Raw genomic sequence first — 108796 nt, 5'->3', positions numbered from 1 at the left:
AGCCGTACGAACTCAGGGAAATCCCCGGCCTGAAAATCATCATTGCGACCCTCGCCACCAGCGACCCGGCTCCGGGAAGTGCACCGCCTCTGCCCATGTCGGCCGAGACTGAAGCCCAGCTCAACGCACCAGTAACTAAAGCCCGATATAAAAACATCTACGTGCATTCAAAACTGCTGTTGGTAGATGACGTATATACCTTGCTCAGCTCCGCCAATATCAATATCCGCAGTATGCACAGCGACTCGGAATTGGGGATTGCGCACCCACATCCGGTGTTAGCGAAGTCTTTAAGGGAGAAGTTGTGGGGGATGCATGCGGGCCCATTAAAATCTTCAACTCAAGATAATTTCGATTTTTGGACTGAGCAAATGGATAAAAATTGGAAAGCACGGATAAAAGGCAACCCGCTTAAGTCACATCTACAGCGTTTCTGGGACATAACTACACCCTACAGTCCAGCATTTACGGTGGACTAATGCCTTTTTTAAACAATATCGCCCTGACTATTTTATTAACCCATGGAGGTCAAGCGATGGCTGACTTTAAACCTTTTGTATGCGTTCATGAAAAGGACTATTTACCTTCACTCGATCCTTTAGCCGACGCTTGGTACAGAGAAGCCGCACAACTGGCAAAGCCGGACACTTTACGACCTTGGGATCGCATCGTTGAGTTATATAGCAAAGCTGTAGAACGAGATCACTGGAAAGCCATGCATAACTTGGCAGCCCTCTATCGTACAGGGTGGCCTGGGGGTGTAGAAAAAGATACCCAGAAAGCTATCGATCTGTATCAGCGCATGATTGATCTTAATATCCCACAAGGTTTTTATAATATGGGGGCAATCATTGGGAATAGGGCCGGTGTTAAAAACCCAGCCACGGATGGTTTGACATTTTTGGACAAGGCCGCGAGGATGGGCAATCCTGCCGCCCTCACAGAACTCGGCAAGCAACATATATATATAGGAAATAAAGACTCACTCGGGCTTCAGTATACGCAATGCGCTGCGGATCAAGGATATGGGCAAGCCTACTATGAGCTAGGGTCTTATTACGAAATTGTCAAAAGTAACTTCCCAATTGCCCTGAAACACTATCAACTAGCATTATCGCAAGGGCACAACTTGGCATCACTGATAATGACGACAGTTTTTGAGAAAGAGTCCCCACCCCATATGGCAATGTGGTATAGCCCAGATGAGGAACTGAAAAAATTCTACACTGATCTACGGACACAATTAAAATCAGACCCCGACATACGTTTCCCCAACTTAATGAAAGACCATCCTCTTCCGCCTCATCCAACCCAAGGTTATGACGCAGAGAGGCCAGACTGGAAGCCCGATCAATAAGCACCCTTTTTATACATCCAGGCACTGGAAATATCATGACCTCCCTCGTTACAAGCAACCGATTTCAGGCTGCCTCTTATCAGTCCACCCGTTTAAAAACAGGCGACTGCAACAAAAAGGAGTAACCTGCCGTCCGGCTTTATTTCCCCGCCCCATGGAACCCCTATGTTTCCCAACGCTGAGCGCTACAACCACTCCACCGAATACGCCAACAAACTGGTCGACCGTATCGGCCAAACCCCCGCCTGGATTGCCCAGCGCATCGGCGTCACCGAGAAACGCATGCGCTATATCCTCGCCGGCGAGCGCATTATCAAAGGTGAGAGCACCGAAATCCTGATGAGCTACGCCGAGCAGTTTTGCATGGAGTGCCTGGCCGCCGAAGCCAAGGCCGCCAAAGATCGCGCCCGCTCAAAGGCCGCTACTCAGGATTAAAACAATCCCATCTGGCCGCCCACCAAGGCGCTGAAGTCGTCGTCAACGAACACCAGAATGGCATCCGCCACCGGTTGCAGTTGGCGCGTCAGGTAGTGGTCGTAGTCCACTTCGGCGGTACGGTTCTCCAGCGGCTGCGGCCCGGCCAGGGTGATCACGTAGCTGATGTACCCCCCGTTCTGGTACTGGCGCGGACGCTGTTGCTGGTCGTTGAATTCATCGGCCAACCGCGCCGCCCGCACGTGGGGCGGCACATTGCGCTCGTAGTCGCTGAGCGGTCGACGCAGGCGTTTACGATAGATCAGCAGGTCGTCGTGTACGCCCGCCAAGGTGTCGCGCACAAACTCGCGCACGTAGTCTTGATACGGCTCGCGGTTGAAGATGCGCAGGTACAACGCCCGCTGAAACTGTTGGGCCAGCGGCGACCAGTCGCTGCGCACGGTTTCAAGGCCTTTGTAGACCATCTCGCGCTGCCCGTCCGGGTGCACCACCAAGCCTGCGTAGCGCTTTTTACTGCCCTCCTCGGCGCCTCGGATAGTCGGCATCAAGAAGCGGCTGTAGTGGGTTTCAAACTGCAGCTCCAGCGCGCTGGTCAATCCGTACTCGTCACGCACGTGGGCTTGCCACCACTGGTTGACGTGTTGCACCAGTTCGCGACCGATACGCGCTGCATCTTCTTCGCTGTGTTCACTGCGCAGCCAGACGAAGGTGGAGTCGGTGTCGCCGTAGATCACGCTGAAACCCTGCGCTTCGATCAGGGCACGGGTCTTGAGCATGATTTCATGCCCGCGCAAGGTGATGGACGACGCCAGCCGCGTGTCGAAAAAACGGCAACCGCTGGAACCCAAGACGCCGTAAAAGGCATTCATGATGATCTTCAAGGCTTGCGACAACGGCGCATTTTTTTCCCGCTTGGCCACTTCTCGGCCGTTGGCAACGCGCTCGATGATCGCCGGCAAACAATGCCGGGTGCGCGAAAAACGCGCCCCGCGAAAGCCCGGCACAGAGGTTTCGTCGCCCGGTTCACGCAGCCCTTCGACTAACCCCAGCGGGTCGATCAGAAAGGTGCGAATGATCGACGGATACAGGCTCTTGTAATCGAGCACCAGCACCGACTCGTACAAGCCCGGCGAAGACTCCATGACAAAGCCACCGGGGCTGGCCTGAGGCGGGTTGGCGCCGACGTTCGGCGCGACGAACCCCTGACGGTGCATCAACGGCATGTACAGATGGTAAAACGCCGCCACCGAACCGCCGCTGCGATCAACCTCCAGCCCCGTCACCGAGGCGCGCTCGAGCAAAAAAGTCAGCAGTTGGGTTTTCTCGAAGATGCGCGTCACCAACTCGCAATCCTTGAGGTTGTAACGCGCCAGCGCAGGCTTGTCCTCGACGAACATGCGGTTGATTTCATCCATGCGCTGGTACGGCGTACTGATGTCCTTGCCCTCGCCCAGCAGCGTCTGCGCGACGTTTTCAAGACTGAATGAGGGAAACGACCAGGTTGCTGAACGCAGGGATTCAATGCCGTCGATAATCAGTCGGCCCGGCGCACTGGCGAAGAAGTGATTGTTGCGCGTGCCGTGCTCGCGCCACTGCATTTCACTGCGACCGCGCCCCAACAGCAACGGAATGCCCAACCGCCGTGCATGCTCGTGCAACACGCGCATGTCGAACTGCACCACATTCCAGCCAATGATCGCGTCAGGATCATGCTCGGCCATCCACTGGTTCAGCTTGTGCAGCAAGTCACCACGGGTGGCGCAGAATTCAAGGTCGAAGTCGACCGCTGTGTCGGTATCAAGGGCTTTGCCCAGCATGTACACCTGACGCTGACCACAGCCTTCCAGCGCAATGGAATACAAGTCGCCGTGAGCGCTGGTCTCGATGTCCAGTGACACCAGTTTCAAACGCGGCCGGTAATCGGGATGCGGTTTTATCCGGGTGTTGAGCAATACGCCATCGACCTCAGAGCCCGCGCCAAAACTGACAGGCGCGGTGATAAAGCGCTCCATCAGGAAACGCTCCGCAGGGCGCACATCGGCTTCGTACACATCGATGCCGGCGCGGCGCAGACGTTGGGCAATATCGAGCAATTGCGCGTATTGACGGCAATATACGCCGACTACGGGCCGCGACTGAAAATCACACAGCGCCAGCTCACGCAGCTCGATATCACGCTCTTCGCTGAGCAGCGCGTGTGCCTGATCGCGTTGCGCCAACGGAATAAACGCATTGCAGGTCTGATAAGGCAGGCGCACGCGTTGTGGCCCGGCATCGGTGGCGAGCCAGAATTCAACCTCGATGCCTGACGGGGTATCACGCCAGTGCCGGGTCAGTACAAAGCCGTGTCTCAGGCCCATTGCACAGTGATTACAAGCATGTGGCCAACATCGCCAGACGGCGCATGGCCGAACTGTCGTCAGGTTGTTTGGCGTAATAACTGACCGCCGTGCCCGTGCCCTGTGGCAGCAGATCGGCGAAGGATTCGGCGTTGCGGGTGTAGACCGTCAACTGACCGGATTTTTCAGTGTTGATGTAGGCGCTGGCGTCCACGCCGAAGACGTTTTCATCCTGCCATGAAAACTTGATGCACTCCGCAACCAGTGGCGTGGGTTTGGCAGACGCCAAGACCCGCGTTGCAGGCTTGGCACGTGCATCATCCATTGCCGGTGAAACGCAACCGGCCAGCAAGGCCACGCTCATCACGCCAATCAGCATTCGCATTGAAAATCTCCCTGAAAAAAGGTGAGCACGATAGCACGCTGCCAGTGTGAAAAGTCCCTCAGCCTAATCAGTGTCCGGCCAATCAGGAGAACGCAAAGTCTCGTAGCAGCTGACGAGCAGCGCGAGGCTGCGTTCGGTCGCGAAGCGATCGTTAACCGCATAACGAGGTTTATCTGATGGACCGGTTTGAATGGTTTTACGACGGCTGCGCCATCGAACGCAGCCTTCGTTCCTCGACAGCTGCTACAGGTTTCCATCGGCGCGGCCCGCGATACCTACATCAATCCACCGCCATGCGCTCAAGGCTGTTGCTCAGGTGCAGCAGCATGGCCGCTCGCGCCGCATCGGGGTCTTGCCGGCGGATCGCCTGCAAAATGGCTTCATGCTCGATCACGGCCATCTGCCCAAGCTGCGTTAAATCAGCATCCCCCCGCTCATCCGCATCAAGGCGGGTACGCGGGATCACCGAACGGCCCAGCTGGCAAATGATATCGGTGAAATAGCTATTGCCCGTCGCCTGGGCAATCAGTTTGTGAAAGCGCATATCAGCCTCGACACTGCTGTCGTTGTTGGCCAAAGAACGCTGGTAGTCATCCAGCGCTTCACGCATGTGCTGCAATTGCCCTTCAGTGCGCCGCCGGGCCGCCAATGCCGCCGCCTGGGTCTCAAGCCCCATGCGCAATTCAATTATCCCGCGCACGCTGTCTGCCGTATCGCGCTTGAGGTGCAAGCCCTGGCGCGGGTCGCGTGCCAGCACAAAGGTACCAATCCCATGGCGGGTTTCGACCAACCCCGACGCTTGCATTCTGGAAATGGCTTCACGCACCACCGTTCGGCTGACGCCATGCTCGCGCACGATGGCCGATTCGGAGGGCAGTTTCTCTCCCGCCGCCAATTGGCCCAACAAAATCCGTTGAGTCAACTCAGCCACGATGTCATGGGCAAGGCCTTGCGAGCGTTTGCGTATCGAGGAGTCGTCCATAGAGGTTCCCTGTGGGTGATACGGGCCATTCAACCCCGCCCCAACATGTATGACAAGTGGAAATAACCGAATCACCCCTTCTCTTTTCCAGTCACCACACACGCTTGAATACAGCAAAAAAGCCTGTAATGAGCTCTAAAAGAGCATTGCCTGCCTAAAAATCAAGTCGTATGATGTCCGTCAACTGCAGGCCATGCCTTCAGCACACACCAACCCGCATAAAAATAATCAGTGGGGTTAAGCTCTGTGAATACTTCCGAAAACGTGTCTGCTGCGCCCGCCATCGAACCCGTTCTGGCGCGCGCGATCCACAAGGTGAAGCGCCATATCCTGCCGCTTTTCGTCATCATGTTTATCGTTAACTACATCGACCGGGTCAACATCGGCTTTGTGCGCACGCACATGGAGCATGATCTGGGAATTGGCGCAGCAGCCTATGGCTTTGGTGCCGGGTTGTTTTTTATTGGTTACGCACTGTTTGAAGTGCCCTCCAACATGCTGCTGCAAAAGGTCGGGGCGCGTATCTGGCTGACCCGCATCATGTTCACCTGGGGCATCACGGCCACCCTGATGGCCTTTATCCAGAACGAAACCCACTTCTATATCCTGCGTTTTTTACTCGGCGTGGCCGAGGCCGGTTTTTTCCCGGGGGTGATTTATTACTTCACCCGCTGGCTGCCCGGCGCCGAGCGCGGCAAGGCAATTGCCATTTTCCTCAGCGGTTCTGCGCTGGCCTCGCTGATCTCTGGCCCGCTGTCCGGCCTGTTGCTGCAAATCAACGGTTTGGGCCTGCACGGCTGGCAGTGGATGTACATCATTGAGGGCATGGCTTCGGTGCTGCTGTGTGGCTTTGTCTGGTATTGGCTGGATTCCAAACCCCATGACGCCACGTGGCTCAGCCGCGCCGAGCAAGATGCGCTGGTCAATGAAATTGACCGCGAACAGCGCGAGCGCGATGCCGTCAACACGGTCAAGCCGAGCGTGTTCAAGTTGCTCAAAGACCGCCAGATCTTGCTGTTCTGCGCGATCTATTTCTGCATTCAGTTGACCATCTACGCCGCGACCTTCTGGCTGCCGAGCATCATCAAGAAAATGGGCGACCTGAGCGATATGCAGGTCGGTCTTTTCAACTCGATTCCGTGGTTGATTTCGATCCTTGCCATGTATGCATTCGCGTCTCTGGCCAGCCGCTTTAAATACCAGCAGGCGTGGATCGCCGCGGCCTTGCTGATTGCCGCGCTGGGCATGTTCCTGTCGACCACCGGAGGGCCGATCTTTGCCTTTATCGCAATTTGCTTCGCCGCCATCGGTTTCAAATCGGCTTCGGCGCTGTTCTGGCCGATTCCACAGGCTTATCTGGATGCGCGCATCGCTGCGGCGGTTATCGCGCTGATCAATTCGGTGGGCAACCTGGGCGGGTTTGTTGCCCCCACCACGTTCGGCTTTCTGGAACAGACCACCGGCTCCATTCAAGGCGGTCTTTACGGGCTGGCCGGTACATCCATTCTGGCGGCAATCATTGTGTTCTTTGCCAAGACCAAACCCAAGCCCGCGGACGATGTTCGCGCCGTCTTGCAACCCGCTTAGCACCTGACTCCAATAAAAAATTCAAGGAACACGCCATGAATGCCGAACATCAGCACCACGCCAGCCATGCACCAGTGATAACTAGCCTGCAAGTGATTCCAGTGGCCGGTCATGACAGCATGCTGCTCAACCTCAGCGGCGCCCACGGGCCGTTTTTCACCCGAAACATTGTTATTCTCAAAGACAGCAGCGGCCGTACCGGTGTCGGTGAAGTGCCCGGCGGCGAGCGCATTCGCGAAACCCTGGAAGATGCCCGCAGCCTGGTCGTGGGCCAGCCTATTGGGAACTACCAAAGCATTCTCAACGCCATGCGCCGCACCTTTGCAGCACGGGATTCGGCGGGCCGGGGCCTGCAAACCTTCGACCTGCGCATCACCATCCACGCCGTCACGGCCATGGAAGCCGCCCTGCTCGACCTGCTCGGTCAATTTCTGGAAGTGCCGGTGGCCGCCCTGCTCGGTGAAGGCCAGCAGCGCGATGCGGTGAAGATGCTCGGCTATCTGTTTTATATCGGTGACCGTCAACAGACCGATCTGGCTTATCGCAATGAAGCGGATGGCGATGACTGGTTTCGCCTGCGCCATGAGCAGGCGATGACCCCGCAAGCCGTGGTCCGTCTGGCCGAAGCGGCACAAGCCAAATACGGGTTTAACGACTTCAAGCTCAAGGGCGGCGTGTTGCGCGGTGCCGAAGAAATCGAAGCCGTGACCGCGCTGGCTGAACGCTTCCCCGAGGCGCGCATCACCCTGGACCCCAATGGCGCCTGGTCACTCAAAGAGGCCGTGGCCCTGTGCCGCGACCAGCATCATGTACTGGCCTATGCCGAAGACCCCTGCGGCGCCGAAAACGGTTACTCGGGGCGTGAGGTCATGGCCGAGTTCAGACGCGCCACCGGCCTGCCGACGGCCACCAACATGATCGCCACCGACTGGCGTGAAATGGGCCACGCCATTCAATCGCACGCCGTGGACATTCCACTGGCCGACCCGCATTTCTGGACGATGCAAGGCTCGGTACGCGTCGCGCAGATGTGCCATGAGTGGGGCCTGACCTGGGGCTCGCACTCCAACAATCACTTTGATATTTCCCTGGCCATGTTCACTCAGGTCGCCGCCGCCGCACCGGGCGACATCACTGCCATTGATACCCACTGGATCTGGCAGGACGGCCAGCGCCTGACCCGTGAACCGCTGAAAATCGTCGACGGCCATATCAAGGTCCCGGCTCGCCCCGGCCTGGGTGTGGACATCGATATGGACGCCGTGGCCAAGGCCCACGAACTGTACAAAGGCATGGGACTGGGCGCGCGGGACGACAGCGTCGCCATGCAGTACATTGTTCCGGGCTGGAAATACGACAACAAAAAACCCTGTCTTGTGCGCTGATCCCCCCATGCGCGCTTTAAGCCTATCTAGCGAGGATTGAAACCATGTCGACCGTAACCGGCCACAACTTTATCGGCGGCCGCCGCAGCGCTGCTGGCACCACAACCCTTGAAAGCCTTGACGCCAGCACCGGCCAGGCGCTGCCTTATCGCTTTTATCAGGCCACCCCCGAAGAAGTGAATGACGCCGCCAATGCTGCCGACCAAGCGTTTGTTGCCTTTCGCCAGTTGAGCCCTGAACGTCGCGCTGAATTTCTGGATGCCGTCGCGGACGAAATCGACCAGTTGGGCGATGACTTTGTCGCCATTGTCTGCGCTGAGACGGCGTTGCCTGCCGGGCGTATTCAAGGTGAGCGCGGACGTACCAGCGGGCAGATGCGCCTGTTCGCCAAGGTGCTTCGACGCGGTGACTTTTTGGGTGCGCGTATTGACCTGGCCCTGCCGGACCGCAAACCGCTGCCTCGGGTTGATTTGCGCCAATACCGCATCGGCGTCGGCGCTGTGGCGGTATTTGGCGCCAGCAACTTCCCGCTGGCCTTCTCAACGGCCGGTGGGGACACTGCTGCCGCCTTCGCCGCCGGGTGCCCGGTGGTGTTCAAGGCACACAGCGGCCATATGGCTACGGCTGATCTGGTGGGCTGCGCGATTATCCGCGCGGCCGAAAAAACCGGCATGCCTCAAGGCGTGTTCAACATGATCTTCGGCGCAGGCGTGGGCGAAGCGCTGGTCAAGCACCCGGCCATTCAAGCGGTCGGCTTTACCGGCTCGCTGAACGGCGGCAATGCCTTGAGCAAAATGGCCGCTGAACGCGAACAGCCAATCCCGGTATTCGCCGAAATGTCGAGCATCAACCCGGTCATCCTGCTGCCTCAAGCACTGGCAGCGCGCGGCACTCAAGTGGCCAGCGAACTGGCGGCCTCGGTGACCATGGGCGCAGGGCAGTTCTGCACCAACCCAGGCCTCGTCATCGGCCTGCGCTCCCCTGAACTGACCGGGTTTATCGAACAACTGACACAGAACATGGCCGCACAGGCCCCTCAGACCTTGCTCAATGCGGGCGGTCTGCGCAGCTACGCCAAAGGCGTCGAGCACCTGATCAATCATGCGGGCATCACCCATCTGGCAGGCCACGCGCAAGCGGGCCAGCAAGCACAACCGCAATTGTTCAAGGCCGATGTCAGCCTGCTGCTGAACAAAGACCCACTGCTGCAGGAAGAGGTATTTGGCCCGGCAACCATCGTCATCGAAGTGGACGATGAGGCACAGCTTAAAGCCGCCTTGCTGGCCTTGCGCGGGCAACTGACCGCCACCCTGATCGGTGAACCGGCCGACCTTGAACAGTACCAATGGCTGGTGCCGATTCTTGAGCAAAAGGTCGGGCGCATTCTGGTCAACGGCTACCCGACGGGTGTCGAAGTCTGCGACGCCATGGTTCACGGCGGCCCGTACCCTGCTACTTCGGATGCTCGCGGCACGTCGGTAGGTTCCCTGGCCATCGACCGCTTCCTGCGCCCTGTGTGCTACCAGAACTACCCCGATGCCTTACTGCCGCCAGCACTGCAAAACAGCAACCCGCTGGGCTTGCAGCGCCTGGTTAACGGCGAGTGGAGCGCGAACGCGATTGCTTGAAACACGCTGAGTGAATGAATAACGGCGCCTGCAAATGGCGCCGTTTTCGTTTCTGCGCCGCCCTGCACAGGGGGGCCACCTCAAATTTCAGGCAAAAAAAATCCCAAGTAGCTGATGGAAACTTGGGATTTAAAAATGCATTAACCGTGGTAGGTGAACGCCGGGCGATAATATCCCATTGTCATAACCAGTAACAACCCATTGTGAGGGGTTTGTCACGGTGCGGTACTGACCCACGTCAGTGAATCAATCACTCACAACGGGACTGCCGACCTATTGCGGATTAACCCGGAAAATTGGCTTTCAAGGCTTGCAATCCCCCCTCGTACACACCTTTGAACAAGGCATGGGCCTCGTCGTCGCTGACGCCCACTGGTGTGAAGCTGCCCGACCAAGTGACCCGCGCGCCCTCACCGTGGACTTCGACTTTCAAGGTTGCCAAGTAATCGGCCACCGGAAACGGCGACTCAACGATCGAGTAACTGTAGGTTTTAGCTGCGTTATCGAAGGTTTGCAGACGCTCGACTATGGCGGCATCTGCGGTCTTGAGATGGCGCAGGCGCCCGCCTTCACTGGCCTCGCTGCTGATAATGAACGGTAGCCAGTCGGGCAACGAGTTGAAACCACCTACCAATTGCCACACCTGATCGGCCGAAACAGGAATATCGATAAACGCTGATGCAGTTGCCATGTGATGTGTGCCTCTGGGTTTTGAAGATTAAGCGACCAGCAGTTTACTCCAGAGGATCACTGACCGATCAACCCGGCCTGGATTTTACCCACGACCTCGTGCATCGCTGGCAGAAACCGCCGCGCGGCTTCTTCAACCGGCATGGCTTTGGCGATATACACCAGATTCAGGCAACCCATGACCCGCGCCTCATGCATCACCGGAATGGCAATGGCCGCGATTTTGCGCTCTTCGCCCCAATGTGCGTTGTTTTCGCCATAGCCTTTGCTGCGCGTGTGTTCAATCAGGCGCTCGACAAAACGACTGTCTGCCGCCAGCGCAGATTGCGCATCACCACGACTGATCATCAACTCTACCAACTCATGGCGCTCGGCGGGCGGGCAAAACGAAAAGTAGGCACGCCCGGTCGCGGTCATCAACAACGGCAAACGGCGCCCGACCATCGAGCGGTGAAACGACAGGCGACTGAAGCGATGGGTGGTCTCACGGATCACCATGGCGTCGCCATCCAGGGTGCACAGGTCGGTGGGCCACGCCACTTGTTGCAATAACTGGCCGAGCAAAGGCGCGCAAATGGCGGAGATCCATTGCTCATCGCGATAGCCTTCGCTGAGTTCGCGCACTTTGAGCGTCAGCCGGTAACTGTCATCCGACTCACTGCGCCGCACGTACCCTTCGACCTGCAATGTTTCCAGCAACCGACGCACGGTAGTGCGGTGCAAGCCGCTTTGTTCGGCCAATTGCGCCGTGCTGGCACCGCCATCAAAACGGTTCAGACCGTTAATCAATGCCAGCCCCCGGATCAAACCACGCACGGCTTTGTATTCGGTTTCGCTCATGTGCCTTCCATTATTTTTATCGGTAAATCAACGATGTGCACTCTGTGCACCCTAACAAGGGTTGTCGTTGTTCACCAGCCTTGCGATTTCCATACTGCGCGCAACAAGAAATCCAAAAATGCGCTGTACGGAGATACCCATGAGTACTGCCCACCTGTCTAGCCCTGTGGAGCTGTCCACTGATGTCGCCATTGTTGGCGCCGGCCCTGTCGGGCTGATGATCGCCAACTACCTGGGCCAATGTGGTGTGAACGTCACCTTGGTAGAAAAGCTCGACAGCCTGATCGACTACCCTCGCGCCATCGGCCTGGATGACGAAAGCCTGCGCACGTTTCAAGCAGTGGGTCTGGCCGAGAACGTGTTGCCGCACACCACCCCTTGGCATGCCATGCGCTTTATGACACCCAAGGGTCGCTGTTTTGCCGATATTCAGCCCAAGACCGATGAGTTTGGCTGGTCGCGCCGCAACGCCTTTATCCAGCCGCTGGCCGACCGTGTGCTGTTTGAGGGGCTGGCCCGTTTTGACAACGTCAAGGTGCTGTTCGGTCGCGAACTTGAAGGCTTTGAGCAAAGCGAGAGCGGTGTGCAACTGACGCTGAAAAGCGCTGACGGTCGCCGTGAATGCTTAAAGGCCCAGTACCTGATTGGTTGCGACGGCGGTAACAGCCTGGTGCGCCGCAGCCTCAATATCAGCTTTGAAGGCAAGACTGCGCCCAATCAGTGGATCGTGGTGGACATTGCCAATGACCCGTTGAGCACGCCGCATGTGTACCTGTGCTGCGACCCCGTACGGCCGTACGTGTCCGCCGCCCTGCCCCACGGCGTACGCCGCTTCGAATTCATGGTCATGCCCGGCGAGACCGAGGCCGAACTGAGCAAGCCCGAAAACATGCGCAAGCTGCTTGCCAAGGTGCTACCCGACCCGGACCGCATCGAGTTGATCCGCAGCCGCGTCTACACCCACAACGCTCGTCTTGCGGGCCGGTTCCGTGATGGCCGGGTACTGCTGGCCGGTGATGCCGCGCACATCATGCCGGTCTGGCAGGGCCAGGGTTATAACAGCGGCATGCGCGACGCCTCCAACCTGGCCTGGAAATTATCCCGGGTGGTCAAAGGGCTGGCAAACGACAGCTTGCTGGACAGCTATGAACTGGAACGCCGTGACCACGCCAAGGCGATGATCGACTTGTCGGTCATGGCCGGGCATGTATTGGCGCCGCCCAAGCGCTGGCAAGGAACCCTGCGTGATGGTGTGTCATGGCTGCTCAACTATGTGCCTCCGATCAAGCGCTACTTCGTTGAAATGCGCTTCAAGCCGATGCCGCAATACACCCGTGGCGCGTTGATCGTACCCACTGAAAAAGGCTCGCCGGTGGGCAAAATGTTTATTCAGCCCCAGGTGCTCACCGACGCCGGGGCCACGGTGCGGCTTGATGAAGTGATCGGTGAAAACTTCGCGATTATCGCGTGGGGTTGCGACCCTACCTGGGGCCTGAGCGCCGCGCAAATCACCCACTGGAAAGCGATGGGTACGCGCTTTATTCAAGTGCTGCCCGATGTTCAGCTCAGAGCGCCGAGCGACGCGGGTCACGAGGTGATTCGTGTGGGTGACAGCAGTGGTCGTTTGCGTGAATGGTTCGCTCGCGGTTCATCTTCCATCGCCCTGCTGCGCCCTGACCGCTTTCTCGCCGGGCTGGCCACCCCGCAAACGCTGGGTCGTACCTGCGATGAGTTGACGCTGGCACTCAACGCCCAGCCGCTCGCCAGCGTGACGCCTGTCGTCAGCAAGGTGGCTTGAGATGAGCGCTTATCTGCACTGCTTGTCGCATACCCCGCTGGTGGGCTTCGTTGATCCGGCCCCTGAGGTGCTGGCCGAAGTCGATGCCATGATCGGTGAGGCTCGCGAGCGTATCGCCCGCTTTGATCCACAACTGATCGTGCTGTTCGGCCCGGATCACTACAACGGTTTTTTTTACGACGTGATGCCGCCGTTTTGCATTGGCATGGCCGCCGAGGCCATCGGTGATTTCGACACCGCCGCCGGGCCGCTGGACGTGCCCAAAGCGCTGGCCCAAAACTGCGCACAGGCGGTCATGGACGCGGGTATTGATACCGCCGTGTCCTACCGCATGCAGGTCGACCACGCCTTTGCGCAACCGCTGGAGTTGCTGCTGGGCGGGTTGAGCCAGTGCCCGGTGATTCCCGTGTTTATCAACTCGGTGGCGGTACCGCTGCCCGGTTTCAAGCGAGCGCGACTGCTCGGCGAGGCCATTGGCCAATGGGCCAAATCGCTGAACCTGCGGGTGCTGTTTCTGGCCTCCGGCGGCCTCTCCCATCAGCCTCCCGTGCCGGAGTTGGCCAAGGTCGATGCGCGCATGGCCGACCGTTTGATGGGCAGCGGTCGCCAGTTGCCCGCCGATGAACGTCAGGCACGCCAGCAACGGGTGATTCAGGCAGCACGCCACTTTGTTGAAGACCAGAACAGCTTGCACCCGCTCAACCCTGTGTGGGACCAGCACTTTCTCGACACCCTGGAACAGGGCCGGTTGAGCGACTTCGACGGTTTGGGCAATGACGAACTGTCGGCGCTGGCCGGTAAGTCGACCCACGAAGTCAAGACTTGGGTGGCCGCCTTCGCCGCCTTGTCAGCTTTCGGCCCTTACCAGGCCGAAGGCCGTTACTACCGCCCGATTCCCGAGTGGATCGCAGGCTTCGGCGCTTTGGGCGCGAAGCCGCTGCACACCTCCCTTTGAATTCAAGGAACACTGCCATGACTGCCACTGCATTCACTGAAGCGTCCACCAGCCGGTTCGCCCGCATCAAAGAAGGCGATCTGGACTTACAACTGCATTACAACGATGTCGGCCAAGGCAAAGAGACCGTGATCATGCTTCACGGCTCTGGCCCCGGTGCCAGCGGCTGGGCCAACTTCAACCGCAATATCGAACCCTTGGTCAACGCCGGTTACCGGGTGATCCTGCTCGACTGCCCGGGCTGGAGCAAAAGCGACCCGGTTGTGAGCCAAGGCTCGCGCTCGAACCTCAATGCCACCGCGCTCAAGGGTTTGCTGGATGTGCTGGATCTGGACCGCGTGCACATTATTGGCAACTCAATGGGGGCCCACAGCACCGTGGCCTTTGCTCTGGAAAACCCTGAGCGCATCGGCAAACTGATCCTGATGGGCGGCGGCACCGGCGGCCCGAGCGCGTTTGTGCCGCAACCCACTGAAGGCATCAAGCTGATCGGCGCGCTGTACCGCGATCCGACCATCGACAACCTGAAGAAGATGATGAGCGTCTTCGTGTTCGACGCCAGCAGCTTGACCGAAGAGCTGTTCCAGACCCGCCTCGACAACATCCTGTCGCGCCGCGATCACCTGGAAAACTTCGTTAAAAGCAGCACCCTCAACCCCAAGCAATTCCCTGACTTTAGCCATCGCCTGCACGAAATCAGTGCCGAGACTTTGCTGGTGTGGGGCCGTGAAGACCGTTTTGTACCGATGGACACCGGCCTGCGCCTGCTGGCCGGCCTGCCTAAAGCCCGACTGCACGTATTCAACCGTTGCGGGCACTGGGCGCAGTGGGAACACGCAGATGCGTTCAACCGCATGGTGCTGGACTTCCTCACCCATTGATGACTGAGACTCTTATGAATGTGACCCCAGAAACATTGGCGCAATTGGCCGCCGACCTGCGCCAGGCTGAAATCAGCGGCGAAGCCATCGGGCCGCTGCGCGAGCAGATCGGTGAAGACAACGCCAGCGCTGCGTACGCCATCCAACAGCTAAACGTCGCCCACGCCGTAGCCAATGGCCGCCGTGTGGTCGGCCGCAAGATTGGCCTGACCAACCCCAAGGTGCAAGCGCAACTGGGCGTCGACCAACCGGACTTCGGCACCCTGTTTGCCGACATGTGCTACGGCGACAACCAGACCGTGCCCCTGGAGCGTGTGCTGCAACCCAAAATCGAGGCAGAAATCGCCTTGATCCTGCAACACGATCTGCCCCACGCCGACACCACCTTTGACGAAGTCATGAGCGCGACGGGCTGGGTTGTGCCCGCGCTGGAGATTGTCGGCAGTCGGGTGCAGCAATGGAATATCCGTTTCGTCGACACCGTGGCCGATAACGCCTCCAGCGGCTGCTATGTGTTGGGCGGCCCGGCCCGGCGCATTGAAGGGCTGGACTTGCGCAACGCGGTTATGCGCATGACCCGCAACGATGAGCAAGTGTCCACCGGCAGCGGCGCGCAATGCCTGGGCCACCCGATCAATGCAGCGGTATGGCTGGCCCGCACCATGGCGCGGCTGGGCAATCCGCTCAAGGCCGGCGACATCATTTTGACCGGCGCATTGGGGCCGATGGTGGCGGTGGCCGCCGGGGATCGTTTTGAAGCGCACATCGAAGGCATTGGCCAGGTCGGCGTGGATTTCTCGTAAGACAGGCACCGCCGGTGCAACCGGCAACCTGCGTGCACATGAGGCAACAATAATGAACAAGAAACTTAAAGTCGCGATCATCGGTTCCGGCAACATCGGCACCGATTTGATGATCAAGATACTGCGCAACGGCAAGCACCTGGAAATGGCCGTCATGGTCGGCATCGACCCCGCTTCCGACGGTCTGGCTCGCGCCGAACGCATGGGCGTGGCCATCACCCACGAAGGCGTCGAGGGCTTGACCCGCATGGACGTGTTCAAGGACATCGACTTCGTCTTCGACGCTACATCCGCCGGTGCTCACGTCAAGAACGACGCCTTTTTGCGCTCGGTCAAACCGGGTATTCGCCTGATTGACCTGACGCCTGCGGCCATCGGCCCGTACTGCGTACCCGTGGTCAATCTGGAACAGAACCTCAATCAGCTCAACGTCAACATGGTCACCTGTGGCGGGCAAGCGACCATTCCGATGGTGGCGGCCGTGTCCCGTGTGGCCAAGGTTCACTACGCCGAAATCGTCGCCTCCATTGCCAGCAAATCCGCCGGCCCCGGCACCCGCGCCAATATCGACGAATTCACCGAAACCACCTCCAAGGCCATCGAAGTGATTGGCGGCGCGACCCAGGGCAAGGCCATCATCGTGATGAACCCGGCCGAGCCGCCGTTGATGATGCGCGACACGGTGTTTGTGCTGTCCGAAGCGGCCGATCAGGGCCTGGTTGAAGCCTCCATCGTCGAAATGGCAGCGGCCGTGCAGGCCTATGTGCCGGGCTACCGACTCAAACAAAAGGTGCAGTTCGACGTCATCCCCGAGGATGCACCGTTGAACATTCCCGGTCTGGGCAAGTTTTCGGGCCTCAAGACCTCGGTCTTTCTCGAAGTCGAAGGGGCTGCCCATTACCTGCCCGCGTACGCCGGCAATCTCGACATCATGACCTCCGCTGCCTTGGCCACCGCCGAGCGCATGGCGTTGTCGATGCTTAACGCCTGAGGAGAAGACCATGAACGGTAAAAAGATCTACATCAGCGACGTGACCCTGCGCGACGGCAGCCATGCGGTACGTCATCAATACTCGCTCAAGAACGTGCAAGACATTGCCCGCGCGCTGGACAACGCCCGTGTCGACGCCATCGAAGTGGCCCACGGCGACGGCCTGCAAGGCTCCAGCTTCAACTACGGTTTTGCCTCTCACACCGATCTGGAATGGATCGAAGCGGCAGCGGACGTGATCAGCCACGCCAAAATCACCACCTTGCTGCTGCCCGGTATCGGCACCGTGCATGACCTCAAGGCCGCGTATAACGCCGGGGCGCGGGTGGTGCGTATTGCCACTCACTGCACCGAAGCCGACGTGTCGAAACAGCACATTGAATACGCCCGTGAACTGGGCATGGACACTGTGGGTTTTCTGATGATGAGCCACATGATTCCAGCCGAGCAGTTGGCCGCACAGGCCAAACTGATGGAAAGCTACGGCGCCACCTGCGTGTACATGGCCGACTCGGGCGGAGCGATGAACATGCAGGATATTCGCGATCGCTTTCGGGCGTTCAAAGCGGTGCTCAAGCCTGAAACCGAAACCGGCATGCATGCCCACCACAACCTCTCGCTGGGTGTGGCCAACTCGATCACGGCGGTTGAAGAAGGCTGTGACCGGATCGACGCCAGCCTTGCGGGCATGGGCGCCGGGGCCGGTAATGCGCCGCTGGAAGTGTTCATTGCTGCTGCCGAGCGCATGGGCTGGAACCACGGCACTGACCTGTACACCTTGATGGATGCGGCGGATGACATCGTGCGGCCATTGCAGGATCGGCCGGTGCGGGTCGACCGCGAAACCTTGGCGCTGGGCTATGCGGGTGTGTATTCGAGCTTCTTGCGCCACGCCGAAATTGCCGCGCAGAAGTACGGTTTGAAGACCTTGGACATTCTGGTCGAGCTGGGTAAACGGCGCATGGTCGGCGGTCAGGAAGACATGATCGTCGACGTGGCGCTGGATTTGCTTAAACGCTGAACCTTGCTTCCCTACCCCCGTAGCAGCTGCCGAAGGCTGCGTTCGGCGACGCAGTCGTCGTAAATCCGGATCACGCGGTTCACCTGCATTACCGCGTGCTCTGAATGGACGATCGCTGCGCAATCGAACGCCGCCTCCGGCAGCTGCTACGGGGCGTACTACAACAATAAAACGGGTACAGCCCATGACATCGCTCAACGTCACCACCGCTTTGCCGGTGGCGCGCACTATCGCTTTGTGTTTCCTCGTGGCCCTTATGGAAGGCCTCGATCTGCAAGCCGCCGGGATCGCGGCCCAAGGCATGGCTGCCGCTTTTGAACTGGATAAGTTACAGATGAGCTGGGTGTTCAGCGCCGGGATCTTCGGCCTGCTGCCCGGCGCGTTCGCGGGTGGCCGGCTGGCGGATCGCATCGGCCGTAAACGCGTGCTGATGGCGTCAGTGGCATTGTTCGGGGTGTTCTCACTGGCCACGGCCCTGGCATGGGATTTCAATAGCCTGTTGATTGCCCGTTGCCTGACCGGGGTGGGCCTGGGCGCCGCCCTGCCCAACCTGATTGCGCTGACCAGCGAAATAGCCGGCCCGCGCTTGCGCGGGATGGCGGTCAGCCTGATGTACTGCGGCGTGCCACTGGGCGCCGGGCTGGCAGCGATCATTGGCATCGCCGATCTGGGTGGCAGCTGGCACAGCGTGTTTTACGTGGGTGGGGTTGTGCCGCTGTTAATCGTGCCGCTGCTGGCCCTGTACTTGCCAGAGTCGCTCCAGTTTCGCACTGCTCAGGAGGCGGTGCCGGTAGGCGTTGTGCAGGGTCTGTTCCGCGAAGGCGCAGCGCTGTCAACGCTGCTGATTTGGGTCAGCTATTTCTTCACCCTGATGGTGGTGTACATCCTGATCAACTGGTTGCCGAGTCTGGTCATCGGTCAAGGTTTCAGCGGGCGTGAGGCCAGCTGGGTGATGCTCGCCCTGCAATTGGGGGCCGCCGTCGGCACGCTGTTTCTGGGCTGGGTGATGGATCGTCTGCCCGCCTGGGCTCTGTCTGCGTTGATCTACGTGGGTATTCTGCTGTCACTGACCGCGCTGGGACTGGCCACTGACCTGCAAAGCATGCTGCTGGCAGGTTTTGTCGCCGGTTTTTTTGCGACTGGCGGCCAGTGTGTGCTGTATGCGCTGGCACCGCACTTCTATCGCCCGTCCATCCGCGCAACAGGCGTGGGCAGCGCGGTGGCCATCGGCAGGCTGGGTGCCATGAGCGGCCCATTGGTGGCCGGCAAAATGCTCGCACTGGGCACCGGCACCGCCGGTGTCATGCTGGCGTCGGCACCGGGCATCGTCATCGCCGCCGTGGCGATGTTTTACCTGTCGCTTCGGCGCAACACAACCACACCGGACTGACCCCAACGCTACACATTGCGCGTCGACACGACGCGCAATGCTTGACCCCTAATAACAATAAAAGTGAATCTGCCATGCTCAAACCTGTGCTTTCGGTGCTCAGCGCCTGCACCTGCGCTTTCTATATCGGGCACGCGTGTGCCAGCGGCCTGGTCGAAGACAGCCACGCCGATCTGGTGATGCGCAACTATTACTTCGACCGCAACTACGTCAACGCCACGCCACAAGCCGCGGCCCGCGAATGGGCGCAAGGTTTTATCCTCAACCTGCGCTCGGGCTATACCGAAGGGCCAGTGGGGTTCGGCCTGGATGCCCAAGGCATGCTCGGGGTGCGTCTGGACTCCTCGCGTGCCCGCACCGGCACCGGGCTGCTGCCCTACAGTGCCAGCACCCGGGAACCTGCCGATACCTATTCGGAACTGGGCCTCACCGCCAAAGCCCGGGCGTCGAAAAGTGAACTGCAAGTGGGCACCATCAGCACCTTCCTGCCCATTGCATTCGCCAGCCCGACCCGCCTGCTGCCGCAAACCTTTCGCGGCGCGTACCTCAAATCCCGGGAGCTGGATAACCTGATCCTCCACGCAGGTTGGCTTGATCGCATCAACCTGCGTGACTCCACCGACTACCAGAAAATGTCGGTGGGCTCACCCAATGGCCGTTTCAACGGCGCTGCCGAGTCGAACCGTTTTATGTTTATCGGGGGCGACTACGCGTGGTCTTCGAGCCTGACCCTCAAGTACTACCATGCAGAACTGGCGCAACTGTACCGCAAGGATTTTTATGGCTTTGTCGATGATCGTCCCCTCGGCGCGGGACGTCTGAAAAGTGATTTTCGACTGTTTATCACTGGCGAAGACGGCGCCGCCAAGGCTGGCCCGGTCGACAACCGCAATGCGGCGTTGATGCTGACCTACAGCCTGGGAGCGCACAGATTGGGGGCAGGCTATATGCAGCTCACCGGCAAGACCGCCATGCCCTATCTGTTTGGCACCGAGCCACTGGTGATTACCGAGGGCACCCTGAGTTCTGAATTCCTCAACCCCAAAGAGCGCAGCTGGCAGGTGCGCTATGACTACGACTTTGCAGGGCTGAGCGTGCCGGGCCTCAAGGGCATGTTGCGCTATGTGAGTGGCGACAATATCGAACTGGCCAAATTCGGCGGCTCCAATCTGAGCGAAAGCGAAAAAGACATCGAGATCGCCTACGTGCTTCAAAGCGGCCCGCTCAAAGACCTGTCGCTGCGCGTGCGCAATGCCTGGTACCGCAACGACTTTATCGCCCAGGCCAGTCACCGCGATGACAATGAATTGCGCGTCAATGTCGATTACACCTGGAAGTTATGGTGAAAAAAGCACGCTAACGGTCACATGGGCTGGCTCAGCAGGCCGAAGTTTCGCTAAGCTCTGCCACCCCTATCAGCCACCAGCGGTAAGCGCATGATTGAAGTCACCGAGGTTTCCATTGCCCACCTGCGCGCGGCGCTTGAGTCCGGCCAGACCACTGCCGTGGAACTGGTGCAGGCCTATCTCGCGCGTATCGACGCCTATGACGCCCTCAACACCCCCACCGCGCTGAACGCGGTGGTGGTGCGCAACCCTGACGTGCTGACCGAGGCGCAAGCTTCTGACGAGCGCCGCGCCAACGGCCAAAGCCTCGGCCCGCTGGACGGCATTCCGTATACCGCCAAGGACAGCTATCTGGTCAAGGGCCTGACGGCAGCGTCTGGCAGCCCGGCCTTCAAGGATCTGATTGCCTACCGCGATGCGTTCACCATCGAGCGCTTGCGAGGTGCCGGAGCCATCTGCCTGGGCAAGACCAATATGCCCCCGATGGCTAACGGTGGCATGCAGCGCGGTGTGTATGGCCGTGCTGAAAGCCCGTACAACCCGGACTATTTGACGGCACCTTTTGCCTCGGGTTCGTCCAACGGCGCGGGCACCGCCACCGCCGCCAGTTTTTCAGCCTTTGGTCTGGCCGAAGAAACCTGGTCGAGCGGCCGAGGGCCGGCCTCCAACAATGGCCTGTGCGCCTACACGCCCTCACGCGGCGTCATTTCCGTGCGCGGCAACTGGCCGTTGACCCCGACCATGGACGTGGTAGTGCCCTTTGCCCGCACCATGGCCGACCTGCTGGAAGTGCTGGAAGTGGTGGTCGCCACCGACCCGGACACCCGTGGCGACCTGTGGCGCCTGCAACCCTGGGTGCCGATTCCCAGTGTCGCCGGTGTGCGCCCTTCTTCTTATGCAAGCCTTGGGGTCAAGGCTGATGCACTGGCGGGCAAGCGTTTCGGCGTGCCACGCATGTACATCAATGCCGACCCCGAGGCCGGTACATCCGAAGCGCCGGGCATCGGTGGCCCGACCGGCCAACGCATCATCACCCGCGCCTCGGTGATTGACCTGTGGCAAGCCGCACGCGCGGCTATCGAAGCCCAGGGCGGTGTGGTGATCGAGGTGGATTTCCCGCTGGTGTCCAATTGCGAAGGCGACCGCCCTGGCGCGCCAACCGTGTTTAACCGCGGGTTGGTGTCCAAAGAGTTCTTGCGCGACGAATTGTGGGAGCTGTCGGCCTGGGCGTTCGATGACTTTTTGCGCGCCAACGACGATCCAAAACTGAACCGTCTGGCGGACGTCGACGGCGCACAGATCTTCCCCCACGACCCCGGCACATTGCCCAATCGCGAAGACGATCTGGGCGCGGGCATGGACGAATACGTGCGCATGGCCCAACGCGGCATCACCCCGTGGGACCAGATCAGTTCCTTGCCGGACGGCTTGCGCGGGCTGGAGCAGACCCGCCGTCTCGATCTGGAAGACTGGATGGACCGGCTGGAGCTGGATGCGGTGGTGTTTCCAACCGTCGCCGATGTGGCCCCGGCAGATGCCGATGTGAACCCGGTGTCGGCGGACATTGCCTGGAGCAATGGCGTGTGGGTGGCCAACGGCAATCTGGCTATTCGCCATCTGGGCGTGCCGACCGTCACCGTGCCGATGGGCGTGATGGCCGACATTGGCATGCCGGTGGGGCTGACGTTTGCGGGCCGTGCGTACGATGATTCGTCGCTGCTGCGCCTGGCCTCAGCGTTTGAAGCGACCGGCAGCAAGCGCAGGGTTCCACCGCGCACACCGCCGTTGAGCTGATGCCTAGCCCGTAGCAGCTGCCGAAGGCTGCGTCCGATTGCGCAGCGATCGTAAAACCAGAGCATGGGGCTTGTACAGGCAAACCCCATTCACTCAATTTACGACGACTGCGTCGCCGGACGTCGCCTGCGGCAACTGCTACGCCACAATTGCAGGGTCAGAACGTGTATTTGCCGTTGAACGACACGTAGTCACGGTCAGACAGCGTTCGCCCTTGGGCGATGTTGGCCGAACTCAAGTAGGCCACATAGGTCAGGCCCAACTGGAAGTTGCCCAGGTATTTGAAGTCGCCACCCACGGTCAGGCGTTTTTCGGCGCGGCCCAAGCCCGAATAGGCGCTGCCGTCGATATTTTGCGTCCATGTCGCCTTGGTGGTCAGGTCCCAGCCATTGAATACGCTGGGGTGATCGAAGTACGCGCCCACGCCCAACAGGCTCGACCCTCGCGTCTGGCCGTCATACACAAACTTGTTGAACGTGCCGTCAGTTCCAGCACCGCCGCCGGTAATGGTCAGGTCGTCCACACCTTGAATGCGCTGATGCACCACTTCTGTCATCAACGTCGTTTGCTGTGCCATAAACGTCGGCCCGATGATGTACACGGCATTCAAGTTGCCTTGCCACACTTGCCCACGGGCCGGTGCGCCATTGCTCAGGTACACCGCGGCACCGTCGCGATAGCTTAGGTCACCGGCAAACTGCACCGAATCGCCCACCTTGGTGGTAAAGCTCACGCCGGTCAGTTTGATGTTGTCGAAGTAGCCCAACTGGTAGCTAGGGCCATTGCCGTTACCGCCGACCTTGCCCAGCGATGAATAGTGCGTCTGGCCGGTGAAGTCGAAAAACAGCGCGGGCACGCGGTCGTGATAGCGGTAATGAAATAAACCGATTTCGGTGTTTTGCGTCAGCCGGTAGCGGGTGCCCAGCCCCCACTCACCGCTGTTGCCGGGTTTGACTGAACCCCCATAGCCCACAGCGCGAAACTGCGGGTCGGGCAAGTTTTCGATAACTCCCGGGGCCAACCGATAGAACTCGGCGCCAGGGCCAAAGGTGTCACTGCCAAAATAGTCCCCCACCGGGTTAAGCAGGGTTTCTTCCCATTTGTATTGGTAGAAACCGAGCAAAGCCAAGTCTTCGTTGACCGACCAGGAGCCGGATACTTGCCCGACCGGCAGGTAGGCGTCTTTGGCTTCGGTGCCCGGCACGTTGAATTTGGTCGAGTCGACTGGTGCCTGCCCCTGGCTGATATTGGGCCAGAACAGGCTTTCGCCCCACGCCACCAGATGTCGCCCGGCCTTGAGCGATACATACTGATCATCATTGACCGTGAAATCCCCATACACGTAAGCATCCAGCAGGCGCGCCTTGCTGCCGCTGAGTTTGCGGGTGTCACTGATGAATTCGTCATAACGCCCGGTTTTGTTGACCGTGTCGGGCGAGTCGTTGGCGTTTCGCTGGTGGTACACCTCATCGTAGAAATGACTGCCGCGCAGCACCGCACCCAGGTTTTCATGCTTGAGCATCAACTCGCCAAACACACTGACCCGGTTGTTGATCAGCGAGCCACGTTTGAAGTTGCGCGTGGCGTCGTCGTAATTGAGGTTATTGAGGTATTCGCTGTCGGGTTTGACGGTACGCATCGAGGCGGTGTAATTGACCGTCAGGTTGGAGTCCAGGGTGGTGTTTTCACCCAGTTCCAGCGTCGGTAAAGCGAATGCAAATGTGCTCAACCCGCTCAGAAAACCGGCCCCCAGCACACGGCTGACAGGCTTGATGCGTGTGTACTGCGTAAACATGCGATGCTCCTTTTTATTGTTTTTGTGCTCATGCCTTGCGGTGCGCCGCCGACTGCGCACAGGCTGTGCCTGTGGCAGTCATGACGCTGCGCAGCGGGGGTTATTTGCCTGCGCGGCGAGCGGCTTCGGGGCCGAAGTCACCCGCGACGATCCCGCCTTTGTTGAGGATGTAGCCATCGCGCTGTTCGTTGATCAGGTTGAAGGCCAGATAGCTGCCAGCGTTCAAGTCGTGATAAAGGCCAACCCCGGCTTGCCAGGTCTGGGTTTCGGGGGCGTAGAAGTAGTTGACCATTGAGGTGCGCCATAGCTCGCCACGGTTGTCATAGTTGTCACCCATGATCGGAAACCAGGTGTCTTCGTCGATGTACATCGTGCGCTTGCCATACAGGTGACGGTTACCCGGTTTGAGCACACCTTCCAGTACCCAGACACGGTGCAGCTCGTAGCGCATGTTGTCTGGGTTGATATGGTTAGGCGTGAGCATGTTCGCGTACTGCAGGTTGTTGGCATGCAAGCGCGCAGTGTTGTACGGGATGTACAGTTCTTTTTTGCCGACGGTGTTCCAGTTGTAGCGCTGTGCTGAGCCGTTGAAGATCCGCACTTCATCGACCGTGATCGAACCGCCCGACCCTGGGAACGCCATGTCGAAGCCATAGCCCGGTGATTGGCGAACGCGGCGTGTGCCGGGGTCGTAGCGCCAGCTTTGACGAGGCTCGGTCTTGTCGTTCCAGAACTCGGTGCCGGTGTTGATTTCACCTTTGTCGCGTTGCGGCAGCAGGGTTTCGTTGAGGTAATAGGCAGAGTTGCCGGAGGTGTCACCGATCTTGCCCGGCGCAAGGCCCGGCGCCAGGTTGCGCGAGTGCACGCGGCCCCAGTTGATATTGCCGCCCTTGAGTACGTAAGCGTTGTCGGAGGTGTATTCCTCGGTCCAGGCCCGCACGGTGAACAACGAAGCATTTTTCAGCAACTCGATGCCGCTTTGCGGAATCGGGAACGCCACACCGCCTGTACGTGCCACGACCCCTTCGCCATCGTCCACCAACTTGGCCACCGAGGCGTTTTCCAGTGTGGCTTGGCACACCGTGTCCGAGAAACGGAAATCGCGGTGCGAGGGGTAAATCGGCATACGGAAGGTGCTTGGGTAGAGCTTGAACAGGGCTTTCTGCCCTTCGGACAAATGCGCGCCGTATTGGTCGAGATTTTGCGCGGTGATCACAAACAAAGGTTTTTCGTTGGGGTACGGGTCAATCGGGTGTTTGCCCGTGCCTTCAAACTTGATGCCGGGCGGCGCGCCCAGCCATTGGCCACTGTAGGCCGGGATGGTGCCTTCGGCATTGCCTTCTTTTTGCGCACCGACGCAGGTCAGATCCTTGCCCAACCGGGCAATCTGGTCAGCGGGTGCCTGGGCGAGCGTCAAGGCGCTGTAACTGTGTAAGGCCAGAGCGACTGAGAGCCAGCCGCCCATCTGAGAGAGTCGTCGCATGGGGGGTCTCCTTGTTGTTTTTGTCGGTAAAGCAAAACCCCGTAGCAGCTGCCGAAGGCTGCGTTGGAGCGCGAAGCGGTCCTGATACGAACCACTCAATCTGTCGATATGGATGCGTTAAGCGCTTCACGGTCGCTGCGCGTCCGAACGCCGCCTGCATCAGCTGCTACGGGTGATTTGTCTACCACCAGCGGCTTGCCCAGGTTGAACCAGGCGGCCAACGCCGGTAGCAGGAAGATCGCGCCCAGGACGTTAACCATGAACATAAAGGCCAGCAGTACGCCCATGTCGGCCTGAAATTTGAGCGGGGCAAACACCCAGGTGCACACCCCCAGCGACATCGTCAAAGCGGTGAACACAGCCGCCGTGCCGCGTTGGCACATGGCCCGGTAGAAGGCTTCGCGCAGGTTCTGGCCCTCGGCCATTTCATGCTCGATGCGCTCATAGAGGTAGATGCCGTAGTCCACACCCACGCCGACCCCCAAGGCCATGACCGGCAAGGTGGCGACTTTGAGGCCGATGCCCAGCAGCGCCATCAAGGCATTGCACAGCACCGCGACAATCGCCAGCGGCACCAGAATGCACAGCACGGCGCGTACTGAGCGGAAGGTCAGCAGGCAGAACAGCGCCACCGAGATAAACAAAGCGGCCAGCATCACCACTTCGGCTTGCTTGACGGCCTCGTTGGACGCGGCCATCACCCCGATATTGCCGCCTGCCAGCTTGAAACTCACACCCGGCACCTGAATGCCGCCAATGATGCGTTTGGCTTCGCTAAGCACGTGGGCAACCGTGGCGCCTTCGTGGTCGGTCAAAAACACCAGAATCTGCATCTGCTGGCAGCCGTCGGTGACCAGCCCGGAATCCGGCGAATAGGCGTAGGCACCCTGCTGCAAGCCTTGGGATGAGCCCGGGATGGCAGCCCAGCGCGGGTTGCCCTCATTGTTGCCGGCAATCACCTCTTTACTCATGCCTGCCACGCTTTGCACCGACTGCACGCCGGGCACTTCGCGCATGTTGAAATCGAAGGCTTCCACCGCGCGCATCACGGCAGGGTCCAGGCACGCCTCGCTGCGATCACTGATGGTGAGGAACACCGACAACACATCCAGACCGATGGAGTAGCTGCTGATAATCGCGTGATTGTCCTGGTTGTAGCGTGAATCTGCGCGCAACTCGGGGGCACCGGCGCCGATGTCGCCGGTGGCCAGGTCCCGGGCTTTGTAAGCCCCCGCGGCCAGCAGCAACAGGCTGATGGCAAACACCCACAGGGCCGGGCCGGGAGTAGCCAAGGCCGATAAACGCCACCACAGCGGGTGACGCTGCTCGTTGAGCCGTGCGCGGGCAGTCATCAGGCGAGGCTCAAGGCGCAAGTGCGCGATGATCAGCGGCAGCATGATTTTATTGGTGATGATCATCAGCATCACACCGATGCAGGCGGTGATGCCTAACTCATGGACGATAGGAATGTCGATCAGCATGATCACCCCGAACCCCAGCGCGTTCATCAGCAGCGCCAATGCACCGGGGATGAATATCGTGCTGAATGCCGCCTTGGCGGCCGTCACCGAGTCACTGCCCGCGAGCACTTGCTGCTTCCAGGCATTGGTCATTTGCACGGCATGGGACACGCCAATCGAGAAAATCAGAAACGGCACCAGAATCGACATCGGGTCGATCCCCAAGCCCAGCAAAGGCAGCAGGCCGAGCAGCCATATGACCGGCAGCAAGGCCACCAGCAAGGCCACCACCGTCAAGCGTAACGAGCGGGAGTACAGCCACAGCAACACGCCGGTAATCACAAAGGCGATGGCAAAAAAGCCCATCACGGTGTTCAACCCTTCGACCACATCCCCGACCAGCTTGGCAAAACCGACAATATTGATGTCAATGTCCGCGCTGCTGTATTTACCCCGAATATCCTCAAGGCGCTGGGCAATTTGCACATAGTCCACCGGCTGACCGGTCTTGGGGTCAACGTCTTGTAGGTCGGCCGTCACCATCGCCGATTTCAGGTCATTGGCCAGCAGGCGGCCGATTTGCCCGGAGCGGGCGGCGTTGCTGCGCACTTGCTGCAAGTCCTCGGGCGTCGCTGCATATTGCGGTGGCACCACCAGATCGCCGACATAGCCGTCTTCGGTAATTTCGATATAGCGCACGTTGGGGGTAAACAGCGACGTCACACTGGGACGGCTGACACCCGAGATATAGAACACGTCGTCCGTGACCTGTTGCAGGGTTTGCAAGAACTCGGGGTTGTAGATATCGCCCTCGCCCTTCCAGTGCACACTGACCAGCAAGCGATTGGCGCCGGTAAAAATCCGGCTGAAATCCAGAAAATTGAGCATGTAGGCATGACGCACCGGGATCTGCTTGTTGAAGCCGGGGTCGAGCCGTACTTGGGTGGCGCTATAGCCCAGCGCCAGGGTGATGAGCAAAAACAATCCGAGCAGGGGCTTGCGATGGGCGAGCAGTCGTTCGGCACACAGATTGACCAGACGCTGCGTAGCGGTGAGTTCAGGCGCAGTTTTCATCGCAGCCTCGCACAGCAAATGACAAGACGATGGCGCCCATGCTCACGATCCCTCGCAGATTTTTATTGTTTTTGGTTTGCGGCTTGATCAACCACTCCGCGCTGATTGGGAGTGATCATCAGGTGCAGCTGTGCCTGGAACATCGTCCATAAGGCTTAGGCTGTTTGAAGGGGAAAAACACGGACCTCGTAGCCGCTGACGAGGAACCAAGGCTGCGATCGAGCGAGAAGCGCTCGCAAGACGGGACAACTCGGTGTATCCGATACCCGCCACCCGGCCATCGCGGCAGGGCTGAGGTCTTGGCTGTAAGGCTTTTACGACGGCTGCGCCGCCAATCGCAGCCGTCGTCCCTCGTCAGCGACTAGGCGCGCAGGGTCATTCTTTGCTGGGTTTGAACTTGAGCACACCTTTGGGCCAGGTAGCAGCCTTCTTGGTAATCGCCTTCAAGGTTTTGGTCAAACCGCCTTCAAGCTGCTGGTTGGCCGCAAACACCAGCATGACCGTCTGACCTTCCTTGAAGACAACGCCTTCACCCTCAGGCGAAGTGACATAGGCATAGTCACCAATGCCATAAACGGTCATTTTGATTTCGCGAAACTTGATGTCGAACTTGCCGCCTTCACGGCTGGGCAAAACAGCGGCGCTGAAATGATCACCGACTTTAAGCTTGAGACCGGGTTTGTCATCCACGACCAGCGCTGTTTCAGTATCGATCTCGGCGATGTAAATACCTTCCGCCGTTTGCTCGGTGACATAGACAAAACGGGAGTGGAACAGCTTTACCAGCCGAGCCCGCAAGTCACCCAAAACGAATAACGCATGCATCTCCAAATTGCTGACTGCCAACGAAAAACCCTCGAAACCTGAAGTGGAACTGCCTGAACAAAAAGGCAGCAAAAAAAGGCATCAGCCACGTAATGAAAAAATCCGAGTACAGCAATGACTCCGGACTGCTGGAGTCGGGAGACAAGAAACATCAAGACTAAAGGATCCGTACCCTGATTACCTTGGCGAACTATGCGCCTGAAGCTGAAGGAATTCAGCCTGAACCTGTACGAATACAACGGATAAAAAAATCAGTCGGGACGGCATTCTACCGGCCATGCTCGGAGTTGGGTATAAACATCCTCACAGCTGTCGAGGATTTCTAACTTTTTTGGCGTATTAACGCCTCAAATGGTGAGGCTTACGTCACACCGGTCAGTTAACTGCGCCACAGATCATCAACTACTGCCATACTCGCCAAAAAATCGACTTGGCCCATGAAGCCGGGTTCGCCGGGCTCCATTACCTATAAGGGAACGTGACACGTGACGGAATTTGATATTGGCGAGTTTTTCATCCACGGAGACGTCAGAGAAGTCGAAGGTGAGTTTCAGGCCGTGATCGTGATGCGGGCCAAACCTCCGCTCTCCACGGTCACTTACCACCAGGTCGAGAAGGATCGCTGGTTCAAGACCGCCGATGGCGCCAAAGCAGCAGGCCTTGAATCCGCCCTGGCGTTGAAAAGCGCAGTCGATGCAGGTGCCCTCAACGCTTGACCCCTGTGATGAGCTGGCTCAGGCGTGCCGGGCATTACCCGCATAGGCCCTGTGCTGGCTCCCCAGCTGCGCAAGCCATGCTGCGCGGCACTCTTCAGCTTCAAGGCGGGTAGAAAAAGCCGTGCCGCGCTGCTCACCATTGACCAAAACTACCCAGCAGGCTTTTTTACCCGCCTCGCGCAAGGTCTTGGGAACACCGCTGCCAATCATGACCGCTACATCAACCTGATAAGGCATGATGAATTCTCCAGCAATTAGTTAGTCACCTAACGATGTTGGCCATTCTAGTGACTAACACTTCCCGGAAAAAGCTATCTGTGGCATAGCTCAATTGCATCAGCGGTAACAATCCCTGCCTCAGACCCATCCATTTTGCGGTATTGGCTGATCGAACACCGAGCGCCCGCCCTCACTTGGCCTATTGAAAAAAGCCTGATCCATCACCCCCGTCCCCATGCCCACGCCCGCATTCCAGTTGGCCGAGCAATGAATGTAGCGTTGGCGCAACAGACGCTCCTGATCAGCGCTGAGTTCAATAACGCCCGTACGCAGCTGAGCCTCAAGGCTGACGGCGATTGCTGACAGTTCGTCGGGTATATCAGCCTCGGCGACGGTCAATGCGCGCAACGGCACCCCCTGATCGCAAGCCAACCCGTGCATGATCCGCAGGTACACCCGCGACAAATGACCCAATACCCGGCGCTGCATGAAGACTGCCGCCTGCACACGCTGCATCGGGTCTTGGCGAGAGCCGGTGCGGTGTGACTCGCTGCGTATCTCCAGCAGCCGACTCGGGTCCTGGGGGTCCAGCAAGTCTTGACGCTGCCAGTCAGCCAGGTCGGTCTCGGCAACCGCCCACGCACGGGTCATGGTGAGTGGCGTCGAAGGGCTGACCAGATTGGTGTGCCAACGGGTCAGATACACCTGCTCCGCCATCTCCATCGGGTAACCGCCGCCCACATCGGCGTGCACACCCGGCAGGGCTATATCCAGCGGCCACTGTGGCGCAATTCGGCTCAGTGCGAAATTTCTCCGTTGTTCGTCTCTGGCACAGAGCTGCACCACCTGATGCGCGCACTCAGGGCCCAGATACAGGTTAAGCCCCGGATTGATGTCGTCGCCAATATCGCCCAAATCGGCCAGCCCCCCCATGGCAGCGACGGTATCGAACAGCCCGACAAAACAGACCTGGCACGTAAAGTCGTCCGCCAGCGCAAAGTGCTCTGCGAAATCAGTCGCGTTGATTTCATTAATGAAATGTCGGGCCGCTGCTGCACCTCGACTGAAACCAAAAATATCCAGTTGCAAGCGACTCAGGGCGTGAGGCGCCAGCGCCTGCACGAACGTTGTCAGGCACTGATTCAGTTGTGCCTGAGCCTCCTGCGCCTTGCCCAGCACACCCGTGCTGCCGCGCCCATAGGTCTGCGCCGGAAAGCGTGTATCCGCCTTGCCGGTGGTGGTGCCAATGCCGCTGACATACAGCGAAGTGACGGCCTTGCCCGTGGTATCAAAGGATGATTGCACCGGGTAACACTGATGCAACCGGGCAATATTAGTGGCAATGCCCTCATAGCTGCTGCCCTCGTCAACCCTCAGGCCCTGCGCTTTAAGCGCTTGGCCCAGTTGACTGTTGAAGGTGTTATTCGCCGTCCCGTCAAAAAAGATACCGACACGCAACACACATCCCGTGTTGCTGGAATTGCCCATGAATGCTGCCCTCTTCTTATTCAGTTGCACGCACAAATGCGCGGCCAAATATAAGGGTGCTCAGCACCAGCGACCAGTTCAAGACCCTAAGATTGTATGTGCACGGATTACTGCGAGGGGGTGCTGAACAACAGTACGAATGACTGTCGCGTGGGGCAAAAACCGAAACCACTCGGGTTACGAGAACGTCAGAGGTGTTCTCATTCAGTTTGCGCGCTGCGCAAAACCATTGAGAACACCTCCGCTGGCGCTTAGGCCTGACGCTGGTGCTTGTCGATTTGCTCGTGACGCTCTTGAGCTTCGATGCAGTACTTGGTGGTCGGGCTGATCAGCAGGCGCTTAAGGCCAATGGCTTCGCCGCTGTCATCGCACCAGCCGAAGCTGTCTTCTTTAATGCGCTCCAGCGCTTGCTCCAACTGAGGCAGCATACGTTGATCACGATCGATAGAGTTCACCAGCCAGGTGCGCTCTTCTTCTACCGAAGCAGCGTCCGCAGGGTCGGCCGGGGTATCCAGGCTTTCAATCGCGATACGGTTCTGCTCGATACGCTCGTGGGTTTCAACCTTCATGTTTTGCAACAGCTCGCTGAAAAAAGCATGTTGCTCGGCATTCATGTAGTCATCCGCCGGCATGGCCAGCAACTTATCCTTTGTCATTGATTTCTCTATAAAAAATACGTGCATTAAGGCGAACTGGGGAGCGTTCTGACCGATATTCGCCCCAACCCGTCAGGTGCCATCTGTTTCAAGCGCCACCCGGCACTCAATTTACGAGGGGCGGCAGTCTAAGGCCGAGTTATCGACTCAGCAACTGAAATGACATCTATTTGTCCAGCAAAACCTTAAAAGCGATAAAAAAGGGCTCCGCCGGCGCTAATGGAGTGCGATCGCAGCAAGAAATTCCCTCCATGAACGTATTCATCCCTTGGAGCCCCTCGGATTCTGCTGAAACGGATACCCATCTGCCATCTTTCATTTTTCCAGGCCCTGCAGCCGAAATGGCCTGTTCCAGTCAATGACACCCCTCTATAAGTAGGCATTGGCGACAGGAGCCCATTGACCGTGAGCCATTACACCTGCGAAAAAATACTTCACTTTATTACCTGAGCGTACTTGGGCGTAAAAAATTACATCCCTTGAAGTACCGAATTCGCCTTAGCCGGTGTACGAATTAAGCCCTTCAAAACTCCTCCTTTTCACGCTGAATAATCCCACGAACATCTCCGTAAATCTTATTGATAGTTACGCATTGACTGACAAGACTGAGGTGGCCGGGCCCTTTACAATCGTTTGCACAAATCCCAGATCCCAAACCAAGTAAATGCCCGATATGTCACTGTTTGTATCGCGATGAACGGCATTCACGAGCTCTGCCCCCATACAGTTGAGAGTCCAGATCTGAACCACCCCCTCAGATAGCCCAAATACCGATCAGCCCATGGATATTTTGCCAACAAAGCACTGACTGTTTGGTTGACACTTTTCCCCTGGCCACTGCCCGGTATTGTCCAAATAGCCTTACTTAGGGAGCACGACACGATGAGTTATTCTTTGTTTGCCCAGACTAAGCCTGCACTTGAACCCGACGTGTGTGGCGCAGCCCCGACGCCAGACTGCCCCGATCCGATAGACGCCCCGGAACTGAGCAGACTGGTCAAGCTGCGCGATGCATTGTTGATGCTCAAGGTCCCCTTGGCCAATAACGAAAGCTTGCGCGACGTTATCGAGGGACGACTGTTAAACAACGAGGTCTATGAGCGCGTGCTGGGCAAATTGGCGTCTGAGAACCCCAATCACGTGTCGGCAACGCCTCCCTAGTTTCAGGTGCATCACATCATCGTGAACGGATGAAAGGCGGCTTAAGCTCAAAAATAATGCAGTTAAAGCTCATTATTATGAATTTGCAGATTGGCTGGGCAGTGGGCAGACTTCACGCGTTCCTCCCCCACATGAAGGGACATTTCAAGGGCTTGCCGGGACACCCGCCAAGCCCTTTTTTCATCTTTACGCCCATCAAAACCGGATTCTCATCACCATGCAAACCCGCTGGATCAGCCGGCTGTTGCCTGCTTCTACCCATACCCGACCTACCGAATGGAGCCGCGCTGCCATCGGCGTATCCATGGGAACCCTGATGAGTGTCTGGGTCTGTAGCCTTTTTTTCGGCCTGCCGGTCGCTATGCACTTGATCGGCCCATTGGGGGCATCCGCAATATTGTTGTTTGCCGTCTCTTCAGGCGCGCTGGCGCAGCCCTGGTCAATTCTGGGCGGCTATTTCTGTGCCACGCTGGTGTCCTTGGTGGTGGTGCACTTTTTAGGGCGCGACCTGAACAGCGCGTGTCTGGCAGCGGGCGTGAGCCTGATAGCCATGTGCCTGTTGCGGTGTCTGCACCCGCCTGCCGGGGCGCTGAGCCTGCTGATCGTGCTGGCGGACCCGGCCAGTGCCAGCCTGGGCTGGGCCGTACTGGAACCGGTGATGCTGGCGGCTGCGTGCATGCTGGTAGCGGCAATGGCCTATAACAACCTGACACGGGTGCGCTACCCGAAAAAATCTGAAACCGCCGCCCCCGCGGCTCAGGCCGCTGCCGGAGATCCGGGGATCACTGCACAGGACTTGCAAAAAGCCCTGGAGCAAATGGAGGCCTTTATCGATGTAACCCCTGAAGACCTTGAAGCCTTGATCAAAGCCAGCGAACAGAACGCTCGTCGGCGGAGTGTCACAGAGGTCTTCACTCAAGGCCCAAGCTGATAAAAACGGCCTCTGCATCAGGGGCCGGTTAAATCAGGCGCTGAATCTGCTTGTGCCTCCACACCAGCCGGTAATACAGGGTTTGCAGAATCAGCATGGCGATATAGGTCACAGGGAACGCCATCCACACCCCTTGAAGGCCAAAATGGGCATCCAGCGCGTAGGCCACAGGTAATTCGATGCACAGCACACAAAACAGTGTGATACCCATAGGCACCACTACCACGCCACTGGCTCGCATGATCCCACCGATGACGGCTTGAAAGCCAAACACCAGAATGCTCCAGAGCATGATGTGCAAAAGGTGTTCTGCCCTGATCAGCGCATCTACGTCGGTGATGAACAGCCCCAGCAGCCAGTTGGACAACCCATAACCCAACAGCACCAGCGCACCGGTCAGGCAAAGATTGATCAGCAGACCGGTGCGCAGGATCGGGCCGATACGCTCCACGTGCCCTGCCCCGATCGCTTGTGCCCCCAGAATCGACGCCGTGATGGCAATCGACAACGCCGGGAACTGCACATAATTGACGATCTGCGTGACCGCACCGTAGGCCGCCGTGGCGGATGAGCCATGGCTGTTGACCAATGCCAGAATCACCAGCTCGGAAAGCGACAGCACCACCATCTGCACCCCGGTCGGCAAGCCGATGCGCAAGACTTTGCTCAAAATGGTCCAGTCCAGACGCAACGCCGCAAAGAGTTCCCGATCCGGCGCCATCGCACTGCGTTTATGGCGCAGACGCAGCACCAGAAAACCCATCGCCAGGGCATTGCCCACTAGCCCGGCCAATGCCGCGCTTTGGATGCCCATGGGCGCGATGCCCAACCAGCCGAGAATCAACGCCGGGGTCAGTAACAGGCCTACTGCCGTCGACACGATCAACGCCAGCAAGGGCGAAATCGTGTCACTGATGCCCCTCAACAGTTGCGTGAACAGAATAAACACCAGCAAGAGCGGCATGATCAGCATCATCACCCGCGCATAGGCCACTGCATCTTCCAGCACGTCTATCGGAGTGCCCAGCCCCTGCAGTGCAGGGCGAGCCAAAAAGCTGCCCAGTACCGCCGCCACCAGCCCGATGATCGCGCCCAAGGTCAACGTGGCCCCGGTGACTTTTTTCACCAGCGACGTTTCCCCCGCCCCCCATGCCTGACCGATCAACACCGACGCACCGGCGCCGAGACCAATCACCAGGGCGATAAAGAAAAACACGATGGGAAACATCCCCGACACAGCCGCCAGTGCCTGAGTGCCGAGCAATTGCCCGACATAAATCCCATTAAGCGTCCCTGAAAAGCTTTGCAGGAAGTTGGACAGCACCATCGGCGCGAGGAAGATCAGGTAGATCTTCCACAGCGGCCGTTGTGAAGGTGTTTGCATAACGGATCGCCCTCAGAAAAAACGCATGGGCCGTTATACCGTAAAAGTTTGAAATAAATCTCTTAAGGGTGCCGCAATGGCCGCGACCACCTCCTCAACTCAGCTCAAACAACCCCGCAGCGCCCATGCCGCCGCCAATGCACATGGCTACCACCACAAACCGCGCGCCCCGGCGCCGTCCTTCCAGCAGGCTGTGGCCGACCATTCGCGCCCCGGACATACCGAACGGGTGGCCAATGGAAATCGCCCCGCCGTTGACGTTCAGGCGGTCATTGGGAATCTGCAAAAAGTCGCGGCAGTACACCACTTGGCAGGCGAACGCTTCGTTGATCTCCCACAGGTCGATGTCCGACACCGTCAGGCCAAAGCGCTTGAGCAATTTGGGGATGGCAAACACCGGCCCAATGCCCATTTCTTCCGGCGCACAACCACTGACCGCGATCCCGCGATAAGTACCCAGCGCTTCGATCCCACGCTGCTTGGCCTCGGCGCGGCTCATCAACAATACGGCGGCGGCGCCATCGGAGAATTGCGAAGCGTTGCCAGCGGTGATGAACTCGCCCTGCTGCACCCATTTGCCGTCTTTCCACACAGGTTTCAACGCGGCCAGGTCTTCAAGGGTGGTCGAGGGGCGATTGCACTCGTCACGGTCGGCCACCACCTCTTCATGGCCACTGGGTTTGCCTTCCTTGTCAAAGCACAGCTTGCGCGCGGCCAAGGGCACAATCTCCTCGGCAAACAACCCGGCGGCCTGTGCGGCAGCCGTACGCTGCTGGCTTTGCAGCGAGTACTGATCCTGCACCTCACGGCTGATGTTGTAGCGTCGAGCCACAATCTCGGCAGTTTCGAGCATCGGGATATACGCCGTAGGCATGCACGCGAGCACCGCTTCGGACTGCGCCCGGTAGGTGTTTTTGTATTTATTTTGAGTCAATGACAGCGACTCGACACCGCCCGCGACCGCAATCGACATTTCGCCGGTCATGATGCCCTTGGCCGCCACACCGATACTCATCAACCCCGAGGCGCACATACGGTCAATGGCCATGCCCGGTACGGTGTTTGGCAAGCCGCCGGTATTGGCGCACAAACGGCCAATGTTGTAGCCCTGGGTGCCTTGTTGCGCCGCAGCGCCCATGATCACGTCCTCGACCGAGCCAGGCTCGATGCCCGCTCGCTCAACCACCGCACGCACCACATGGCCACCGAGCACCGGGGCTTCGGTGTCGTTGAACGAGCCACGGAAGGATTTGGTCAGGGCCGTACGGGCCGTGGAGACGATCACAACGTCATTCAAATTCATGCTCACCACTCACTGTTCAATAGGGTTGAAGGTGTAACGGCTGATGGTGTCCACCACACAGCCGGGGCGCTCGCTGCCTTCGATTTCAACGCTGATGCGCACCACCGCCTGCAAGGCAGCTCCGAGCACCTCGACCTGCACGATCTGGCCATGCCCGCGCACCCGCGAGCCGACTTTGACCACCGCCGGAAAGCGCAAGCGGTCGCTGCCGTAATTGACACCCATGGCCAGATTGTCGAACTGCATCAATTGCGGCATAAACAGATTGGCCAGGGCCAGCGTCAGATAGCCGTGGGCAATGCAGGCACCAAACGGGCCGCTGGCAGCACGCTCAGGGTCGACATGAATCCACTGATGATCGCCCGTGGCTTCGGCGAACAGGTTAATGCGCTCCTGAGTCAGTTCCAGCCAGTCGGTACGGCCCAGATCCTGTCCCTGTGCGGCAAGCAATTGCGCGGCGCTGCTGAAGAGTGTGCTCATGGGTTCACCTCAAGCCTGCTGCGAACTGACCGGCAACACTTCACCGACCATGTAAGAGGCGTAATCGCTGGCCAAAAACACCATGACGTTGGCCACTTCCCAAACTTCGGCCGCGCGCCCAAAGGCTTCGCGGCTGGTCAGTTGTTCGAGCAGCTCGCTGCTGGAGGCTTTTTTCAGAAAGTCATGCAGCGCAATCGACGGCGCGACGGCATTGATCCGCACACCGCTCTCGGCAGCTTCCAGCGCGCTGCAACGGGTCAGTGCCATCACCCCGGCCTTGGCCGCGGCGTAATGGGCCTGTTCTTTTTGCGCCCGCCAGCCCAGTACCGAGGCGTTGTTGACGATAGCTCCGGCGCCACGACGCTCCATGTGCGGCAGCATGGCGCGGGTCATGCGCATGGTGCCGGTGAGGGTGATGTCGAGCACAGAAGACCATTGTTGATCGGTCATTTCGGTGAGACGCACCTGGCCGCCCAGACCTGCGTTGTTGATCAGTACATCGACGCCGCCCAAGGCGTCTTCGGCAGCGGCGACAAGGGCTTGCACGTCGGCTTCAACCGTGACGTTGCACAGTTGACCGAAGACCGCTTGCAGGCCGGTTTCGGCTTTCAAGCGCTCAACCGCTTCTTCGAGACGACGCGGGTGAATATCGGAAATCATCAAGGCGCGACAGCCTTCTTCGGCGCAGCGTTTGGCGGCGGCATAGCCGATACCTGCACCGGCTGCGGCGGTGATCAGGATCGACTTGCCTGCCAAAAGCTGGTGGCCGGGGACGTAGGGAGGTGCTTGTCTCATGGTTGAATTCTCTTATTGTGATGGCAAACAAAAGCCCCTCACCCTAGCCCTCTCCCAAAGGGAGAGGGGACTAAAGGCAAAAGCAGATCCGCTTCTAGCCCCCTCTCCCTCCGGGAGAGGGCTGGGGTGAGGGCAAGGGATCTCAGCTGCCCCAAACCCTTTGCGGCTTCGGCGCTTCAGCTAATATCTGGCTCATGGCCACGCCCACTTCTTCAGGCTGCCACTGCGCGCCCTTGTCACGGGTCACGCCCGTGCGCCAGCCATCGCCCAGCGACAGCCGCCCGCCCTGGCTCTCAATGATTTGCCCAGTCACATCCCGCGACAGGCTGCTGCCCAGCCACACCACCAACGGCGCGACGTTTTCTGGCGCCCAGGCATCAAACCCGCCGTCTTCCGGCTTTTTCACAACGTCCGGCATTGCACTTTCAGTCATCGAGGTGCGCGCCGCCGGGGCCAACGCATTAGCCGTGACGCCATAACGCGCCAGCTCAGCCGCTTGCACCAGCGTCAGCGCGGCAATACCGCCTTTGGCCGCACTGTAATTGGACTGCCCCACCGAACCCTGCAAACCTGCACCCGAACTGGTATTGATAATCCGCGCGTCCACGGGCTGCCCGGCCTTGGCCTGATCGCGCCAGCGCTTGCCCAGAATGTTGGCCAGGCAAAAGTGCCCCTTGAGGTGCACGCGCATCACCGCATCCCAATCGTCTTCGCCCAGACTGATAAACATACGGTCACGCAAGATCCCGGCGTTGTTAACCAACACATGAACTTCACCAAAGGCGGCCAGTGCGGCATCGACAATCAACTGCGCCGTCGCAACCGTGGTGATGTCATCCGCGTTGGCGATCGCTTGCCCGCCGCGCTGGCGAATCTCGCCCACCACGTCTTCGGCCGCTTCACGGCGAATGTCATTGACCACCACATTGGCGCCCTGTTCGGCAAACGCCAGCGCATAGGCGCGGCCCAAACCACCCCCCGCGCCAGTAATAATCACGGTACGTCCTTCACAAATGGCCATCTCGGTACTCCTAAAGACGCTCAATGATGGTTACGTTGGCTTGCCCGCCGCCTTCGCACATGGTCTGCAACCCATAACGGCCGCCACTGCGCTCCAACTGATTGAGCAGGCTGGTCATCAACCGGGCACCACTGGCGCCCAACGGGTGCCCCAGGGCAATGGCTCCGCCATTGGCATTGGTGCGAGCCGGGTCATAATCCAGCTCCTTGGCCCATGCCATCACCACAGACGCAAAGGCTTCGTTAATTTCCACCAGATCGATGTCTTGCATGCGCATACCGGCCTTTTTCAATGCCATGCGCGTGGCTGCAATGGGGGCAGTGAGGTGCCAGATCGGATCGTCGCCCATCACGCACAGGTGATGGATGCGTGCTCTGGGGGTCAGGTTATAGCGCTTGAGCGCCGCCTCGGAGACCACCAGCAAAGCGGCCGAGGCGTCACAGGTCTGACTGGAAACAGCCGCGGTGATGGATGGGAACTCAGCAGACACCGGCTCCAGCTCAGCCATTTTGGCCAGACTGGTCTGACGCGGCGTTTCATCGTCCCATACGCCTTCGCACGGCACGATCTCATTGACGAAACGGCGCCCGGCAATCGCGTCCAGCGCACGGCGATGACTTTCCAGCGCGTAGGCTTCCATCTGCTGGCGAGTGATCTGCCAGTGATCGGCGATGCGCTGCGCTGCGTAAAACTGATTCACCGGCTGGTTGCCAAAACGCGCCTGCCAGCCCTTGCTGCCGGAAAACGGATCACTGAACCCAAGCGGCTGCCCCGCCAACATCGCCGATGAAATCGGAATCTGGGTCATGGTTTGCACACCACCCACCGCAATCACATCCTGAGTACCGCTCATGACGGCTTGCGCGGCAAAGTGCAGCGCCTGCTGCGATGAGCCGCACTGTCGGTCAATGGTGGTGCCCGGTACGTTGAGCGGCAGGCCCGCCGCCAGCCAACTGGTGCGGGCAATGTCCCCGGCCTGCGAACCAATGGTGTCAACGCAACCAAAAATCACGTCGTCGTATTCGTCGGCGGGGATCTGGTTACGCTCCACCAGCGCTTTAAGCACATGGGCGCCCAGGTCAATCGCGTGCACATGGGCCAACCCGCCTTTACGCTTGCCGGTCGGGCTGCGCAAGGCATCAACAATATAGGCTTGGGGCATCATCAATCCTCGAAGGTGTGGCCTGGGCCCAGAGGCGCAGCACCGCTGAGTACGTGGTCTGCCACGCGTCTTTTATGCAGGGCGCGATCGCCCCAGGCATTGTCCAGCGCCCAGGCGCGCTTCATGAACATTTGCAGGTCAACTTCCCAGGTGTAGCCCATGGCACCGTGCACCTGAATACCGTGGCGGGCCGCCAGCCAACTGGCTTCGCAGCACGCCAGACGCGCTTGCGAGACCCAGACGCTGGCGTATTGCTCGCCGTGAGCCAATGCATAGGCCGCGCGATATAGCACCGGCTTGGCAAACTCAATCTGCGTGGCAACATCGGCCAAGTGATGCTTGACCGCTTGAAAACTGCCTATCGGCTTGCCGAACTGTTTGCGCTGCGCGGCGTAGTCCACCGAGAGGTCAAGCATGCGCTGGGCCAGACCGAGCAATTGCCCCGCCACCGAAAGCGCCCCACGGTTCAGGGTTTGCGCCCACAAATGGCGACCACACGGGCCGTCGGCCACCAGCGTTGAAGTAGTCGACTGCCAACTGACACGGGCCAGACGCCGTGAGGCATCCAGGCTGCTGAGGGGATGCACATCGACCTCGCTACGGGGCACCACGTGGACTTCGTCCCCCTGAGCCAGTAGCAGCAAATCCGCGTGAGCCGCATCGGCCACCATCGGGTTCACCGGGTGACCAATGGCAATGCGCAGGCTGCCGTCAGCAATGCCGCTCAGCCACTCGCTGCGTGTGGCGGTGTCCGCTGCCAAACCGGCAATCATCGCGCTGGCCACATACGCAGTGTCGCTGAGTGAATCGGGAATGGCGTAGTAGCCCAGTTCCTGGGTCATCAACGCCCACGCCACATCATCCATACCCAAACCGCCGTAGGCTTCGGGCACTGAAAGCGCAGTCAAACCCTGCGCAGCTATTTTGTTGCGCAAGTCTGGCGAGCGACCGAGATCGGTTTCCCAGATTTCGCGGAGCATTTCGGGTGCAGCTTCAGTCATCAAAAAACGGCTGATGGCTTCGCGAAACGTTTGCTGGTCTTCGGTAAAGGTAAAGTCCATTCCCGGCCTCACTTCGGCAGGCCGAGCATGCGCTCGGCGATGATGTTGCGCTGGATCTCGTTGGTGCCGGCGTAAATAGGCCCTGCCTGAGCAAACAAAAAGCCTTCGAGCCAGTTATACCCACCGTCCAACTGCCCGGTCAGTTCGCCGTGGGCACCGAGAATGCGCATGGCGGTTTCGTGCATGCGCAGGTCAAGTTCCGACCAGATGATTTTATTGATGCTCGACTCGGCACCAATATGCGCACCCCGGTTCAGGCGTCCCACCGTGTGATAGGCGGACAAGGCATACGCCTGGGCGTCCGACCACGCCTTGCACACCGCCTCGCCCAACGTCGGGTCACGGTCGGCACTGACACGATGGCTTTGATACAACTCCACCAACTTGCGGGCGGTGTACTGAAAACGGGCGGGCGAACGCAACAGCAAGCCCCGCTCAAAGCCAGCCGTGGCCATCGCCACGTGCCAGCCCTGCCCTTCATCACCAATACGGTTTTGCAGCGGGATACGCACGTCATCAAAAAACACTTCGGCAAACGCATCTTTGCCGTTCAGCGCCTTGATTGGACGCACCGTTACGCCCGGCGCATTGAGCGGCACCATGACAAACGACAAACCATGATGGCGGCTGGACGCCGGATCGCTGCGGAACAAGCCAAACAGCCAGTCGGCAAAAATCGCCCGGGTCGACCAGGTTTTCTGTCCATTGAGCACATACTCGTCACCCTCACGAGTGGCTTTACTGGTGATGGCGGCCATGTCCGAACCGGCGTTCGGCTCAGACCAGCCTTGAGCCCACATATCAGCACTGGCAGCCATGCGCGGCAGAAAGCGCTTTTTTTGCTCCTCAGTGCCGAACTCCATCAAGGTCGTGCCGAGCAGCAACTGACCGTTCTGGTTAACCCGCATGGGGGCACCGGCACCGTAATATTCTTCCTCGAAAATCAACCACTCAATCAGATCGCAGCCACGCCCACCCAGCTCGGTGGGCCACATGACCATCGACAGGCGGTTCTCAAAGAGCTTGGCTTCCCACTGACGGTGCTGCTCAAAGCCTTCGCGGGTGTCGTAACTGGCTAATGGGCTTTTGGGCAAATTGGCTGCCAGCCATTGACGCACCTCGTGTCGAAAGGCCTTTTGTTTCGGCGAGTAAGTCAGGTCCATGTCAGCTCCTTAGAACGCAGCGTCGCGTTTCTCAACAAAAGCGCGGCGGGTTTCAGCGGAGTCCGCACAGGTGTAGGCCTGTAATGTAAAACCCTGCTCCCAGCGGTATTTGTCTTCCAGGTTGCCGTCTTCGATACCGTTGAGCGCCTCTTTGGCGATGCGGATCATGGCCGGGCTTTTGCTGGCGATTTTGTGGGCGATTTGCAACGCGGTTTCGCGTAATTGCTCACGGGGCACGACGCGCTCGATAAAGCCGTACTGCTGGGCTTCAACGGCACCGATCTTGTCGCCGGTAAAGAACAGATAACGGACTTTTTGCACCGGGAACAGGCGCTGCAAGTGCGCCCCGCCGCCCATTGCGCCGCGGTCTACTTCCGGCAAGGCGAACGTGGCGCAATCGGAGGCCACGACGATGTCGGCTGCCCCGGTAATGCCAATTCCGCCGCCCAGAACAAAGCCGTGGACGGCCACAATCACCGGCACCGGATTGCGATGCACCGCCTTGAAGGTGGCGTAATTACCGGCATTGACCTGCACGATCAGTTCCGGGTTGGCGTCCAGCTCCTTTATATCGACGCCTGCGCAGAAACCCCGGCCTTCAGCCCGGATCACGATGACGCGTACTTGCGGGTTGGCGCCCAAGGCCTCAATCGTTTGCGCCAGGTCAAGCCATTGCTGGCTGTTGAGCGCATTGACGGGGGGCCGATCAATCACCAGCTCAGCGACGCCGGCGTCGATGGCGGTATGAAATGCAGTGTGGGTTGCGCTAGTCACAAGTGCTCCTGAAATGGCCTAAGGCATGGGAGCAGTATGGGAATGCGCAGTGAGTGGATCATCGTCCATTAAGACTAAGCAAAACGTCTGGCCCGCACGTGTCGGCAGGGTCGTGCCTGCCAGTCATGGTCGACGCCCAGCCCGTGTGATCTGACTTTTCACGGCTGAATGGACTAGTCCACCCTAAGGTTTTCAACACCCGGCGCCACTTCTATGCTTGCGCCTTAAACCGTATCCATTGATGAGAGCCACCGTATGGAGTTAGCCCTGACTGACGAGCAACGCATGATTGTGCAGTCTGCCGAACGCTTTTTGGCTCAGGTGGCCGACAGCACGGCGGTGCGCACAGCAATGGCCAGCGAGCGTGGCTATGACGCTGACACATGGGGGCGCATAGCCCGCGAACTGTACTGGCCGGCGCTGGCTATTCCTGAGGCCTATGGCGGGCTTGGGTTGGGCTTTGTCGAAGTCAGCCTGTTACAGGAACAACTGGGCCGTCGCCTGCTGCCCTCGCCTTTCTTCGCAACCTGTTGCCTGGCCACCCCCGCCCTGCTGCTGAGCCAGAATGAGGCGCTCAAGGCGCGCTGGTTGCCGCAGATTGCAGCGGGCGAACTCAGCGCCAGCCTGGCTTATACCAGCTCATCACGCTGGGATGACGGTGGCGTGCAAGTCTACGCACAGAGCCACGGCGGCGGTTACCGCCTCAATGGCCACTACCTTTACGTCATCGACGGCGCCGAGTGTGACCTGTTGATCATTGCCGCACGTACTCCGGGCAGTGTCGGAGAAGCCGGTATACGTCTGTTCGCAGTGTCTGCGGACACGCCCGGCATTAGCCGCCAGCGACAACCGACCCTTGATCAAACCCGCAGCCTGGCGACCGTCACCCTTAAAGACGTTGCCCTGACCGATGAGCATTTACTCAGCGAGCCCGGCCAAGGGTGGCCCCTGTTGCGCAATGTGCTACACATTGCCGCCATCGGACTGGCCGCCGAACAGACAGGCGGCGCTCAACAGTCACTGGACCTGACGCTGGAATACATAAAAGGCCGCGAGCAATTTGGCCGCAGCATTGCCAGTTTTCAGGCCGTCAAACACCGTTGCGCTGACCTGATGCTGGCGGTTGAATGCGCACGCTCAGCCAGTTACTACGCCGCCTGCATTGCCGATGAATGCTTGAAAGTCGATGGCGACCCCATCGCCCGTCGGGAACTGGCCGAAGCGGCCAGCGCAGCCAAAATCCACGCCAGCGAAGGGTTTTATCAGTGTGCCGCGGAGTCGATCCAGTTGCATGGCGGCGTCGGCTTCACCTGGGAATACGACCCGCACCTGTATTTCAAACGTGCCCGCGCCAGTGAACAGCTGTTGGGCAGTCCGGACTTTCACCGCGAGCAACTGGCCAAACTGATTTTTGGAGAATGCGCATGAATACCGGCTTTAGCGCGGCAGATGAACAGTTTCGCCAGCAGGTGGCGGCGTGGATGCAGCAGCACTTGAGTGGCGAATTCGAGGCCCTGCGTTTTCGCGGCGGGCCGGGCGATGAGGACTTCGCGCCAGAACAACGCAAGGCGTGGGAACAGGTCGTGGCCAGTGGTGGCTGGATCGGTGCCGGCTGGAGCACCGAACACGGCGGTCGCGGTTTGAGCATCAACCAGCAAGTGATCTTTTATGAAGAGTACGCCCGCGCTGGTGGCCCCGGTCGCATGGGCCACATCGGTGAGGGGCTGGTCGGCCCGACGATCGCCGCCTTCGGTACCCCTGAACAACAACAGCGTTTTTTGCCGCCGATCCTGGCCGGTCAGCATTTTTGGTGCCAGGGCTACTCCGAACCCGGTGCCGGGTCTGATTTAGCCAATATCAAAACCCGCGCCAGCCTCGATACGGACAGCGGCCAATGGCTGATCAGCGGCCAGAAGGTCTGGACATCGCTGGCCCATGAGTCTGACTGGTGCTTTGTGCTGGCCCGTACTGAAGCCGGTAGCGTGGGCCATCGCGGCTTGTCGTTTTTTCTGGTACCGATGGCTCAACCCGGCATTCGGGTGCAGCCCATCCGCCAGATGACCGGCACCAGCGAATTCAATGAAGTGTTTTTTGATCAGGCCCACACCTCGGCAGACAACTTGATAGGGCAGCCCGGTGACGGCTGGAAAATTGCCATGGCCTTGCTGGGCTTCGAACGCGGCGTCTCAACGCTGGGCCAACAGATGCAGTTCCAAAACGAGCTGGATGAAGTGGTGCGCATTGCCAAGAACAATGGAGCAGCACAAAACCCTATATTGCGCCAACGCATCGCCCGCGCCTGGAGCGGTTTGCGAGTGTTGCGCTATAACTCGTTGCGCATGCTGTCGGGGGTGCAGGACGGTAGCCTGCGTCCCGAAGCGACCATCTACAAACTGGCGTGGTCCAGCTGGCACCTCGAATTGGGCAAGCTGGCGATGGACGTGCTGGGGCCTGAAGCTGAGCTGCTGGAGTCGGGCCCTTACCAACTGACACGCCTGCAAGCCCTGTTTCTGTTCACCCGCGCTGACACTATTTATGGTGGCAGCAGTGAAATACAGCGCAACATTATTGCCGAGCGCGCCTTGGGCATGCCGCGCGAGGCCAGATAGCACGCGGGCAACCTTCAGCAAGGGTGCTGACCCGCGAGGGCTTCAGCACCGCTCTCCAGATAAAGCGCTGACCGTGCCCGGTCAGCGGCCAAAAGCAATACCTCATGTTTCGCCCCCCTTGCTTAACGTAAAAACTGTCCCCACCTGACAGATCTGTCATCTCGCCATCAGTTGCCTGACAGGCCCTGTGGTGCAGAATTTATATTTACGTTAAGAGGTCGCTCATGAAAAACCCATTGCGTCTTGTGGCCCTATCGGCCTTGCTGCTGACTTCAATGGCACAGGCTGCTGAATCACTGACCATCGACGTGCACCGCGATGCCAACTGCGGATGCTGTAAGTCATGGATTTCACATCTGCAAGCCAACGGTTTCAAGGTCAATGACCATGTAGAGGCCGATATGAGCCAATTCAAACAACAGGCCGGAGTAGCGCCACGTCTGGCTTCTTGCCACACCGCAATCATCAACGGCAAGTTCGTTGAAGGCCACGTACCCGCCGAACAAGTGGTGGCTCTGACTAAGCGTCACGACCTCAAGGGCATTGCCGTGCCCGGTATGCCGATGGGCTCCCCGGGGATGGAAATGGGCGATCACAAGGACGCCTATCAAGTCATTGGCTTGCGTAACGATGGCCGCGAAGAAGTCATCGCCGAATACGCCGGTAATTAATCACCGCAGCCTTTAAATGCACCGCAACGGTGCATTTAAAGGCTTTTATACCCGTGAGCGCTACACCCTCCCTCCCCGTCCGTCGTGACTGTTTCTTGCCCATTTACATCGGGCATCTCAATGATTCATATTTTTGTCCTACAAGAATCGAACATCTCTCCTACACTCCAGACTGTCGACCTTCGGCGTTTTATTTTCGTTGTTAAAAAAACGAACCTTCTGTCTCAGAGGCAGGTCAAGTGAATGGGAGGGCACGCTGATTGGTGCAATCCTTGCTACTGCCTGTTCACGTCAGTCGTTCATGCCATCGCTCACAGGCTTAATCCGATGGCGTGTACCACCCAAATGGAAAAGGGTGATTGGTTGCCGGAAGAAAAGTGCTAGCCAACAACTATAAAGGGAGAGAGTCATGATCAGTGCTGCTGCGCCCAATCAAGATGAACGGCTGGAGCTACCTGCCGTCGACCGAATTTCGTTGTCTGAGCTCGCTCCTGCCAGCAAGGTCGTGCTACCGGCAGGGAGCGCCAACCCCAATAAAAAGAAAGTCTTGTTTGTGACCTCTGAAATTGCCGATCTGGTCAAGACTGGAGGCTTGGGCGATGTCTCAGCCGCGCTGCCCAGGGCCATGCGCCACCTGCATGATGTGCGGGTGTTGATTCCTGGCTACCCTCAAGTGCTGCACAGCGATAACCCGATTCATGTCATCGGTGAGCTGGGTGGCCACGCCGCCTTGCCTGCCTGCAAAATCGGGCGCATGGACATGACAGATGGCTTGGTCATCTATGTCCTGATTTGCCCTGAGCTTTATGAGCGCGATGGCAGCCCTTACGGCGCCAACAACGGCCGTGACTGGCCGGACAACCATATCCGCTTTGCCCGTCTGGGTCTGGCAGCAGCGGACATCGCCGCCAATCTCGCGCAGATTCACTGGCAGCCTGATCTGGTACACGCTCACGACTGGCCTGCGGGGCTGACGCCTGCCTATATGCATTGGCGCGGCCAACGTACGCCGACCCTGTTTACGATCCATAACCTTGCCTACCAAGGCGTATTCAGCCGCGCCAGCTGCCCGGAACTGGGCATCCCGCACCATGCCCTGCAACAGGACGGCATGGAGTTCTACGGCAAACTCTCCTACCTCAAGGCGGGCATGGCCTATTCCAGCCACATCACCACCGTGAGCGCCACTTACGCGCAAGAAATCACCACCCCGGAATTCGGCTGCGGGCTGGATGGCTTTCTCTCCAGCAAAACCCAGCAAGGCTTGCTCAGCGGCATTCCCAACGGAATTGATGAAAGTTGGGAAGCTTCCACCGACCCGCATCTGGTCGCGCCCTTTGCCATCGGCGACTGGGAGGGTAAAGCCCGAAATACCGAGCATGTGCGCGAGCTGTTTAACTTAAAGCCGTCCAAAGGGCCATTGTTCGCCGTGGTATCTCGGCTGGTGTATCAGAAAGGTCTGGACCTGACCGAAGCCGTGGCCGGGTTTATCGTGGCGTCGGGTGGGCAGATGTGCATCATCGGCCGAGGCGAACCCGAAGAGGAGCAGGCCATGCGTGAGCTTGCCCTGCGCCATCCTGGGCAAGTGGGGGTGAACATTGGCTTCAATGAAACCGACGCTCGTCGCATCTTCGCCGGCAGCGACTTTTTATTGATGCCTTCTCGTTACGAACCCTGCGGCTTGAGCCAGATGTACGCGCAACGCTTCGGTTCGCTGCCGGTGGCGCGTAACACCGGCGGTCTGGCAGACACCATTGAAGATGGCGTGACCGGTTTTCTGTTTAACGAATCCACTGCTCAAAGCTATGAGAACGCCTTGCGTCGGGCTTTCAAGGTGTTTGCTTTTCCCGATCTGCTCAATGCCATGCGTTGCCGCGCCATGTCTGCACCCTTCAACTGGTGTCAGGCCGTGGAACCGTATGCCGAGCTGTATGAGCAACTGGTGGCCCAATCACTGAGCAGAGTTACTCACACCTGACGTCCTTAAAGAGGCCTTTATCGATGCCTTCACAGACATTGGCAACATGGCCCCACGGCGCCCACTTGCTGGATGCACACCACACACGTTTTGCCTTGTGGGCACCTGACGCACACAGCGTCAGCGTCGCCCTTCAAGACGGGCGTTGTGTGGCCCTCTCACCTGAACCTGACGGCTGGTTTGTACGTGAAGTCGAATGCCCCAAAGGCACTCGTTATCGCTACTGCATCAATGACACAACCGAAGTACCCGACCCGGCCTCTCGGGCCCAGGATGGCGGGATCGACGGTTACAGCGTGGTGGTAGACCCGCAAGAGTTCGTTTGGCGCCACCGTCACTGGACAGGCCGGCCCTGGCATGAAGCCGTCATTTATGAACTGCATGTGGGTGTGTTTGGCGGTTATGCCGAGGTCGCCAAGCAGCTGCCGCGTCTGGCGCAACTGGGCATAACAGCCATTGAACTGATGCCGCTGGCGCAATACAGCGGTGAGCGCAATTGGGGCTATGACAGCGCGCTGCCCTATGCGCCCCATGACACCTATGGCTCACCCGGCGCCCTCAAAGCGCTGGTCGATGAGGCGCATGGCTTGGGCCTGATGGTGATTGTCGATGTGGTCTACAACCACTTTGGCCCGCAGGGCAATTTTTTACCGACCTACGCCAAAGCGTTTCTCAACCAACAACACCACACCCCGTGGGGGGCCGGGCTCAATTTCGAGCGCGAGGAAGTCCGCAATTTCTTTATTGAAAATGCCTTGATGTGGTTGCTCGATTACCGTATCGACGGGCTACGTCTGGATGCGGTGCATGCCATTAACCATCCCGGCTTTATGCAAGAACTGGCTCATCGAGTGCGCCAAAGCGTCGATCCAGCCCGGCATGTGTGGCTGACGCTTGAAAATGAGTTCAATCAGGCCTTTCTGCTGGAAAAAGACTTCAACGCGCAATGGAATGACGACGGCCATAACGTCCTGCACGTGTTGCTGACCGGAGAAACCGACGCCTACTACGCCGAATTTGCCCAACACACCAGCCAGCAATTGGCGCGCTGCCTGAGTCAGGGCTTTGTTTTCCAGGGTGAAAAAGACCGTCACGGTCACGCCCGGGGTGAGCCCAGCGGTCAATTACCGCCCAGCGCCTTTGTGCTGTTTTTGCAAAACCACGATCAGGTCGGCAATCGCGCCTTTGGCGAACGCTTGCACCAGCTATGCCCGCCCCAGGCATTGCGCGCAGCCACGGCGCTGTTGCTCCTGTCGCCGATGATTCCGCTGATGTTCATGGGCGACGAAAGTGCCGCGCCCGAGCCCTTCACCTTTTTTACCGACTACACCGGCGAGCTGGCAGAGGCTGTGTGCGAAGGTCGGCGCAAAGAATTTGCCGCCTTCAGCCATTTTTCTTCAGGTGAACACGCCCCACTGATTCCCGACCCCAATCTTCGCTCGACCTTTGAGATCGCCCGCCCCTCTTTGCCAAAAGCCGATGACGAAGAACGTCAGGGCATGCTCGCGCTGTATCAACACCTGCTGCGCATCCGCCATCACACAATCATTCCCCGTCTGGACGGTGCCCAGGCATTGGGTGCTCACGTGTTGGCGACAGGCGCAGTCGCTGCCCGCTGGCGCATGGGCGATCACAGCGTGCTGCACATCGCCCTCAACCTGAGCGCCCAAGCGGTGGCTTATAACCCCCCGGCCCAAGGCGAAGTGGTGTTTCAAACCCCGCCGCAGTTGGTCACGCACCTGAGCGAACATGGCCTGTTAGCGCCTTACAGCGCGCTGGTTTCTCTGGTTCCCAGCCCTTATCACCCCACGTTCCTGGAAAGTGCCCATGAGTGAATCACAGCTTGAAATACTCGCCGGCCGAGCAGGTCTGGCCGTGGATTGGGTCGACGCTAACGGCCGTCCGCAACGCGTCGAACCTTACGTGCTGCAAGCGGTACTGGCCGGTCTGGGCTTGCCCGCCGACAGCAACGCAGCGATTGAAACCAGCCTGTTGAATTTACAGCTTGAACAGCAAGACAAACGCCTGCCGCCCCTGTTGACCGCCGATGAAGGCAAAGGTCTGGATCTGGCCCGCTACTTCTCCCCCCACAGTCACTGCGTGGTGTACCTGGAAACGGGCGGATCACTGGATATTCAACTGGACGCCGATGCCTATCTGCCCGGCATGATTCCGATGGGCTACCACCGCGCGCAAGTGGATGATCAGCACTTCACTCTGGCCGTCGCACCGGCCCGCTGCTACAGCATGGCCGATGCTCTCGACACCCAGACACCCCGGGCTTGGGGCTTGAGCGTGCAACTGTATGCGTTGAGGCGCGAAGGCGAAGGCGGCTTTGGCGATAGCCTGGCGCTTGAACGGTTTGCCAAAGCGGCCGGTGAACGCGGGGCCGATGCACTGGCCATCAGCCCCATGCATGCCATGTTCAGTTGCGACCCCTACCGTTACAGCCCCTACTCGCCGTCCAGCCGACTGTTTTTCAACAGCCTGTACGCCGCACCCGCCATGGTGCTGGGTGAAGTGGCCGTGCAGCGAGCCATTGAAGCCACCGGCCTGACCGACGAACTTCGCAGGCTGGAACAACTGCCCCTGGTCGACTGGCCCGCCGCCACCGCGGCCAAAAACACCCTGCTGCACCAGCTGTACGAAGACTTCCTGCTGGGCGAGCAACCGTTGCGCGAAGACTTCAATCAATTTCGCGACAACGGGGGCGAGGCCCTCGAAAACCACTGCCGCTTTGAAGCCCTGCAAGCGCAACACGTCGCCGAGCATCAAGGCCTGGACTGGCGCCAGTGGCCCGAACAATGGCGCGACCCCAACAGCCCTGCGCTGTTGGTGTTTGCCGAAGAGCACGCGCACAGCATTGGCTACTTCGCCTTTTGCCAATGGCTGATTGCCCGCTGCCTGGCGCACACCCACAAAGCGGCCCGCGCCAGCGGCATGGCCATTGGCCTGATCGCCGACCTCGCCGTGGGCGCTGATGGTGGCGGCAGCCAAGCCTGGTGTCGTCAGGACGAACTACTCGCACAACTGACCGTGGGCGCTCCCCCTGACCTGCTCAATCGCCAGGGCCAAGGCTGGGGAATATCTGCTTTCTCTCCGGATGGCCTGAAGCGCAACGGCTTTCGCGCGTTTATCGAAATGCTGCGCGCCAATATGGCCTACGCAGGGGGGCTGCGCATTGACCACGTAATGGGCTTGCAACGGCTGTGGGTGATCCCCTTGGGTGCACAACCCCATGAGGGTGCCTACCTGTATTACCCGGTCGAAGACATGCTGCGTTTGCTGGCCCTGGAGTCGGTGCGTCATCGCGTCATTGTGCTGGGCGAAGACCTGGGCACCGTGGCTGACGGCCTGCGTGAAAAGCTCAGTGAACGTGCCATCCTCGGCATGCGCGTGTTGCTCTTCGAGCAGGATTACGGCGCACGCTTCAGGCCCATCCTCGACTGGCCCGACAACGCGCTGGCCACCACCAGCACCCATGACTTACCGACGCTCAACGGCTGGTGGCTGGGGCGCGACATCGATTGGAATCTGCGACTGGGCATGGTCGATGAGCCCACCGCAACGCACTGGCGCGAACACCGGCAACATGAACGCGACGGCTTGCATCGCGCCCTGAGTCAGGACCCGCAAAACTTTCAGGACGAATCCAGCGGCGCTGATCAAGTACTCGATGCCAGCGCCCGTTTTCTCGGGCACACCCGGGCTCCATTGGTGCTGCTGCCCATCGAAGATGCATTGGGCCTTGAGGAACAGCCCAACCTGCCGGGTACCGTGAGTACTCATCCGAACTGGCAGCGCCGACTCCCCGCCGACGCTGAAACCTTGCTCGACTCTGCAGAGGTGGCACGCCGTCTGGAATTATTGGCCTGCGCACGCCTGCAAGCACAGGAGCGCGATCAGTGAGCCGCCACGCGGCCGTGGACTGGCGCGCGACCATGCGCCTGCAATTCCATGCCGGTTTTACCTTGGACGACGCTCGCGAACAGGTGCCCTACTTTGCCCGTCTGGGCATCAGCCACCTCTATGCGTCACCTTTGCTGACAGCCCGCGAAGGCTCAATGCATGGCTACGATGTGGTCGACCCCACCCACGTCAGCCCGGCGCTGGGCGGTGAAGACGCGTTGCGCCGACTGGTGGCCGAACTGCGCGCCCACAACATGGGGTTGCTGCTCGACATCGTCTCCAACCATATGGCCGTAGGCGGCGCCGATAACCCGTGGTGGCTGGACTTGCTGGCCTGGGGGCGGGCCAGCCCCTATGCGGAGTTTTTCGACATTCAGTGGCACTCAGCCGACCCGCTCCTGGAGGGGGTGCTGTTATTGCCGTTTCTGGGCGACGACTATGGCCCCACTCTGCAAGCGGGCGGCATTGCCCTGCGTTTCAACGCCCAGCAGGGGACGTTTCACGCCGAGCACGGCCCGCATCATTTCCCGATTTGCCCACTGGATTACCCGGCGCTGCTGAGTGCCACTCACTTACCCGAACTACAGGCGTTGGCCCAAGAATTTGCAGCACTGACCCAGTTTGGCAATCCCCGCGATCAAGCGGCGGCGTTGCACCGCCAACTGGCCGAGTTGGGCCGCTCGCCCACCACCGTCGCCGCCATCGAGCAGCACTTGCTGCGTTACGACTCACACAGCTCCGAAGGTTTTGCGCGCCTGCATCAATTGCTCGAAAGGCAGTCCTGGCGACTGGCCAGTTGGCGCACGGCGGCAGACGACATCAACTGGCGGCGCTTTTTTGATGTCAACGAACTGGCCGGTTTACGCGTCGAGCGGGCCACGGTGTTTGAGGCCACACACGGCAAACTGTTCGACCTGATCGCCGAGGGCCTGGTTGACGGTGTACGCGTCGACCACATCGACGGCCTCGCCGACCCCGGCGGTTATTGCCGCAAACTCAGGCGCCGGATCGACAGCCTCAGCCCAGATCGGCATGTACCGATCTATGTCGAAAAAATCCTCGGGGGCCAAGAACAACTGCCCACCGATTGGGGAGTGGACGGTACTACCGGCTACGAGTTCATGAATCAGGTCTCGCTGCTGCAACATCAGCCTGACGGCGAACAAGCGCTGGCCTTGTTGTGGGCCGCCCACAGCCACCGGCCTGCCGACTTCAAGACCGAAGCGCTGCTGGCACGCAAACAGACCCTCAACGGTGCACTGGCGGGCGACTTCGAACGGGTGGCGCTGGCCCTGCAGGACGTTGCGCGCAGCGACATCATGACCCGGGACCTGACTCTGGGCGCCATTCGCCGAGCCTTGCAAGCGCTGGTGATCCACTTCCCGGTGTACCGCACCTACATCACCGCCGCTGGCCGCAGTGAGGCGGATGATGCAGTGTTTGAGCAGGCACTTGCAGGTGCACGCGAACGCTTGAGCGAAGCTGACTGGCCAGTGCTCGAGCACCTGCAACAGTGGCTCGGCGGCGCCCCTTGGCGCAGCCGCCCGGTGGGGCGCTCGCGCACATTGCTCAAGCAGGCCTGCGTGCGCTTTCAGCAATTGACCTCTCCCACGGCCGCCAAGGCCGTGGAAGACACAGCCTTCTATCGCTACGGGCGATTGCTGTCGCGTAATGACGTGGGCTTCAATGCCGAATGCTTCAGCGCACCCGTCGAGACGTTTCATCACGCCTGTGAAACGCGTCTGGCGAGTTTCCCTGACAACCTGCTGGCCACCGCCACCCATGACCACAAGCGCGGCGAAGACTGCCGAGCGCGGTTGGCGGTACTCAGTGAACGCAGCGACTGGTATGCGCAATGCGTTGCCCGCTGGCTGCCGCTGGCGCGGCAACTGCAGGTCGATCCGCCAGACCCGAACCGCGTTGATGAGTTGATGCTGTTTCAAATCATCCTCAGCAGTTGGCCTCTGGATTTGCACCCGGATGACAGGCCCGGCCTGGAGCGCTACCACGAACGCATTTGGCAGTGGCAACTCAAGGCCCTGCGTGAAAGCAAACTCGACAGCCAATGGGCGGCACCCAACGAGCCTTATGAGCAAGCGGTCAAGGCCTTTATCGAGCGACTGCTGCTGCAACCCGAAGGCTTGAGCTTGCGCACCGAGTTGTATGAGGCCGCGCAATGCATCGCTCCGGCCGGAGCGCTCAACGGCCTGGCCCAATGCCTGCTGAAACTCACCAGCCCCGGCATCCCGGATATTTACCAAGGCTGCGAAGGGTGGGACTTGAGCCTGGTCGACCCCGACAACCGACGTCCGGTGGACTATGCCCACCATCAACAGATGCTCGATGCCGACCTCAGCCCGCAGGCCCTGCTCGCTGACTGGCGCAGCGGCGCTGTCAAGCAGGCCATGATTGCCCGCACGCTCAACCTGCGCGCCCGTCACCCGCAGTTGTTCAGCCGGGGGCGTTATATACCGCTGGAGGTACGCGGAGAAAATGCCGATCACCTGGTGGCGTTTGCCCGTCAATGGAATGAGCAAGTGGCTGTCATCGTCGTTCCTCGACTTATCGCCAATTACACCCAAAAACATACATTAACGCTTGGAAAAACACCCATTTGGAGTGAAACCTTCATCGAACTACCGTTCGACGGAATAGATCTCAAATTTAAGGGATTTTTTGACTCGCCCGCAGTCACTACAAATAGGACGCTAAGGGTCAGCGACGCTCTGGACACCTTCCCCGTCACCCTCATGATCAACACTTGAGTTCAGGAGCTTTGCGATGAGTACTAACGAAAAACGCATTCGTGAATTGGCTTATCAAATCTGGGAGTCCGAAGGACGGCCCCATGGGCAGGAAGCCAAGCATTGGGAGATGGCGCACAAACTGGCGCAGGCCGAGGCACTCGCCCCAGCCAAGCCCCAAGCGGCCAAAGCGCCTGCCAAGGCAGCGGCCAAGCCTGCTGCCAAGGTAGCCGCCGCTAAAAAGCCACGGGCACCGCGCAAGCCGGCCACGCCTTAACGCTGCTCACGTAACGCTAGCGCGTCACTTACAACAGGACCATAACGCCTGACGGGCACTTATTGCCCGTCATTGGCGACACGACCCGATCACCCAGGAGCACCTATGTCTCAGCGCAAGTCAGCACCCCCTGCAACACCGGACGTTGAACCCTCGCGCATTCGCGAAGGGCTGCCCTTCCCGCTTGGCGCTACCTGGGACGGGCTAGGTGTTAATTTTGCGTTGTTCTCAGCCAACGCCACCAAAGTCGAACTGTGCCTGTTCGACTCCACTGGCGAAGTGGAACTGGAACGTATTGAACTGCCCGAATACACCGATGAGACCTATCACGGCTACTTGCCCGATGCCCATCCGGGGCAAATCTACGGCTACCGCGTGTACGGCCCCTATGACCCCAAAAATGGCCATCGTTTCAACCACAACAAACTGCTGATTGACCCGTACGCCAAGCAACTGGTTGGTGAGCTGAAATGGTCAGAAGCCCTGTTCGGCTACACCATCGGCCACCCCGACGCAGACCTGAGCTTCGATGAACGCGACAGCGCCCCCTTCGTACCCAAGTGCAAAGTGATCGACCCGGCCCACACCTGGGGCCACGACCATCGCCTGGTGGTGCCATGGGAACGCACGATTTTCTACGAGACCCACGTGCGCGGCATCACCATGCAACACCCCGCAGTGCCGGAAAATGTGCGCGGCACCTTTGCCGGCCTGATGGTCGATGAAGTCATCGAACACATCCGCAAACTGGGGGTTACCAGCGTCGAACTGCTGCCCATTCATGCCTTCGTCAATGACCAGCACCTGCTGCAAAAAGGCATGACCAACTACTGGGGCTATAACAGCATTGCGTTCTTCGCACCCGACCCGCGTTACCTGGCCAGCGGCAAAATTGCCGAGTTCAAGGAAATGGTCGCGCACCTGCACGAAGCCGGGCTGGAAGTCATCATGGACGTGGTCTACAACCACACGGCCGAAGGCAATGAACAAGGCCCGACCCTGTCCATGCGCGGGATCGACAATGCCTCTTACTACCGTCTGATGCCCGATGACAATCGCTATTACATCAACGACTCCGGCACCGGCAACACGCTGGACCTGAGCCACCCGTGTGTGCTGCAAATGGTCACCGACTCGTTGCGCTACTGGGCGCAGGAGATGCACGTCGACGGCTTCCGCTTCGATCTGGCCACCATTCTGGGGCGTTACCACGACGGCTTTGACGAACGGCACAGCTTTCTGGTGGCCTGCCGCCAGGACCCGTTGCTGCGTCAGGTGAAAATGATTGCCGAGCCTTGGGACTGTGGCCCCGGCGGTTATCAGGTGGGCGGTTTCCCACCGGGCTGGGCAGAATGGAACGACCGTTTTCGCGACACCGTTCGCGCCTTCTGGAAAGGCGATGAAGGTCAGTTGGCCGATTTCGCCGCGCGCATGACCGCCTCCGGTGAACTGTATAACCAGCGCGGACGGCGCCCTTACGCCTCGGTCAACTTCATTACCGCCCATGATGGCTTCACCCTGCACGATCTCGTGTCTTACAACGACAAGCACAACGAAGCCAACGACGAGAACAACCAGGACGGCAGCAATAACAACCTGTCGTGGAACCACGGTGTCGAAGGCCCCACCGAAGACGAAGACATCAACACCCTGCGCTTGCGCCAGATGCGCAACTTCTTCGCCACCCTGTTACTGGCCCAGGGCACACCCATGATCGTTGCCGGTGACGAGTTCGCCCGCACCCAGAACGGCAACAACAATGCGTACTGCCAGGACAGCGAAATTGGCTGGATCAACTGGGAACTGGACGCTGACGGCAAGTCGCTGCTCAAGTTCGTCAAACGCCTGATCAAGCTGCGCATGAGCTACCCCATCTTGCGCCGTGGCCTGTTTCTGGTTGGCCATTACAACGAAGAGCTGGGCATCAAAGATGTGACCTGGCTGGCCCCTGAAGGCACCGAAATGAGCATTGAACAGTGGCAAGACCCCAACGGTCGCTGCCTGGGGATCCTGCTCGACGGTCGCGCTCAAGTGTCCGGTGTGCAGCGCGCCGGGGCCGATGCCACGCTGTTGATCACAGTCAACGCGCAACATGACAGCGTCGACTTCATCCTGCCTGAAGTGCCCGAAGGTTCAGGCTGGACCTGCAAGTTCGACACCTTCGACCCCGACTTCAAAAACCGCGACACCTTGGCCTTCAACAGCACTTACAGCCTCAATGGGCGCTCGATGGCGCTGTTCGAGCTGATCCACACCGACGAGGACTGACCATGGATCTGCACGGTTTTTTCAAGACCGTCACCCTGCCCCTGACCACTGCGCAGGCGCTGGGCGACTGCTTGCAAAAAATGGCCGATGCCGGGCTCGACACCCTGCCCTTACCGGGCAGCGGTCGCACTCTGGAGCGCTGGCAGCGGCTGGCGTACGTGGCGAGCAACGATTTGGGCTTGTGCAAACTCTATGAGGGCCATACGGACGCGCTGGCGACCATGCAGGAATTGCATGCGCAGCGTCCGCCCGCAGGCAGCACCTGGGGGCTGTGGGCCGCAGAGCCGCCCAATGCCCGGGTGCAGGTGCGCAGGGTCAACGGGCAAGTCGTGCTCAACGGCCGCAAGTCGTGGTGTTCAGGTGCGGCGGTGGTCAGCCACGGGTTGTTGACTGCCTGGGATGAACAGGGCGCGGTGCAACTGGTGGCAGTCGAGATGCACCAACCGCAGATCAGCATCACCGCCCACGGCTGGGAAGCCGTCGGCATGAGCGCCACGGCCAGTCTCGATGTGCATTTTGAACAGGCGCCAGCGATCTGTATCGGTGGCCCCGGCGACTATTTGCAGCGCCCCGGCTTCTGGCAAGGTGCGATTGGCATTGCCGCCTGCTGGCATGGCGCCGCCAGCGCGTTGGCCCACGCCCTGCAACACCACTGTAGCCAGCGCGCCGACCCCCATGCACTGGCCCATCTGGGAGCGGTGAATGCTGCCTTGTTCAGCGCCACCTGCGTATTCGCCGAATGTGCCCGGCAAGTGGACGAGCAGCCCACGGCCGACGCGCAATTATTGGCGCGCCAAACTCGCGCCCACGTTGAAACCTGCGTCGAACAGGTGATCGCTCACGTAGGCCGGGCGTTGGGCGCGGGCCCATATTGTAAAAACCCGCACTTTGCCCGCCTGAGTGCCGATTTGCCGGTCTATCTGCGCCAAAGCCATGCCGAGCGCGACCTGCAAGCGCTCGGCGAACAGGCGGCCCTGCTGCCTGAAAGGGAATGGCCACTATGACCACCAACCTGATTGTGGGTGCAGGCACCGGGCTGGATCACTGGCGCAATGCCCGGTGTCTGGCGGACATGCGGCCAATCGACCTGACCCGTCTGGTGCCCGACGGCGCTCGTGCCGTGATTATCGCCCCGCACCCTGATGATGAAATTCTGGGCTGCGGCGGTTTGCTGCAATTGCTGCACGCTGCCGGTCGCTCACTGCTGTTGATTTCGATCACGGACGGCACGGCCAGTCATCCGGGGTCAACGGCATGGCCTGCGGAGCGGCTGCGCCAGGTTCGCCCACAGGAATCCGAAGAGGCCTTGACCCGTTTGGGCCTCAGCGGATTGAACTGGGTGCGCGGCGGGTTTGAAGACACCCAGGTCGCGACCTGCGAGGACGCCGTGAGTGCATTCATCAAACAGCACTTGCGACCCGGCGATGTGGTATTCGCCACGTGGCGAGAAGACGGTCACAGCGACCACGATGCGGTGGGCCGTGCCAGCAGTCGAGCCGCCAAAGCCGTCGGTGCGACCTTGCACGAAGTGCCCATCTGGGCTTGGCACTGGGCCCATAATGACGACCCCCGAGTGCCCTGGAAGCGTGCACGCAAAGTGTGCTTGAGCCCTTATGCCATCGCCCGCAAACGCTACGCGGCGCAGGCGTTTACCAGCCAATTGGAACAAGACCCGAGCACCGGACTGGAAGCTGTTTTGCCCGCGCCTGTACTGGAGCGTTTGCTGCAACCGTTCGAAGTCGTGTTTATACAGGAGTGAAACATGAGTGTGCCGACCACTTTTTTCGATCAGCTTTATGAGCAAAACCCCGACCCCTGGGCCTTCCGTGATCGTTGGTACGAGCAGCGCAAACGCGCGCTCACCCTGGCCAGCCTGCCGCGCCAGCACTATGGGTCAATTTACGAACTGGGCTGTGCCAATGGCGAACTGAGTGCGGGGCTGGCCCAACGTACCGACCGTTTGTTGTGCTGCGACGCGGCCGCCAAAGCGGTTGAACTGGCGCGTGAGCGTTTGAGTCATTGCGCCCACGCCCACGTGGAGCAGAGCCGCATACCGGAACATTGGCCCGCCGAACAGTTCGAACTGATCGTGCTCAGCGAACTGGGTTACTACCTCGATGCGCAGGCGCTGCACCGTTTGGTTGATCGGGTGTTGAGCAGCTTGAGCGCTGACGGACACTTTTTGGCGTGCCATTGGCGCCCTGCCATTGAGGGCTGCTCACTGACCGGTGATGAAGTGCATGGCCTGCTGCACGACACACTGGGTTTATACCGCCTGGCCCAGCACCTCGAAGACGACTTCGTGCTTGAAGTCTGGAGCCGCGCCCCTATCTCAGTGGCACGGCGGGAGGGCCTGCGATGATTGGCATTTTGATCCCGGCCCATAATGAGCAGGACCTGCTCGCGCAGTGCCTGCAAGCCGCGTTGGCGGCGGGGCGTCACCCGCGTCTTAACGGCGAAACCGTGAGCGTGGTGCTGGTGCTGGACAGTTGCAGCGACCGTTCGGCTGAAATAGCCGCTGAATTCCCCATCCACGTGCTGCACATCCAGGCCCGCAATGTCGGGGCTGCTCGCAGCCTGGGGGCGCAATGGTTGCTCAAACAAGGTGCGCGCTGGATCGCCTGCACCGACGCCGACAGCCTGGTTGCTGAAGACTGGCTGGTTGCGCAACTGGCGCTTAACAGCGATGCGGTATGCGGCACGGTGGCCGTGGACGATTGGGGCACCCTGATCGACGCGCCTGCCCAAGCGCGTTACCACGCGGCATACGAAGCCTGCGACGGGCACCGGCACATTCATGGGGCCAACCTGGGAATCAGCGCCCGTGCCTACCGGCAAGCGGGCGGTTTTGAGGCCCTGAGCTGCCATGAAGATGTTCAATTAGTGAAACGGCTACAAGCCTGCGGTGCAAGCATCGCCTGGAGTCACCGGCCCAAAGTGACCACCAGCGCCCGATTGGATTGTCGAGCTGCGGGGGGTTTTGGCGATTACCTCAAGTCCCTGCTAGCGTTGCCTGCACCTGATCAACATCAACTGGACTCGCGTCCCGATACGCTATAACTGCCTGTGCGCCGAACGGCCGGGCGTGTACCGGGTCGAACGTGATTCAACGCACAGGAGAGACCATGACGCTTGATATTGTTGGCAACCCCATCGAGTCGCCGGCGCCTGAAACGGCGCCGGCCGTACACCGAGTCAAAGTGCTCACGGTCAACATGCACAAAGGCTTTACCGCATTAAATCGACGCTTCATCCTGCCGGAGCTTCGCGAAGCCGTGCGTGCCACCGGCGCTGACGTCGTATTTTTACAGGAAGTGCTGGGCGAACATGACAAACACGCCTCGCGTTATGACGCGTGGCCGGCGGTTTCGCAGTATGAATTTTTGGCCGACAGCATGTGGACTGACTTTGCCTACGGCCGCAATGCGGTCTATCCCGGTGGTCACCACGGCAACGCGGTGCTGTCCAAATTCCCGATCAAGTCCTATCGCAACCTTGATGTTTCCATCACAGGCCCTGAACGGCGCGGGCTGCTGCACTGTGTACTGGACGTGCCGGGGCATAACCAAGTGCATGCGATTTGCGTGCACCTGAGCTTGCTGGAGAGCCATCGGCAGTTGCAAATCGTGCTGCTTAACCAACTGCTCAAATCCTTGCCACCCAGTGACCCGGTCATCATTGCGGGGGACTTTAACGATTGGAAACTGCAAGGCAATGCTACGTTGTTACAGCGTGACGACTTGCATGAAGTATTCCAGCGTCACCACGGCCAACTGGCCAAGAGCTACCCGGCTCGGTTTCCGATGCTGAGGCTGGATAGGGTTTACCTGCGCAATGCGACGGGTCAAAACCCGATGATCCTGGGAGGCAAACCGTGGTCGCATTTATCGGATCATTTACCGTTGTCGGTAGAGGTTCACTTATAAAACGCGGGCTAGCCACCTGCTTTTGATCTGGCTTGTGATCTTGATCTGCCGCCCCTTCGGGAGGCCGAAAGGAGGTTTCGCGGAGTGGGTCGACCGGCATGGATGCCGGGAGAGCTGCGAGGGCCGTACGCGGGGGCGGAAGCGTTTTGGTTACTTTGTCATGGTCCGACACTCGGCTTTTGCAAAGTGACACGCCGTAAGGGCGTAACCATTACTTCAGCTAGACGCCAATAATGGATATGTACTCGAAGCCTTCAATTGGCCAGCGTACTCCGGTCGCTTAATGCGAGCGCTGACTATAGGCCCGCGCCCCAGCCATCTCAATCGACAACCCTGTACGAAACCTCCCGAATCACCGGGAGGGCACACCTACAGTCAAAAGCATTACGACCGCTACGCGCTCGATCGCAGCCTTCGTGCCTCGTCAGCGGCTACAACTCCCTGTAGCCGCTGCCGAAGGCTGCGATGGGCCGCAAAGCGGCCCGCTTTATCACCTCTGCGGCTGCAACACCAAAACCCCCAACGGCGGTAAATTCAACGCCACCGAACACCCTTGACCATGGCTGGGCAAGTCATCACTGACGACCCCACCACCATTGCCATAATTAGACCCGGCATACAGCCCCGCATCGCTGTTTAACACCTCATGCCACGTCCCCGCGAAAGGCACCCCAATGCGATACCCCTCACGCGGCACCGGGGTAAAGTTAGCCACCACCAACAGCGGCGAGCCTTCCTTGCTCCAGCGCAACCAGGCATAAACACTGTTGGTCGCATCATCACCAATCAACCACTGAAAACCCTGCGGGGCATCATCCTGATCATGCAACGCCGGATACTCGCGATAGAGCCGGTTCAAATCCCCCACCAACTTCTGCACACCCTGGTGCTCCGGGTATTGCAGCAAATACCAGTCAAGTTGCTGATCGTGATTCCATTCACGCCACTGGCCGAACTCACACCCCATAAACAGCAACTTCTTGCCCGGGTGCGTCCACATGAAACTCAGATAAGCCCGCAAGTTGGCAAACTTCTGCCAGCGATCCCCAGGCATTTTGTCGATCAGCGAATGCTTGCCATGCACCACTTCATCATGGGAGATAGGCAAGATAAAACGCTCGCTCCAGGCGTACACCAGGCCGAAGCTCAGCTCGTTGTGGTGATGGGCTCGGTAGAGCGGGTCTTGCTGAATGTAGTGCAGCGAATCATGCATCCAGCCCATGTTCCATTTGTACGAAAACCCCAACCCTCCATGGGCGGTACTCTGGCTGACGCCAGGCCAGGCCGTCGATTCTTCGGCAATCATCAACGCACCCGGCGCTTCCAGTGCAACCACGTCGTTGAGGTGACGTAAAAAATCAATGGCTTCAAGGTTTTCCCGCCCGCCAAAGCGGTTAGGCACCCACTCACCGGCTTTACGCGAGTAGTCGCGATATAACATCGACGCCACAGCATCAACCCGCAGCCCATCAATGTGGAAGTGCTTTAGCCAGTGCAATGCCGAGGCCAGCATAAAACCATGCACTTCGGTGCGGCCCAGGTTGTAAATCAGCGTGTTCCAGTCCTGATGAAAGCCTTCCAGCGGGTTGGCGTATTCATACAGCGCCGTGCCGTCAAATTGCGCCAGCCCGTGGGCATCATTGGGAAAGTGCGCCGGCACCCAGTCGAGAATCACGCCAATGCCGGCCACATGGCAGGCATTGACGAACGCACCGAAATCATCAGGGGAACCATAACGGGCCGTGGGGGCGTACTGCGACAACGGCTGATAACCCCACGACCCACCAAACGGATGCTCCATGATGGGCATCAATTCAATATGGGTGAAGCCCAGCTGTGTCACATAGGGGATCAGCCGTTCAGCCAGTTCATGCCAGGTGTACTGACGCGCGATGTCGCCCACATCGTCGACTTCGCATTGCCAGGAACCCACGTGCAGCTCATAGATGGACAGCGGCTTGTCGTGACGGTGATGCTCGGCGCGACCCTCCATCCAGGCCGAGTCCTGCCAGTCCACCGCCAGTGGCGATGCGACTTTGGACGCTGTATCGGGCGGCAGCTGGGTTGCCAGCGCCATGGGGTCGGCCTTGAGCGGCAAAATGCCGTGCTCGCCAAGGATTTCGTACTTGTACGCTTCACCGGCTTCAAGGCGCGGTATAAAAATCTCCCATACGCCGCTCGGATGACGCAGGCGCATGGGGTGGCGACGGCCATCCCAGATGTTGAAATCGCCGACCACCGACACCCGTCGGGCATTCGGTGCCCAGACCGCAAACCGCACACCCGGTACGCCGTCGACACTCATCACCTGGGCGCCCAGGCAACTGCTCAAGTCGCGGTGATTACCCTCGGCGAACAGGTATAAATCCATTTCGCCCAGCAAAGGGCCAAAGCTGTAAGGGTCTTCACTGGTCTGCTCGGCACCCGCCCAGTTGATACGCAGGCGGTAGGGTTGCGTGTGATCGAAATGAGCGGCGAACAGACCTGCCACGTCTGTGCCGTGCAAGCTGCCAAGCAGGTCGTCGCTGTCGCGGGCAACCACCTTGACACTCAATGCACCGGGCAGAAACGCGCGAATAATCTGCCCGCCCTGCCCGTCCGGATGTGGCCCCAATACGGCAAACGGATCACGATGCTGGGCGCTGATCAACGCCTCAATATCCTGTTGCTCAGGCAATAGTGCCTGTTTTCCTGCCCCCAGATCCTTGCTAGAACTCATTACTTCTCTCCATCCGGTAAAGGCTTGGCCCTGCTTGGCAAGTGAGCAAGCAGCTCGCTTAAACCTTGCAAGGGCACGCGCAACCACGTCGGCCGATTGGCTGCTTCATAGATAACTTCGTAGGCCGCCTTTTCCAGGCTCATGAGCGCCAGCGCAGCATCGTGACCGCGTGGCGAAGTCCATTCAGGACTAAGGCTAGCTGTTGCCAGCCGATATGCATCGATCAAAGCATGACGCGCATCATTTAAGTAGCGCTCTACGACCCGTTGCCGCGCATCGTCTGCCTCGGGCGAGTGATCCGCCTGTTGCACGTTACTGATCGCCATTGCACCGGCGTAGTCAAAAGAACGCAATAATCCGCTGACGTCCTTGTAGGGACTGTGTTTGGCTCGCCGCTCGGTCAGGGAACGCGACGGCTCGCCTTCGAAGTCGATAAAGAACGCATCGCCCTGCACCACCAGTACTTGTCCCAGATGCAAGTCGCCATGCACGCGGATGTTCAGCCCGCCTTGGGTATCGGCAGCCAGTTGCTGGATGTGGGCGTTGATTGCGCCCTGTTGATCGATCAGGTGCTTGACGCGCTGTTGATCGGCGGCGGGCAAATCGTTCAGGTGTGCCTTGAGCTGTTGCAGGGCGTGCTTGACCTGCGCCGTAATATGCGTGGCCAGGCGCTGACTGTCTTTTAGTGTGGTGGTGTGCGGCGCAAAGTCAGGGTTGTCGCGGGCTTGTGCCAATACGGTATGCATCTCACCCAGTCGCTGGCCCAGCACACGGGCAAACTCAGCCAACTCGCTCAACGCGTTGTAATGCTGTTCGTGCTCGGATCGGGCATCTGCCAGTTCGTCGCGAATCGCTCGCTCAAGGGTGTTGTGGGTCCAGCTCCAGGCATCTCCCTGATTGCTCAAATACCCTTGGGCAATCATCAGCAACGTGTCCTCACCCTGAGCATCACGGCGCAGCACTGACCCGAGCAGCGGGGACATATTCGGATAACCGGCGCGCGTCAGGAAACGCCCCATTTCCAGTTCGGGGTGCGGGCCGCTGTGGAGTTGGCGCAGCAGTTTGAGCACCAACACCCCGCCCACCACCACCGAGCTGTTTGACTGTTCGCCCGTGAGGTAACGCACCTCACTGTGCTCATCGAGGCCCAGCGTGGCCATCTGATCCGTTACGCTGAAGTGAATGTCACCGGCACTGCTGCTGATCGTCTGGCCTTTTTTCAGGCTCGATAACACGGCGTGTACAAAGGGCTCCAGATTGAACGCATCGGTCAGAAAACCGACATGGCGTCCGCGGCGCAAGCGCGACAATACGACCTGTTGGGCCACTGCAGAATTGGGTTGCTCCTCACCCATTGCGCCCAAGGGCACTTGGTAACGGTGCGGCTGACCGGCACACATGACCTCCAGCTCCGTCAGTAATACCGGCGATTCAGCCTCGCCAAAGGCCGCGCCGTACACAATAGTGACCTGCTCAATGGGCGTCTCTTTGTGCCCGAACCAACGACGATTGGGCAACCAGCTCGGCAGCACAGTCTGCTCCAGCACCGTGCTTACAGGTTGTTTGAGCACATCTGTGAGGCCGTTTTTGAGCACCAGCGTCACCAGCTCCGGCAAGCTTTGCGAAGGCTCAGTGTGCCAGCCGGGCATCTGGTTTTCGCTGGCCAGCAGAAACCAGAAAAACCCATAAGGCGCCAGCGTCAGTGTGAATGGTGTCTGGCCAATGGGCGTAAAGGCGTTACCGCCGATCATTTCAACCGGCACACGGCCCGCAAACTCGGACAGATCCAGTTCGACCCCTTGGGCACTGCGTGACACATTGGCCACGCACAAAATGGTTTCGGTCTTGCCGTCGCTGTCGGTGAACGCGCGGATGTAGGCCAGAATGCGTCGATTGCTCGGCGAGAGCATTTTCAAGGTGCCACGGCCGAAGGCTTTTTGCTGCTTGCGCACAGCCAACAGACGACGGGTCCAGTTGAGCAAGGAGTGCGGATCACCCGACTGCGCTTCCACGTTAACCGACTGATAGCCATACAGCGGGTCCATGATCGGCGGCAATACCAGGCTGGCCGGGTTGGCCCGCGAGAAACCGCCGTTGCGGTCAATCGTCCACTGCATGGGCGTGCGTACGCCATCGCGGTCGCCCAGGTAAATGTTGTCACCCATGCCGATTTCGTCGCCGTAATACAGGGTCGGCGTTCCGGGCATCGACAGCAGCAAACTGTTGAGCAATTCGATGCGGCGGCGATCGCGCTCCATTAACGGTGCCAGACGTCGACGAATACCCAGGTTGATGCGGGCGCGCTTGTCAGCGGCGTAGTAGTTCCAGAGGTAATCGCGCTCCTTGTCGGTGACCATCTCCAGCGTCAGTTCATCGTGGTTGCGCAAAAAAATTGCCCACTGGCAGTTCGCAGGTATTTCCGGGGTTTGGCGCAAAATATCGGTAATCGGGAAGCGATCTTCCTGCGCCAGTGCCATGTACATACGCGGCATCAGCGGGAAGTGAAAGGCCATATGGCATTCATCGCCATTGATGCCGTCGCTGTCGCCGAAATATTGCTGGGTGTCTTCAGGCCACTGATTGGCCTCGGCCAGCAACATGCGGTCGGGGTAATGGGCATCGATTTCGGCGCGGATCTGCTTCAGTATCTGGTGGGTTTCTGGCAGGTTTTCGTTGTTGGTGCCGTCGCGTTCGATCAAATACGGGATGGCATCCAGACGCAGGCCATCAATGCCCATGTCCAGCCAATAGCGCATCACCGCCAGCACTTCTTTCATGACCTGCGGATTGTCGAAATTGAGGTCTGGCTGATGGGAGTAAAACCGGTGCCAGAAGTACTGGCCGGCCACCGGGTCCCACGTCCAGTTCGAGGTTTCGGTGTCGAGGAAGATAATCCGCGTGCCGTCGTACTTTTCATCGGTGTCCGACCACACATAATAATCCCGGGCTTTAGAGCCGGCTTTGGCGTGCCGGGCCTTCTGGAACCACGGGTGTTGATCGGAGGTATGGTTGATCACCAGTTCAGTGATCACTCGCAAGCCGCGCGCATGGGCTTCCTTGATAAAGCGTTTGACGTCGGCCAATGTGCCGTAGTCGGGGTGGACCCCACGATAGTCGGCAATGTCATAGCCATCGTCGCGCCGTGGCGAGGGATAGAACGGCAGCAACCAGAGGGTGTTGACCCCCAGCTCGGCAATGTAATCGAGCTTGCTGATCAATCCAGGAAAATCGCCGATACCGTCATTATTGGAATCGAAAAATGACTTGATATGCACTTGGTAAATCACCGCGTCCTTGTACCAGAGCGGGTCTTTGATAAAGCTTGCCGAAGCGGATTTCTTCGCCATGTGGACTCCCTGCCGATGCGAGTGGGGTGGGCCTTGCAGACGTGGCCTAAAGGGGTTTGATACGCCAGATGCCAAAGGGCTGATGCCAGGGTTCAAGGCGCATCCATTGCGTCTTTCCGTACCAGGTCCAGCGATGGCCGCTCATCAAGTCTTCACCTGAAGTTTGCGCGTCATCGGCCAGGCCCATCTCCCACAGCGGCAACTCGAAATGCGCTTCCTGGGCGTTATGCGGGTCAAGGTTGACCGCAACCAGCACAAAGTTGCTGCCGTCTGCGCTGCGTTTGCCGAAATACAGGATGTTGTCATTCCACGCGTTGTACAGCGTGAGGCCCAAGTGACTGTGCAAGGCGGGGTTTTGCCGCCGGATGCGGTTGAGCTGGGCGATTTCGGCGACGATATTGCCCGGTGCGCCGTAGTCCCGAGGGCGGATCTGGTACTTCTCGGAGTCCAGATACTCTTCCTTGCCGGCCAGAGCGGCCGACTCACACAGCTCAAAGCCCGAATACATGCCCCATAACCCCGACCCCATAGTGGCCAGCGCGGCGCGAATCAAAAAACCGGCACGGCCGGACTCATGCAAAAAACGCGGGTTGATGTCCGGGGTATTGACGAAGAAGTTGGGCCGGAAGCACTCGCGTAACGGGCTTTGGTTCAGCTCGGTGAAATACGCCGCCAGCTCGGCCTTGGTATTACGCCACGTGAAATAGGTGTAGCTCTGGGAATAGCCGATCTTGCCCAGGCGCGCCATCATCGCCGGGGTGGTAAAGGCTTCGGCGAGAAAGATCACTTCGGGACAGCGCGTGCGCACATCCGCAATCAACCACTGCCAGAACGGCAAGGGTTTGGTGTGCGGGTTGTCAACGCGAAAAATCTTTACACCCTCGTCGATCCAGCCCAGCACGATGTCGCGCAGCTCAAGCCACAGGCTGGGAATGGCATCCGGAGCATAGAAATCGACGTTAACGATGTCCTGATATTTTTTGGGCGGATTTTCCGCATAGCGAATAGTGCCGTCAGGCCGCCAGTTAAACCAACCGGGGTGCTGTTTGAGCCAGGGGTGGTCTTGAGAGCATTGAATGGCAAAGTCCAGCGCGATGGCCAACCCTTGGCGCGCGGCGGCAGCCACCAGGCGACGAAAATCCTCACGGCTGCCCAACTGCGGATGAATGGCCTCGTGCCCGCCCTCCTCGCTGCCGATGGCATAGGGGCTGCCGGGATCGTCCGGGCCTGCCTGTAATGAATTGTTGGGGCCTTTACGATGACTGCGACCGATGGGGTGAATGGGCGGGAAATACAGTACGTCAAACCCCATGTCGTGGATCATCGGCAAGCGTTCGAGCACATCATTGAAGGTGCCGTGACGGCCGGGGTCATCGGTGGCTGAACGCGGAAACAGCTCGTACCAACTGGCAAACTGGGCTAACGGGCGCTCCACATCCACCGGAAACTCGGGGCTCAGGCTCACGTACGCATGGTGTTGGGCCTGAGCCATCAATTGCGCACTGTGTTCGTGCACAAACAAGGCCACTTGCTCGTTTTCCAGCAGGCCAGACAACTGGCGCAGCAATACCTGCAATTGCTCATGCAATTCACCCTGGCTCAGCTCAATGGCGTGCTGCACCAGAATGCGACCTTCCTGAAGCTCCAGACTGACGGGAATACCGGCCTGATGCTTTTTTTCCAGCTCATGGCAAAAGCTGGCGAAGCGATCGATCCAGGCTTCGATGCAAAACACATAGCGCCCCTGCACCGGCACCGTGAACTGCCCGCTCCACGCATCATTGCCCACAAAGCGCATCGGGGCGGCCGACCAGTCATCGCTACTGGCCAAGCGCCAATGCAGCGTCACCGCCAACTGGTCGTGACCGTCGGTAAACACTTTGCTACTCACCTGCACCACCTGCCCGACCACCGCCTTGACCGCAAACTCGCCGCCATCCAGCACCGGCGACGTGGATTCAATGGCAATGCGTGGCAATAGCAAGGCCTGCGACAACGGCAGGGTGGACGTTACATCGGGGTCCAGCGGGAAATCAGCATTCATCGAGCCTCACTCCTCACGCCCTGGGACGCTGATGGGTGGTCGTTTCACAGCACATTCCGGCATCAACACCGGGCACCTAGGTTGGGAGCGAGGTTGCGGCTTAAAAGTTCAGACTAAATGACGACACGCCGTTGGTCATGGCACGGGAACCGTTCAGGCACGATGACGGTCGACCGGCTACACCTTTCCATGCAGCAATGAGGCCAACGCCATGAACATCCCGATCCCCGCTGAGACACCTGATCCCAATATAGATGACCCGGTGTTACCGCCTGTCGATCCTCAACACATCCCCGAGGAAGAACCCCCGCTGGGTGATCCAAAGCCGATTGGCGATCCGCCGGGTGAACATCCCCCCCTGAAAACCGGTTTATAGGCTGTCTTCGCCCAAACAGCTTTACCCCTGCGAGCATCGCGCTGAAAATGGCCCGCGCCAGCAAGGCACGTCTTAAGATTCAACCGCCTTGACCTGAAACCCGCCGGACCGAGCCCGCCCCATGAAGCGCTACGAACAATTTGCCGATGATATTGCCGAACTGATCCGCAGCGGGGTGCTCGCCCCCGGTCAGCGCGTACCCTCGGTGCGCTATGCCAGTCAGACCTACGGGATCAGCCCCTCGACGGTGTTCCAGGCCTATTACTTGCTGGAACGCCGCGGCCTGATTCGCGCCAAGCCGCGCTCCGGTTACTTCGTCAATGTGCACACCCCCACTCCATTCGCGGAACCGGTGGTCAGCAGCCACGGGGCCGAGTCCATGCAGGTGGATGTCAGTGAGTTGGTGTTTTCAGTACTGGACTCGATCAAAGACCCGCATACAGTCCCCTTCGGCTCGGCGTTCCCCTGCCCGATGCTGTTTCCGCTTCAACGGCTGGCCCGTTCAATGGCCACGGCCTGTCGTGAGATGGACCCGCGCCTGGTGGTCACTGATCTGTCGCCTGGCAACCCGCAACTGCGTCGCCAAATTGCCCTGCGCTACATGGTCGGCGGGTTGATGCTGCCCATGGAAGAACTGTTGATCACCAATGGCGCACTGGAGGCCCTGAACCTGTGTTTGCAGGCGGTGACGGAGCCGGGTGATCTGGTCGCCATTGAGGCTCCGGCGTTTTATGCCTGCCTGCAAGTGCTCGAACGGCTCAAGCTCAAGGCTGTCGAAGTGCCGGTGCACCCGCGTGACGGCATTGATCTGGAGGTGCTGGCCGATACCCTTGAGCGGCACCCGATCAAGGCCGTGTGGTGCATGACCAGTTTTCAAAACCCGATTGGCGCCACCCTGCCCGAAGCCCGCAAAAAAGCGTTGGTCGAACTGCTGCGCAGCCATCAGGTGCCGTTGATTGAAGACGATGTGTACGCCGAATTGTATTTCGGCCTGCATGCGCCCAAACCGGCCAAAGCGTTTGATACCGAAGGGTTGGTGATGCATTGCGGCTCGTTTTCCAAGAGCCTGGCCCCCGGTTATCGCATCGGCTGGGTCGCGGCCGGGCGGTATGCGCAAAAGGTCGAACGGCTGAAACTGATGACCTCGCTGTGCGCCTCGATGCCTGCGCAAGCCGCCATTGCCGATTACCTGCAGCACGGCGGTTACGACCGTCACCTGCGTAAATTGCGCGATGCGCTGGAAGAGCAGCAAAACGCCATGTTGGCGGCCATTGCCCGTTACTTTCCAGCCCAGACACGGGTCAGCAAACCCACGGGCGGCTACTTTTTATGGCTGGAGTTGCCTGAGCAAATGGACTCACTCAAGCTGTTCGAAATGGCCTTGGCCCAAGGCATCAGCATTGCACCGGGGCCGATTTTTTCCCCGACCCAGCGCTTTCGCAACTGCATTCGCCTGAACTATGGCAGCCCGTGGGATGCCGCCAGCGAAAAAGCCATGGAAACCCTGGGCAAAATCATCAAATCGTTTTAGCCCCATTTGTAGCCGCTGCCGAGGCACGAAGGCTGCGATGGGCTGCGCAGCGGCCCCAGTACAGAAGGCCCTGCGGACCTTTTCGCAGCCTGCGTGCCTCGGCAGCGGCTACACGGTTGCTTATTACCCCGGCATGCAGTTGAAGTCCGCCGTGTGCGCCACTTCCTTGCCGTGGGAGTCCACCAGCCGTGCACTGACTTCTGGCCCCAGGCTGGACTCAATCAACTCGTAATGCTCACCTGCCTTGAAGCCGGTGTAATTGACTTTGCCTTGGCAATCGACCTCATTTTCATCCCCCGTGGCGCCTTCATACAGGGTTACGTCCAGACGATGCGCGCCGGGTGTCACTTCAAAGTACCGACCATCCTGCGTGCTTTTACCGTCCACACGCTCGGCCATCAGGTCGCTGTTGCCCTCTTCTTTAAAGCCGATCCAGGCTTCGCTCGGGTCTTGTTTGGGCATCGGCCCGGCACAGGCCGACAGCAGCAACACCAACCCCAGAGCGGGGATCAAGAGCAGCGGTTTAACAGTCATCACACGTACACCTCGCAAAGGGAACCCAAGAGTGCGACAGACTCAAACAGCGGCCCGTCGATGGTGCCAAGCTTGGTGCTCACCCCGCGTTACGCCAAATGAATGAATATGAAGGGATTTTCAGCGCTTTTCTAAAGGAACCTTCACGTAGCTGAAAGGTGATCGTTAAGTGTGGACGGTAAGACTGCCCGGGTTTGCAATTCCACTCCCCGGAGGTTCAAGCATGCTCGGGCTGGTAAAGACCGCACTGCACAAGCCCTACACGTTCATCGTGTTGGCGATTTTCATCTGCATCATTGGGCCGCTGGCTGCCGTTCGCACCCCCACCGATGTGTTCCCCGACATTGGCATTCCGGTCGTCGCCGTGGTGTGGCAATACACCGGCCTGGCGCCCGCAGACATGGCGGGCCGAGTGATCTATACCTACGAGCGCTCACTGAGTACCACCGTCAACGACATCGAACACATCGAGTCGCAGTCATTGCCCGGTATGGGCATCGTGAAAATTTTCTTTCAGCCTGGCGTCGATATTCGTACGGCCAACGCGCAAGTGACCGCCGTGTCACAAACCGTGCTCAAGCAGATGCCGCCTGGCATCACCCCGCCGCTGATTCTTAACTACAGCGCCTCCACGGTGCCGATTCTGCAAATGGCGTTTTCCAGCCCCACGCTGTCGGAAGCCAAAATTCGAGACCTGGTGCAGAACAATATTCGCTTGCCCCTCAGCTCGCTGCCCGGTCTGGCCATGCCGACGCCGATGGGTGGCAAGCAGCGCCAGATCACTCTCGACCTCGACCCTCAAGCCTTGGCCGCCAAGGGCCTGTCGGCGCAGGACGTGGGCGCTGCACTGGCCGCGCAAAACCAGATTATCCCCGTGGGCACGGCCAAACTGGGCACCTACGAATACACGGTGATGCTCAACAACAGCCCCAAGGCCATCGACGAACTCAACGACCTCCCCATCAAGACCGTCAACGGCGCGCTGATCACCATCGGCCAGGTGGCTCACGTGCGGGACGGCTCCCCGCCACAAACCAATATCGTGCGGGTCGACGGCCACCGTGCCGTGCTGATGCCTGCGTTGAAGAACGGCAACATCTCGACCTTGTCGATTGTCGACGGCATTCGCGCCATGTTGCCGCGCATCAACGAAACCTTGCCGCCGTCGCTGAAAACCTCGCTGCTGGGCGACGCCTCGGTGTTCGTCAAACAGTCGGTGGGCAGTGTCGCGCAGGAAGGCATTATTGCCGCGCTGCTGACCAGCGCGATGATTCTGCTATTCCTCGGCAGTTGGCGTTCAACCCTGATCATTGCCGTGTCGATTCCACTGGCGGTTTTGTCAGCCATCGCCCTGCTGGCCCTCAGCGGTCAGACCCTGAACGTCATGACCCTCGGCGGGCTGGCGTTGGCCGTGGGGATATTGGTGGACGATGCGACCGTGACCATTGAGAACATTAACTGGCACCTTGAGCAAGGCAAGTCGGTGCGCGAGGCCATTCTCGACGGGGCCAAACAGATTGTCGGGCCGGCCTTTGTGTCGCTGCTGTGTATCTGCATCGTGTTTGTGCCCATGTTCATGTTGCAAGGCATTGCCGGTTATCTGTTCCGTCCAATGGCGCTGTCGGTGATTTTCGCCATGGGCAGTTCGTTTATTCTGTCGCGCACCCTGGTGCCGACGCTGGCGATGTTCCTGCTCAAGCCTCATGTGCCCGAGCAAGGTGCGGGCCATCACCCCGAAGACGGCTACATCAATCACCACGAGGGCGACCAGCCCACTCAAGCGCACTCGGCCCCGGTGCGCGCCTTGTTGAATTTCCAGCAAGGTTTCGAGCGCCGCTTCTCGGCCGTGCGTGACGCCTATTACGCGGTACTGGAGCTGGCGCTGGCGCATCGCAAACGCTTTTTGCTGGGCTTTATGGCCTGCGTGCTGGCCTCGTTTGCCTTGCTGCCCAGCCTCGGCCAGGATTTCTTTCCGGCCACCGATGCCGGTGCGCTCGCGCTGCATGTGCGCCTGCCGCTGGGCACACGTATTGAAGAAAGTGCCGCCGATTTTGACCGGATCGAAGCACGCATTCGGCAAATCATCCCCGCTGATCAGTTGGACACGGTGATCGACAACATTGGTATTCCGTTGAGCGGGATCGACATGGCCTACAGCAGCAGCGGTACCATCGGCCCGCAAGATGGTGATATTCAGATCAGCCTCAAGGCCGATCACAGCCCGACGGCGGACTACGTCAAACGCTTGCGTGAAGCCTTGCCCGAGAGTTTCCCGGGCAGCCAGTTTGCCTTTATGCCCGCAGACATCAGCACCCAGATCCTCAACTTTGGTGCCCCGGCGCCGCTGGACATCAAAGTCTCAGGGCGCGATGACGCCGCCAACCGCGCCTACGCGCTGGAACTGCAACGCCGCCTGCAACACGTGCCCGGCATTGCCGACTTGCGCATTCAACAATCCGTGGGCTACCCGTCGCTGCAAGTCAACGTCGACCGCCTGCGGGCCAACGGGTTGGGGATTACCGAGCGTGACGTCACCAACAGCATGGTTGCCTCGCTGGCGGGCAGCTCGCAGGTGGCCCCGACCTTCTGGCTCAACCCGCAGAACGGGGTGTCTTACGGCGTGGTCGCCGCCACCCCGCAATACCGACTGGACAGCCTGCCCGCGCTGGAAGCCCTGCCTGTGACAGGCAGCAACGGTCAGTCACAAATCCTCGGCGGGCTGGCGACCATCACCCGGGTCGAAAGCCCGGCCGTGGTCACTCACTACAACATCCAGCCGACGCTGGACCTGTACGCCAATATCCAGGGCCGCGACTTGGGCGCTGTGGCCGCCGATGTGCAAAAAGTCATCGATGGTGCCGCCGACCTGCGGCCCAAAGGCGCGACCATCAGCCTGCACGGACAGATCGACGCCCTGCATGAAGCGTTCAGCGGGTTGAGCCTGGGTCTGCTCGGGGCGGTCGTGCTGATCTACCTGCTGATTGTGGTCAACTTCCAGTCCTGGCTTGATCCGTTTGTCATCATCACCGCCCTGCCCGCCGCACTGGCCGGGATTGTCTGGATGCTGTTCCTCAGTGGCACTTCGTTGTCGGTGCCCGCCCTGACCGGAGCCATCTTGTGCATGGGTGTGGCCACGGCCAACTCGATTCTGGTGGTCAGTTTCTGCCGCGAACGCCTGGCCGAACATGGGGATGCCCTGAAGGCCGCGCTCGAAGCGGGTTACACGCGCTTTCGCCCCGTGTGCATGACCGCGTTGGCCATGATGATCGGCATGCTGCCACTGGCCCTGTCAGAAGAACAGAACGCGCCTCTAGGACGCGCCGTCATCGGCGGCCTGATGCTGGCCACCGTTGCCACCCTGCTGTTCGTGCCCGTGGTGTTCAGCCTGGTGCACGGTCGTGAAAAAAATCGCGCTGCTGCTGGAGAAACTTCCCATGTCGTCTAATCAAAAAACCTCGCGCAAGCGTTTGATGGTGTTGGGCATCGGTGGCCTGACCCTGGCCGCCCTGCTGGTGGCCAATGGGCTGGCAGCGCGCACCCGTCATGAGCATGCCGTCGCCCGCTGGACCGAAGCCGCCGCCCTGCCTGTGGTCAGCGTGTTCCAGCCGGTACAAAACGCCCACGGTGACACCTTGCGCTTGCCCGCGCACCTTGAGGCCTGGAGCAAGGCGCCGATCCATGCCCGGGTCAACGGCTACCTGAAAAGCTGGCAAACCGACATCGGCAGCAAGGTCAAAGCCGGGCAGATTCTGGCGGTGATCGACAGCCCCGACCTTGACCAGCAAGTGGCGCAAACCCGCGCCCATATGCTGCAAGAGCAAGCCAACGCCGCGCTTGCCGCGACCACGGCCAGCCGCTGGCAAAACCTGCTGGCCAGTCATTCCGTGTCGCGACAGGAGGCCGACGAAAAACGCTCGGATGCCGCAGCGGCCAAGGCCAATGCCCAAGCCGCCGAAGCTGACTACGCACGGCTTTCGACACTGGAGGATTACAAAACCATTCGCGCACCGTTCGCGGGCACCATTACCGCGCGCAACACCGACATTGGCCAACTGATCAAGGCAGACACCGACAGCGACGCTGAGCTGTTTGATATTGCCGACACCCACCAACTGCGCCTCTACGTGCCAGTGCCGCAGAATTACGCCAGCGTGATTCGTCCCGGCATGCAAGTGCAACTCAGCGTGCCGGAGCATCCGGGGCAAACCTTTACGGCCCGGCTGATCGGTAACTCGACCTCGGTTGATCCGCGCTCAGGCACCTTGATGGCGCAATTTGTCGCGCTCAACCCCGGCGACGCGTTGATGCCCGGCGACTATGCCGAAGCGGTGCTGTCGATTCCGGCCGACACCCACGGCGTCAGCATCCCGGCCAGTGCCCTGATCTTTCGTGCCCAAGGCACGCAGGTGGCGGTGCTCGACAGTGCCCAGCACGTGCACTTGCAAGACATCCACATCGGCCTGGATCTGGGCGAACGGCTGGTGATCGATCAAGGCCTCAAGCCTGCCGACAGGGTGATCGACAACCCGCCTGATGCCTTGCGCGAAGGCGACTCGGTGAAATGTGCCGACACAGGAGCCACCCATGCAGCCAACGCTTAAACGTGGCGCAGTGTTGTTGGCGCTGGCCCTGCAGGGCTGTTCACTGGCGCCGACTTATATAACCCCGACGCTGGATTTGCCTCAACACTACCGTGAACAAACCAGTGATGGGCCGTGGCACAGCGCACAACCTGCCGACCAACTGTCACCGCATTGGTGGCGGGCGTATCAAAGCGAGCGCCTGAACGGCTTGCAACAGCGTTTGCAGACCGCCAACCCGAATCTGGCGGCTGCACTGGCGCATTACGATGCCGCTCAGGCCTACGCCGGCCAACTGCATGCCGGACTGTTCCCGCAGATAACCGCCAACGGCCAGCCGCTGCGTCAGCGTCAATCGGACAGCCGCCCATTGCGCGGCACCACTCAGCCGTCGATCTACAACAGCAACACGGCGGGTTTTGCATTGAGTTTTGACCTCGACCTCTGGGGCAAGATTCGCAATCAAGTGGCCGCCGGAGATGCCCAGGCGCAGGCGTCGGCTGACGACCTGGCCGTGGCACGATTAAGCCTGCAACGCCAGTTGGCCAGCCTGTACGTGCAACTTGACGGGCTGGACGCGCAACAACGCATCCTGTCTAAATCGCTGAATGATTACAGCCAGGCGCTGGAACTGACCCGCGCACGCTATCAAGGGCAGATTGCCTCAGAAATGGACCTGACCCGTGCGCAAAGCCAACTGGCCGAGGCCCAAGCGCAACTGGATGAGGTGCGCGGCCAACGCAACCTGAGCGAACACGCCATCGGTGAACTGGTGGGCGAACCCGCGAGCACGTTCCAGCTGCCGCCCAGTGAGCACCCGCTCAACCTGCCCGTCGCACCCAACAGCTTGCCCAGTTCCTTGCTGCAACGCCGCCCGGACATTGCGGCGGCCGAACGACGACTGTTTGCCGCCAATGCCGGGATTGGCGTCGCCAAGGCGGCGTGGTATCCCGACTTTAGCCTGACCGGGTTACTCGGGGGCCAGACCCAGGGCAGCGGTAACCTGTTGGCCGCGGCCAATCGGTTTTGGGCGTTGGGGCCGTTGGTGAACCTGCCCATCTTTGATGGCGGCCGCTTGAGTGCTCAAGAGCAGCAAGCCAAAGCCGAATTTGAAGAAGCCTCAGCTCACTACCACGCTCAGGTCTTGCAGGCGGTGCGCGAGGTGGAAGACAACCTGGCGCAACTGCGCGACCTGCAACAGGAAAACCTCGACGAACAGGCCGCGGCCAATGCAGCCCGACATACGCAAACCCTGGCCACCCACAGCTATGAAGCGGGGGCCGTGAGCTATCTGGATGTGGTCACGGCGCAGACTGCAGCCTTACAGGCCGAGCGTCAGGTGCAAGCGCTGCACACCCGCCAGCTTCAAGCCAGCGTTGGCTTGCTGACGGCACTGGGCGGAGGTTGGCAGGGTTAAGTCAGGCCTGAAGCGGCCTTCGCCTGCTCGATCCACAGGCGTTTTCGCTCCTCAAGCGCCTCGGCTTCCAGCAAGCGGCGTTTATCTTCCGGTGTAAGACTGGCCTGGTACGCCGCCTCTTCCTCGGCTTTTCGCACGGCCGCCGCAGCCAGCGCGGCGGCTAACACGTCTTGCAAGGCTGGGGTGGTCGCGGTGGTTTCGTCGAGGGCTGGCGGTAAAGGCAGTGAGTCGAGCAGTTTCAGCTTGCTGCCCGTCTCCTGAGTAAAGGCGCGAACGCCCTGGGTGTCTTCCAGCATCGGCAAGGCTATGCCGGTCAGGGTGTCGATGGCGCTGAATTCAGGCGCCCCGACTTTGCCGCGAAACACCGGCAGCCCCAATGAAGGCATCAACAGCCCGACCAGATAACGCGGGTCACGCCGCTTGATGCTCAAGCCCACACTGGCAATAGCGACGGCAACACCCACCACCTGCCCGGCCCGGGCCAGCAACGACAGCGCCTTGTTGCTCTCGTCGTCGAAGAAAATCGTGCGGTAGCGAAAGTAGTCGCTGAACGGTTCACGCTCGCCCAGCGATGAATGCATAAACCATGCGCGGGAATCGTGCACATAGTCATCGAACAGCGTCAGCACTTGCCTGGCCTCATCATTGAGCGGTTGATGGTCCTCGGTGAACAGCCGGAAGTAGGACCAATAGCCCGCCCTGCGCAGGTCATTGTACTGCTGGGCTTCGTCCTCCTCGTTGGTCAGATACACCAGCCCGCCGGCGGCCATATTGACGAACCGGCCCAAACTGAACATCTCGGAGTTTTCCGGCAATTGCCATTCGGTCAGGTAATCAATGCGGAATTCGTTCATGGCGGCCCTCAGCTGGGTATGGTCCAGCGAGGGCTCAAAAACTTTGGCGGTGTTGATGGCCGTGGGGGTGGACGCGCCGATGCGCTGTTCGAAGGCCAGCTTGGTCTGCTCATGCTCCACACGCTCTTCGCGCTCGCTGTCCGACCATTCGGGTAACGGCTGGCCGGAGCGAGCGGCCTGATCTTCAGCCAGCTGCATCCCATGCAACGCCTCGAATGCCTCGCGTTCTTTAGCGGTCATGTCGGGGCTTTCCCCAGGGTACTTACCGGAGACGTGAGAGAAAGCGGCTGAATCCTCGAACCAGTAACTGGCGTAACGGTGGATGCGCCAACCGGTGATCAGCCCGGCCTGATGTTCCATGGCGGTTTCCAACGGCCCGGGAATCAGGGTGTTGCGCCAGGTGTTGAAATGTTGGATGAGGGTTTCGCTAAGGCCATATTCAATCTCGGTCTCTTCATCCATCACCAGCCAAGGACTCCGCTCCCGTTGGTCAACATGAAGCGCCTCTCTGGGGGCCTGCAACGGCGCACCTACTTTGTAGGCTTCACTGAACATATGGTGCAAGGCGATTTGCGAAAGTACCTCATGGCTACCTTCCCGTGATTTGCCCTGATCCCCCGGCGGATAGCCTCCACCCACATCCGAGTGCATGCCGGGGTACAGGTATTCAACGGTGCCATTGCGATAGGTCGAGGGGCATAGCGGATCGTCAGGTCGCGCTTTGCGTCGTATCGAATCCAGTGGGAAACAGGCGCGCTGCTCATGGGCCGAAACCAGATGCACGCAACGCTCCAGAAACACTTCCGAATCCGACAGCCGCAGTGAGTCGTCAGCCCAGCCCATATGCCCGCTGGCAAACGGCGCCAGATACGCCACCCCCACTGACGCCACCGTATCGAACAGCCCCATAAAGGCAATGCTGATGGGCAACCCGGCAAACAGGTAGCAGGTTTCACCCTCGACCTCGACCTTGGTCAACGCCTCCAGCCAATTGGCGAATGCCCGCGCTTCGGCAGCACCGCGAGAAAAGCCGTACACGTACAGACGCATAGCCTTGATCAGCGGGGCGGTTTTCAGGCGGTTCTGCAATTCGACCTTTTGTTGCAACTCGCGAATCGGGCCTTCAAGGACTGCCTTGCGCCGGGCATAACCGTCGCTGACAAGTGAAGCCCCCAAGGCATCCATGCCCACAGACGTGCCCATTTTCTGGATAAGTGCGTAGGCAGCTTTGGGGAGAAGAGGTCCTTCATTACAAGCGACCTTCAATACATCCAGCAGCCGGGTCAGCCCCCAGTTAATACGATTTTCGCCTCCGGTGGCCATGCTCAGCCCCGAATCACTCGGCCCGAACTCATGAATTTCCTTGAACTCAGTCCCGACCCCAGGGATGTAATAGCGAAAGAAAGCCTCATCGCTGACAAGGGTTGGGGGCTGACCTTCCATATCACCCAGGCTGGCGTGAAATAAACGCGCCACATTGCTGGTCGTAGGTGGCTTACTCAATTTATCTGACGGCTCATGGTTATTGGTGCCGTCAAAGCACAGCGTAATTTTCAGTACATCCATACAGGGCGGACCAACATAAAACCGGCGTGCAGCCCGCGCAGCCCGCTCGGTTTCAATCGCGATCTGACGTTCCACTTTGCGCTGCGCGATGCCATTATCGGCCACCTGCTGAGGATGCGAAGGTAACAACCCCTTTAAGGGAAATTCAGGAGTCATCGCCAGAGGTTCCGCTGGAGGGCGTTTGTCGAGCGTATTCAAGGAGTCGGACATGTGCTGGGCACTTCCATTCGGCGGGGAAAGTTATAGGGGTAACCGGGCATGCCGGGCAGTTGCGCAACAGCCGACACCACCACTTGATCGCAAGGCAGAAAATGCACATCAACGACGCCTAGCTCTTGGTAGGGTGCAACTTCAACGACAGCGCGGTGACGGGTGTATTTACTTTGATGTCCTTTCATGAGTGCACTCCAGGCATCAGAAAACAATGGCTCTGACCAATTCGCATAATCATGAGGAGAAGGATCCTTCTCCCACTCCACTACCACCGTCAGCCCTTCGCGCCATTGCACCGGCAACATCGCACAGCACATCTGGCTACGCGGGCCACCGCCATAGGGGCCGAGGTTCGGGCCTCCGCCGCCGTTGACGCTGAAATGATTGATGGCGGCCGAAGTGTGGTTAATCCCGGAAACAGGCGCACCCAACATCGTCGGTCTGGACTCGACACAGCCTTGCAGCAAGAGGCTGGCCGCCAGCAGCAGAAATGCGCGGCAAATCATGGTGTCGGGCATATGCTGGGCACTTCCATTCGGCGGGGAAAGTTATAGGGGTAACCGGGCATGCCGGGCAGTTGCGCAACAGCCGACACCACCACTTGGTCACAGGGCAGAAAATGCACATCAACGACACCCAGCTCTTGGTAGGGTGCAACTTCAACGACAGCGCGGTGACGGGTGTTTTTTTTACGCATTTCCTTCATTCGTGCACGCCAAGCATCTGAAAACAGAGGTTCTGACAAAGAGGCGTAATCGTAAGGCGACGGATCCTTCTCCCACTCCACCACCACGGTCAGTCCTTCGCGCCATTGCACCGGCAACATCGCACAGCACATCTGGCTACCCGGGCCACCGCCATAGGGGCCTAGGTTCGGGCCTCCGCCGCCGTTTACGCTGAAATAATTGATGGCGGCCGAAGTGTGGTTAATCCCTGAAACAGGCGCCCCCAACATCGTCGGTCTGGACTCGACACAGCCTTGCAGCAACAGGCTGGCCGCCAGCAGCAGAAATGCGCGGCAAATCATGGTGTCGGGCATATGCTGGGCACTTCCATTCGGCGGGGAAAGTTATAGGGGTGACCACTGAGACCTTCATAGGTCGGGCTGGCAGAAACCTTGACCTGATCGCAAGGCAAGAAATGCACGGTGACCAGCCCCAGTTGCTTGTAAGGCGCTACTTCAACAACTGCGCGGTGACGGATGTATTTGCTTTGATGCTCTTTTGCAGCTGCGAACCAGCCTGCTGAATAGCGAGGTTTTGGCCAATTCACCGAAGCTCCCACATTCGGATCCTTCTCCCACTCCACTACCACCGTCAGACCTTCGCGCCATTGCACTGGCAACATCGCACAGCACATCTGGCTACGCGGGCCACCGCCGAAGGGGCCGATGTTCGGACCGCCACCGCCGTTAACGCTGAAATGGTTGATGGCGGCTGAAGTGTGGTTAACCCCAGAAATCGAAGCCCCCAACATCGTCGGCTGCGACTCGACACAGCCTTGCAGCAACAGGCTGGCCGCCAGCAGCAGAAATACGCGGCAAATCATGGTGCGGGGCATGTGCTGGGCACTTCCATTCGGCGGGGATATTGATAAGGATGCTCAGAAAGCCAGGCGTAGGTCGTACCAGCTGCAACTTTGACTTGATCGCAGGGCAGGAAATGCACGGTGACAACACCCAGTTCTTGATAAGGGGCCACCTCAACCACTGCTCTATGTTGGGTGTATTTCGCAGCATGTTGTTTATAAACAGCTCGATAAGCATCAGTGCCTAATGGGGGCCAACCCAAAGAAGCCCCCACGTTAGGATCTTTCTCCCACTCCACAACAACCGTCAGCCCTTCGCGCCATTGCCGTGGCAGCACAGCGCAACACACTTGCGTACCTCCACCGCCATAAGGGCCAATATTGTGGCCACCATTGCGGTTGACGCTAAAACGGTTGATGGCGGCTGAGGTGTGGTTGATGCCTTCTATCGGCGCCCCCAACATCGTCGGCCGCGACTCGACACAGCCTTGCAGCAACAGGCAGACCACAAGCGCAACGGGCAGACAGCGCTTCATCACGAGCGCCCATGATCAAGCATGTTTCTGGGAGTGTTGGTGGCCAGCCACTGTTGAACAAAGGCTTCTCTGTCGGCGTCTTGTACGCGCTCGCGCAACGCAGCCAGATGGCCTTCGAACAGCACGTGCAGCCAGTCTTCGAACGCTGTAAAACCATGACGACCCGATGCTCTTCGCTCAAGGTGCCACTGCTCGGCCAAGGTCCAGGCCTGCATATAGCCCATCTGTTCATCACTGAGGCTCAGCACTGCCGACGGAATATCACCGGGGGCTGATGGGTGCCCGGCTACCGTGCGAACCCGCCCATCACGGCTTAGCCATAACCATTCAATCACCGGAGCATGAAAATAGTGGCGTTGAGAGGGATCAAGCATGAGGCTGACGGTGCCAAACAGCCGTGAATCGTAGTAGCGCAAAATGCCCGTGCACGCCCCTTTGCTCCATTGCGCCTGCGTACAGTCGCGCAAGTGCGCGGCTAGTTCAGGAAATTCCCAGCGACTCAACAGGTTCAGCGCACCGGCTTTTTTGTAGGACTGTTGCGTGAACGCTTTCAACCACTGGGCATGGGTTTCTATGTCCAGTTGCAAACGGACCAGCACTGGGCCCAGGGCCTTGCTTGCATGCTCGGGGGTCTGTTCAAACAACAGTGACTGCAACGGTGGCGGTTCAAGGGCAGCGAGGGATTCACGCTGCGACTCACTGAACAGTGCTCCATCGATCAGCACGTCCAGATGGAACTGGCCTAGTGCTTGCACTTTGGTGTGCAGAAGTTCTGGCCATTCATTGGCATCCAGATACATAAAAACTCCTTGAATGTGGATCGTTGTTCGCAGTTTTCCCGGCGGCGCAACAGCCACGGGTCAACGTGGCACCAGTGGCTCGACCTTTTGGCTGGCTCGCACCAGGCATTTCTCGCACACATGGGCCGTGGCCTCAGTTGCTGGCACTAGTGCGTTGTGAGTAGCTAACCCCTGCGTGTCCATCAATTCGAGCAACCGCGCGGCGGTGGCTTGGGGCGTTTCCCCCGCCAACCCCGGCAAGGCCGGCACGGGGGCTGCACCGCTGACCGACGAGCCGCCGGGCAGGATCAAGGTGCTGCTGAAGATTCCGTCACTGGAAATCACTATGTGCTGCCCACCCGCTTTCAGGATCAGGCGGGCACCCGCGTCGATGACCACCTCAGCGCCCGCCTGCAAGTGCACTTGCTGACCGGCCATGACCGCAAACACCTGCCCGGTGCTGTTAACGCTGTTGCCGCCAACGGTGAGGTGGTCGTTGCTCAACAGTTGCACCTTGCGCTCGCCCGTGACGTGGTGGTGCTCTTCGGCGTTGAGCTGGCTGTAGCGGTTGCCATGGATCTGGCTGCGCTGCTCGTGCCCGACTTCAAGACGGTGGTCATGCTTGACCTGCTCCAGAAGGTCGCGCTCGGCGTGCACATAAATGTGCTCCGCGCCCTTGCGGTCTTCGATGCGCAGTTCATTGGAACCACCGCCCCCCGGCGAGCTGAGGGTTTTGAACACGCTTCGGGTTTTATGCGTCGGCAACTCGTAAGGCACGGTGTGGGTTTTGTTGTGCAGCGCACCCTGCAGAATCGGCCGGTCGCAATCACCCTCCAAAAATAAAATCACCACTTCCATGCCCACGCGCGGGAGCGTCTGACTGCCGTAGTGATGCCCCGCCCAGCTGCTGACGGTGCGCAACCAGCAACTGCTGTTGTCGTCGTCGATGCCGCGGCGGTCCCAATGGAAGCGCACTTTTATCCGGCCAAAGGCATCGCAAAAAATCTCTTCGCCGGGCGGACCGGTGACCACAGCGGTCTGGCCGGCCATCACCAGGGGCTTGGGGTGCTCAAGTTGCGGGCGGAAGGCCACCTCGCCGGGGATGGCTTCGAAGGTGTTGCGGTAGCCTTGAAAATCCGCACTCGGCCAGTCCAGGGCGCTGCCAGCCTGTTCTTGCAAAACTTGCGGCTGATAACCTTCGTGGTGAATCCGGGTCAACAGCCACAAATCACTGGGGCTGTAACGCCGATGGCCTTCAAGCGTCAGCAAGTGCCCTGACAGCAAACACGGCTCATCGCTGCTGCCATCGACGACACGCGCGCCCACTTGCAGACGCTCCAGGGTGCGCTGCACCTGGCGTTGACGCTGTCGCTCAGGCAAGGCGTGGGCCACATAGGCGTAATCTTCAAGGTGCGCATGGCCATCCACGGTGCCTGGCAGACCGCTGAGAAAGTCCGATTCCAGCGTGACATGGGGCCGCTCAAAATCGTAATCGCGCTGGGTGGCGCGGCGGGTGTGTATCTGCTGGCGTTCGCCCCAGCGCTTGATCGAGGGTTTATGGCCAGCCATGCCGTTTGCGGGCACGAATGGCATGGGCCGCGGCAGTTTGCCGAAATTCATCTGGGTGTCGCCAAACACCAGCACACAGCCGGTGGGGGAATGCCTGAAGTGAAAATGCCAGCCCTCTTCTTCGCACAGGCGACGAATGAAATGCAGGTCATCTTCGTTGTACTGGGTGCAGTATTCCCGGGGTTCGTAAACGGGGGGGCCGAGTTCAAACAGGACGTCCAGGGTCACCTGCAGGTGATGTTCCTTGAGCACCTGAGTGATGATCTGCTCAACGCTCAGGTTCTGGAAAATACGCTGGTTGACCCGCAGCGACAGGCTTTGCAAACGAGGTGTAAGGATTAATTGGTAATGACTGAGATCGGCGCTGGACTCACCCACGGCAAACTGCTGGATGTGGCCGAAGATGCCGTTGTTGTGGTCGTCAAAAGCCAAAAAGGCGGGTTGATGCAAAAAGCGTCCAGGGTCCAGATCGTCCTGGCGGCTGACCACATCAATAACAAAGCGGTAGGGTTGGCTGATGGCTTCATGGCCATCGAACTTCAATACGTCCAGCTCAAGGGGTAAACCCGGTACGGACAAGCGACTCCGTGACGGGTGGGAAGTTGGCGGCATCCGTGTCTCTCCTCGGAATACGAAGGAGACATGCCCTGCTCCCCCGTCAGTTTTGACTGGGGAGTTATTAGATAAGGCAAACAAACATCTGTATGTCGGACGGTTCCGTTCAGACAGTCAGATGGAAACGGTATTACTGTGGTGTGCAACTGACATCACAGCATCAATGTAGCCGCTGACGAGGCACGAAGGCTGCGATCGGCGGCAGAGCCGTCGCAAAACGGGCACACCGTGGTGCCCTCGTTTGCGACCGCTTCGCGCTCGATCGCAGCCTTCGGCAGCGGCTACAGGGTCCGCGCAAAACCTGTCGTCGCTGCCGCCAGCATCGCCTTGAGCAATACCGCACACCCTGCCGCCAAATCCTTGGGGTCGGCATTTTCGATTTCGTTGTGGCTGATGCCGCCTTCACACGGCACAAAGATCATCCCCGCCGGGCCCAGCTCGGCCAAAAAGATGGCGTCATGCCCTGCCCCGCTGACGATGTCCATGTTGGACAAGCCCAGTTCATTGGCCGCATCGCGCACGGCGTTGACGCAATCGGGGTTGAAGTACAACGGCGGAAAATCAGCTGTCGGGGTAAGGTCAAAGCTCAGGCCATGTTGCTCGCATGTGGCTTCGATGACCTGACGCACTTGCGCAATCATCGCGTCCAGTTGCTCGGGAATCAGATGACGAAAATCGAGGGTCATGCGCACTTCGCCGGGAATGACGTTGCGCGAGCCAGGATAGGCCTGCAAGCAGCCGACGGTCCCGCACGCATGGGGTTGATGGCCCAGCGCAGCCTTATTGACGGCCGCGACCACCGCGGCTGCGCCGACCAGCGCATCCTTGCGCAGGTGCATAGGCGTTGGCCCGGCGTGCGCTTCCACACCGCGCAGGTTGAGGTCGAACCATTTCTGGCCCAAGGCACCAAGCACCACGCCGATGGTTTTGCGCTCATCTTCCAGAATCGGCCCTTGCTCGATATGCGCCTCAAAATAGGCCCCTACCGGATGCCCGTTCACAGTTCTTTTGCCTGCGTAGCCGATGGCATTCAGTGCCTCACCGACGGTCACGCCATCGGCATCGGTTTTGGCCAGGGTTTCTTCCAGCGTGAATTTATCGGCAAATACCCCGGAGCCCATCATGCACGGGGCAAATCGCGAACCTTCTTCGTTGGTCCACACCACGACTTCCAGCGGTGCTTCAGTCTGAATATTCAAGTCATTAAGGCTGCGCAGCACTTCAACCCCGGCCAGCACGCCATAGCACCCGTCAAACTTGCCCCCCGTGGGCTGGGTGTCGATATGGCTGCCGGTCATCACGGGCGCCAGGTCGGGGTTGGTGCCCGGCCGCCGGGCGAAAATATTACCCACCGCATCGACGCTGACGGTACACCCCGCCTCTTCACACCAGCGCACAAACAAGTCGCGGGCCTGGCGGTCCAGGTCAGTAAGAGCGAGGCGACAGACGCCGCCTTTAGCGGTGGCACCCAGTTGCGCCAATTCCATCAATGAGGCCCACAGGCGCTCGCCATTGATGGTGCCGATGAGATGCTGCTGAAGGTCGTGTGCTGCGTTCATGGTGGTTTCCTCAGGCAGTTTTTATTGAATGTTTCATGCTTCAAATAGCGTTTTTGACGGCCGCCGTCTGTGGGCTGCTCAGGCGGAACAAGGCGTAATAAATGGCAGCGCCGAGCAGTGACCCGGTAAACCAGCCGAAATCGTAGAACCAGCTGAATGAACTGCTACCCAGCGACATCAACGTCAGGGCAACGGGCACGCCGAAGGCAATGAAACCGTTCCAGTTCCAGGCTGGGTAAACGCCATCGACATACAGCCCGGCAAGGTCAAGCCGTTGCTGACGGACGATAAAGTAGTCAACGACCATGATCCCGGCGATGGGCCCCAGCAGGCTGGAGTAGCCCAGCAACCAGTTGGAATACACGGTTTCGAGGCTGACATCCGAGACCAGCAGGCCCAGCTTTTTCAGTAACTCATGGGCCATCAGGGCCAGCCCGACCAGACCGGTCAATATCACGGCTTTGGTGCGGTTAATCAGCTTGGGCGCAATGTTCTGGAAGTCGTTGGTGGGTGAAACGATGTTGGCTGCGGTGTTGGTCGATAAGGTCGCGATGATGATCAAGGCCATGGCCAGCGCCACCCAGCCCGGACTCTGGATGTGGCCGATCAGGCTCACTGGATCTGAAACAGTCACGCCCACCAGTTTTTCGGAGGCCGCGGTCAACACCACACCCAACGCCGCAAACAGGAACATGGTCAGTGGCAAGCCCAAGACCTGCCCCAGAATCTGGTCTTTCTGGCTTTTAGCGTAACGGCTGAAATCCGGAATATTCAGCGACAAGGTCGCCCAAAAGCCGACCATGGCGGTCAAGCCGGCAAAGAAATAGCCATACACACTGGCTCCTTCAGGGCGCTTGGGTGGTTGAGCCATCAACTCGGTCATCGACACGTTAGGCAAGGCCCAGACCAGCAAACCGATACCCACCAGCACCAGCAAGGGTGCGGACAGGGTTTCGAGCCATTTGATCGACTCGGCACCGCGCAACACGACCCACAGATTGAGCGCCCAAAAAATCATGAAGCCGATCACCTCACCGATCCCGCCCAAACTTTTCCAGCCTTCGAATACCGACCCCAGAAACAGGTGAATGGCCAAACCGCCAAATAGCGTTTGAATGCCGAACCAGCCACACGCCACCAGCGCGCGAATCAGGCAGGGAACATTGGAGCCGATAATGCCGAAAGAAGAACGGAGTAAAACGGGAAAGGGAATGCCGTATTTAGTACCGGGAAAAGCATTGAGTGTCAGGGGGATCAAAACGACGATATTGGCCAACAAGATGGCCAGCAATGCTTCGCCCACACTTAGACCGAAGTAAGCCGTTAATACACCGCCCAATGTATAGGTGGGCACACATATAGACATACCGACCCATAACGCCGTGATATGCCATTTATTCCAGGTGCGCTCATGAACTTTGGTAGGCGCCATGTCGTGGTTATAGCGAGGACTTTCAAGAACTTCAGGGCCAGCGTCCAACTCGTACAAACCGTCCCGTTCGGTGACGTGTGATCTGCTCGATTGCATGCTCGTTCACTCTCTTTTTTTATGTTCTTTAAGCCCTGCGCTTTAACGCAATATGGCTCACTTGGCTGACACGGTTGATCCGGTAGTGCCAACCACAATCAAGAACTGTGCCGACTTGCCCGGTCCTTGCGATATTCCACGGCTCAACGGTGCAACTGTCTGGTTTAACAGCTAATAAACATTTGCCGAAATAGCACTCATTCTTATTAAGCGCCGGGTGTTACCCGCTTGTAAAAATTTCATATAACAAAACGAAACAAGTCGGTGCACGCTTATTAATTTCAAGTGCTTATCCCGTGCCACTCAGGGCACCTCAAACGCCTGATTTCGCATAAGAAACTTCGCTTATATTTGATTCCTGTCAAGTGCGTCAAAATGGTGAGTGCATGCACCATTTTGGATATTTACAGGATAAATACTTATAAAACAATGACTTATATTATTCATGAACAATTAAAAAAAAAGTTTGATCATTTCCCAACAACCCACTAGATTTCATTCCTGACACCAGTGACAGGAATTACACCTGCACCGTGCTGGTAATAACAACACTTAGAACCGGCATTTAGTCGGTCTGCCTGCGAGGAACTCCGTATGTCACTGTTAATCCGTGGCGCTACGCTTGTGACCCATGATGAAAGTTATTGCGCGGATGTTTATTGCGCTGACGGTCTAATCCGCGCCATTGGAACGAATCTTGATGTTCCGGCCGGGTGTGAAGTGCTTGATGGCAGCGGCCAATATTTGATTCCCGGCGGTATTGATCCGCACACTCACATGCAACTTCCGTTTATGGGCACGGTGGCCAGCGAGGACTTTTTCACGGGCACAGCGGCCGGTCTGGCAGGCGGCACAACCTCCATTATTGATTTTGTGATTCCCAACCCTCAGCAGTCTTTGCTGGAGGCATTCCATCAATGGCGGGGCTGGGCTGAGAAGTCCGCGTCGGACTACGGTTTTCATGTGGCAATCACTTGGTGGAGCGAACAAGTCCGCGAAGAAATGGCCGAACTGGTCAGCCACCACGGCATCAACAGCTTCAAACATTTTATGGCTTATAAAAACGCCATCATGGCCGCCGATGACACGTTGGTGGCCAGCTTCGAACGCTGCCTGGAACTGGGCGCAGTGCCCACGGTGCATGCTGAAAATGGCGAGCTGGTGTATCACTTGCAACGCAAGTTGCTGGCACAAGGCATGACCGGCCCTGAAGCGCATCCGTTGTCGCGCCCATCGCAAGTGGAAGGCGAAGCCGCCAGCCGGGCGATCCGCATCGCACAGACCATCGGCACGCCCTTGTATCTGGTGCACGTATCGACCCGTGAAGCGCTCGACGAAATCACTTACGCCCGCAGTCAGGGCCAGCCCGTGTATGGCGAAGTACTTGCGGGGCATTTGCTGCTGGACGAAAGCGTGTATCAGCACCCCGACTGGCAGACCGCAGCGGGCTACGTGATGAGCCCGCCCTTCCGCCCGCGCGGCCATCAAGAAGCCCTCTGGCATGGCCTTCAGTCCGGCAACCTGCACACCACGGCCACCGATCATTGCTGCTTTTGCGCTGAGCAAAAGGCGGCCGGTCGCGATAATTTCAGCCTGATCCCCAACGGCACAGCGGGCATTGAAGACCGCATGGCGGTGCTGTGGGATGAGGGGGTCAACACGGGCCGCCTGTCCATGCAGGAGTTTGTCGCACTGACGTCCACCAACACCGCCAAGATTTTCAACATGTACCCGCGCAAAGGTTCGATCCGCGTTGGCGCCGATGCGGATCTGGTGCTGTGGGACCCAGAGGGCACCCGTACCATTTCAGCGAAAACCCACCATCAAAAAGTCGATTTCAACATTTTTGAAGGCAAAACCGTGCGCGGTGTTCCGAGCCACACCATCAGCCAGGGTCGCGTGGTATGGGCTGATGGCGATTTACGGGCAGAGCGTGGCGCGGGTCGTTATATCGAACGTGCGCCCTACCCGGCGGTGTTTGACCTACTGAAAAAACGCGCCGAGCAGCACATCCCCGTGGCGGTTAAACGCTAAGTAGCACAACCCACTGCCCGACAGAGGCAGAAGCTTCCCACAACCGTGAGGCACTCACTGTGATCAAATCCCTGAATCATTTGCCGCATCCTCAGCAAGATGCGTCGGTATTGGCCAGCCAGTTCACTGATCTGGCTCCGCCGTTGACCGCCCGACAGGCCGTACTTGAAAGCTCGCGCTGCTTGTATTGCTACGACGCGCCTTGCGTCAATGCATGCCCCAGCGACATTGATATTCCTTCGTTCATTCGCAATATCCAGCAGGAGAACGTGCAAGGCGCGGCGCATAAAATCCTTTCGGCCAATATTCTGGGCGGCAGTTGTGCCCGTGTGTGCCCTACCGAAGTCCTTTGCCAACAAGCCTGCGTGCGCAATAACGAGCAGGAATGCGCGCCAGTATTGATCGGGTTGTTGCAGCGTTATGCCGTCGACCATGCCCAGTTCAGCGAACATCCCTTTAAACGAGCAGAGCCAACCGGCAAGCGTATCGCCGTGGTTGGCGCGGGGCCTGCCGGGCTGGCGTGCGCCCATCGACTGGCGCTGCATGGTCATGAAGTGGTGATTTTCGAAGCGCGCGAGAAGGCTGGCGGGCTCAATGAATACGGGATCGCCAAATACAAACTGGTGGACGACTTCGCCCAGCAGGAAGTGGAATTTGTACTGGACGTTGGCGGTATCGAAGTACGCCACGGTCAGCGCTTGGGTGACAACCTGAGCCTGAGCGAGCTGCATCAACGCTTCGACTCGGTCTTCCTTGGCCTTGGCCTGGCAGCCAGCCGCCAGTTGGGCCTGCCCCACGAAGACGCACCCGGCCTGCTGGCCGCCACCGACTACATCCGCGAATTACGCCAGAGTGACGACTTGACCCAGTTACCACTGGCCGAGCGCTGCATTGTGCTGGGTGCCGGTAACACAGCCATCGACATGGCCGTACAAATGGCCCGTCTGGGGGCGCGGGAAGTGAATCTGGTGTATCGCCGCGGGTTGGCGGACATGGGCGCCACCGGGCATGAACAAGACATCGCCAAAGATAACCAGGTGCGCTTGATGACGTGGGCACAGCCCGACGAGGTGTTACTGGATGACCACGGGAAAGTACGCGGCATGCGCTTTGCCCGCACCCGCCTTGAAAACGGACGGTTAGAGACCACCGGCGAAACCTTCGAACTGGCTGCCGACGCGGTGTTCAAGGCCATCGGCCAGGCGTTTGACGAAACGGCGCTGAGTGATCCGCTGGCGCATTCACTGCGCCGAATCGGCGATCGCATCGCGGTCGACGAGCAATTGCGCACCAGCGTGGCCGGGGTGTACGCCGGTGGCGACTGCACATCACTGGGTCAAGACCTGACCGTACAGGCTGTACAACACGGCAAGCTTGCTGCTGAAGCCATTCATGCCCAACTCATGCTCAATCAGGAGGCTGCGTAAATGGCCGATCTTTCGATTAACTTCGCCGGCATCAAAGCGCCTAACCCTTTCTGGCTGGCCTCTGCCCCGCCGACCGACAAAGCCTACAACGTGGTGCGCGCTTACGAGGCGGGCTGGGGCGGCGTGGTCTGGAAGACCCTGGGTGAAGACCCGGCCGCAGTCAACGTGTCCTCACGCTATTCGGCACACTTCGGGCCTAACCGCGAAGTCATGGGCATCAATAATATTGAGCTGATTACTGACCGTTCGCTTGAAATCAACTTGCGCGAGATAACTCAGGTCAAAAAGGATTGGCCCGACCGCGCACTGATTGTGTCGCTGATGGTGCCGTGCGAAGAGCAAGCGTGGAAACACATTTTGCCGCTGGTTGAAGCCACGGGCGCCGATGGTATCGAACTGAACTTCGGTTGCCCTCACGGCATGCCAGAACGCGGCATGGGCGCAGCCGTGGGCCAGGTACCCGAGTACGTGGAGATGGTCACGCGCTGGTGCAAAACCTACTGCTCGCTGCCCGTCATCGTCAAGCTGACACCCAATATCACCGATGTGCGCCTCAGTGCCCGCGCGGCACACCGTGGCGGCGCCGATGCGGTGTCACTGATCAACACCATCAACTCCATCACCAGCGTTGACCTTGAGCGCATGGTGGCGCTGCCGGTGGTGGGCAGTCAAAGCACTCACGGCGGGTATTGCGGTTCAGCGGTCAAGCCGATCGCACTGAACATGGTGGCCGAAATCGCCCGTGATCCTTTGACCAAAGGCTTACCGATTTGCGGGATTGGCGGCATTGGCAGCTGGCGTGATGCGGCAGAATTTATCGCATTGGGCTGTGGATCGGTACAGGTGTGCACGGCCGCGATGCTTCACGGATTTCGCATCGTCGAAGAGATGAAAGACGGTTTATCGCGCTGGATGGACAGCCAAGGCTATACCAGCCTGGATGACTTCTCCGGTCGGGCCGTGGGCAATACCACCGACTGGAAATATCTTGATATCAATTATCAGGTGATCGCCAAGATTGATCAGGACGCCTGTATCGGCTGCGGACGCTGCCATATTGCCTGCGAAGACACCTCGCACCAGGCGATTTCCAGTGTGAAGCTGGCGAACGGAACCCATCGCTATGAAGTGATCGATGATGAGTGCGTCGGTTGCAACTTGTGCCAGATCACCTGCCCCGTCGCTGATTGCATCGAGATGGTGCCGCACAACAACGGTTTGCCGTTTCTGGACTGGAACCACGACCCGCGCAACCCCTACCGCGTGGCATCCTGAGGGAGGGTGTAACGCACTGTAGTCGCTGACGAAGGCTGCGATCGAGCGCGAAGCGTTCGCAAAGTGGGGGCCCATCGGTGTCTCTGGTTTTGCGACGTCTTCGCCGTCGATCGCAGCCTTCGTTCCTCGTCAGCAACGACGAAAATTCGCGCTCTCTCCACCCTCAGGGCTCCAGCCCGATCCCCCGCAAAATCACGCTGGTCACTGTATGCACAGCGCGCTCGAACTGAATATCAGACAAGGGCTGATGGTCATTGAGGATATTCACTTGATGATCAAAGTCGGCGTAATGCTGGGTTGAAGCCCAGATCATGTACAACAAACTTGCCGGCTCTACTGCCAGAATGCGTTTATCGGCTACCCACTGGCGGATTTTCGCTTCTTTCATCTTGGCCCAGTCATACAGGCTGGCATCCAGCGCCAGGCCCAAAGACGGCGCACCGTGAATGATTTCGTTGGCCCATACCTTCGAACCATAGGGCCGTGTGCGCGAATGGTTCATTTTGGCCCGGATATAACTGCTGAGTACCAGACGTGGGTCATCGTAGGTTTCAAAGCACAGTGCGTCCTGCTTCCACACGTCAAGCAAGCCTAGTAACACAGCGCTGTACAGTTCGTTCTTGGTGCTGAAGTAGTAATGCAGGTTGGAACGCGGCAGTTGAACTTCAGCGGCAATGTCCGCCATTGCAGCCCCCGCAAACCCCTTTTCTGCAAACACCTTCTCTGCGCCTATAAGGATTTTTTCAACATTGCTTCGACGAATCTGGATCTTGTGATTGCTCATTCCCTTAATGCCCTTAACGTCGTGCATCGTCGGCGAACACCCGGACAGATCCGCGAATAAATAAAACATAACAGCGCCAGACCGCGGTTAAGCTCACTCTGTGTTTGGCGCTTTGTGCTTAATTAGTTGCTGGCGGGCAATTCAATAATGTCGGTTTCAATGCCGTCCAGCTTCGGCTTTTGCTTGATCTTCTCTTGCGTCTCCAGGGCTTGAGCCTGGGTCGCGTACGGCCCGATCAAGAAATGTTTAACACCGTCATGTTCGTAAATATAGGGGGTGAAACCATGTTCCATGAGCCTGCCCGTGGTATCGGTGATGGTTGCGCGCTGGCCCTCGGTAATCTCCAATGCCCAGTGAGCAACAGGCGCCTGTGCTACCGTTGGTTCAGAAGCTGCTTTAGCCTGCTGGATTTTATCGTTAGACTCCTGACCGCAAGCCGTCAAGGCCAAAATTGCTGTCATCACGATGACTTTGCGCACTGCATTTCCCCTAGCTGTTTGAGTGGGTCGATTTTATCACCGGGACAGTGCATTTGCTCTCCTTGAACAAATCCAATCCGCCCTTATTAAAGGTCTGTACCAAGATATTCCCGCACTCAGGGAATTTAACCCTTGGCGAGGACGTCTGTAATGAGCGGCGCATTTATATCCACTTAGCAGTATTCTGTAGCCATGAACGAAGCCGCACCGTCTCAGAGACGTGCCTTACAAAGCCATCAAGGAGAAAAAAATGCTGATACTCACCCGTAAAGTTGGTGAAAGCATAAACATCGGTGACGATATTACGATCACTATTTTAGGTGTCAGCGGGCAACAAGTCAGAATCGGCATCAATGCGCCGAAAGATGTGGCTGTCCACCGTGAAGAGATTTATCAACGCATCCAGGCTGGCTTGACTGCCACTGACAAGGTAGATCCATCCTAAGCGTTCGAGGTATCAGCCCTCGAACTGAGTGTCAGGGCTGCTCAGCCAGCCCTCCTCAATCCCCCCCCGCACACCCTCCCGCAACGACCTTCCCAAGCCCATAATTGCTAAAGCATTCGCAGAATCCTGCTGTCGACTTGACCGTTTAAAGGTTAGCGACCACGCTCATTCCTCGCAGAAGGTCAAACAGTCCAGCGTGTGACTCACCTTCGTAAGCGTCAGCCCGATCTTGGGCTTGACCTGTACAGTCAAGGAATGAAAGACATGTCAGATTTAATCGTTGTGGGATTCCCAGATACTGAAACAGCCGACCGCGCCCTTACCAAACTAGCCTCGTTGGGCAAAGAGCACTTGGTAGAGCTTGAGGATGCCGTCATTGTTGTACGCAACGCTGAAGGCAAGGTTCACGTAAAGCAAAGCGTTAATCTCAAAGCCCTGGGTGCGACCTCGGGCCTGGTTACAGGGGGCCTGTGGGGCGCGCTGGTCGGCCTGTTGTTTCTCAACCCTTTGGCCGGCTTCGTCATCGGCGGCGCGGCCGGGGCGGGAATGGGGGCACTGTCAGGCTCAATGGCCGACTACGGCATCGACGACGACTTCATCAAAAACCTCAGCGAAACCATTCCAAAGGAATCGTCTGCCCTGTTCGTTCTGTTGCGCAAATTCCAACCCGAAAAAGTCCTTCAGGAACTTGAACAGTCAGACTTCAAAGGCAAGGTGCTGCGTACGTCCCTGTCGCCTGAGCAAGAAGCAAAGCTTCAGCAAGCGCTGTCAACACATGCCGCTTCGGCACCTGTTACCACTACGATCTAAATCACGCTCCCTTGCGCGCTCCGCGCGCATGATTCGGCTGCCCCCAGGGCAGTCGAATTTTCCTCGGAATGAGCGCCATCAGTTCAACCGCACCGCCGTACCCGTGGCAAACACCACGAGCATGCCACCCCGCCCGGAAGGCATGCTGATTTCAAAGTTCAGCCCCACAATGGCGTCGGCTTGAAGGGTCTGTGCCCTGTCGCGAATTTCATCAGTTACCTCGGCACGCGCCTCTTTCAATGCTCGCTCCAGGGTTTGCGAGCGACCACCAAAAAAATCCCGCACTCCGGTAAAAAAATCGCGCACCACGTTTATGCCGTGAACGGACTCGGCACTGACGATCCCCAGGTATTCGGTGATCTGGCGGCCTTCAATCCTGTTTGTCGTCGTAATGATCAACTCGGTTCCCCTTTATAAACGCTCATTTTGAACCGAAGCTTAACGCAGACACTCACACCTTTGTCGCGATCCGGCAACCGAACAGGCCGATACTGGCCTTATGCGCCGGCAGTGTTAATGTAGGCAAAACCGCAGCCAGCCTCATCTGCGGCGACTATGCTGATAGTGAAAATAACCAAAGCCGTAAGAGTTGGGACCTCTCGCCCGGCACATGCGAATCGCTGATAAGGATTAAACAGCTACGCCACGCCACGCCTCTTTTCGATCCCGCTCACAGGAAGCCCACAATGGTTCAAAGACAAGTCATCAATGCTTCGGTCAGCCCTAAAGGCAGCCTGGAAACTTTATCCCAACGTGAAGTTCAGCAACTGAGTGAGGTTGGCTCGGGCAGCAGCTACACGCTTTTTCGTCAATGTGTACTGGCTATTCTCAACACCGGCGCCCACGTCGATAACGCTAAAACCATTCTTGAGGCGTATCAGGATTTTGACGTGCGGATTCACCAGCAAGACCGGGGGGTGCGCCTGGAGCTGCTTAATGCCCCGGCCGATGCCTTTGTCGATGGTGAAATGATCGCCAGCACCCGCGAAATGTTGTTCAGCGCCCTGCGTGACATTGTGTACACACAAAGCGGTCTCGACAGCCCGCGTATCGACCTGAGCAGTTCGGCGGGTATCACTGACTATGTGTTTCACCTGCTGCGCAACGCCCGCACCTTGCGCCCCGGCGTCGAGCCCAAAATTGTGGTGTGCTGGGGCGGCCATTCGATTAATACCGAAGAATACAAGTACACCAAAAAAGTGGGCCACGAACTGGGCCTGCGCAGCTTGGACATCTGCACGGGTTGCGGGCCCGGCGTGATGAAAGGGCCTATGAAGGGGGCAACCATTTCCCACGCCAAGCAACGCCTGACAGGCGGGCGTTATCTGGGACTGACCGAGCCGGGCATCATCGCGGCCGAGGCGCCCAACCCTATCGTCAACGAACTGGTGATTCTGCCGGACATCGAAAAACGCCTGGAGGCGTTTGTGCGCGTTGGCCACGGCGTCATCATCTTCCCGGGCGGCGCCGGAACCGCTGAAGAATTCCTATACCTGCTAGGGATCTTGATGCACCCGGACAACCGCGACGTGCCATTCCCGGTAATCCTGACGGGCCCTCGAGAAGCTGCGCCGTACCTGCAACAGCTGCATGAGTTTGTCGGCGCCACGTTAGGCGATGAGGCCCAGCAGCACTACCAGATCATTATCGACAACCCGGCGGAAGTTGCCCGGCAAATGACCGCTGGACTCAAAGCCGTTAAACAATTTCGCCGCGAGCGCAATGATGCGTTTCACTTCAACTGGCTATTGAAAATCGATGAAGGGTTCCAGCGCCCTTTCGACCCCACTCACGCCAACATGGCTGACCTGCAATTGCGCAGTGACCTGCCGCCCCACGAGCTGGCGGCTAATTTGCGCCGGGCATTTTCGGGGATCGTGGCTGGCAACGTGAAAGAAAAAGGCATTCACCTGATCGAGGAATACGGACCGTATGAAATTCACGGCGACACGGCCATCATGAAGCCACTGGATAAACTGCTGCATGCATTCGTTGAACAACACCGTATGAAACTGCCCGGCGGCGCGGCTTATGTGCCGTGTTATCGCGTCGTCAGTTAACACCCGGTGACGGGGCTCGCTGAGCGAAAAGCAGATGTTCACTTTGCATCTTGCCGGGCGGGCCCTTCAATCAAACCCCAGGTTTCAAGACAAAAGCTCCAAGGCCTTCTCAAACACCGCCAAACGCTGGGCATGGCCATTAAGCCCACCATTGATCGCTCGCGTCAGTGCTTCGAAATCCTCCCCGTCGGCCCATGCATTAAGCTGGCGCGACGACCAGTACCACCCCGCAGACGCTACGGCTCCAGGCCATTGCTCCAGTAAGTGTGGGGTTCCTAGCAATCGTTCGTCGCCATACAAGCCCAGGCTGCAGTGTTGATAGTTGCTTTTACCGGTGATTTGAATCAAACCCCTGCCGCGATAAAGCCAGCCCTCGCCTGAAGCTTGTGAACCATTACCCAGACGATTGCTATACACCTGATTGGCAATGGCTTGTGGTCGACGGTGCAGTTTTTGCGCATCGCTGTTGGGCAACCTGCGCGCACGCCCACCGTCCATGACCGTGATGTATTGACCGGCACTGTCGCGTTGCGCGAACCGCGTGCCCCACGTGGCGGCAAGGCCGTCAGCGCTGTAGTTGAGGTTTTCAACCAGTGCCGTAAAACCGGCACTTTCATGCCCCACCTGCGCGATGAAGGCCGCCAGACGCCGGGGGGTGTCGATAGTATTGGCGTGCGTGACGGCCTGCACGATGGGTAAATAAACATCGACGGACGCTGCGCTTTTGGGAAATAACTGTGTGAACACTTCACGGTTCAACATAAGGGCCAACTCTTAATTAATTAAAAATTAAAAGTTAAGCACTCATGCTTTTTGACCCAAGGCAGGAATTAAGCCGGAGAACAAACTTACGCAATTCAAAGAACTGGCTTACCTTCGCTCACCGGCTCAAGGCCGGTTTCAGCCCGGCGGAATGGTCGCCAATAAACCAATGCCAATGGTCAACACTAAAAAGCCGCCCAGAAACCATCCCATCTTGCCCATGTCATTTCCCCTGTTACACGTTCGTAAGAAAACAGGCGCAGAACATCAGCTGATCCCATGCGAGCGTTGCTGTGTCGTCAACGTTCTGGTCTGTCTCGAAAGGTTGTGAGTAATTCTGCTCCGCTGGCTGCACACATAACAGTCGCAGATAACACGAAAAAATACGGATCAGTTGATCGGCAAGATCAGGTGTTCAGGCAGGACACTGCGCTGATAATCGGCCACAACCGTCTGGCTCAGGATGACCACCGCCTCGTTCAGCTCAAGCCCGGCGCCCACCCGCCAACTGGCGTACACCGAAAAACCCGGTGCAGTTTCAATCGCCACAGCACGCAGCGCGCCACTGTGCAGTTCACGACTGACCAGTACCGGCGGCAAAGCGCCAATACCAAAGCCATCGGCGACCAGCTTGATGATCGCTGCCACTGAATTGATACAACTGATGCGCGGTGTCGCGATACCGTGCTGATGCAAGAAATTGAGCATGTCCTGATGGGGTCGCGAGTGCCTTGAAAACGTCAACAAGCGTTCCTGACACAAGTCCGCAAGGCTGTCATAGGGCCTGTCCAGTGCGCCGTTTCGTGCGACCACCCAACTCAACGGGTAGCGGGCCAATTGCACATTACGCACCCCGTCAGCCCTTAACAGGTCCGTCTGGAAGATCAAGTCCAGCTGGCCTTTGAGCAATTGCTCACTGAGGTTCAGTGCCGTGTCGGCCGTCAGTTCGACTTCGACCTGAGGGAAGTCACGACTCAAGGCACTGATCAGCTCGCTCAGCCAGCTGTGAATCACGGTGTCCATCACCCCGATGCGCAACCGCCCGGTAAAGCTGTCCGCCTGCCCCAATGACTGGAGCAAGCGCTGTTGGGTGGCGAGCATCTCTTCGGCGTAGCCCAGCACTTTGTGGCCTTCGCGAGTCAGGTTGACGCCCCGTGAATCACGCAAGAACAACTGCACGCCAAGTTCGGTTTCAAGCACTGAAATACGGCTTGAAATGGCCGCTTGGGTGCTTGAAAGCTTTTCTGCGGTGAGTCGGAAGCTGCCAAGGCGGGCCACCCAGACGAATGTCAGTAGAAATCGCATATTCATGTAGGACATCCCACCCGGTGAAAACAGTGTGCCACTGTAAACGCTCACTGTGCCTTCAAGCCAGACCGCTTAAGTCGGTGATTGATAAAACTTTTTTGTTCGGCGGCGACAACTTTTTTTGACTGGACGCATCGCCCAAAGCCCCCAACCATGTGGGTCAGTCGCCATTCCATGAGCGTCAACAATAAAAAAACACGCTGAGTCCGGCAGCGTACCGATTTTGTGAAAGTGTGCCTGACCGCTTTCGCCTTGCTCACACCAGCCTGCCCTGGTGAGTCGCAATCAGCTAAGGGATCTTACCCTCATGCAAACCGTCGTAAATCTTTGGCCCTTGATCGGCGTGCTCGTCATCATCATGGGCTTTTTGCTGCGCTTCAATCCCCTGCTGGTAGTGAGTGCGGCGGCCATTGTCACCGGGCTTGCGGCCAACTTCCCGCTGGAAAAAATCATCAGCGAAATGGGTGAAGGTTTTCTGCAAACCCGCGCCTTGCAACTCATTCTGTTATTGCCTCTGGCTGTGATCGGCTTATTGGAGCGCCACGGTCTGCGCCTGCACGCACAAAACTGGATCGCAGGCTTTCAGCGGGCCACCGTGGGGCGATTGTTGATCATGTACCTGTTTCTGCGCGAAACCACCGCAGCGGTCGGCCTGACCAGCCTGGGCGGACACCCGCAAATGGTGCGCCCGCTGTTGGCGCCCATGGCCGAAGGTGCTGCCCAAAACAAGTACGGCAAACTGCCGGCTGCGGTTCGGCAAAAAGTCCTGGCCATGTGCGCGGCCACGGACAATATCGGTTTGTTCTTTGGCGAAGACGTGTTCGTGGCCTTTGGGGCGATTGCCCTGATGCACACTTTTTTACTGGGGTCGGGCCTCGATGTCGAACCGCTGCATATCGCGTTCTGGGGTATTCCCACGGCCATTTGTGCCTTTATCGTGCACGCACTGCGGCTCTATCGCTTTGACCTGATGCTGGCTCGTAGCCTGTCCGAAGTTGCCCACGCTGACGACTCCAGGGAGCTGGCCCGATGATTATTTCTATCCAGTATTTCTATTGGCTGGCCGGGGCGCTGTTGCTGATCACCGCCGGCATGATTGTGTCGGACCGCAGCCATCCCAAGCGCTGGACCAGCGCACTGTTTTGGGCGTTGTTCTCGATGGTGTTTCTGATCGGAGATCGCTTGTCGCCCTTTGTGGTCGGGGTGGGCGTGCTGGTGATGGCGGGTATTGCCGGCATCGGCGGTGTCGGTCGCGGCGCGCATGCCGAATTGCCAGTCAAAGCTGCCCGCGCCAGCGCCGGGCGATTGGGCCACAAGTTGTTCATCCCGGCATTGTCGATCCCGCTGGTGACGGTTATCGGCACGGTGCTGCTCAAACATGTGCAGATCGGCGGCGTACCGCTGCTCGACCCGAAGAACACCACCTTTGTGTCGTTGGGGCTGGGCTGTCTGGTCGCCCTGATACTGGCCTGCATACTGACCCGCGATACGCCGCTGCAAGGTTTACGCGAGTCACGCCGCCTCACTGAAGCCCTGGGCTGGACCATGGTGCTCCCGCAAATGCTGGCCATGCTTGGCCTGCTGTTCAATGACGCCGGTGTCGGCACCGCGGTTGCTCACGTCACCACGGCGTACATCAACATGGACTATCGGCTGATCGCGGTGATGGTCTACGTGCTCGGCATGGCGCTGTTCACCATGATCATGGGCAACGGCTTTGCGGCCTTCCCGGTAATGACCGGCGGTGTCGGCGTACCGGTGCTGGTGGGTATTTATGATGCCAACCCCGCCGTGATGGCCGCGATTGGCATGTTCTCCGGCTATTGCGGCACGCTGATGACGCCCATGGCAGCCAACTACAACATGGTGCCCGTCGCGCTGCTGGAGCTGCCGGACAAATACGCCGTGATCAAGGCGCAAATACCCACGGCGCTGGTGATGTTGGTGGTCAACATCGTGCTGCTCTATCTGCTGATGTAAGGCCTGGCCAAGGCAGGCCCGCCGAGTCAGAAGTGGTAAGCCACACCAGTGGTGACGTTAAAGGGATCGCCCACAAAGAAGTTCGCCGAGTCCTGCCCTTTGGCGTCATAGGTGGTGTTGGCCGCCGTGGCGTAGCGTTGATTGGTCAGATTGCGGGCATCGACAAACACTTCCCACTTTTTACTCGGCGCTTCATACCCGATTTTGGCCCCCCACAGCACATAGGACGGGGCGCTCAAGGTGTTGGCGAAATCGACGTAATAGCTGGACGCGGCACGCGCATTGAGTTGCGCGTAAAAGCCCGTGGCCTGACGGTATTGCAGCTCCGCCTGGTACACCTGACGCGGCAGGCCCGGCAGCTCATTGGCGCCAAATACCGGGTCGTTGCGGTAGTGGAAATCGTTATAGGTATAGGCTTGGCGCAACGCCACGCTGTCGCCGTTCTGATTCTCCCAGAGCAATGCGTTCAACCCCGCCTCGACCCCTTGGTGAATTGTTGCGCTGCCATTGGAGGTCGCGATCAGTTGATCTTGGGTTGCACTGGCCGGGCGTACCACCACAGAGAGCAATTCCTTTTGCACCCATGAGCGATAAACCGTCAGGCTGCCGTCGAAGATACCGTGCCCGCCACGAATGCCGAACTCCACGGTGTTGGCCTTTTGCGGGCGTACATCACGGATATACGGGGTGCCGGTGCTGCCCAACTGCCAGGTCACCGGCGGGTCAATGGAGCGGCTGACGTTGCCGAACAGCTCGAAATCCGGGGTCAACTGATAGCGCAGCCCCAAGCGCGGCGCCCAGTCGTACTCACTGTATTCAACGCCACTGGGAAACTCGCTGGTGTTGACGCTGGTGGTGTACTGAATGTCGGCCTTGCGTTTGATATCGATCCACGATACGCCGCTGGACAGCCAGGTGCGCTCGCCCAACTGCAATTCGTTACCCACCGAAAACACCGTATCGCGCGAGCCCGTGTAATCGGTTTTTTGCAGTGTCTGGCCAGTGGCGCGGCTGTGGGATTTGACGTCAGCCAACCAGGCCCGGGTGGTGCTGAAGGTCACGTTGCTGTCGCTGGGCAAACCGAACACCGTATCGCCGGTGCGCAGGTAGCGCAGGGTCAAGTTCAGGTCTTTGGAGCGCCAGTCCTGCGGCTGGGCGGCGTAGCGCCAGCCGTTGAGCAACGGATAATCGTTATAACCAACACCCACTTCCAGCCTGGCATCGTCATCAAAGGTGTAGGTCGTTTTGCTGCCGAGCAAGGTCGAGCCGTCTTTTTTGCGCCCGAACGGCACCTCGTTGCTCTTGGGATCATGCTTGAGCTGGTACTTGGTCAGCGCGTTGCCCTGAGTCAGCGTTTCTTCGCGATAACGCAAGAAGAAACGGGTTTGCAGTTTGGGGCTGAACACGTGCCCGAAGTTGGCTACCAGCCCCTGCCCTTTGTTAGAAGTGTCGTGCTGATAACCGTCGCGTTCGTTGTGCAGCACGCTGACGTAATAATCACTGTCGCCGACTACCCCGCCCGTGCTGAGCTGCTGTTTGCGGTAACCAAAACTACCCGCCTCCAGGCGCACAGAGCTACCCGGATCGGTGCGCCCGGTCTTGCTGACCATATTGATCGCGCCCCCCAGCGACAGCGCCGAATACAAATAGGCATTGGCGCCATAAAGCACTTCAGTGTGATCAACCGACGCCATGTCGAGCATGTCCTCCTGAGTGCCACCCGGCCCGGTGAGGGGCAAGCCGTCAAACAGGAACTTAATGCCCAGTACATAGCCTTGATAAAACGTGTTGAGGCCGGAGCCGCGTATCGAGATTTTATTGGCCCCGGAGCCGCTGGTGGCCTGGGCAAACACACCGGGTTGCAAGGCCAGCACATCTTCGGCGTTGGCGGCCCTGCCCTGCTCTATAACGTGGTTATCCACCACTGCGGTGTTACCGGCGATTTTCTTCAATTGTTTCTCGGCTTTCTGCGCTTCACTGGCGCTGGCACCTTGTACCACCACCGTGGCCAGCGTCGGATCTTGCGCCGCCGCACTTACGCCCTGAACCAGCATCAACAGCACACCCAGGCTCGACGCCGTGGTTAACGGGTTGAGACGCTGAACATTTTTTCCGGACTTTTTCCACATCAACTCAATACTCCACACCGACTCAATAAGGGGAGCATCTATGGGCATAGTCTGGCTCTGACAGGCACTTTGCAGGGTTCATGCCAGCGCAAAAACCCCGAAAAACAGGTCTAGAAAGGGTGTTTGAACAGCAACAACCCGACACTTTGTAAAACGACTGTGTGTATGACAACAGTTCACGGGCCACTAGCAACAGAGCAGCGCAGCACTGGCCTTGCTGGTATGGATAAATTCACCTTCGACGCAGTGCCACCGCTGCAGATGTGTGGCGCTGGGTGGCGCCGTCCTCAGCCTGGACCTTGGCTATGCTGCATTCGGTCGCGGGCGGTCTGCTGGCAGCGGGTGGGCTATTACGGGTATGGCTTGGCGGGCGCGCCAAGGCCACTGACGAGGCAATGAGCCAAGCCAAGTCACAACCTTCCTAATAAAACGCAGGACAGTCCCCTGGAGGTCTAATGCAAGATCTACGTCAGTTGCGCTACTTCGTCGCCGTTGCCGAATGTGAGAACGTCGGCCGAGCGGCGGAGCAGCTACACATTTCCCAATCCCCACTGAGCCGCCAGATCGCCCAGCTCGAAGACCACCTCGGCCTGGCTCTGTTCGAACGACGCAACCAGCGCCTGTTCCTGACCACTGACGGGCGCACCTTCCTGTCCGAAGCCCGCGGCCTGCTCAAGCATGCCGAGCGTCTGGAGTCTCTGGGTAAGCGCCTGGGCCGCGGTGAAGAGGGTGGCCTGTGCATCGGCTATGTTAACCACGCCATCTATGCCGGCGTGCTGCCCGGCGCTGTTCGGTCGATTCGTGCCGAACGTCCACAGATCCATATTGCCCTCTACAACATGACCCCAAGCGAGCTGTTCGAAGGCCTGCGCCAACGCAGCCTGGACATCGCCCTGGTCTGCGAACCTGCACCCGTCAATGACCCTGACTTGCTTGCCCTGCCCGTGCTGAACGATCCAATGCTGCTGGCCATCCCCGCTGAACACCCGCTGGCGACCAAGGCCGAACTTACCCCCGCCGACCTGCATGAACAGGAGTGGATCATCACCGGCGGCCAGCCCGACCAGATCAACAAACGTGATGACTTCATCGCCCGTTGCGCCGATGCCGGCTTCACCCCGCGCCTGTCACTGGAGGCGACCGACCCGCTGAGCGTGCTCGGGCTGGTGTCCGCAGGGCTGGGCTTGGCCATGGTGCAGAGCAGCCTGGCCGCCAGCGCGGGGCCCACGGTGGTGTTGCGCCAGTTGGACTGGTTCAGCCCCAGCTTGCAGCTGTGGACGGCTTGGCATCAGGTGGACCTGCGACCGATTGTGGGGGTTTTCCGCGAGCGGGTGTTGGCGCTGGCTGAACAGACCCGCAAGGTCTGAACTCAGTCGAATGACGTCTTTTACAGTCTGAGGGTGCCCTACTAGCATGGTTTCCATCAATGCAACTCACCCACAGGAATCATTTCATGATCATTGACCTCGGCGGACGCACCGCCATCATCAGCGGCTCGACCGGCGGTATCGGCCTGGCCATTGCCCGCGGCCTGGCCCGCGCACATGCCGACGTAGTCATCGCCGGCCGCAGTCAAAAATCGGTGGATGCCGCCCTGGCCGAACTGCGCGCCCAAGGCGGTCGTGGCCAGGTACAGGGCGTTGTCGCCGACTTGGGCACCGCCGCTGGTGCCGAAATCTTGTTCGCCGCCCACCCCAAGACCGATATCCTGGTCAACAACCTGGGCATCTACGACGACGTCGACTTCTTCAAGGTTGCCGACAGCGAGTGGACCCGCTTCTACGAGACCAACGTCCTGTCCGGCGTGCGTCTGGCTCGCCACTACGCCCCGGGGATGGTGGAGAAAGGATGGGGCAGGATCCTGTTCATCTCCTCCGAATCGGGCATCGCCACCCCTGCCGACATGATCAACTACGGCGTGACCAAAAGCGCTAACCTCGCCGTCTCTCACGGTCTGGCCAAGCGTCTGGCAGGTACCGGCGTCACCGTCAACGCAGTATTGCCCGGGCCGACACTGACCGACGGAGTCGCCAACCTGGTGGCCGAGGCCGCCAAGGTCTCCGGCCGCAGCATCCGCGATGAGGCTGACAATTTCGTGCGCAGCTCCCGTCCAAGTTCGATCATCCAGCGCGCCGCCGAGGTCGACGAAGTCGCCCACTTGGTCGTCTACCTCGCTTCCCCTTATTCCTCCGCCACCACCGGCGCAGCCTTGCGGGTTGACGGCGGTGTAGTTGACAGCCTCGCCATCTGAACTCAGCGTACAAAACACAAGGGCCGCATAGCGGCCCTTGTCATTGATGTCCTTAATGCTCTGCCCCCGCCAATACGATCTGACGAAAGTCGCCCACAATCGGTCGCAGGTCAACACGGTGCCAGGCTACCCAAAGGCCGATGCTTTGCTGCAACCACGGCAACTCGCGCAAGACCACGTCGGGGTTACTGACACCGCCCATGCTCTGCTGGATCAGCGCCAGTCCCAAGCCAGCGGACACCAGCCCGAGCGCAATCAGCGGTTCGGCTGCCTCCAGCAGGATCTGTGGCGTAAAGCCTGCCTCCACGCAACTGGCCATGAACCGCTCACGGCGATGGGGGTTCGCGCGCCCGTCGACCATGATCCAGTCCTGTTCGTGAAGATCGGTGGGGATGATGTGCGCCTTGTCCACCAGTGGGTGTCCCGAAGGTAGCGCGAGATAAAGTGGATCGTTGAATACCGGCGTTGCCAGCAAGTCTGGGTCATCCATCGACATCGGTTCACAGACCAGTGCGATATCGAGGCTGCGCTGGCGCAAACCCTCCAATTGCTCCTGGGGCGTGAGGTTATAGAGGGCGATGTGGATGCCCGGCCTTTCCTCACGGACGCGACGCAGAGCCTTGGGCAACACGCCGGCATGGATGGCGTGGCTGACGTAGCCGATGCACAGCCCGCCTGACTCGCCACGGCCCAATCGGCGGCCGAGTGATTCCAGACGTTCGGCGTGTTTTAGCAGGGCCTTGGCCTCATGCAAGAATGTGCGGCCATCGGAGCTGATGCGCAGGCGCTGCTGGCTGCGCTCGAACAGTTGCAGGCCCAGGCGCTCTTCAAGTTGGGCAATTTGCCGACTGAGCGGCGACTGGGATATGTGCAGTTGTTCCGCAGCCTTGCCCACGTGCTCGAACTCAGCGACGGCGACGAAATAACGAAGTTGTCTGATGTCCAGCATATAAGCCTTTAAAAGTTGCCAACAGCGTGGGTAACGGCTCGCTAATACGGTTCGGATACAGGGGGGATCTATGGGGTGTTGGGGCCGCTTTGCGGCCCCGATCCCTCCATCAACTTTCCAGGGTCTGCTTCAGCGCGGCCAGGCCATCCTGGTAAATGGTGGCGAACATTGCGCTCGCTTCGGCTTCACTGATACCCACCGGCACGAACGAACCGGACCAATGCACCTGGGCCCCCTCGCTGGTAGACACCACACGCAGGGTCGACTGATAGTCGCGAACCGGCGCTGGACCTTGAAGGATGGTGTAGCTGTAGCTGCGCCCGGCTTCGTTGAAGTCCAGCAGGCGCTCGATGATGGTGTCGCCGTCGATACTCTTGAGCGTGCGCACGCGGCCGCCTTCGCTCAACGCGCTTTGCGGAACGAACGGCAGCCAGTCGGGCAACGTGTCGAAACCGCCAATCAGTTGCCAGATACGGTCGGCATTGATCTGAAGGTCGATGCAAGCTTGTGCAGTAGCCATGATGTTTCTCCTGGGGTTCTACCCCAATGATTGGGTAAAGACAGGGCCGCGATACGGCCCTGCAAAAGTCTTTTTCAAACAGCTGGAACAGGCGCCAGGGCGTTGATCAGTCCTTGCTGACGCAGCTCGTTCCAGAAAGCGACAGGGATGACTGCGCTCAGGGCCGCAGCGTCTTCGTTGGCGTGCAGTGGACGGGTGGAACCCGGGATTGCCGCGACCACCGCAGGGTGGGCCAGGGCGAACTGCAGGGCGGCCGCCTTGACCTCAACCCCATGGATACGTGCAACTGCACGGATGCGCTCGAGTTTCTGCAGCACCGGCTGGGTGGCTTTCTGGTATTCGAAATGCT

The 108796-nt window shown here is 59.0% G+C and carries 90 protein-coding genes (1 of these 90 running past the window's edge); 47 read left to right on the top strand and 43 right to left on the bottom strand.

Annotation, left to right across the window (positions count from 1 at the left end):
* From FJD38_RS20525 to FJD38_RS20515, 3 genes are all read left to right on the top strand, one after another.
* A partial coding sequence (locus tag FJD38_RS20525; RefSeq protein ID WP_341874142.1) for a phospholipase D-like domain-containing protein occupies window positions 1–479 on the top strand: 479 nt, incomplete at its 5' end.
* Window positions 479–1357: a tetratricopeptide repeat protein gene (locus FJD38_RS20520; RefSeq protein WP_244302778.1), complete on the top strand. Its 879-nt coding sequence runs from the start codon at window positions 479–481 to the stop codon at window positions 1355–1357. The genes FJD38_RS20525 and FJD38_RS20520, both read left to right, overlap by 1 nt.
* A gap of 165 nt (window positions 1358–1522) precedes the next feature.
* Window positions 1523–1792 (top strand): hypothetical protein, encoded by a 270-nt coding sequence (locus FJD38_RS20515; protein ID WP_122783618.1) that lies wholly within the window; start codon window positions 1523–1525, stop codon window positions 1790–1792.
* Here the strand turns inward: FJD38_RS20515 and FJD38_RS20510 are convergent.
* From FJD38_RS20510 to FJD38_RS20500, 3 genes are all read right to left on the bottom strand, one after another.
* A complete protein-coding gene (locus FJD38_RS20510; RefSeq protein WP_146387187.1) occupies window positions 1789–4152 on the bottom strand; it encodes a DNA polymerase II in 2364 nt (787 codons plus the stop codon). The two genes, FJD38_RS20515 and FJD38_RS20510, sit on opposite strands and share 4 nt — an antisense overlap.
* Window positions 4153–4162: 10 nt before the next feature.
* On the bottom strand, window positions 4163–4516 hold the full coding sequence (locus FJD38_RS20505) for a hypothetical protein (RefSeq protein ID WP_146387186.1): 354 nt from the start codon (window positions 4514–4516) through the stop codon (window positions 4163–4165).
* Window positions 4517–4796: 280 nt separating this feature from the next.
* Window positions 4797–5498, bottom strand: a complete 702-nt coding sequence (locus FJD38_RS20500) for a FadR/GntR family transcriptional regulator (protein ID WP_146387185.1) — start codon at window positions 5496–5498, stop codon at window positions 4797–4799.
* A gap of 246 nt (window positions 5499–5744) precedes the next feature.
* Here FJD38_RS20500 and FJD38_RS20495 point away from each other — a divergent pair, with 246 nt between their 5' ends.
* The 3 genes from FJD38_RS20495 to FJD38_RS20485 are packed head-to-tail and all read left to right on the top strand — an operon-like array spanning window position 5745 to window position 10098.
* Window positions 5745–7085 (top strand): MFS transporter, encoded by a 1341-nt coding sequence (locus tag FJD38_RS20495; RefSeq protein ID WP_122783622.1) that lies wholly within the window; start codon window positions 5745–5747, stop codon window positions 7083–7085.
* 35 nt (window positions 7086–7120) lie between these two features.
* Entirely contained in the window at window positions 7121–8470 is a 1350-nt protein-coding gene (gene gudD, locus FJD38_RS20490) for a glucarate dehydratase (RefSeq protein ID WP_146387184.1), read from the top strand.
* 44 nt (window positions 8471–8514) lie between these two features.
* Window positions 8515–10098, top strand: coding sequence for an aldehyde dehydrogenase (NADP(+)) (locus tag FJD38_RS20485; RefSeq protein ID WP_146387183.1), 1584 nt, complete (start codon window positions 8515–8517; stop codon window positions 10096–10098).
* Between the two features lie 283 nt (window positions 10099–10381).
* Here the strand turns inward: FJD38_RS20485 and FJD38_RS20480 are convergent, their stop codons facing one another.
* Window positions 10382–10789 carry an SRPBCC family protein gene (locus FJD38_RS20480; RefSeq protein ID WP_146387182.1) on the bottom strand — a complete coding sequence of 136 codons (408 nt, stop codon included), beginning with the start codon at window positions 10787–10789 and terminating at the stop codon, window positions 10382–10384.
* A gap of 56 nt (window positions 10790–10845) precedes the next feature.
* Window positions 10846–11628 (bottom strand): DNA-binding transcriptional regulator, encoded by a 783-nt coding sequence (locus FJD38_RS20475; protein ID WP_122783626.1) that lies wholly within the window; start codon window positions 11626–11628, stop codon window positions 10846–10848.
* Window positions 11629–11767: 139 nt separating this feature from the next.
* On the opposite strand from FJD38_RS20475, the gene FJD38_RS20470 reads away from it, so the two are divergent.
* From FJD38_RS20470 to FJD38_RS20430, 9 genes are all read left to right on the top strand, one after another.
* Window positions 11768–13426, top strand: a complete 1659-nt coding sequence (locus FJD38_RS20470) for a bifunctional 3-(3-hydroxy-phenyl)propionate/3-hydroxycinnamic acid hydroxylase (protein ID WP_122783627.1) — start codon at window positions 11768–11770, stop codon at window positions 13424–13426.
* A 1-nt stretch (window position 13427) separates the two neighbouring features.
* Window positions 13428–14381 carry a 3-carboxyethylcatechol 2,3-dioxygenase gene (gene mhpB / locus FJD38_RS20465; protein WP_122783628.1) on the top strand — a complete coding sequence of 318 codons (954 nt, stop codon included), beginning with the start codon at window positions 13428–13430 and terminating at the stop codon, window positions 14379–14381.
* Between the two features lie 17 nt (window positions 14382–14398).
* Window positions 14399–15262 (top strand): alpha/beta fold hydrolase, encoded by an 864-nt coding sequence (locus FJD38_RS20460; protein ID WP_122783629.1) that lies wholly within the window; start codon window positions 14399–14401, stop codon window positions 15260–15262.
* A gap of 14 nt (window positions 15263–15276) precedes the next feature.
* Complete coding sequence (gene mhpD / locus FJD38_RS20455; RefSeq protein WP_122783630.1) at window positions 15277–16065, top strand: 2-keto-4-pentenoate hydratase; 789 nt, start codon at window positions 15277–15279, stop codon at window positions 16063–16065.
* Between the two features lie 52 nt (window positions 16066–16117).
* Window positions 16118–17056 (top strand): acetaldehyde dehydrogenase (acetylating), encoded by a 939-nt coding sequence (locus tag FJD38_RS20450; protein ID WP_146387181.1) that lies wholly within the window; start codon window positions 16118–16120, stop codon window positions 17054–17056.
* A gap of 10 nt (window positions 17057–17066) precedes the next feature.
* On the top strand, window positions 17067–18077 hold the full coding sequence (gene dmpG, locus FJD38_RS20445) for a 4-hydroxy-2-oxovalerate aldolase (protein WP_122783632.1): 1011 nt from the start codon (window positions 17067–17069) through the stop codon (window positions 18075–18077).
* Window positions 18078–18261: 184 nt separating this feature from the next.
* Entirely contained in the window at window positions 18262–19467 is a 1206-nt protein-coding gene (gene mhpT / locus FJD38_RS20440; RefSeq protein WP_146387180.1) for a 3-(3-hydroxy-phenyl)propionate transporter MhpT, read from the top strand.
* Window positions 19468–19541: 74 nt separating this feature from the next.
* Complete coding sequence (locus tag FJD38_RS20435; RefSeq protein WP_146387178.1) at window positions 19542–20813, top strand: OprD family porin; 1272 nt, start codon at window positions 19542–19544, stop codon at window positions 20811–20813.
* A 90-nt stretch (window positions 20814–20903) separates the two neighbouring features.
* Window positions 20904–22607: an amidase gene (locus FJD38_RS20430; RefSeq protein ID WP_146387176.1), complete on the top strand. Its 1704-nt coding sequence runs from the start codon at window positions 20904–20906 to the stop codon at window positions 22605–22607.
* 157 nt (window positions 22608–22764) lie between these two features.
* Here FJD38_RS20430 and FJD38_RS20425 read toward each other — a convergent pair whose 3' ends face one another.
* The 4 genes from FJD38_RS20425 to FJD38_RS20410 all read right to left on the bottom strand — a co-directional run bounded on the left by FJD38_RS20425 (window position 22765) and on the right by FJD38_RS20410 (window position 29265).
* Window positions 22765–24402: a DUF1302 domain-containing protein gene (locus FJD38_RS20425; RefSeq protein WP_146387174.1), complete on the bottom strand. Its 1638-nt coding sequence runs from the start codon at window positions 24400–24402 to the stop codon at window positions 22765–22767.
* A 100-nt stretch (window positions 24403–24502) separates the two neighbouring features.
* A complete protein-coding gene (locus FJD38_RS20420) occupies window positions 24503–25885 on the bottom strand; it encodes a DUF1329 domain-containing protein (RefSeq protein WP_146387172.1) in 1383 nt (460 codons plus the stop codon).
* A gap of 95 nt (window positions 25886–25980) precedes the next feature.
* Entirely contained in the window at window positions 25981–28419 is a 2439-nt protein-coding gene (locus FJD38_RS20415; protein ID WP_146387170.1) for an efflux RND transporter permease subunit, read from the bottom strand.
* A gap of 375 nt (window positions 28420–28794) precedes the next feature.
* A complete protein-coding gene (locus tag FJD38_RS20410; RefSeq protein WP_199750909.1) occupies window positions 28795–29265 on the bottom strand; it encodes a hypothetical protein in 471 nt (156 codons plus the stop codon).
* Between the two features lie 464 nt (window positions 29266–29729).
* Between FJD38_RS20410 and FJD38_RS20405 the strand changes: the two genes are divergently transcribed.
* Window positions 29730–29960 carry a hypothetical protein gene (locus FJD38_RS20405; RefSeq protein ID WP_122783639.1) on the top strand — a complete coding sequence of 77 codons (231 nt, stop codon included), beginning with the start codon at window positions 29730–29732 and terminating at the stop codon, window positions 29958–29960.
* 18 nt (window positions 29961–29978) lie between these two features.
* On the opposite strand, the gene FJD38_RS20400 is transcribed toward FJD38_RS20405, so the two are convergent.
* From FJD38_RS20400 to FJD38_RS20390, 3 genes are all read right to left on the bottom strand, one after another.
* Window positions 29979–30197, bottom strand: coding sequence for a hypothetical protein (locus tag FJD38_RS20400; protein WP_122783640.1), 219 nt, complete (start codon window positions 30195–30197; stop codon window positions 29979–29981).
* A gap of 120 nt (window positions 30198–30317) precedes the next feature.
* Window positions 30318–31667, bottom strand: coding sequence for a DUF2235 domain-containing protein (locus FJD38_RS20395; RefSeq protein ID WP_146387168.1), 1350 nt, complete (start codon window positions 31665–31667; stop codon window positions 30318–30320).
* 251 nt (window positions 31668–31918) lie between these two features.
* On the bottom strand, window positions 31919–32323 hold the full coding sequence (locus FJD38_RS20390; protein ID WP_122783642.1) for a TraR/DksA family transcriptional regulator: 405 nt from the start codon (window positions 32321–32323) through the stop codon (window positions 31919–31921).
* An 882-nt stretch (window positions 32324–33205) separates the two neighbouring features.
* Here FJD38_RS20390 and FJD38_RS20385 point away from each other — a divergent pair.
* Together FJD38_RS20385 and FJD38_RS20380 are read left to right on the top strand one after the other, a co-directional pair.
* Window positions 33206–33484 (top strand): type VI secretion system contractile sheath small subunit, encoded by a 279-nt coding sequence (locus FJD38_RS20385; protein ID WP_122783643.1) that lies wholly within the window; start codon window positions 33206–33208, stop codon window positions 33482–33484.
* A 217-nt stretch (window positions 33485–33701) separates the two neighbouring features.
* Window positions 33702–34415, top strand: coding sequence for an HPP family protein (locus FJD38_RS20380; protein ID WP_146387166.1), 714 nt, complete (start codon window positions 33702–33704; stop codon window positions 34413–34415).
* Window positions 34416–34443: 28 nt separating this feature from the next.
* Here the strand turns inward: FJD38_RS20380 and FJD38_RS20375 are convergent, their stop codons facing one another.
* The 9 genes from FJD38_RS20375 to FJD38_RS20335 all read right to left on the bottom strand — a co-directional run bounded on the left by FJD38_RS20375 (window position 34444) and on the right by FJD38_RS20335 (window position 43558).
* Window positions 34444–35799: an MATE family efflux transporter gene (locus FJD38_RS20375; RefSeq protein ID WP_122783645.1), complete on the bottom strand. Its 1356-nt coding sequence runs from the start codon at window positions 35797–35799 to the stop codon at window positions 34444–34446.
* Window positions 35800–35893: 94 nt separating this feature from the next.
* On the bottom strand, window positions 35894–37102 hold the full coding sequence (locus FJD38_RS20370; protein ID WP_122783667.1) for an acetyl-CoA C-acyltransferase: 1209 nt from the start codon (window positions 37100–37102) through the stop codon (window positions 35894–35896).
* 9 nt (window positions 37103–37111) lie between these two features.
* Window positions 37112–37582 (bottom strand): MaoC family dehydratase, encoded by a 471-nt coding sequence (locus FJD38_RS20365; protein WP_122783646.1) that lies wholly within the window; start codon window positions 37580–37582, stop codon window positions 37112–37114.
* Between the two features lie 9 nt (window positions 37583–37591).
* Window positions 37592–38377: an SDR family oxidoreductase gene (locus FJD38_RS20360; RefSeq protein ID WP_122783647.1), complete on the bottom strand. Its 786-nt coding sequence runs from the start codon at window positions 38375–38377 to the stop codon at window positions 37592–37594.
* A 142-nt stretch (window positions 38378–38519) separates the two neighbouring features.
* On the bottom strand, window positions 38520–39398 hold the full coding sequence (locus FJD38_RS20355) for an SDR family oxidoreductase (RefSeq protein ID WP_146387164.1): 879 nt from the start codon (window positions 39396–39398) through the stop codon (window positions 38520–38522).
* 10 nt (window positions 39399–39408) lie between these two features.
* Entirely contained in the window at window positions 39409–40560 is a 1152-nt protein-coding gene (locus FJD38_RS20350; protein WP_122783649.1) for an acetyl-CoA C-acetyltransferase, read from the bottom strand.
* Window positions 40561–40562: 2 nt separating this feature from the next.
* Entirely contained in the window at window positions 40563–41621 is a 1059-nt protein-coding gene (locus FJD38_RS20345) for an acyl-CoA dehydrogenase family protein (protein ID WP_146387163.1), read from the bottom strand.
* An 8-nt stretch (window positions 41622–41629) separates the two neighbouring features.
* Window positions 41630–42784, bottom strand: coding sequence for an acyl-CoA dehydrogenase family protein (locus FJD38_RS20340; protein ID WP_122783651.1), 1155 nt, complete (start codon window positions 42782–42784; stop codon window positions 41630–41632).
* A gap of 9 nt (window positions 42785–42793) precedes the next feature.
* Window positions 42794–43558, bottom strand: coding sequence for an enoyl-CoA hydratase family protein (locus tag FJD38_RS20335; RefSeq protein WP_122783652.1), 765 nt, complete (start codon window positions 43556–43558; stop codon window positions 42794–42796).
* Window positions 43559–43813: 255 nt separating this feature from the next.
* On the opposite strand from FJD38_RS20335, the gene FJD38_RS20330 reads away from it, so the two are divergent.
* The 14 genes from FJD38_RS20330 to FJD38_RS20265 all read left to right on the top strand — a co-directional run bounded on the left by FJD38_RS20330 (window position 43814) and on the right by FJD38_RS20265 (window position 61940).
* Window positions 43814–44986, top strand: coding sequence for an acyl-CoA dehydrogenase family protein (locus FJD38_RS20330; RefSeq protein WP_122783653.1), 1173 nt, complete (start codon window positions 43814–43816; stop codon window positions 44984–44986).
* Window positions 44983–46167: an acyl-CoA dehydrogenase family protein gene (locus FJD38_RS20325; protein ID WP_146387161.1), complete on the top strand. Its 1185-nt coding sequence runs from the start codon at window positions 44983–44985 to the stop codon at window positions 46165–46167. The genes FJD38_RS20330 and FJD38_RS20325 overlap by 4 nt, the downstream gene beginning before the upstream one ends.
* Window positions 46168–46391: 224 nt before the next feature.
* Complete coding sequence (locus tag FJD38_RS20320; RefSeq protein WP_122783655.1) at window positions 46392–46838, top strand: DUF411 domain-containing protein; 447 nt, start codon at window positions 46392–46394, stop codon at window positions 46836–46838.
* Window positions 46839–47247: 409 nt separating this feature from the next.
* Complete coding sequence (gene glgA, locus FJD38_RS20315; protein WP_146387159.1) at window positions 47248–48816, top strand: glycogen synthase GlgA; 1569 nt, start codon at window positions 47248–47250, stop codon at window positions 48814–48816.
* A gap of 23 nt (window positions 48817–48839) precedes the next feature.
* On the top strand, window positions 48840–50651 hold the full coding sequence (gene treZ, locus FJD38_RS20310; protein WP_146387157.1) for a malto-oligosyltrehalose trehalohydrolase: 1812 nt from the start codon (window positions 48840–48842) through the stop codon (window positions 50649–50651).
* A complete protein-coding gene (malQ, locus tag FJD38_RS20305; RefSeq protein WP_146387155.1) occupies window positions 50644–52725 on the top strand; it encodes a 4-alpha-glucanotransferase in 2082 nt (693 codons plus the stop codon). Before treZ ends, malQ begins: the two co-directional genes overlap by 8 nt.
* 32 nt (window positions 52726–52757) lie before the next feature.
* Window positions 52758–55490 (top strand): malto-oligosyltrehalose synthase, encoded by a 2733-nt coding sequence (locus FJD38_RS20300; protein ID WP_146387202.1) that lies wholly within the window; start codon window positions 52758–52760, stop codon window positions 55488–55490.
* A gap of 16 nt (window positions 55491–55506) precedes the next feature.
* A complete protein-coding gene (locus FJD38_RS20295) occupies window positions 55507–55746 on the top strand; it encodes a DUF2934 domain-containing protein (protein ID WP_146387153.1) in 240 nt (79 codons plus the stop codon).
* Window positions 55747–55851: 105 nt separating this feature from the next.
* On the top strand, window positions 55852–58014 hold the full coding sequence (gene glgX / locus FJD38_RS20290; protein ID WP_122783660.1) for a glycogen debranching protein GlgX: 2163 nt from the start codon (window positions 55852–55854) through the stop codon (window positions 58012–58014).
* A gap of 2 nt (window positions 58015–58016) precedes the next feature.
* The gene (locus FJD38_RS20285; RefSeq protein ID WP_146387151.1) at window positions 58017–59018 is read left to right on the top strand and encodes an acyl-CoA dehydrogenase family protein; all 1002 of its coding nucleotides are present in this window, start codon (window positions 58017–58019) and stop codon (window positions 59016–59018) included.
* Window positions 59015–59773, top strand: coding sequence for a PIG-L deacetylase family protein (locus FJD38_RS20280; RefSeq protein ID WP_146387149.1), 759 nt, complete (start codon window positions 59015–59017; stop codon window positions 59771–59773). The genes FJD38_RS20285 and FJD38_RS20280 overlap by 4 nt, the downstream gene beginning before the upstream one ends.
* A 3-nt stretch (window positions 59774–59776) precedes the next feature.
* Window positions 59777–60376, top strand: coding sequence for a class I SAM-dependent DNA methyltransferase (locus FJD38_RS20275; protein WP_146387147.1), 600 nt, complete (start codon window positions 59777–59779; stop codon window positions 60374–60376).
* The gene (locus tag FJD38_RS20270; protein WP_122783664.1) at window positions 60373–61074 is read left to right on the top strand and encodes a glycosyltransferase family 2 protein; all 702 of its coding nucleotides are present in this window, start codon (window positions 60373–60375) and stop codon (window positions 61072–61074) included. The genes FJD38_RS20275 and FJD38_RS20270 overlap by 4 nt, the downstream gene beginning before the upstream one ends.
* A gap of 65 nt (window positions 61075–61139) precedes the next feature.
* Window positions 61140–61940: an endonuclease/exonuclease/phosphatase family protein gene (locus FJD38_RS20265; RefSeq protein WP_146387145.1), complete on the top strand. Its 801-nt coding sequence runs from the start codon at window positions 61140–61142 to the stop codon at window positions 61938–61940.
* Window positions 61941–62430: 490 nt separating this feature from the next.
* On the opposite strand, the gene glgB is transcribed toward FJD38_RS20265, so the two are convergent.
* From glgB to FJD38_RS20250, 3 genes are read right to left on the bottom strand one after another with little or no spacing between them, the layout of a single operon-like run.
* Window positions 62431–64659: a 1,4-alpha-glucan branching protein GlgB gene (glgB, locus tag FJD38_RS20260; RefSeq protein ID WP_146387143.1), complete on the bottom strand. Its 2229-nt coding sequence runs from the start codon at window positions 64657–64659 to the stop codon at window positions 62431–62433.
* A complete protein-coding gene (treS, locus tag FJD38_RS20255; RefSeq protein ID WP_146387141.1) occupies window positions 64659–68006 on the bottom strand; it encodes a maltose alpha-D-glucosyltransferase in 3348 nt (1115 codons plus the stop codon). Before treS ends, glgB begins: the two co-directional genes overlap by 1 nt.
* Window positions 68007–68052: 46 nt before the next feature.
* On the bottom strand, window positions 68053–70050 hold the full coding sequence (locus tag FJD38_RS20250) for an alpha-1,4-glucan--maltose-1-phosphate maltosyltransferase (RefSeq protein WP_146387139.1): 1998 nt from the start codon (window positions 70048–70050) through the stop codon (window positions 68053–68055).
* Between the two features lie 211 nt (window positions 70051–70261).
* Here FJD38_RS20250 and FJD38_RS24605 point away from each other — a divergent pair, with 211 nt between their 5' ends.
* Both FJD38_RS24605 and mapR read left to right on the top strand, forming a co-directional pair.
* Window positions 70262–70426, top strand: a complete 165-nt coding sequence (locus FJD38_RS24605; protein WP_167654293.1) for a hypothetical protein — start codon at window positions 70262–70264, stop codon at window positions 70424–70426.
* Window positions 70427–70547: 121 nt separating this feature from the next.
* Window positions 70548–71957, top strand: a complete 1410-nt coding sequence (gene mapR, locus FJD38_RS20245; protein WP_122782108.1) for a GntR family transcriptional regulator MpaR — start codon at window positions 70548–70550, stop codon at window positions 71955–71957.
* Window positions 71958–72080: 123 nt separating this feature from the next.
* Here mapR and FJD38_RS20240 read toward each other — a convergent pair whose 3' ends face one another.
* Window positions 72081–72491 carry a PA0061/PA0062 family lipoprotein gene (locus FJD38_RS20240; RefSeq protein WP_122782107.1) on the bottom strand — a complete coding sequence of 137 codons (411 nt, stop codon included), beginning with the start codon at window positions 72489–72491 and terminating at the stop codon, window positions 72081–72083.
* 223 nt (window positions 72492–72714) lie between these two features.
* Here FJD38_RS20240 and FJD38_RS20235 point away from each other — a divergent pair, with 223 nt between their 5' ends.
* Genes FJD38_RS20235 through FJD38_RS20225 form a run of 3 tightly spaced genes read left to right on the top strand, consistent with a single transcriptional unit; the run spans window position 72715 to window position 78488 of the window.
* On the top strand, window positions 72715–75936 hold the full coding sequence (locus FJD38_RS20235; RefSeq protein WP_146387137.1) for an efflux RND transporter permease subunit: 3222 nt from the start codon (window positions 72715–72717) through the stop codon (window positions 75934–75936).
* A complete protein-coding gene (locus tag FJD38_RS20230; RefSeq protein ID WP_122782105.1) occupies window positions 75926–77092 on the top strand; it encodes an efflux RND transporter periplasmic adaptor subunit in 1167 nt (388 codons plus the stop codon). Before FJD38_RS20235 ends, FJD38_RS20230 begins: the two co-directional genes overlap by 11 nt.
* Window positions 77076–78488 (top strand): efflux transporter outer membrane subunit, encoded by a 1413-nt coding sequence (locus tag FJD38_RS20225; protein WP_146387135.1) that lies wholly within the window; start codon window positions 77076–77078, stop codon window positions 78486–78488. The genes FJD38_RS20230 and FJD38_RS20225 overlap by 17 nt, the downstream gene beginning before the upstream one ends.
* On the opposite strand, the gene FJD38_RS20220 is transcribed toward FJD38_RS20225, so the two are convergent.
* The 9 genes from FJD38_RS20220 to FJD38_RS20180 all read right to left on the bottom strand — a co-directional run bounded on the left by FJD38_RS20220 (window position 78485) and on the right by FJD38_RS20180 (window position 89234).
* On the bottom strand, window positions 78485–81118 hold the full coding sequence (locus FJD38_RS20220; RefSeq protein WP_244302777.1) for a T6SS phospholipase effector Tle1-like catalytic domain-containing protein: 2634 nt from the start codon (window positions 81116–81118) through the stop codon (window positions 78485–78487). The two genes, FJD38_RS20225 and FJD38_RS20220, sit on opposite strands and share 4 nt — an antisense overlap.
* Entirely contained in the window at window positions 81103–81639 is a 537-nt protein-coding gene (tli1a, locus tag FJD38_RS20215; RefSeq protein ID WP_244302776.1) for a Tli1a family immunity protein, read from the bottom strand. Before tli1a (FJD38_RS20215) ends, FJD38_RS20220 begins: the two co-directional genes overlap by 16 nt.
* Window positions 81624–82160: a Tli1a family immunity protein gene (gene tli1a, locus FJD38_RS20210; protein WP_244302775.1), complete on the bottom strand. Its 537-nt coding sequence runs from the start codon at window positions 82158–82160 to the stop codon at window positions 81624–81626. Before tli1a (FJD38_RS20210) ends, tli1a (FJD38_RS20215) begins: the two co-directional genes overlap by 16 nt.
* A complete protein-coding gene (gene tli1a / locus FJD38_RS20205) occupies window positions 82145–82681 on the bottom strand; it encodes a Tli1a family immunity protein (protein WP_244302774.1) in 537 nt (178 codons plus the stop codon). The genes tli1a (FJD38_RS20210) and tli1a (FJD38_RS20205) overlap by 16 nt, the downstream gene beginning before the upstream one ends.
* A complete protein-coding gene (gene tli1a / locus FJD38_RS20200; RefSeq protein ID WP_146387133.1) occupies window positions 82666–83184 on the bottom strand; it encodes a Tli1a family immunity protein in 519 nt (172 codons plus the stop codon). The genes tli1a (FJD38_RS20205) and tli1a (FJD38_RS20200) overlap by 16 nt, the downstream gene beginning before the upstream one ends.
* Window positions 83184–83984: a toxin Tle1 chaperone Tla1 gene (gene tla1 / locus FJD38_RS20195; RefSeq protein WP_146387131.1), complete on the bottom strand. Its 801-nt coding sequence runs from the start codon at window positions 83982–83984 to the stop codon at window positions 83184–83186. Before tla1 ends, tli1a (FJD38_RS20200) begins: the two co-directional genes overlap by 1 nt.
* 60 nt (window positions 83985–84044) lie before the next feature.
* Complete coding sequence (tssI, locus tag FJD38_RS20190) at window positions 84045–86144, bottom strand: type VI secretion system tip protein TssI/VgrG (protein ID WP_146387129.1); 2100 nt, start codon at window positions 86142–86144, stop codon at window positions 84045–84047.
* 284 nt (window positions 86145–86428) lie between these two features.
* On the bottom strand, window positions 86429–87706 hold the full coding sequence (locus FJD38_RS20185) for a Zn-dependent hydrolase (protein ID WP_146387127.1): 1278 nt from the start codon (window positions 87704–87706) through the stop codon (window positions 86429–86431).
* Window positions 87707–87746: 40 nt separating this feature from the next.
* Window positions 87747–89234, bottom strand: a complete 1488-nt coding sequence (locus tag FJD38_RS20180) for an NCS1 family nucleobase:cation symporter-1 (protein WP_146387125.1) — start codon at window positions 89232–89234, stop codon at window positions 87747–87749.
* A gap of 594 nt (window positions 89235–89828) precedes the next feature.
* Here FJD38_RS20180 and hydA point away from each other — a divergent pair.
* Genes hydA through preA form a run of 3 tightly spaced genes read left to right on the top strand, consistent with a single transcriptional unit; the run spans window position 89829 to window position 93970 of the window.
* Window positions 89829–91268: a dihydropyrimidinase gene (hydA, locus tag FJD38_RS20175; RefSeq protein ID WP_146387123.1), complete on the top strand. Its 1440-nt coding sequence runs from the start codon at window positions 89829–89831 to the stop codon at window positions 91266–91268.
* A gap of 59 nt (window positions 91269–91327) precedes the next feature.
* The gene (locus FJD38_RS20170; protein WP_146387121.1) at window positions 91328–92695 is read left to right on the top strand and encodes an NAD(P)-dependent oxidoreductase; all 1368 of its coding nucleotides are present in this window, start codon (window positions 91328–91330) and stop codon (window positions 92693–92695) included.
* Window positions 92696–93970, top strand: a complete 1275-nt coding sequence (gene preA, locus FJD38_RS20165; RefSeq protein ID WP_122782215.1) for an NAD-dependent dihydropyrimidine dehydrogenase subunit PreA — start codon at window positions 92696–92698, stop codon at window positions 93968–93970. It begins immediately after the preceding gene.
* Window positions 93971–94133: 163 nt separating this feature from the next.
* On the opposite strand, the gene FJD38_RS20160 is transcribed toward preA, so the two are convergent.
* Window positions 94134–94754: a TetR family transcriptional regulator C-terminal domain-containing protein gene (locus FJD38_RS20160; RefSeq protein ID WP_122782214.1), complete on the bottom strand. Its 621-nt coding sequence runs from the start codon at window positions 94752–94754 to the stop codon at window positions 94134–94136.
* A 122-nt stretch (window positions 94755–94876) separates the two neighbouring features.
* Window positions 94877–95233, bottom strand: coding sequence for a hypothetical protein (locus FJD38_RS20155; RefSeq protein ID WP_122782213.1), 357 nt, complete (start codon window positions 95231–95233; stop codon window positions 94877–94879).
* A 250-nt stretch (window positions 95234–95483) separates the two neighbouring features.
* Here FJD38_RS20155 and csrA point away from each other — a divergent pair, with 250 nt between their 5' ends.
* Together csrA and FJD38_RS20145 are read left to right on the top strand one after the other, a co-directional pair.
* On the top strand, window positions 95484–95678 hold the full coding sequence (gene csrA, locus FJD38_RS20150; RefSeq protein WP_122782212.1) for a carbon storage regulator CsrA: 195 nt from the start codon (window positions 95484–95486) through the stop codon (window positions 95676–95678).
* 264 nt (window positions 95679–95942) lie between these two features.
* On the top strand, window positions 95943–96488 hold the full coding sequence (locus tag FJD38_RS20145; protein WP_122782211.1) for a DUF1269 domain-containing protein: 546 nt from the start codon (window positions 95943–95945) through the stop codon (window positions 96486–96488).
* A gap of 78 nt (window positions 96489–96566) precedes the next feature.
* Here the strand turns inward: FJD38_RS20145 and FJD38_RS20140 are convergent, their stop codons facing one another.
* Window positions 96567–96887, bottom strand: a complete 321-nt coding sequence (locus FJD38_RS20140) for a YbjQ family protein (RefSeq protein ID WP_122782210.1) — start codon at window positions 96885–96887, stop codon at window positions 96567–96569.
* 287 nt (window positions 96888–97174) lie between these two features.
* Between FJD38_RS20140 and ppnN the strand changes: the two genes are divergently transcribed.
* Window positions 97175–98548: a nucleotide 5'-monophosphate nucleosidase PpnN gene (gene ppnN, locus FJD38_RS20135; protein WP_122782209.1), complete on the top strand. Its 1374-nt coding sequence runs from the start codon at window positions 97175–97177 to the stop codon at window positions 98546–98548.
* Window positions 98549–98632: 84 nt separating this feature from the next.
* Here the strand turns inward: ppnN and FJD38_RS20130 are convergent, their stop codons facing one another.
* Window positions 98633–99310 (bottom strand): glycoside hydrolase family 19 protein, encoded by a 678-nt coding sequence (locus FJD38_RS20130; protein WP_146387119.1) that lies wholly within the window; start codon window positions 99308–99310, stop codon window positions 98633–98635.
* Window positions 99311–99700: 390 nt separating this feature from the next.
* Window positions 99701–100621, bottom strand: a complete 921-nt coding sequence (locus FJD38_RS20125; protein ID WP_122782224.1) for a LysR family transcriptional regulator — start codon at window positions 100619–100621, stop codon at window positions 99701–99703.
* Between the two features lie 304 nt (window positions 100622–100925).
* Here FJD38_RS20125 and FJD38_RS20120 point away from each other — a divergent pair, with 304 nt between their 5' ends.
* Complete coding sequence (locus FJD38_RS20120) at window positions 100926–101651, top strand: DUF969 domain-containing protein (protein ID WP_122782207.1); 726 nt, start codon at window positions 100926–100928, stop codon at window positions 101649–101651.
* Window positions 101648–102598, top strand: coding sequence for a DUF979 domain-containing protein (locus FJD38_RS20115; RefSeq protein ID WP_146387117.1), 951 nt, complete (start codon window positions 101648–101650; stop codon window positions 102596–102598). Before FJD38_RS20120 ends, FJD38_RS20115 begins: the two co-directional genes overlap by 4 nt.
* Window positions 102599–102624: 26 nt before the next feature.
* Here FJD38_RS20115 and FJD38_RS20110 read toward each other — a convergent pair whose 3' ends face one another.
* The gene (locus tag FJD38_RS20110) at window positions 102625–104727 is read right to left on the bottom strand and encodes a TonB-dependent receptor family protein (RefSeq protein WP_146387192.1); all 2103 of its coding nucleotides are present in this window, start codon (window positions 104725–104727) and stop codon (window positions 102625–102627) included.
* 455 nt (window positions 104728–105182) lie between these two features.
* On the opposite strand from FJD38_RS20110, the gene FJD38_RS20100 reads away from it, so the two are divergent.
* Together FJD38_RS20100 and FJD38_RS20095 are read left to right on the top strand one after the other, a co-directional pair.
* The gene (locus FJD38_RS20100) at window positions 105183–106094 is read left to right on the top strand and encodes a LysR family transcriptional regulator (RefSeq protein WP_146387115.1); all 912 of its coding nucleotides are present in this window, start codon (window positions 105183–105185) and stop codon (window positions 106092–106094) included.
* An 86-nt stretch (window positions 106095–106180) separates the two neighbouring features.
* Window positions 106181–106978, top strand: coding sequence for an SDR family NAD(P)-dependent oxidoreductase (locus tag FJD38_RS20095; RefSeq protein WP_122782203.1), 798 nt, complete (start codon window positions 106181–106183; stop codon window positions 106976–106978).
* Between the two features lie 52 nt (window positions 106979–107030).
* Here the strand turns inward: FJD38_RS20095 and FJD38_RS20090 are convergent, their stop codons facing one another.
* From FJD38_RS20090 to FJD38_RS20080, 3 genes are all read right to left on the bottom strand, one after another.
* Window positions 107031–107927 carry a LysR substrate-binding domain-containing protein gene (locus tag FJD38_RS20090; protein WP_146387113.1) on the bottom strand — a complete coding sequence of 299 codons (897 nt, stop codon included), beginning with the start codon at window positions 107925–107927 and terminating at the stop codon, window positions 107031–107033.
* Window positions 107928–108036: 109 nt separating this feature from the next.
* Entirely contained in the window at window positions 108037–108447 is a 411-nt protein-coding gene (locus FJD38_RS20085; protein ID WP_122782201.1) for an SRPBCC family protein, read from the bottom strand.
* Window positions 108448–108521: 74 nt separating this feature from the next.
* A protein-coding gene (locus FJD38_RS20080) for an aldo/keto reductase (RefSeq protein WP_146387112.1) crosses the window boundary here: on the bottom strand, window positions 108522–108796 show its 3' portion. It continues 736 nt past the right edge of the window; only the last 275 of its 1011 coding nucleotides appear in the window; the start codon falls outside the window, past its right edge; the stop codon is at window positions 108522–108524.

The organism is Pseudomonas saxonica (genome assembly GCF_007858365.1).
GTDB lineage: Bacteria > Pseudomonadota > Gammaproteobacteria > Pseudomonadales > Pseudomonadaceae > Aquipseudomonas > Aquipseudomonas saxonica.
Note: the sequence above shows the minus strand (reverse complement) of the source record. Positions and strands in the feature narration are given on the sequence as shown.

What these genes read in the sequence shown, in the direction of transcription:
- mhpB (WP_122783628.1), top strand. Translation starts at nt 13,428, where the DNA reads ATGAGCGCTTATCTGCACTGCTTGTCGCATACCCCGCTGGTGGGCTTC.
- FJD38_RS20320 (WP_122783655.1), top strand. Translation starts at nt 46,392, where the DNA reads ATGAAAAACCCATTGCGTCTTGTGGCCCTATCGGCCTTGCTGCTGACT.
- FJD38_RS20500 (WP_146387185.1), bottom strand. Translation starts at nt 5,498, where the DNA reads ATGGACGACTCCTCGATACGCAAACGCTCGCAAGGCCTTGCCCATGAC.
- FJD38_RS20120 (WP_122782207.1), top strand. Translation starts at nt 100,926, where the DNA reads ATGCAAACCGTCGTAAATCTTTGGCCCTTGATCGGCGTGCTCGTCATC.
- FJD38_RS20470 (WP_122783627.1), top strand. Translation starts at nt 11,768, where the DNA reads ATGAGTACTGCCCACCTGTCTAGCCCTGTGGAGCTGTCCACTGATGTC.
- FJD38_RS20295 (WP_146387153.1), top strand. Translation starts at nt 55,507, where the DNA reads ATGAGTACTAACGAAAAACGCATTCGTGAATTGGCTTATCAAATCTGG.
- FJD38_RS20360 (WP_122783647.1), bottom strand. Translation starts at nt 38,377, where the DNA reads ATGAGACAAGCACCTCCCTACGTCCCCGGCCACCAGCTTTTGGCAGGC.
- tla1 (WP_146387131.1), bottom strand. Translation starts at nt 83,984, where the DNA reads ATGTATCTGGATGCCAATGAATGGCCAGAACTTCTGCACACCAAAGTG.
- FJD38_RS24605 (WP_167654293.1), top strand. Translation starts at nt 70,262, where the DNA reads ATGAACATCCCGATCCCCGCTGAGACACCTGATCCCAATATAGATGAC.
- FJD38_RS20220 (WP_244302777.1), bottom strand. Translation starts at nt 81,118, where the DNA reads ATGTCCGACTCCTTGAATACGCTCGACAAACGCCCTCCAGCGGAACCT.
- FJD38_RS20270 (WP_122783664.1), top strand. Translation starts at nt 60,373, where the DNA reads ATGATTGGCATTTTGATCCCGGCCCATAATGAGCAGGACCTGCTCGCG.
- FJD38_RS20420 (WP_146387172.1), bottom strand. Translation starts at nt 25,885, where the DNA reads ATGCGACGACTCTCTCAGATGGGCGGCTGGCTCTCAGTCGCTCTGGCC.
- FJD38_RS20340 (WP_122783651.1), bottom strand. Translation starts at nt 42,784, where the DNA reads ATGGACCTGACTTACTCGCCGAAACAAAAGGCCTTTCGACACGAGGTG.
- malQ (WP_146387155.1), top strand. Translation starts at nt 50,644, where the DNA reads ATGAGTGAATCACAGCTTGAAATACTCGCCGGCCGAGCAGGTCTGGCC.
- FJD38_RS20385 (WP_122783643.1), top strand. Translation starts at nt 33,206, where the DNA reads ATGAGTTATTCTTTGTTTGCCCAGACTAAGCCTGCACTTGAACCCGAC.
- tssI (WP_146387129.1), bottom strand. Translation starts at nt 86,144, where the DNA reads ATGCCGCCAACTTCCCACCCGTCACGGAGTCGCTTGTCCGTACCGGGT.
- FJD38_RS20505 (WP_146387186.1), bottom strand. Translation starts at nt 4,516, where the DNA reads ATGCGAATGCTGATTGGCGTGATGAGCGTGGCCTTGCTGGCCGGTTGC.
- FJD38_RS20390 (WP_122783642.1), bottom strand. Translation starts at nt 32,323, where the DNA reads ATGACAAAGGATAAGTTGCTGGCCATGCCGGCGGATGACTACATGAAT.
- FJD38_RS20300 (WP_146387202.1), top strand. Translation starts at nt 52,758, where the DNA reads ATGCGCCTGCAATTCCATGCCGGTTTTACCTTGGACGACGCTCGCGAA.
- FJD38_RS20225 (WP_146387135.1), top strand. Translation starts at nt 77,076, where the DNA reads ATGCAGCCAACGCTTAAACGTGGCGCAGTGTTGTTGGCGCTGGCCCTG.
- FJD38_RS20395 (WP_146387168.1), bottom strand. Translation starts at nt 31,667, where the DNA reads ATGGGCAATTCCAGCAACACGGGATGTGTGTTGCGTGTCGGTATCTTT.
- FJD38_RS20180 (WP_146387125.1), bottom strand. Translation starts at nt 89,234, where the DNA reads ATGCAATCGAGCAGATCACACGTCACCGAACGGGACGGTTTGTACGAG.
- FJD38_RS20400 (WP_122783640.1), bottom strand. Translation starts at nt 30,197, where the DNA reads ATGCCTTATCAGGTTGATGTAGCGGTCATGATTGGCAGCGGTGTTCCC.
- glgX (WP_122783660.1), top strand. Translation starts at nt 55,852, where the DNA reads ATGTCTCAGCGCAAGTCAGCACCCCCTGCAACACCGGACGTTGAACCC.
- FJD38_RS20485 (WP_146387183.1), top strand. Translation starts at nt 8,515, where the DNA reads ATGTCGACCGTAACCGGCCACAACTTTATCGGCGGCCGCCGCAGCGCT.
- FJD38_RS20115 (WP_146387117.1), top strand. Translation starts at nt 101,648, where the DNA reads ATGATTATTTCTATCCAGTATTTCTATTGGCTGGCCGGGGCGCTGTTG.
- FJD38_RS20145 (WP_122782211.1), top strand. Translation starts at nt 95,943, where the DNA reads ATGTCAGATTTAATCGTTGTGGGATTCCCAGATACTGAAACAGCCGAC.
- mhpT (WP_146387180.1), top strand. Translation starts at nt 18,262, where the DNA reads ATGACATCGCTCAACGTCACCACCGCTTTGCCGGTGGCGCGCACTATC.
- FJD38_RS20375 (WP_122783645.1), bottom strand. Translation starts at nt 35,799, where the DNA reads ATGCAAACACCTTCACAACGGCCGCTGTGGAAGATCTACCTGATCTTC.
- FJD38_RS20265 (WP_146387145.1), top strand. Translation starts at nt 61,140, where the DNA reads ATGACGCTTGATATTGTTGGCAACCCCATCGAGTCGCCGGCGCCTGAA.
- hydA (WP_146387123.1), top strand. Translation starts at nt 89,829, where the DNA reads ATGTCACTGTTAATCCGTGGCGCTACGCTTGTGACCCATGATGAAAGT.
- FJD38_RS20515 (WP_122783618.1), top strand. Translation starts at nt 1,523, where the DNA reads ATGTTTCCCAACGCTGAGCGCTACAACCACTCCACCGAATACGCCAAC.
- FJD38_RS20350 (WP_122783649.1), bottom strand. Translation starts at nt 40,560, where the DNA reads ATGCCCCAAGCCTATATTGTTGATGCCTTGCGCAGCCCGACCGGCAAG.
- FJD38_RS20460 (WP_122783629.1), top strand. Translation starts at nt 14,399, where the DNA reads ATGACTGCCACTGCATTCACTGAAGCGTCCACCAGCCGGTTCGCCCGC.
- FJD38_RS20480 (WP_146387182.1), bottom strand. Translation starts at nt 10,789, where the DNA reads ATGGCAACTGCATCAGCGTTTATCGATATTCCTGTTTCGGCCGATCAG.
- FJD38_RS20450 (WP_146387181.1), top strand. Translation starts at nt 16,118, where the DNA reads ATGAACAAGAAACTTAAAGTCGCGATCATCGGTTCCGGCAACATCGGC.
- FJD38_RS20235 (WP_146387137.1), top strand. Translation starts at nt 72,715, where the DNA reads ATGCTCGGGCTGGTAAAGACCGCACTGCACAAGCCCTACACGTTCATC.
- FJD38_RS20345 (WP_146387163.1), bottom strand. Translation starts at nt 41,621, where the DNA reads ATGGACTTTACCTTTACCGAAGACCAGCAAACGTTTCGCGAAGCCATC.
- tli1a (WP_244302774.1), bottom strand. Translation starts at nt 82,681, where the DNA reads ATGCCCCGCACCATGATTTGCCGCGTATTTCTGCTGCTGGCGGCCAGC.
- FJD38_RS20380 (WP_146387166.1), top strand. Translation starts at nt 33,702, where the DNA reads ATGCAAACCCGCTGGATCAGCCGGCTGTTGCCTGCTTCTACCCATACC.
- FJD38_RS20090 (WP_146387113.1), bottom strand. Translation starts at nt 107,927, where the DNA reads ATGCTGGACATCAGACAACTTCGTTATTTCGTCGCCGTCGCTGAGTTC.
- FJD38_RS20285 (WP_146387151.1), top strand. Translation starts at nt 58,017, where the DNA reads ATGGATCTGCACGGTTTTTTCAAGACCGTCACCCTGCCCCTGACCACT.
- FJD38_RS20095 (WP_122782203.1), top strand. Translation starts at nt 106,181, where the DNA reads ATGATCATTGACCTCGGCGGACGCACCGCCATCATCAGCGGCTCGACC.
- csrA (WP_122782212.1), top strand. Translation starts at nt 95,484, where the DNA reads ATGCTGATACTCACCCGTAAAGTTGGTGAAAGCATAAACATCGGTGAC.
- FJD38_RS20185 (WP_146387127.1), bottom strand. Translation starts at nt 87,706, where the DNA reads ATGAACGCAGCACACGACCTTCAGCAGCATCTCATCGGCACCATCAAT.
- FJD38_RS20230 (WP_122782105.1), top strand. Translation starts at nt 75,926, where the DNA reads ATGTCGTCTAATCAAAAAACCTCGCGCAAGCGTTTGATGGTGTTGGGC.
- FJD38_RS20100 (WP_146387115.1), top strand. Translation starts at nt 105,183, where the DNA reads ATGCAAGATCTACGTCAGTTGCGCTACTTCGTCGCCGTTGCCGAATGT.
- tli1a (WP_244302776.1), bottom strand. Translation starts at nt 81,639, where the DNA reads ATGCCCGACACCATGATTTGCCGCGCATTTCTGCTGCTGGCGGCCAGC.
- FJD38_RS20125 (WP_122782224.1), bottom strand. Translation starts at nt 100,621, where the DNA reads ATGAATATGCGATTTCTACTGACATTCGTCTGGGTGGCCCGCCTTGGC.
- FJD38_RS20365 (WP_122783646.1), bottom strand. Translation starts at nt 37,582, where the DNA reads ATGAGCACACTCTTCAGCAGCGCCGCGCAATTGCTTGCCGCACAGGGA.
- FJD38_RS20415 (WP_146387170.1), bottom strand. Translation starts at nt 28,419, where the DNA reads ATGAAAACTGCGCCTGAACTCACCGCTACGCAGCGTCTGGTCAATCTG.
- FJD38_RS20160 (WP_122782214.1), bottom strand. Translation starts at nt 94,754, where the DNA reads ATGAGCAATCACAAGATCCAGATTCGTCGAAGCAATGTTGAAAAAATC.
- mapR (WP_122782108.1), top strand. Translation starts at nt 70,548, where the DNA reads ATGAAGCGCTACGAACAATTTGCCGATGATATTGCCGAACTGATCCGC.
- ppnN (WP_122782209.1), top strand. Translation starts at nt 97,175, where the DNA reads ATGGTTCAAAGACAAGTCATCAATGCTTCGGTCAGCCCTAAAGGCAGC.
- FJD38_RS20430 (WP_146387176.1), top strand. Translation starts at nt 20,904, where the DNA reads ATGATTGAAGTCACCGAGGTTTCCATTGCCCACCTGCGCGCGGCGCTT.
- FJD38_RS20355 (WP_146387164.1), bottom strand. Translation starts at nt 39,398, where the DNA reads ATGGCCATTTGTGAAGGACGTACCGTGATTATTACTGGCGCGGGGGGT.
- FJD38_RS20425 (WP_146387174.1), bottom strand. Translation starts at nt 24,402, where the DNA reads ATGTTTACGCAGTACACACGCATCAAGCCTGTCAGCCGTGTGCTGGGG.
- mhpD (WP_122783630.1), top strand. Translation starts at nt 15,277, where the DNA reads ATGAATGTGACCCCAGAAACATTGGCGCAATTGGCCGCCGACCTGCGC.
- gudD (WP_146387184.1), top strand. Translation starts at nt 7,121, where the DNA reads ATGAATGCCGAACATCAGCACCACGCCAGCCATGCACCAGTGATAACT.
- FJD38_RS20330 (WP_122783653.1), top strand. Translation starts at nt 43,814, where the DNA reads ATGGAGTTAGCCCTGACTGACGAGCAACGCATGATTGTGCAGTCTGCC.
- FJD38_RS20275 (WP_146387147.1), top strand. Translation starts at nt 59,777, where the DNA reads ATGAGTGTGCCGACCACTTTTTTCGATCAGCTTTATGAGCAAAACCCC.
- dmpG (WP_122783632.1), top strand. Translation starts at nt 17,067, where the DNA reads ATGAACGGTAAAAAGATCTACATCAGCGACGTGACCCTGCGCGACGGC.
- FJD38_RS20370 (WP_122783667.1), bottom strand. Translation starts at nt 37,102, where the DNA reads ATGAATTTGAATGACGTTGTGATCGTCTCCACGGCCCGTACGGCCCTG.
- preA (WP_122782215.1), top strand. Translation starts at nt 92,696, where the DNA reads ATGGCCGATCTTTCGATTAACTTCGCCGGCATCAAAGCGCCTAACCCT.
- FJD38_RS20240 (WP_122782107.1), bottom strand. Translation starts at nt 72,491, where the DNA reads ATGACTGTTAAACCGCTGCTCTTGATCCCCGCTCTGGGGTTGGTGTTG.
- glgB (WP_146387143.1), bottom strand. Translation starts at nt 64,659, where the DNA reads ATGAGTTCTAGCAAGGATCTGGGGGCAGGAAAACAGGCACTATTGCCT.
- tli1a (WP_244302775.1), bottom strand. Translation starts at nt 82,160, where the DNA reads ATGCCCGACACCATGATTTGCCGCGCATTTCTGCTGCTGGCGGCCAGC.
- treS (WP_146387141.1), bottom strand. Translation starts at nt 68,006, where the DNA reads ATGGCGAAGAAATCCGCTTCGGCAAGCTTTATCAAAGACCCGCTCTGG.
- FJD38_RS20130 (WP_146387119.1), bottom strand. Translation starts at nt 99,310, where the DNA reads ATGTTGAACCGTGAAGTGTTCACACAGTTATTTCCCAAAAGCGCAGCG.
- FJD38_RS20510 (WP_146387187.1), bottom strand. Translation starts at nt 4,152, where the DNA reads ATGGGCCTGAGACACGGCTTTGTACTGACCCGGCACTGGCGTGATACC.
- FJD38_RS20435 (WP_146387178.1), top strand. Translation starts at nt 19,542, where the DNA reads ATGCTCAAACCTGTGCTTTCGGTGCTCAGCGCCTGCACCTGCGCTTTC.
- FJD38_RS20520 (WP_244302778.1), top strand. Translation starts at nt 479, where the DNA reads ATGCCTTTTTTAAACAATATCGCCCTGACTATTTTATTAACCCATGGA.
- FJD38_RS20280 (WP_146387149.1), top strand. Translation starts at nt 59,015, where the DNA reads ATGACCACCAACCTGATTGTGGGTGCAGGCACCGGGCTGGATCACTGG.
- tli1a (WP_146387133.1), bottom strand. Translation starts at nt 83,184, where the DNA reads ATGAAGCGCTGTCTGCCCGTTGCGCTTGTGGTCTGCCTGTTGCTGCAA.
- FJD38_RS20325 (WP_146387161.1), top strand. Translation starts at nt 44,983, where the DNA reads ATGAATACCGGCTTTAGCGCGGCAGATGAACAGTTTCGCCAGCAGGTG.
- FJD38_RS20475 (WP_122783626.1), bottom strand. Translation starts at nt 11,628, where the DNA reads ATGAGCGAAACCGAATACAAAGCCGTGCGTGGTTTGATCCGGGGGCTG.
- FJD38_RS20250 (WP_146387139.1), bottom strand. Translation starts at nt 70,050, where the DNA reads ATGAATGCTGATTTCCCGCTGGACCCCGATGTAACGTCCACCCTGCCG.
- FJD38_RS20110 (WP_146387192.1), bottom strand. Translation starts at nt 104,727, where the DNA reads ATGTGGAAAAAGTCCGGAAAAAATGTTCAGCGTCTCAACCCGTTAACC.
- FJD38_RS20085 (WP_122782201.1), bottom strand. Translation starts at nt 108,447, where the DNA reads ATGGCTACTGCACAAGCTTGCATCGACCTTCAGATCAATGCCGACCGT.
- glgA (WP_146387159.1), top strand. Translation starts at nt 47,248, where the DNA reads ATGATCAGTGCTGCTGCGCCCAATCAAGATGAACGGCTGGAGCTACCT.
- treZ (WP_146387157.1), top strand. Translation starts at nt 48,840, where the DNA reads ATGCCTTCACAGACATTGGCAACATGGCCCCACGGCGCCCACTTGCTG.